Raw genomic sequence first — 113,558 nt, forward strand, 5'->3', positions numbered from 1 at the left:
CCCTTGCCACCGGCCATGATGACCGCGTGCATGTGTAGGCCTGCTTTCTGGATGAGGTGTTCAGCGGTACTGCCGGACGCGGCCCAGCGACGGGGCGAGGACCAGCGCCAGGACCCCGAGCAGCAGCACGGTGCTGCCGAGGAAGGGCACGGCGGCGTGGGCCGCGAGCGCGATGGCGAGCGCGACGCAGAGCCGCCCGTGGCCGCCGTGGGCGGCGAGGACGAAGACGAGCAGGCAGGCCCCGGCCAGCACGACGCTCGCGGCGGCCATCGCCTCCGCCGCCGGGGTCAGCTGACCGGCCCGGCGCAGCAGCGCGAGGGCGACGGCCGAGGCCACGGCCGCGACGAGCGCGCAGGCGACGACGTCGGTGGCCAGGAACCGCCACAGCCGCAGCCGCAGCCGGCCCGGGCCGCCGTCGCCGTGCAGCAGGTCGCGGGCCCGCTCGCCGAAGCGGCGGGCCCGCCACTCGACGAAGCCCATCGACACCGCCAGGGGCAGGGTCGCGATGAGCACGTCGAGGCGGCCGGTGAGGTACGGCGCCTGGGCCAGCAGCACCAGCGCGGCGAGCAGCGCGGTGGAGCACACGACGAGCGCGAACGTGCCCCAGCGGCCGGCCATCGCCGCGCGCAGGCCGCGCCTCGACCCGGTGCCGGGGACCCGCCGGGCGCGGCTGACCGCCACCCCGAACGTGATCGCGACGCAGGCCAGGGCGGGCAGGATGGCGGCGACCGGCGACCACCGGCCGGCCAGCATGAACCCGCCGCCGGCCACGACGGCCGGGGACATGAGGGTCACCAGCCAGCCCTCGTCGCGGTAGAACAGCAGGACGGTGGCGGCCAGCTGGTACGCGGCGACCGCCGGGACCAGCGCCGCCGCGATCGCCCCGGCGCCGGTCGCGGCCAGCGCGGCGCCGAGCGCGGCGGCCACCGCGACCCCGGTGACGGACGCGCGGGCCAGGAACCTGCCGGCGGCGGGCTCGTCCCCGGCGTTGACGTGCTGGTGCGCGAGCCACGTCATGGCGCCCGCCCACACCCAGCCGAGCAGGCCCGCGGCGACGATGGGCAGCACCGGCGGGCGGGGCGAGGCGGCCAGCACGGCCGGGAACAGCGCGCTGGGCAGCAGGTACAGGCCCCCGTGCAGAATCTCGCGCACGCCCCCGGCCCGGGTCCGGCGGTGTGCTGAAGGCTCGTCGGCACCGGCGGCCTCGGCGAGCCGGGCCCGTACCGCGTCGGCGAGCTCGAACGCATTGTCGTAGCCGAAGCGGTCCCGGGCGGCCCGGTCGGTCACCCCGGCCGCCTCCAGCAGCGCGGCCAGCTGCAGCCCGTCGACGAACCGGGCGCCGTTGCGGGCCTGGACCTCGTCGACGAGCTCGGCCAGCGGGTCGGTGCCCGGCTCGGTGCCCGGCTCGAGGACGGGCAGCGCGACGGTGTCCTCCTCGGCCCAGCCCCGGGCCACGAGCGCCCCGCTCACCGCAGCGCCCCGGCGAACGTCCTGCCTGTGAGGGCGGGTTGTACGAGCCGGTCGTACAGGCCGCGGTAGGCCTCCAGCGACTGGGCCAGGGTGAACCGGTCGAGCACGCGCTGGCGGGACTGCACGGCCAGGCGGCGGCGCAGCTCCGGGTCGCGCAGCAGCGTGATGCAGGCCTCGGCGACGGCCTGGTGGTCGCGCGCGGGCACCACGAAGCCGGCGTCGCCGACGGCCTCCGCCACACCCCCGACGTTCGTGCACACCATGGTCCGGCCGCAGGCCATGGCCTCGATCACGGAGTACGGGAAACCCTCGGAGATGCTGGTGAGGGCCACGACGCTGCCGCTGTGATAGGCCGCCACCGCATCGGGTGCGCTGCCCTCCAGCTTCGCGCAGTCCTTGAGGCCGAGCGTGTCGACGAGCGCCAGGCAGCTGTCACGGTACTGCGTGTCGATCGCCGCCCCGTAGATGCGCAGCCGCGCGCCGGGGACCCGCCGCCGGACGATCGCGAACGCCCGGATGAGCGTGTGCAGGTCCTTGAGCGGGTCGATCCGTCCGACGTAGACGATCGTCGGCTCGTCGGGCTCGGTCTTCGCGCTCGGGAAGCGCTCCGGCGAGATGCCGTTGTACATCGTCCACATGCGATCCGGGTCCGCCCCGAGCCGCCGCTGCCAGCGCCCGTTGTACTCCGAGTGCGGCGCGAGGGCGTCCGCGAAGTGGTACGCGGCCCCGGCGAGGCCGCGGTGGAAGCCCAGCAGCAGCACCGCCACCGCGTGCGGCAGCCGGCCCGCCGCCTGTTCGAGGTACCGTTCCCGCAGGTAGACGCCGTGCTCGGAGATGAGCATCGGGGTGTCGTGGGCCCACTTGGCGGCCATCGCGACGAGCGTCGGCAGCCCGTTCATGGCGCAGTGCACCACGTCCGCGCGTACCGGCGGCACCGCGAGCGGCCGCAGCATGTGCCCGATCAGGTCGGCCGCCTGGGCGGCGTCGGCGAGCGTGAGCCGGGGCGGGCGGCCGGCGAGCGCCGGGTGTTCGGCCCCGTACGCCTCGGCCGCCTCGCCCCAGCGGTCCTGGAGCGCGCCGAGCGCCGCGTTGGCGCTCAGCGCGCGGGCCAGGTCGCCGCCCTCGGCCGCGTACTCCCACAGCCCGCGCAGCGCGAGCAGGAACCGGCTGCGCTGCACGGTGGCCCGCTGCGGGTCCGGGTCGGGCGGCGCCACGAGCGCGGTGAGCAGCCCGTCCAGCGCCGCCCGGAACATCGGGCCGGGGCGAGGGGCGTGCCGCTGACGCCGCCCCTCGCTCCACAGTGGAATGGACACCACCCGTTCCAGGTTGGCCGGCAGCTTCCACTGGACCTGCTCGGTGCCGTCGACCGTGAGCGCGACCGCCTCCCAGCGGTGCTCGCTCATGCCCTGCACCAGCTGGTCGCACCAGACGCTGACCCCGCCGTGCGCGTACGGGTAGGTGCCCTCCGACACCAGGGCCACCCTCACGAGCGCGGGCTCGCGGGGACGGTCACCGCCGTGGCGGCGGTCAGGGTGAACTTCGTCGAGACCTCGGGCCCGTACGTCGTGGCGCCCGTGCCCCGGGCCCCGCTGACCGTCATCGAACCGGCGGCCGGCGCGGTGACCGTGATGGTCTTCGCGGCCGGGTCGTAGACGGCGTCGGCGCCGGCGCGCAGGGCCGCGAAGTGGGCGTTGCGGGCGGTCGTGTACGCCGCCAGCGTCGGCCAGTCCGGGCTCAGCACGGGCACGTTGTAGTACGAGCTGTACTTGGCCAGGACCGCGTCCAGCCAGTCGGTCAGCAGCGTCTTGCCCGAGCCGTAGTCGCGCAGGTTCGCGATGTGGAAGGTGTGCGTGTACACCGATCCGGTCGCGAGGTGGGTCAGGGCCACGTTCGCCTCGGCGTCGAGCACCTGCGCGTACGTCAGGTTCGTCGGCCAGAACGGGAACTTCCCGCCGGGGCCGTAGAAGCTGTTGTAGAACGCGGTCTCCTCGGCCGGGTTCGTGGTGTGGTAGGCGATGTTCGTCGGCCAGTCCGGCACCACCGAGATCGCGGGCTCCATCGGGTGCACGATGTTGCAGTTGAAGCACGCCGGCACGTGACTCGGGAAGGACATGTTGCCGTGCAGGTACTGCACGCCGAGCGCCTTCGCCGCCGCCAGCAGGTTCGGGTTCGACGCCATCAGGCCGTGATCGGTCGGCGGGTCGACGTCGTCGTCCGGGTTCGGGTTGTACACGCCGAGGCCCGAGTACTCGCCGGTCTTCAGCACGGTGTTGGGCTGGGACAGGCCGAGGCGGGTGGCGACGGTACGGTTGCCGTTGATCTCGTTGTAGGTCGTGGTGTAGTCGGTGAAGTTCAGCTCCGGGTGGGTCAGCGTGTGGTTGACCCAGCGGAACTTCGTGGACAGGCAGCGGGTGGTGGCGGTCAGCGTGCTGACGTTGCCGTTCGGGCTGCAGGTGGACCCGGCGTTGAGGTTCGCGTCCCCGCCGTTGTAGGCCATCGTCATCGTCAGGCCCGAGGCCAGCGGGTACGTGCTGCGCAGGGCGGTCTGGCGCTGGTACACGTTGTAGGCGTCGTGGCCGGACATCGAGTAGCCCGGGTCGGACTCGATGTGCCCGTCCGGGTAGTAGTGGTCGGCGCTGTTGAACCAGTCGTCGACGTCGACGTCGAGGAAGTGCCGCTGCTCGCCCACGAACAGCCCGCGGCTGGCCCAGCGGAACATGTTGTACGTCAGCAGCTGCGACTGCAGCAGGTACTGGTTCGACGTGAAGGTCAGCGCGAGCCGCTCCCGGCCGTCGGTCGAGGTCGTGCGCACACCGAGGACGTCGGCCCCGTTCACCAGCACCGGATCGGCCGCGCAGCCGGCGGCGACGCGGGTGCGGTACACGTAGGACTGCAGAATCGGGACCTTGGCGGTCGACTTGAGCGAGTCGAACACGCCGGCGCCGTTCGCGGTCAGCGACGCCGGCAGGATCGCGTCACCGACGGCGCCCTCGCTGGACGGGTTCAGGCAGTAGTTCTCGGGGAACGTGCCGTAGCTGGTGTACAGCGCGGCCTGGCGCACGGCGTAGTCGCGCTCGTACGCCCACAGCGTGTTCCACTCGGTGCCGTCCAGGCCGCTGACGTACGCCCCTCCGCCGGCGTCGTAGAGCAGCATGCTGCTGGTGAGCAGGATCGCGTTGTACTTCCCGGCGCCGTCGGTGCGCACCAGGTTCGCGGCCGTGAGCGGCTGGTCCTTGGTGTAGAGCACGTCGTAGGCGGCGCCGACCCGGTCCAGCGTCGAGCGCCAGGTGTCCACGCCCCAGTCCGTGTTGTCCACGGCGACGACGAGCGCGCGCAGCCCTACTTTGGCCGGTGTCGCCGCCGCCGTGGCCGACGGCGCCGCCAGCGTCGACGCGCTTCCTTCGGCGGACTTGGCGTTCGCGCTGGGCTTCGTGACCTTGGGCCGGACGGTCAGGTCCCGCTTCAGTTGTACGGAGCCGGAGGCCTTCGGCAGCGGCGCGGGCGGCTTGACGGCCTTCGCCTTGGGCGGCGCCGGATCACCCAGGACGAGCGCGTGCTCGTGATCTTCCTTGGCGGGCGCCCGCTTCTTTGGTTCGGCGCTGGCGGATTGGGCAGAAGTGAGCACGAGGACAGCGCACACGAATGCAGTGGCGGACAGTCTGAGCAAAGCCATAGGAGCTCCGGTTCGGTCGGCTGTGCGGCGCGACGGGCGCACGAGGCCATCGCCGGGCAGCGTGACGGCGTGCCGGCGGAAATGTTTCAGGAACGAACCGAATGCTACGAGCTGCGAGCGGTCCCCAAGCGCAAGCGGAGTGTGACTTCGGGGGTGGTCATTTCCAGACGGTTGCGGCGACCCTGCGGAAGTTGCCGCCCAGGATCGCGTCGATCGCGTCCTGCGGATATCCGCGCTCGCGCAGCTTGCCGTCCACGGCGAGCAGCCCCTCCGGCGGCACGAACTCGACCGGCCCCCAGCGGGTGTACACCTCGGGGAACAGCTCCGGGCTCTTGCGCATCTCGTCCTGCAGGTCCGCGAGGTCGAACGAGTAGTCGGTGGCCATCCCCACGTGCTCGGGCCCGACCAGCTCCACGGCGTGGTCGACGTGCCGCACGAGCGCGTCGAGGGAGGCGTCGTTCTCGCCGAGGAAGATCCCGACCCCGGTGATGCCGACGACCCCGCCGGTCGCCGCGCACTCCCGGGCCTGCTCGTCGGTGATGTTGCGCGGGTGGTCCCAGACCGAGCGCATGCAGGAGTGGCTGTAGATGACCGGCTGCTCGGACACCGCGCACAGGTCCAGGCCGGTGCGGGTGCTGCAGTGCGAGCCGTCGACGACCATGCCGACCGCGTTCATCTCCCGCACCAGGGCCCGGCCGTAGTCGCTGAGCCCGTCGTCGTGTTCATCCAGGCAGCCGCAGCCGGCGGCGTTGCGGTTGTTGTAGGTGGGCAGCATCGTGCGCACGCCGAGGTCGTAGAACTCCTGGACGCGTTCGAGCCGGCCTTCGAGCGGCCCGGAGTCCTCCAGGTCGTACGCGACGGTGACGCCGTTGTTCGCCTCGGCCGCGTCGACGTCCGCGATGGTGCGCGCGGTCGTCAGCCGCTCGTCGGCGAGAATCTTCCGGGTCCAGTGGTCGATCAGGCCGCGGACGAGCTCGTAGCTGTGCGGCGCGAACCCGACGTTGACGGAGACGTAGCTGCCGCCCGGCCGTTGGTAGCGGGCCAGCTCGCCGATCTCGGCGCGATTGTTCAGCGGCAGGCAGCAGTGCTGCTCCCAGAGCAAACTCATGTCGTCGTTCCCCGGCCGATCAGTGGTGGATGGTTCTCGCGCAGCACGACGGTGGACCGCCACGGCCCGTGCAGCACGTGCGCGACGCCGGCGTGGACACCGCTCGCGAGCGCGGCCTCGACCGCGGCGCGGTTCTCGTCGAGCTGGTCGAGCTCCGCGTACTGCTTGTGCAGGTCGGTCCCGGAGATCCACAGCGTGATCTCGGCGCCGCGTTCGAGGGCCGCGCGGAGGTCGTCGCGCAGCGGCCCCGGCTCGGCTTCGGCGATGATGGCGTGCAGCCGCTCCTGCCCGCACGGCACACTCGGCGCGGCGGCGGCCTCGTCCGCGCAGCTCGGGCAGGCCTTGTCGCGCCGCGGGTGGAAGTGGCTCAGGACCAGGCCGACCTCTTCCACCGGCAGGCCGCACAGCGTGGTGGCCCCGGACACGGCGTGCTCGCTGTCGTCCGCGGCTATCCCACACGTGAAGTCGGGGCGCCGGCGGGCGGCCGCGAACGTCCAGCCGGGCCGCTCGGGCCCGGCCTGGCGCCGCGGCGGCCGGCGCACGACGACCGGGCGGCCGTCGCTGGGCAGGATCGCGGCGTACCGGAACGCGGCGGTGGGCACCTCCACGACGCCGAAGCGGCCCTCGGTCCGCAGGGCTGATGTGGCTTCCGGACCGCCTTCGAGGATCTCGTGCATCCGGAGCTGCTCGCGGGCCCGGTCGGCGTCGATGCCCAGCCTCCACGAGTTCACCGCAGCGCCCTGGTCGAGCTCGGCGATCAGCTCGTCACGCAGCGCCTCGGGGCGCGCGGACGCGAGCTGCTCCCGCAACCGGTCGCGGAGGGGTTCTGGCACCCGTCGAGCCTAGCTACTCTGGCGACCATGGAGAAGGTCGACTACGACGCCCGCCTGCACGGCGTGTACGCCGCGGGCCGCCAGATGTCCGCTTCGGCGCAACGCACGTGGATGGACACGTTCGCGGCGCACCTGCCGGCCACCCGGCCGCTGGTGTGGCTCGACCTCGGCTCGGGGACGGGCCGGATGACACCGGCGCTGGCCTCGGCCTTCGGCGGGCCGGTGTACGGCGTGGAGCCGTCCGCACGGATGCGGGAGCAGGCGGTGGCGCACGAGGCCGTCACGTACCTGGAGGGTTCCGGGGAGCGGATTCCGCTGCCGGACGCCTCGGTCGACGCGGCGCTGGTGTTCTTCGTGTGGCACCACGTGCGGGACCACGCCGCAGCCGCCCGCGAACTGTTGCGGGTCGTGCGCCCGGGCGGCCGGCTGTTCGTGCAGGCCAACTTCGCCGATTTGATGCCGGACGTCTGGTGGTTCCGGGTCGTCCCGGCGTGGCGCGAGGTGGACCGCGCGCAGTTCGGCACGTTCGACTCGGTGCTTGCCGACTTCGCCGGCGCCGGGTTCGCGCTGACCGCGCGGGAGTCGGTCCGGTGGGAACGGTCGGCCAGCCTGGCCGAGGACGCGGCGAAGCTCCGGATGCGCGCGGTGTCGGCGTTCGAGCTGATGGACGCCTCGGCGGCCGCGGCGGGCTTCGCCGCGATCGAGGCGGCACTGCCTTCGCTGGACGAGGGCCCGCAGTACGAGACGAACTCGCTGCTCGTCTTCTCGCGTTAGGCGGTCGCGGCGGCGACGAACATGGGGACGGCCAGCGTCAGGCGTCCGTTCCCGGCACGTTCGCGCTGTTCGCTCGTCCAGCGCCGATGCTCGTCCGCGGTGATCGCCCCGGTCGTCTGCGCGATGCCGGCGTGGCCGAGCAGCATCGCGCAGGCCGTGTCGCCGTCGAGGAGCAGCGTGTGCACCTCCAGCGTGGCGTCGCGGAAGCCGGCGTCCAGCAGGAGCGTGCGGTATGCGCGGGCGATGCGCGGGTGCGGGATCGTGGCTGCGCGAGCGTGCACGATCCGCCATGTCAGGTCGGCGTCGTCGGAGTCTATGACGATGGTGTCCCAGTCCTGGCCGATGAGCACGATGCGGCCGCCTGGTGCGAGGACGCGGCGGGCCTCGGTGAGCGCCGCCGCGGGGTCGGGGAGCATGTGGAACACCTTGTCGGCGCGGTACCCGTGCACCGCACCGTCCTCGAACGGCAACCGGTCGGCGTCGGCCTCGCGGAAGTCCAGGTGCGCGTAGCGGGCACGCGCAACGCCGAGCATCGAGGGGTCCAGATCGACGCCGACCGCACGGCCGGCGTGCTGCGCGAGTTCTTCCACTGCGCGCCCGGTTCCGCAGCCGACGTCGACGACCGTCACATCGGGTTCGAGCGTCAGGAGTTGGTAGCTTCGCGCCCGAATGGCCACCGCGTCCGGTGCGTTTTCGGCGGCGTCGAGCTGGCGGATGAGCGTGTCCGTGTCCGTGTGCGCGGAGTGCGTGGCAGGCATGCTTGGGAGTGTGCGACTTCAGGTGAACCTGAAGTCAACCCAACCGCGTTCGGAGTCGAGGAGTGGTTATGGAGTATGCGATCGGGGAGCTGGCGGCCCGGTTCGGCCTCGCCACGCACGTGCTGCGGCACTGGGAGGACGAGGGCCTGCTGACTCCGTCCCGGAGGGTTGCCGCCCGCCGGGTCTACGGGCAGGAGCACGTCGCCCGCGTGGCCGAGATCCTGATCGGGAAGGACGCCGGGTTCAGCCTGGAACAGCTGCGCGAACTGTTCGCGGCGGCCGATCGCGATGAGCGCCGGGCGGTCATGCGCGCCCAACTCGCGCAGGTTCGCGCGCGCATCGCGCAACTGGCGCTGTCCGAGAAGATGCTCGAACACGGCCTGCGCTGCCGCCACCGCGACTACCAGGCCTGCCCGCGCTTCCAGGAGATGATCGAAGCGCGCATCGAGGGCGTCGACCTGGCCACCGCGATGGACCACGACTGACCATCCGCGCACGGCGAGCCTCCGCGCACGGCGAGCCTCAGCGCACGGCGAGCCTCAGCGCACGGCGAGCAGTACCCGGTCGGAGAGCACCTGCCAGACGGTCTCCACCTCGGCGAACCCGGCGGCGCGCAGGGCGGCCACGTGCGCGGCGAGGTCGGGTGGCGTGTCCTGGCGGCGCTTCCCCGCGTACCGTTCGGCCCGCCGCGCCATGAGCGGCCCGGCCTCCGGCTCCCGCTCGAACGACGCCCACCACTGCTCGGCCGTCTCCAGCCCGCGCGCGGCGAAGGCCTCGTCCGTCCACTGCGCGTCCAGTGCGCGATCGCTCAGCCCCGCGACCGTCGGGGACTCCGCTCCGTACGCCAGGTGGTCGGCGTTCAGCACCACCCCGCCGGGCGGGAGGAGGGCGGCGAGGTCGCGGTACACGCGGGCCAGGTCATCGGGCCACAACCAGTGCAGCGCGGTGCTGCTCAGCACCGCGTCGACCCGGGTCTCCCCCAGCTCGGCGGGCCAGTCCGGCTCGGACAGGTCGGCCTCGACCCAGCGCAGCCGCCCGCCGGCGTCGCCGAGCGCGCCCGCACCGACCGCGAGCATCACCGGGTCCATGTCCACGGCGATCGCCCGCGCGCCGGGAAAGCGGGCGAGCAGCCGCTGACTGATCGAGCCCGGCCCGCACGCGAGGTCGAGCGCCACGAACTCCGGCGGCAGCAGCGCCTCGAGGACGTCGAACATGGCCGTGAAGCGGGCCTCCCGCTCGGGGACGTACCCCTCCTGCTGCGCGTCCCACCGCCGCAGCCAGCCCTGCCAATCCATCGCCACGCCGCCGATTCTGGCAGGTTCCTGTCAGAATCGCATCCTCAACGCCCGGCGCCGTTGCGCGCGACGCTCAGCGCAACACGTGCGCAGTCGCGCGCCACGCTCAGCGCAACACGTGCGCAGTCGCGCGCCACGCTCAGCGCAACACGTGCGCAGTCGCGCGCGACGCTCGGCGCAACACGTGCGCAGTCGCGCGCGACGCTCGGCGCAACACGTGCGCAGTCGCGCGCGACGCTCGGCGCGGCGTCAGTACAGGTCGCGCAGGAGGTCGGCCGGGACGGGCGGGCCGAAGAGGCGGCCCTGGCCGCGCTGGACGCCCAGGGCCGGGAGCGCCACCGCGTCGGCCTCGGTGTCCACGCCGGCGGCGACCAGGCGCGGGCGGACCGGGCCCGGCTCGACCAGCGCGTCCTGGGCGGCCGCCGCCGGGGACGGGAGTTTGACCAGCTCGGGGTGCAGGTAGCGGAGCTCGGCGTCGTCGATCGTCACGCGCAGGCCGGCCGCGCGCAGGGGTTCGAGCACGTCGGCCAGCTTGTCGGGGTCGTCGGCGGGGTCGTCGGCCGAGCATTCGAGCACGATCCGGCCGAGCGGGAGGTCGGCGAGCATCCGGGTGTACGGGCGGTGCAGCAAGGTTGCCGCGCCCACCGGGACGGCGACGTAGCCGGCGGTGCGGGGCAGGGCCTCGGCCACCTTGCGCAGCGTGTGCATCTCCACGCGGTGCTGCTCGCCCAGGCCGCGCGCCGAGACGAGCAGCGGCTCCAGGGGCTCCGGCCGGTCGGTGTCGAGGGCGGACGCGCACGCGCCGACGCGGCGGCGGCTCTCCAGGTGGACCACCGGGTCGAGCAGCAGCCGGGCGTCCGCGCCGGTCGCGGCCTCGATGCGCGCGCGGATCGCCTCGTCGGCCATGCGCTCGTGGGCGCCGGGCTCGATGATGGCGGCGGTGGCGTCGGCCAGCTCGTGCATCAGATGTTCCTCCTCGGCCCCGAGGCGGGCGACGGGGCGGAAGCCGGCCGCGCACAGGGTGCCGTAGAACGTGCCGTCGGAGAGGCGGATCGGGACCGAGACGAACGCGCGAACGCGCAGTTTGCGCACCGCGGCCATGGCCATCGCCTCGGGGATCGCGCGCATGTCGGGGATGACCGCCGGCAGCTTGCCGTCGAGGATCGCCTGGCAGATGGTCTTCTCCTGCGGAAAGGCCAGACGATTGTCGCGCAGCAGGACCGGCAGCCGCGGCTCGACCACCTCGATGTGCTGGGTCGTGCCGTCCATGCGCGTGATGACAGCCAGGCTGAGGCCGAGGGCCCGCCGCGCCTCCCGCAGGAGCTCCCCGACGCGCTCGGCCGGCTCACTACGATGCCCCAGCACACTCCTAATACTACGGGTAGTTGTGCCGATACTCTGTGCGACCGGCCACGGACGGGGTTACGGCGTCGAGGGGAGCAAGGATGTTCAACGAGTGGGGCATGCGACTGGCCGCCCGTATGGCCGCGGTGCGCGCCGGCGACAGGAACGAGAAGGGAGCCACCGCCGTCGAGTACGGCCTGCTGGTCGCCCTGATCGCGCTCGTCATCGTCGGCGTGGTCACGACCCTCGGCACGAAGCTGCAGACGATCTTCACGAACATCACGACGGGGATCTGACACCCGGGCCGCATCGAGATGACGACACCGCGCCGCCCCGGCCGGCCGGACCACGAGTCCGGTCGCTGGGGCGGCGTCGGCTTGTTGCCGAAACCCGGCAACAGGCACGGGGCGGCGACGGTACGCGCGCAATCACGCGACGAGCGAGGCGCCGCGGCCGTCGAGCTGGCCATCGTGCTGCCCGTGCTGCTGCTGATCATCTTCGGCATCATCGACTTCGGCCGCGCGTACAACCAGCGGCTCATCCTGACCGAGGCCGCCCGCGAGGGCGCCCGTGCCGAGGCGGTCGGGGCCAGCGCGAGCCAGCAGGTCACCAACGTGGTCAACAGCCGCTTCGCCTACACGATGGCGCTGACGCAGTGCCAGACGGGCGCCACGCCATCGTCGGCAAAGGTCGTGCTCACCGCCACGTACACGTCGGTCACCCCGATCGGCAACATCGTCAAGCTCTTCGGCGGCACGATCAGCTGGAACCAGATGACCGCGACCGGGGTCATGACATGCGTCGGCTGAGCGACGACCGGGGCGCGGTCGTCACGATCTTCGCGATGCTGCTCTCGGCCGGCGTCCTGCTCGGCGCGGCGGCGCTGGTCGTCGACGTGGGCGCGGCGTACGACGAGCGCGAGCAGCTGACCGGCGGCGCCGACGCGGCGTCGTGGGCGGCCGCGCAGTACTGCATCGCCAACAGCGGCTGCACGGACGCGCAGAAACTCGCGGCGGGTACCGCGCTCGCCAACGGCAACGCCCGCGACAACAAGTCCGGCCTGCAGGTGTGCGGCTCGTCCGCCCCGGCCGTGTCCACCTGCGGCGCGATGGCCGCGCGCTCGACCAGCAACCTGCGCTCGTGCATGGGCACCGATCCGACGGCGCGCAGCTTCGTGCGCGCGACGACCACGACGCTGAACAGCAACGGCGCATCCACCGCCCCGACCTACTTCGCCGGTGCGATCAAGGCCAGGCCCGCCTCCCCCGCCACCTGCTCGCGGGTGGAGTGGAGCCCGGCCGGTCAGGCCCCGGCGGTCATGGCGTTCGGCATCGACTCCTGCAGCTTCACCAGCATCGTCAACGGCGGCACCCCGTACCAGCCGGTCGCGCCCACCGCCGCGCACGTCGACACCACCACCGGTGCGGTCGCCCCGGTGAAGGGGATTCCGTCCACCGGGACCGGACCCGACACGACGATCCGGGCGTACAGCGTCCTGTCCGGCGCCTGCAGCGTCCTCGGCGAGGGCGGGTTCGCCTGGTTCACCGCGACCAGCGGTTGCCTGCGCAACGACGTGGCGATCGGCCGGAGCGTGGTCCGGACCGGCAACAGCGCCGCATGTGTCACGGCGATGTCGAATGCCATCGCGAAGCGCACCCCGCTGCTGATTCCCGTCTACCAGGCCGCCCTGCTGAGTACCTCCTATCAGGTGGTCGGACTCGCGGCGTTCGTCGTCACCGGCTACCTGCTCACCGGCTACCCGGCTCAGCAGTCGGCAACCATTCCGCCACTGTTGCGTTGCGTCCTCACGGATTGCGTCTACGGGTACTTCACCAAGGCGCTGATCCCCGTCAACGCCAAGGCGATGCCGGCCACAACCACCACCGACTACGGCGTCGAGGCGATCGCCCGGACCGGCTGAACAGAACCGAGAGGAATCCATGCGACGACGGCTGCTGCTCGCGATCGCGGCATTCGCGCTGGCGTGTCTGAGCGTTGTGCTCATGGCCGCGTACGTGCGCGGCGCGGACGCGCGCGCGGTGGCCGGGCGGGAGCCGGTGCGCGTGTACGTCGCCGCGAAACGGGTGCCGGCCGGGACGACGGCCGCGCGGCTGCGCGACGACGGGGACATCGAGCTGGTGGTGATGCCGGCGTCGACGGTACCGGAGAATGCCCTGGAATCGATCGATGAGAACCTGGCGGCGCTGGTGCTCACCGCGCCCATCGAGCGTGGACAGCTGCTCCTGCGCGGCATGTTCGACCGGGCGAGCACGGTGAGCGGCGGGCTCACGGTGCCCGACGGGATGCTCGCGGTGAGCGTGCCGGTCCGGCTCGAGGGTGCGGTCGCGAACTATGTCACCGCCGGCGCCGACGTGACCGTGTTCTTCTCGGACATGGGCTCGGGCGGCGGCGAGTCCCCGTCCCCGAACGGCGAGTGGACCCGGGTGCTGCTCGACCGGGTGCGGGTGCTGGCGGTCGGCGTGCGGCCCGAGAGCACCAGCGGCAGCAGCACCAGCCGGGGGCTCGACTTCGGCTCGGCCGACGAGACGGTGCTGCTCACCCTGTCGGTGCGGCAGGAGGACGCGCAGCGGCTGGTTCTCGCGACCGGGACCGGCACGTTGTACGCCGCGCTGCTCAGCCCGCGCACCACGGTCACGCCCGGGGCCGGCATCGACACCGATCACATGTACCGGTGAGGGACGACTGTGCGCATCGTTGTCGAACCCGATCCCGCCAAGCGCGCCGCGTACGCGGACGAACTGCGCAAGGCCGGCTACGCGACCGCCGTGGACATGGAGGAGCTGCAGCGGTACCTCGCCGCGAACCCGGACACGATCCTGGTCGTGCTGACGGCGACCATCGACCTCGACGAGGCGCTGGCGTTCGCGGCGTACCAGCGCGTGCAGCGACCCGAACTGAGCGTCGTGCTCGTTCGCACACGGGTCACGAACGCCCTGTTGCAGGGCGCCTTGCGCGCGGGTGTGCGCGATGTCGTGCGCGACGACGTGGCCGAGATCCGCGCCGCCTGCCTGCGGGCGACGGACGTGGGCAAGGCGATGCAGAGCACCGTGCGCCCGGTCCGGCCGGCCGACAGCAACGCGAAGGTGATCACCGTCTTCGCGGGCAAGGGCGGCTGCGGCAAGAGCGTCGTGGCCACCAACCTCGCCGTCGCGCTGGCCGCCGGGGGCAGCCGCCGGGTGCTGCTCATCGACCTGGACCTGCAGTTCGGCGACGTGGCCATCATGCTCAAGCTGGCCCCGGCGCGCGGGATCGCCGACGCGGTGCCGATGGCGGGACGGCTGGACGAGCCCGGGTTGCGGTCGCTCATCACGCACTACCTGCCCGGCTGCGACACGCTGCTCGCCCCGGGCAACCCGGCCGCGGCCGACCAGGTGAGCCGGGACCTGGTGACCGAACTGCTCACCACCGCGCGGCCGCTCTACGACTTCATCGTCATCGACACGTCCTCGGCCGTGACCGAGCAGGTGCTCGCCGCGCTCGACCGTTCGGACTGGTACATCCTGGTCGTCACCCCGGACCTGCCCACGCTCAAGAGCGTCCGGCTCACGGTGGAGATGTTCGACCTGCTCAACTACCCGCCCGAGCAGCGGCTGATCCTGTTCAACCGCGCGGATTCGCAGGTCGGTCTGAGCATCGAGGACGTCGAGGAGGCGGTGGGGGCGCCGCTGTCGACGCACATGCCGTCGTCGCGGGACGTGCCGACCTCGGTCAACCGGGGCACGCCGCTGATCCTGGAGGCGCCGACCCACCCGGTGAGCCGTGCGGTGCGCGGGCTGGCCGACCGCTGCGCCGGCATCGACCGCGAACCGGACCGCCAGCGCCGCTCGGTGTTCACGATGCCGTTCCGGAGGCCGTCGTGACGATGATCGCCGCGCGAAGAGAGCGGGGAGGTCGTTGTGTCGCTCTCTGATCGGATCGCGCAGAAGACGAGCACCGGCACCGGGGCGTGGCCGTCCGCGCCGCCGGGCGGGGAGCCGTCCACCGTCGAGACGCCTCCGCCGCCACCGGTGGAGCGGCGCCGGTTCGGCGCCCATACCGCCGTCGATCCGGTGGCCGAGGTGCGGCCGCGGCTGCAGCGGGCCCTCGCCGAGATTCTCGGGCCGACGTTGTACGGCGGGCAGACCGACGCCACCGAGGACCTCGAACAGCGCGTGCGCCAGACGCTCAGCGATCTGCTCGCGCGGGAGGAGACGCCGCTCGCCGGGGCGGACCGGGCCCGGATCGTGCAGGAGGTCACCGACGAGATCCTCGGGCACGGGCCGATCGAGGCGCTGCTGCGCGACCCGAGCATCAGCGAGATCATGGTGAACGGGCCGCGGTCGGTGTTCGTCGAGCGGGCCGGGCGGCTGCTGCCGGCGGACGTCGAGTTCGACGACGAGGCGCACCTGCGGCGCATCATCGACCGGATCTGCTCGCGGGTCGGGCGGCGGGTCGACGAGGCGAGCCCGATGGTCGACGCCCGGCTGCCCGACGGGAGCCGGGTGAACGCGGTGGTACCGCCGATCGCGCTGGACGGGTCGTCGCTCACGATCCGCAAGTTCGCCGTGCAGCCGCTCGCGGTGACGGACCTGGTGCGGTTCGGGACACTGACCGCGCGTACCGCCGAATTCCTGGAAGCCTGTGTGCGCGGCCGCGCGAACATCGTGGTCAGCGGCGGCACCGGATCGGGCAAGACCACGATGCTCAACGTGCTGTCCGGGTTCGTGCCCGGCGACGAGCGGATCGTCACCGTGGAGGACGCGGCCGAGCTGCAGCTGCGCCAGGAGCACGTGGTGCGGCTGGAGTCGCGGCCGCCGAACTTCGAGAACCGCGGCGCGATCAGCACGCGCGATCTGGTGCGCAACGCGCTGCGCATGCGCCCGGACCGCATCGTGGTCGGCGAGGTCCGCGACGGCGCCGCGCTGGACATGTTGCAGGCGATGAACACCGGGCACGACGGTTCGCTCACCACGCTGCACGCGAACTCCCCGCGCGACGCGCTCGCGCGGCTGGAGACGATGGTGATGATGGCCGGCATGGACCTGCCGCTGCGCGCGATCCGCGAGCAGACCGCGTCCGCCGTCCATCTGGTCATCCAGGTCAACCGGCTGCGCGACGGCAGCCGCCGGGTCACGCACATCAGCGAGATCACGGGCATGGAGGCCGAGATCATCAGCCTGCAGGACCTGTTCCTGTTCGACCCGCGCGGCCGCGACACCGGCGGGCGCGTCAACGGCACGCTCGCCCCGACCGGCATCCGCCCGCGCGTGCTCGACGTGCTCGCCGCGCACGGGGTCACCGTCCCGGCGGCGACGTTCGGGGAGGCCCGCCGATGATGCTGCGGATCGCGCTGGCGGCGCTCGGCGCGGCGATCTTCCTCGGCGCCTGCGCGGTGCTGCCGCACATGTTCCGGACCGCGATGCAGCGCCGCCTCTACGAGCTGCGCCGCTTCGGGGGACGCCGCAACGGGCGGAGCCGGGCCGGGGAGCTCGCGGCGGCGCTGCGGCGGGCGGCCACCGCCAATCCGAACCAGGGCTGGCGCGGGCGGACCAGGGCGCGGCTGGAGCGGGCCGCGCTGCCGTGGACCGAGTGGCAGTGGGTGGCCGCGCGGCTCGTGCTGACGGCGGTCGTGCTCGTGGTCCTGTTGTTCGTTTCGCCATGGTACGTCGCGGTCGTGCTCGCACTGCTCACCGGTGCCCTGGCGCCCGGCGTGTTCCTGCGCGTGCGGGTCGCCCGGCGCAAGGCCGCCTTCGCCGAGGATCTGCCCGAGACGTTGCGGCTGGCGGTCAGTTCGCTGCGGTCCGGGTTCACGCTGCAGCACGCGATCGCCGCCGCGGCCAACGAGGGGTCCGGGGTCGTGGCCGATGAGCTGCGGCGGGCGTTGAACGAGACGCGGCTCGGCGGGAACCTGGAGGACGCGCTGGAGCGGCTTGCCGACCGTACCGGGAACCACGACGTCATCTGGCTCGTCATGGCCATCCGCATCCAGCGCGAGGTCGGCGGGAACCTGTCCGACGTGTTGCAGACGACCACGGACACGATGCGCGAACGTGCGCAGTTGCAGCGGCACGTGATGACGCTGTCCGCCGAGGGGCGGCTGTCCGCGATGATTCTGTTCGCTCTGCCCATCGTCGTCGGCGCGTGGCTGCTCGTGTTTCGCACGGAGTATGTGCGCCCGCTGTACACCGAGCCGCTCGGGATCGTCATGCTCGTCTACTCGGCCGTGTCGCTCGCGGCCGGCGCGCTGTGGCTGCGCGCGGTGATCAGGATCGACGTCTGACGTGCCGGCCCTGCTCGCACTTGTCGCTCTCGCCGCGTCCGGGGCGCTGTTCGTCGTGGCGATCGGGCTGCCGCCGACCGCCCGGGAGCGGGTGATGGCGGCGCTGACGCCGTTCACCCGGACCGCCGCCGTGGCCGCCGGGCAGCCCCGCGACGAGGCCGCGGCCGGATCGATGCCGGGGCGGCTGGCCGACGGGCCGCTCGGCGCGATCGGTCCGGCGATCACCGGTCGTCGTGCCGCGGTACGGCTCCAGCGCTGGCTCGGCTACGCCGGCAGCCCGCCCGGCTGGCCGCTGACCAGGCTGATCCGGGCCCGCGGGCTCGGGCTGTGCGCCGGTGCCGCCCTCGGGCTGTTCTTCGGCGGCGCCTGGTTCGGCGTCCGCGGACTGCTCGGGGGCGTGCCGCTCGGCGCGCTCGCGGGGGCACTGCTCGTCGACGTACTGCTGCTCAACGCGGCCCAGAAGCGCCAGCAGGAGCTGCTCAAGCACCTGCCCGACGCGCTCGACGCGCTGGTCATCGGGGTCGAGGCGGGGCTGGGCCTGGACGCGGCGATGGCGCAGGTCGCCACGTACACGACCGGGCCGATCGCGGCCGAACTGACCAGGACGCTGCAGGAGATGCGCATCGGCAGCGCGCGGGCGACGGCACTGCGCGCACTGGCCGCGCGAACGACCGTCAAGGAGCTGCGCACGTTTCTGACCGCGCTCGTGCAGTCCGGTGAGCTGGGCATCCCGATCGCCGATGTGCTGCGCGAGCACTCCCGCGAGACCCGCCTGAAGCGCCGGCAGCGGGCGGAGGAGCAGGCGCAGAAGGTACCAGTGAAGATCCTTCTGCCGGTGCTGTTGTGCATCTTCCCGGCGATGTTCGTGATCATCCTCGGCCCCGGCCTGCTCAACATGCTGCGGACCTTCGGCCACTGACGAGGGACCACTACAGTCTCAGTGTGGATCTCAACGACATCGCGGCGCGGCTCGGGGTTCCCGTCGAGGAGGTCGAGCGCGTGCGGCGGCTCGCCGGGGACGGGCCGTCGGCGCCGGTGCCCGCCAGGGAGGACGCGCCCGCGCTGCTGGAGCGGATCGCGGTCCGGCCCGACGACGCCGCCGAGATCATGGCGGGCTGGCCCGACGCCGGTTCCGAGCTGTGGACGCCCGAGCTGCGCTGGCTGCTCGACCGCTCGATCGCCCTGGTCAGGGCCGATCTCGGCGGGCACGGCTGGCTGCCGCCGGGGCCGGCGCTGCCGCGGGACCGGGGTGCGGCGTGGCGGCATCTGTACGTGTACGCGTACCTGGCGATGATCGACGTCGTGCTGGAGTACCACCGGGCCCACGGCGTGCCCGCGGACGTGTCGTGGGCGACGCTCGCGGACATGGGCCGCAACCTGGCCGTCGACCGGCGGATGCACCGCGAGGGCTGGCCGGTCATGCAGGCCTGGCTGACCCTGCACGCGCGCGGCGGCATCTACGAGCTGGGCCGGCTGCAGCACCAGCGCGGCGGCACGTCGATCGCCCTGCACATCCAGGAGTCGGGGCCGCTCACCCCGGCGGCGATCGACGAGTCGCTCACGGCCGCGCGCGCGTTCTTCCCGCGGCACTTCCCGGACGAGCACTACACGAGGTTCTCCTGTGGCTCGTGGCTGCTCGATCCGCAGCTGCTGGAGTACCTGCCGGAGGACTCGAACATCGTGCGGTTCCAGCGCCGGTTCGAGCTGGAGCCGTACGAGGAGCCGGAGGGCCAGGACGCCGACGTCGAGGTGCTGCGGTTCGTGTTCCGCACCCTGACCACGCCGCTCGACCAGCTGCCGCGGGACACCGTGCTGCAGCGCGCCATCATCGACCACCTGCGGGCCGGCCGGCACTGGCAGATTCGGCGCGGACTGTTGCCGTTCTGAGCGGCCGCGCCGCCAGCACGCGGCGGACGATGTCCGGTGCGAGCAGCGACGTGGGCGGGCGGACGAGGTTGAGCACCCGGACGAACGCCGCGCCCAGCACCTCGTCGCGGGTGGCCGCCGCGTGCAGCCGGTGCACGAACCAGTTCACGAACCGCACCCGCGCACTGCGCGGACCGCTCACCTCCGGGAAGCGCAGGTCGGTGCCGACCGCGATCGACCACGGGCCGTCGACGATCCGCGCGGCCGCGCGGAAGAAGCGCCGCGCCGGCATCCGAGGATTCGACGCGAGCAGCCGGGCCTCCAGCGCGGCCACCGTCATCCCCTGCCCGTAGATGGGGTTGAAGCTGCACAGCGCGTCGCCGAAGACCAGGAAGCCGGCCGGGAACCGGCGCAGCCGCTCGTACCGGCGGCGCACGCTGCCCGGATAGCGCATCAGGAACGGCGGCCCGACCGGCCGGGCCGAGCGGATGATGCGCGCGAAGTGCGGCGCCGGGAGCGCGTCCGCGAACTCGGCCATGCCGGCGTCGTCGGTCGGCGGCTGCAGCCCGAGCATCCCGTTGAGCGCCACCGCCACCCGGCCGCCCTCCACCGCGGCCGCGATCGCCGCCCGCGGGTTGCCCGGCACCGCGTTGGCCAGCACGCCGGACATGCCGTCGAGGTGCTCGGGCGTGTGCTCGTACAGGCGCGTCACGTAGGTGAGGTCGACCCGCACGACGTCCTCGGGCGCCGCCGCGTAGCCGAGCTCGCGCAGCCAGTGCGGGCTGCGCGAGGCCCGCCCGCCGGCGTCGACGACCAGGTCGGCCGCCATCCGGTACGCCGGGTCCGCGCCGTCCGCGCCATCCAACGGCGTCACCACCACCCCGGTCACCGTCGTCCGCGCACCGTCGGTGACCAGCGCGGTCACGTCGCGCTCGGTGACCAGCGAGACCCCGGGCAGCGCCGCGACCCGCCCGCGCACGGTGTGTTCGAGCAGCGGCCGGCTCACCCCCACCGCGAACAGGTCGGACGGTGCGCGCCGCATCAGGAAGCCGTCGTTGTACCAGTGCACCTCGCCGTGCAGGTCGACGATCGGCGCACCCTCCCCCGCCAGTTGCGCGGTCAGCCCCGGGAACAGCTCCTCCAGGATCTCCCGCCCCCGCGCCAGCAGCACGTGCAGCTGCCGCCCCTGCGGCACGCACCGCCGGCTCGACGGCGACTCGGGCAGCCGGTCCCGTTCGACGATCACCACCCGCTCGAAGTGCTCGTGCAACGCCCGCGCGGCGAGCAGCCCACCCATGCTCGCCCCGATCACCACCGCGGTTTTCATGCGCGCTCGCCGACGTTGCTGTCCGCGGCGACGATGTACGCCGGCCGGCCGCGCACCTCGTCGTGAATGCGCGCGATGTACTCCCCGATGATGCCCAGAATGAGCAGCTGCACCCCGCCCACCAGCAGCACCCCCGTCATGATCCCCAGCCAGGCCGGCGCCGACGTCGAGGGCAGCACCGCCAGCACCACCGCCGCGAACCCGAACAGCAGCGCGAGCGAGGTCGCCACGAGCCCGAGCGGCGCCGCCACCTTGAGCGGCAGGTCCGAGAACCCGAAGATGCCGTCCCGGGCCAACCCGACCAGCCGCCGCAGCGTGTACTCCGAATGCCCGTGCACCCGCGCCCGCCGGTCGAAGGCCACCGGCGCGTGCCGGAAGCCCGCGTAGCCGTACATGCCGCGCAGGAACCGGTGGTGCTCCTTCATCCCGTTGACCACGTCCAGCACCACCCGGTCGACCAGCCGGAAGTCCCCCGTGTCCCGCGGAATGTCCACCGTGGACATCCGCCCCAGCACGCGGTAGAAGGCCACCGCCGTCACGCGCTTGAACAGGCTGTCGCGGCGGGAGCGGCGCTGGGCGTACACGACCTGGAAGCCCTCCTCCCAGCGCGCGATCAGCTCCAGGCACACGTCCGGCGGGTCCTGCAGGTCGGCGTCCATGATGACGATCGCGTCGCCCTCGGCCCGGGCCATGCCCGCGCTCACCGCCGCCTGATGGCCGAAGTTGCGCGAGAGCGACAGCACGCGCACGTGCTCCGGGTCGTCGGCCGCCAGCTTGGCCAGCACGGCGCCGGACTCGTCGCGGCTGCCGTCGTCGACGAACAGGAAGCGATGCTCGTAGTCAGCTGCGATCCGAGCGGTCATCGCGCACATCTCGTCGTACAGCGGGCGCAGGCTCGGGGCGTTGTTGTAGACGGGAAAGATGTACGTGATGGTCTTCACCGGTGACCCCAATGGACGAAGCTCTCGATGGTCTTGCGCAACCCCTCGGCGAACCCGGTGATGGCCGGCTCCCCGAACTCGTCGCGATAGCGCTGCACGGTGATGGACGTGCGCTGCAGGACGCTGCGCGGCGCGTCGGAGTAGGTGGCCCGCACCTTGCGTTCGAGCAGCCCTTCCAGCAGCGCGACGATGTCGTTGAGGCTGGTCTGCTCGCCGCTGCCGATGTTGTACACCGCGTGCCGGTGCTCCCGCCGCAGCGACGTCGCGATCATCGCGGCCGCGTCCTCCACGTAGATGTAGTCGCGGGACGCGGTGCCGTCGCCCTGGATGGCGATCCCCTCGTCGTTGAGGTAGCTGCGCACGAAGGCGGCGACGACCCCCTGCCCGTGCTTGACCGGCTGGCGCGGTCCGTACGGGTTCGACAGCCGGTACACCACATAGGACTGTCCGTACTTGCGCCGGAAGAACTCCAGATAGTGCTCGGTGGCGAGCTTGCAGATGCCGTAGGGCGACACCGGCTGCGGCGCGTCGGACTCGGACATCGCGCGGTGCTCGGCGAGCAGGCCGTACACCGCGCCGCTGGAGGAGATGAACGCGAGCTTGCGCGCACCGGCGACCGCGCAGCACTCGAGCACCTCGATCGTGCGGCGCAGGTTGTCGATGTCGGCGTACGGGTCCGCGTCGGCCGCGAACGGCCCGGCCGCCGGCAGCGTGACGACGACCCAGTCCACACCGGACAGCGCCTTGGTCAGGTCGCCCGGGTCGAACGCGTCGCCCTGGACCTCCTCGACCATCGGCGAGGACCCGAACTGCGCGGGCCGCGCGAACAGGTCGAGCACGCGCACCCGGACCTGCCCGGTGGCGGCGAGCTTGTCCACGACGTGGCTGCCGATGAAACCGTTGCCACCCAGAACCAGGCACACTTCTTCACGCATGGTGGATCCCCCGTTGCAGGAGGGTGCAGGGTCCGCGGGTGAGCGCCGCGGCGCGCGTCACCGAGCGAGCGTGGCGCTCGTGTCCAGTTCGAGCTCCAGCCGCGCGGCGATGTCGGCCCGGAGCGCCTTCTTGTCGATCTTGCCGACGTTGGTGACCGGCAGCGTGTCGAGCACGACGAGCCGCTCAGGCAGCTTGTAGCGGGCGGCGCCCGCGCGGTCCATGACGGCCACGACGTCGTCGAGGGCCACCTGGGCGGCGGCGGTGACGTAGAGGCAGACCCGCTCGCCGAGCTCGGGGTCGGGCATCGCCACGGCCGCCGCGAGCCGCACCCCGGGCAGCTGGTACGCGAAGTTCTCGACCTCCTCGGCCGACACCTTCTCGCCGCCGCGGTTGATCATGTCCTTCTGCCGGCCCTCGACGACGATGTTGCCGTCCGGCCGGATGCGCACGATGTCGCCGGTGCGCAGCCATCCGTCCACGAACGCGCGCTCGTTGTGCTCATCCGCGCGGTAGTAGCCGCGCGGCGTGCACGGCCCGCGGGTGAGCAGCTCCCCCGGCGTGCCGTCGGTCAGCGCCCGGCCGTCCTCGTCGACCAGCCGCAGCTCGTCGGCGCTCGTGATCGGCCGGCCCTGGGTGTGCTCGACGACGTCGGCCGGGTCGTCGGGGTCGGTGAGGCAGACCAGCCCCTCGGCCATGCCGTAGCCCTGCTGCAGCGCGGCGGTCAGGGCCGGGACGAACCGGTCGGCGATCTCGTCCGGCAGGCGGGCGCCGCCGACCAGCAGCAGCCGCATCGAGCTCAGGTCGTGTCCCGCTTCCGTTGTACGGTACGAAAGCCAGCTCTGCGCGATCGCCGGCACGAGCGCGGTGTGCGTCACCCGCTCGGCCTCGATCACCGCGAACGCCTTGGCCGGCGCGGGCGACCCGCCGATCACGACCGTCCCGCCGTGCTGCAGCGTGGCCAGGGTCAGCCCGAACGGCAGGCTGTGCCCCATCGGCAGCACGGCCAGGAACGCCGAGCTCGCGCCGAGCCGGTTCACCTCGCCGAACCGGCGCACGTAGCAGCCGTAGTCGTCGTGCGCGCGGGCGATGAGTTTCGGCAGCCCGGTCGTCCCGCCGGACAGCAGCATGAGCGCGATGTCCCGGCTGGACGGAGCCGCAGCGTCGAGGGGTTCGGCGGCGGGCGCGCACAGCTCGCGCAGTCCCTGCACGTCGTCGACGAACACGTGCTCGACGGTCGGGGCGGCCGCGGCGACGTCGCGCGCGATGTCCAGGTGGCCGGCGTACTTCCCCCCGCCGGGTACGACGACGGCCCGGGCCTCGGCGTGCTGCGCGATGAACGTCAGCTCGTGCCGCCCGTGCGCCGGCAGCGCCATCACCGGAACGACGCCGATGCGCAGGCACGCGAGGGTGAGCACCACGAACGGCCAGCCGTTGGTCAGCTGCACCACGATGCGATCGTCCGGCCGCAGTCCCAGGGCGAGCAGCCGTCCGGCCGCACCGTCGGCCCGGCTGAGCAGCTCGGCGTAGGTCAGGCGGTGGGCGCCGTCGACCACGGCGGTGGCGGCGGGATCCGCGCGGTACACCGCGTCGAACAGCGTGCGGCCGCTCCAGTGGCCCTCGGCGACGTACCGGGCCACGAACTCCGGCGGCCAGGGCGGTAATCCGGCGATGCTCGGCGCCGCGGGCACTCTGGTCATGCTGGCCTCCTGGAGCCGAGGGGCTGGCGGTACGCCGATGCTAGAAACGCAGAAGGCGGGCGGGCATCTTTCTGCGTGCCCACCCGCCCGGAGCGACCAGCTCAGACGCCGTAGCCCTGCTGCACGATCCGCTCGGCCATCGGCAGGTAGTCCTCCTGGGCCTGCGGCGCGAACGTCCCGAGCCCGTCGACGTACCGGTTGAACATGCAGAACGCCGCCGCGATGAGGACCGTGTCGTGCAGCTCCAGGTCGGTGGCGCCCTCGGCCCGCGCGGCCGCGATGAGCTCCGGGGTGACCGCCCGCCCCGTCTGCTGCACGGCGCCCGCGATGCGCAGCAGGGCGCGCAGCTTCGCCGAGATGGGAGCGCCGTCGAGGTCGGCGCGCACCTGCTCGACCAGGGGCATGCCCGCGTCGAGCTGCACCGCGGCGAACGCCGAGTGCGACGAGCAGCAGAACGTGCACTCGTTGAGACCGGAGACATAGGCCGCGATGAGCTCCCGCTCGCCCGCGGGCAGTGAGTGCGGGCCGCGCAGCAGCGTCTCCGCGAGCCCGTTGAGGTGCTGCGCCGTCTCCGGCCGGTACCGCATCGGACCGGTGATGCCGGGAAATTCCTTCTCGTCCACGCCGAGGTCGATGTGAGCCATGGCCGAACCCTGGCACGGCCCGCAACCCGGTTCTTCTTTCAGCGTGCGCAGTTTCAGCCGTCGGCCGGCTTGCGCAGATCGATGTGCTCGGGCATGCCGAGCCGCTTGCGTTCGGCCTCGCGGCGCCGCTCCATCTCGCCGCTGCGCACCGGCTCCGGCTCCGGCGGCGCGGGCAGCTCGAAGAGCTCCAGCTGGGTCGCGCTGTCGTCCTCGAGGTCCCGCACGCCCACGCCGACGAGCGTGATGCCGCGGGCCTCGGCGACCGGCGCCGCCTCGCGATAGAGCCCGCGCACCGCTGCGAGCAGATCGGCCTGCTCGGCCGTGTGCCGGGACAGGGTGCGGGCGCGGGTGGAGGCGGTGTAGTCGCCGTACCGCAGCCGCAGTTCGACAATGCGCCCGATCCGCCCGGCCTCCCGCATCCGCCACACCACCCGCTCGACCAGGCTGTGCAGCAGCGAATCGACGTCGTCGGGCGGAATGACCGCCGACCCGGCCCCGAACTGGGCGCCGAACGAGGCGCGGCGGCGGGCCTGGCGCACGGGCTGCGGGCGGCGGCTGTGCAGCAGGTCGTAGATGCGCCGCCCGGCGGCCAGCCCGACGACGGCCATGAGGTCGGCCTCGCGCAGCCCGGTCAGGTCGCCGATCACGCGCGCTCCGAACTCGCGCAGCTTCGCCGTGGTGACCGGGCCGACGCCCCACATCCGGTCGATCGGCAGCGGGTCGAGGAACGCGCGCTCCTCGCCGTGCGGGACCACGATGAGGCCGTCGGGCTTGGCCGTCCGGCTGGCGATCTTGGCGATGAACTTGGTCGGGGCGACGCCGACGGTCACCGGCAGCCCGGCCCCGTCGCGCACCGCCGCGCGCAGGCCGGCCCCGATCCGCTCGGCGTCGCCCGGGGCCCGGCAGCGGGCGGTGACGTCGAGGAACGCCTCGTCGATGGAGGCGCCCTCGACCAGGTCGCCGCCGGCCCGGAAGATGTCGAAGACGGCCTCGCTCTGGGCCAGGTAGTGCGGGATCCGCGGGCCGACGAGCACCGCGCCGGGGCACATGGCGAGGGCGCGCTGGCGGCCCATGCCGGAGCGGATGCCGTACGAGCGGGCCTCGTAACTGGCGGCGAAGACGATGCTGGTGGCGACGAGCACCGGGCGGCCCCGCAGGCTGGGGTCGTCGCGCTGCTCGACGGAGGCGTAGAACGCGTCGAGGTCGGCGTGCGCGATCGTGGTCGGCGGCACCCGACCAGGTTGCCACACGATCAGTCCAGCATGCCCCGGATCGCCTCGACCGTGTGCAGCCGCTGCCGGTGCGTCCGCCCGACGGGGGTGGCGTTGAGGGTGCCGACGCCGGTCGCGGCGAACGCGTGGACGCGGTCCTTCACCCAGGCGGCGGGGCCGATGAGGGCGATGCCGTCGATGAGCTCCTGCGGCACGAGGGCGGCGGCGTCCTGCTTGTGGCCGGCGAGGTAGAGGTCCTGGATGCGGGCGGCGACCCGGCCGAAGCCGTAGCGCTCCATGAGGGCGGCGTAGTAGTTGGCCCCGCGGGCGCCCATGCCGCCGACGTAGAGGGCGACGATCTCGCGCACGGTCGCGGTGGCGGCGGCGAGCTCGGCCGGGTCGTCGCTGACGTGGGCCCAGGTGTCGGCCACGATCCGCAGCGGGCCGAGGTCGGCGGCGCGCCGGGCCAGGCCCCGGGCGAGCGGCTCGCCGAACGCCTCGGCGGCCCGTTCGGGCAGGTAGAACGCCGGCTCCCAGCCCTCGCAGAGCTCGGCCGCGAGGGCCACGCCGCGCGGGGCGAGCGCGGCCAGGGTGATCGGGATGCGGGCCCGGCGGGGCCGGTTGACCAGCCACAGCGGCTTGCCGAGGCCGGTGGCGGCGCGCGGCTCGGTCAGCGGCACGGTGTAGTGGCGGCCGTCGAAGATGAGCGGCTCGCGCCGCCACACCTGGCGGCAGATCTGCACCACCTCGCGCAGCCGGCCGACCGGGGCGTCGTAGCGCACGCCGTGGAAGCCCTCGACGACCTGCGGGCCGGACGAGCCCAGGCCGAGGGTGAACCGGCCGCCGGAGACGGCGTCGAGGCCGGCCGCGGTCATCGCGAGCAGGGCCGGGGTGCGCGTGTACACGTTGAGGATGCCGGAGGCGATCTCCACGCGGGTGGTCCGGGCGGCGATGTACCCGAGCTGGCTGACGGCGTCGTAGGAGTACACCTCGGGGACGTGCACGACGTCGAGGCCGGCGGACTCGTATTCGGCCAGCCGGTCCAGCGCGCCGACCACCTCGCCGGTGTACTTCAGCTGCATCCCGAGCTTCATCGGACGCCCCCGTTCAGTGCGGCATGCGGAGCTTGCGGAGAAACGGCAGGATCTTCCACGGGCGCGGGCCGCCGATGCGGATCCCGCCGCCGGCGACCGCCCTTGCGCGGCTGAGCCGGCCGAACAGCATGAGGTTGAGCGTCGGCGGGTCGAAGCGGACCCGGACGTCGACGCGGCCGCCCGCCGGTTCCCAGGACACGACGTCGTCGGTGAGGGTGACGGTGACCGGGGTGGTGTGCGCGGAGTGGAACTCGACGGCGATCCGCGCCGGGTCGCGCAGGGTGACGCCGTCGACGAGGGTGCCGTACCCCTCCCGGATCACGCCGAGCAGGAACAGCTCGAAGAACAGCGCGGCCTCCGGCGCCGGGATCGTCCACGGCTCGCCGAGCGCGCGGGCGATGTCCCGGCCGTGGATGTGCAGCTCGTTGACGAGGTGGCCGAACAGCCCGGCCACCGGCACGTTCGAACCGCCCAGCCACGGTACGGTGGCCGCCGGATCGCGCCCCGCCGCCGCCTCGGTCATCCGCGCGAACTCGGCCTCCAGCAGCCCCGCGAGCCGCACGGGCTCGCGGGTGCCGATCTGGGCCAGGAGGATCTCGTTGAAGTCCGCGACCGTGTCGACCGTGACCACGTCGAGGATCTCGTCCGCCACGTGCGGGGCCGGCGGGTCGAGCCGGCCCAGCAGCGAGCGGTACACCTGGGCGAGGGTCAGCACGTGGGCCGCGGTGTCGGCGACCGACCAGTCCGCGGTGGCCATCGCCGTGCCCGCCGCCGGATGGCGCAGCAGCGCGGTGAAGCGACGACCGGCGGACACGACCGCAGTGGCCCACATGTCAGGCGTTGTACGGCATCGTCGGGAACCAGCCGTGCCCGAACAGCGCCGGCACCCGCAGGTCCCAGTAGGCCACGGTGAACGCGCCGAGGGCGATGAGCAGCACCCCGGACACGAGCGCGGCCCGCCGCGGGCTGCCGGCCAGCCAGGCCACCACCCGGCCGCGGGTGAGCAGCGTGACGAGCACGAACAGGACCACCACGAGCGTGACGTTGCCCAGCGACTGCAGCACGAAGGCGAGCGAGCCGTACAGCGGGTTGTGCGTGTCCGCCGCGTAGTGGAAGAGCTTGTTGAACAGCGGGTAGGGCCGCCCGATGAGGAAGCCGCCGATGAGCGCCCCGAGCGCGACGACCCGGGCCGTCGGGCGATTCTTGAACACGTCGGGCAGCACGCCGAGCGACGCCAGGCCGAGGTACAGCAGGGCCAGCCCGATGACGCCGAAGACGACCGACGACTGGATGATCCGCACCGGCATCCCGCCGGCCGTGTCGGTGGACAGCTGCGGCAGGCTGTCGCCGATGAGGACGCCGACGAAGCCGTAGACCGCGGAGACTGCGACCATGCCCGCCAGCAGGCAGGCGGTCGGGCGGACCAGCATCCGCAGCACGCCCCGCCCGCCGCGCGAGGTGGCCGCACCGGCCGAGGTCAGCGGGCCGACGGCGGCCGCCATGGCGATGTTGCAGGCGGTGAACGTGCCGGCCAGGCCGGAGACGAACGCGAACAGCAGCCCGGCGGCGGTGCCGACGATGGCCGTCTGCTTGGCGTCGTGGCCGAGCAGGTTGTTCGCGACGGTGTCGCCGATCTCGTGGTCGACGAGCTCGAACGACCACAGGATCGCCAGGGCCAGGCCGGCGGCCAGGCTGAGCACGACCGCGAGGAGCCGGTTGCGCGGTCGGGCCGGGTCCGTGGATTCGGGGCGGGACAGGACGTCGAGGCGCGCGGTCATGGGACTGCTCCAGGGGTCGGGGGCGGCGGCCGCGCGGGCCGCCGCCCCGGGCGGGAAACGTCAGGCCGGTGCCGTGATGAGCTGCGGTTCGGCCGCCTCGTCGACCAGGTCCTTCTTGCGCCGCTCCAGCAGCCACTTGGCCCACCAGTAGAGGCCGCGGATCAGGCAGACGATGGTGACCGCGAAGAACAGCGTGTACACGACGTTGAAGAGCATCAGCACGCCGTACACCATGCCGACGCTGGCGCCGAACATGAACTGGTAGCGCCCGGCGGACGGGGTGGTGCCCGGGTCCGTGATCATGTAGTTGGTGAAGAGGACGAACGCGACCCCGGTGATCGGGACCAGCGCCGCCCACAGGGCCACGTCCCAGATGAAGTGCCGCAGCAGGCCCTGGATCACGAACGAGCCGACCCAGCCCATGATGAGCATGACCTTCTTGGTCAGCATCGCGTTGAGCACGGTGCCGGCCGTGAGGATGATGAACGGGATCATGATGCTGATGACGTCCGGCACGTTCTCGGTGAAGTGGTACGGCGGCGCGATGTTCACCCACGGGAACGCGAGCAGCGCCACGGTGATGCCGAGGTTCGACGGGTTCATGAAGTGCCGCAGCCGGCCCTTGATGGGCGCCTGGAGCACGTACTTCTGCCCGACGGCCACGGTCACCGCGAACGCGATCGGCCAGAACATGTCGTTGCCGTAGAGCAGCATGTTCGCCGCGAGGGCCGTGATGTGCGTCGGCAGCAGGAACGTGTACACGCCCCAGGCGCCGTTGCCCAGGAACTGGATCGGGCGCTTGTTGGCCCACGCCGCGATCAGCTCGGCGCCGAACTCGACGCTGTAGCCGAGCAGCAGCGCGAAGAACGGCCAGGTCCACGGCTGCTCGAAGCCGAGCACGGCGTACCCGAGGATGTTGAAGATGCTCATCGAGATCGCGAAGTTGCGCAGCGCCAGGTAGCGCGGGTCGCGCCGGTCGACGCGGGGCACCTTCGGGCGCTCGGTCTCGGGGGTGGCCGGCGCGGTGCCCGCGCGGCCGGTCTCGGTCGGGTTGACTTGTACGTCGGTCATGCCGTCACCTCGCGCGCCTGGTCGGTCAGCATCAGGTCGTGCCAGCCGGACGTCAGCTGCACCGTCTGGCGGTGCGTGGCGCCGCTGGTGTCGCGCCAGCTGATCTCGGCCTTGACCGGCTGGCTGCCCTGCTCGCCGAGGCCGAAGAAGACGTCGAAGCTGCGCTTGCCGGAGTGCCCGCCGCCGCCGTCGAGCTGGGCCAGCTGGGTGTGCCCGTCGGCGGTGGTCAGCCGCACGACGGCCCCATAGGCCGGGGTGCCGATCGGACCATCCGTGCTCTCGGTCGTCGCCGGGCGGTAGAGCCGCAGCCCGACGTACGCGCCGCGGTTGCCGGCGGTGTTCTTGTAGAAGGCGGGCTCGCCCCACTGGCGGGCCACCATCAGGTCCTGGCCGCCGTCGCCGTCGACGTCGGCCACCCCGACGCCGCGGGTCGGGATCGGCACGGCCAGCCCCAGCTCGGCGTTGAGGTTGGCGTACCGGCCGTTGCCCTCCGGCGCCCAGAAGGCCAGCTCGTTCTCGCCCGCGATGTCGTCGCCCGGCACGGCCTTCGGCCACATCTCCGGGTTCTGCAGCATCAGGTCGTTGGACATCGCCAGTTCCTGCAGCCAGTTGAACCGGTTGATCTCGCCCTTGACGAAGCCGCAGGCCTGCACGACGGCCAGGTGACCGCTGTTGTCGAAGTCGGCCATCTTGGCGTCCCAGCCCCAGCCGACCCAGGCCAGGTTGGTCTCGGCGGCCACGTTCTTGTACGGCGCGACGCCCTTGGCCATCGACGCCTTCGCGTCCTCGGGACTGGCCGCCGTGTTGCGCCAGACGAGGTTGCTCTCCTCCAGGCCCCACGACTCGGTGATGTTGCTGACGAAGGCGTCGAAGCGGCCGTTGCCGGACAGGTCACCGAACTCGATGGACATGCCCTTGAACGAGTCGTGCCCCATCACCAGCGACTTCGGGTCGAACGCGCCGCGCTCGCCCTCGACCAGGTCGAACTTGATGTTCCCGCGGGTCGAGACGTTGCGGAAGAAGCGGTCGTGGCCGAAGTCGTTGGCCAGGTACAGCTCCGGCAGCAGGTCGCCGTCGAGGTCGGCCGAGGCCGAGGCCAGGGTCCAGCCGCTGGCGTAGGCCGGGTCGATGGCCGGCTGCTCCTGGAACTGCACGCTGGGCTGGGTGGCGCCGGTGGCGCCGGTGGCGCCGGTCCAGCGCAGCACGTGCGCACCGCCGGCGTTGCGGGCGTGCGACATCGAGTGGTTCATCGACACGTTCGGCGGCGCGTGCGGGTCGAGGACCTGCGTCTCCGGGAAGTAGTTGAACACGCCGACGTCCGGGTGCCCGTCGCCGTCGAAGTCGGCCACGGCCACGGCGTTGGTGTTCCACAGCGGCCCCCGGTACAGCCCGTCGGTGGTGACGGCCTGCGGGACGAGCTCGGTCGGCGTGTACGAGGCGGCCGACAGCGGGCCCGGCTCCGGCTTCTTCAGGAACAGCACCGGCGTGCGGCCCCAGTAGTAGACGATGAGGTCGTTCCAGCCGTCGCCGTTGAGGTCGGCCGGGGTGCAGCCCATCGGGGCGATCGCCGGGCCGCTCGGCAGCGGGCTCGGGGTCAGCACGAACGGCTGGTAGGTGCCGGTGCTGCCCGGGGCCGGGGTGACGACGACCGAGTCGGTGCGGGTGTCGACGAGGCAGATGTCGTTGGCGACGCCGCCGCCGTCGAGGTCGTTGACGGCGATCGCGGCCCCGACCGAGGAGATCCACGACTTGATGTGCTCGTACGCGGGGTTCACCTCGCGCACGGTCTTCATCGGCAGACCGGGCGGCAGCGCGATCGGCATCTCGGTGAACTGGTACCGCTTGGCCATGCTCGCCCTGGTGTCGGCCGACGCCTCGGGCAACCGCGCCGCGCCGTAGAAACCGACGATGAGCACGAGCACAGCGAACGCTGGGATGAGTCGGCGCAGGACACCGACGGGTTGCGAGGGCACGGTTCCCCCTTCGATTCGGGCGCACAAAAGCCGACCGCAGCATTTGTACGGTCCACTCGGCGACAATTCCGTAATGCATTCCGTGTCCCTTTTTCCGCACGGGCTCCGGAGGGTCACGGAAGCGCTCGACACGGGCTCCACCTGTGCAAGCTCGCGTCCGGCCACCTGCCGATCAATGCCACGACATTGATGGCCATGGCCATCTTCACGTAGCCCAACAGGGAAGTCTTCTCGAATCGTGCGGTAGTGGCCGGGCAATTACGGATAGTGCGCAGTGCTGGTTGCCGGGCCGGCCGGGTCACCCGCAGCGGTGATCCGCGGCCCCGCCGGGGCGATCAACTTGACACCGGTTGCCCTGGTCATACACTAAACACGTCGGTTTATAAACGGTAAGGTTAAGCGTATGGCGACCAGCACAGACCGTGTCGTGGACGACACGGCGGACACGGACACGGTGGACACGCTGAGCACGACCTTCGCCGCCCTCGCCGACCCCACCCGGCGGGAGATCCTGCAGCGCCTCGCCCGGGGCGAGGCGACGGTCAAGGAGCTCCTGGAGCCGTTCGACATCACCGCTCAGGCCGTCTCCCGGCACCTGCGGGTGCTGGAGCAGGCCGGCCTGATCCGCCGCGGCCGAACCGGCAAGTGGCGGCCCTGCACGCTCGAGCCGGCCCCCTTGGGCGAGGCGACCGGCTGGATCGGCCACAACCGCGAGATGTGGCTGACCCGCTTCGAGCGGCTGGACGCGGCGGTCGGACGGCTGCGGCCCGACACCACCCGGCCCGGCCCGCGCGAGTTCACGGTGGGACGGGTCTTCGACGCGCCCCGCCGCGAGCTCTTCCGGGCCTGGATCGAGCCCGAGCGGCTCGCCGGGTGGTTCGGTCCGCACGGGGTCAGCACGCCGTTGTCGCGCATGTCCATCGACGCCAGGCCGGGCGGGCACTGGCGGATGAGCATGGTCAGCGAGGCCGACGGCACCGAGTTCCCGTCGGAGATGACCTACCACGAGGTGGTGGAGCCCGAGCGGCTGGTCTTCGGCTGGGGCGACGCCGGCGCCGAGGCCGGCTCCGACCCTGCGGACGAGGGCACCGCCGTGGTGACCGTCCACTTCACCGAGCTGCACGGCCAGTGCGTGGTGCAGCTGCGGCAGACGGGGTCCTGGAGCGACGCGCGCAACGCCCACGTCAGGACCGGCTGGTCCGAGACACTCGAACGGCTGGACCACTACACCGCGAACGCATGAGAGGGGAATTCATCATGACGAAGGTCCAGGAGCAGCAGGTGCTGCGGGTGACCTCGAAGGACGGCTCGTCCATCGCCTACGAGCGCTCCGGCGAGGGCGCACCGGTCATCCTGGTCGCGGCCGCGCTCGCCGACCGCACCGGCACCCGGCGGCTGGCCAAGGCGCTCGCCCCGGAGTACACCGTCATCAACTTCGACCGCCGCGGGCGCAACGACAGCACCGAGCACGAGCCCTACGACGTGCAGCGCGAGGTCGACGACATCGAGGCCCTCATCGACGCGGCCGGCGGCCAGGCGGTGCTGTTCGGCAGCTCGTCCGGCTCCGTGCTCGCGCTCGACGCGGCCAACCGGCTCGGCGACAAGGTCAGCAAGGTGGTGCTGTTCGAGCCGCCGTTCATCGTCGACGACAGCCGCGAGCCGATGCCGGCCGACCTCGACGCCGACGTCAGGAAGCTCATCGACGAGCAGCAGCCCGGCGCGGTCGTGAAGCTGTTCATGCACAAGGCGATGGGCATCCCGAAGTTCGCCGTGAACATCATGTCGATCATGCCCGGCTGGTCGAGCATGCGCGCCGCCGCGCACACCCTGCCGCACGACCTGGAGCTCATGCGCGGCACCCAGGACGGCACGCCGCTGCCGGCCGAGCGCTGGAAGGCCATCTCGGCGCCGGTGCTGGTGCTGACCGGCGGGCGCAGCGAGCAGTTCTTCCACCGCGGCGGCGACGCGCTGGTCGAGGTGCTGGCCGACGGCCGGCACGAGGTCCTCAAGGGCCAGGGCCACGGCGTGGTGCTGATGAACCCGAAGGCCCTGCTGCCGCAGTTCAACGCCTTCGTCGAGGGCTGATCCGAGACTCGAGGGGCAGGTCCGGGCGGGACCTGCCCCTCGTCGCGCCCCCGGCTAGACCGGACGCGCCTCGATGATGGGCGACATGCGCGTGTTGACGACCCGGACCAGGCGCAGGTCGGCCTTGGCGAAGAGCACCTTGAGCTGCTCCAGGCTCCGCCCGCCGCCGCCGGCCATGGCCAGCAGCAGCACGTCGTAGAGCTTGCCCCAGTCGAACGCGTCGCCGGGCTCCATCAGCGGCTCGATGAGCAGCAGCCGGCTCGACGGGCGCATCGCGGCGCGGATCGTGCGCAGCATCCGGACCGCGTCCTCGTCGTTCCAGGCGTACATGATGCGCTTGAGCAGGTACGCGTCCCCGCCGTCGGGCACCCGGCGCAGGAAGCTGCCGCCGGCCACCTCGCAGCGCTCGGCCACGCCCGCCTCGGCCAGCACCTCCGGCGCGTTGGCGACCACGTGCGGCTGGTCGAACACGATCCCGCGCACCCCCGGGTAGCGCTTGAGGATGCCGGCCAGGAACGCGCCGTTGCCGCCGCCGACGTCGACGATCGTGCCGAACTCCGACCACTCGTACGAGTCGAGCATCGTGCGCAGCTCGCGCTTGGTCACCGACTGCTGCGAGGCGTCGAAGCGCGCCGACTCGTCCGGGTGCGCGGCCATGTAGGTCCAGTAGTCCACCCCGTGCACCGCGTCGAAGGCGGCCTCGCCCGTGCGCAGGCTGTGCCCGAACCCGGCCCAGGCGCGGATGTCGGCCTCCAGCAGCGGGTACGCGTCCGCGAGCGATTCGGGGTGGTCGGTGCGCAGCGGCTGCGCGAGCGGGGTCAGCGCGAAGGTCTGCGGCTCCACCTCGGAGAAGACGCCCCGGCAGGCGAGGGCCCGCAGCGCGCGGTACAGCGGCAGGGCCTGCACCCCGGTCGCCGCGGCCAGCTCGTCGACGGTGCGCGGCCCCTCCCGCAGGTGGTCGGCGACCCGCAGGTCGGCCACGGCCCGCAGCATGAACGGCACCACGTAGTCGGCGAGCTCCGACAGCCGCGCCGAGGAGGCGCGGTCGCGCACCGGCGGCGCAACGGCCACATTGGTCATCTCAGCTCCTCACCTGGGTGCAGCCCGTGCGCTGCCCAGCTCTGACCAGCAGTCTGCGCGCCGCTCCGCCGGCCGCGCACCTTCCAGACTGCGTCGCTGCACCATCCACTGTGGACCGGAGCGCTCCGCACGACGGAAGATGCGCCCGAGCCGTTCCTTGTCCCAGGCTGGCCTCGTCCGGCCGGGAGGTAGAGAGGAGCGAGCGGTGACGGCACCCGAGTTAAATGCGACAGCGACGACAGCGCGAGTGACACAGGCGAAACGGGATCCCAAACTCGAGGGGATCCGGGGGTATCTGGCCCTCGGCGTCATGGTCTTCCATGTCGCCTTCACGGCGAAAATCAGCAGCTTCCTCGACGAGCACCCGGCGGGCATCTGGACGACTCTGGTCGACGGCCTGTCGGTGTGCCTGCCGCCCTTCTTCGTCCTTTCCGGCTGGTTCCTGTACCGGCCGTTCGTCCGCTCGGTCATCGCCGGCACCCCGCGGCCGAAGGGCGGCTCGTTCATCTTCGGCCGCCTGTTGCGCCTGCTGCCGGCGTACTGGCTGCTGCTCGCCTTCGCCCTGCCCGCCTTCAGCTACGGGCGCATCGACGGCATCTGGCACGTGCTGCGGCCCTTCCTGATGATCCACTTCTACTACCCGCCGAACGAGCCCTGGATCATCGGCATCGAGCCGACCTGGACCGTGCCGACGGAGATCCTGTTCTATCTGTCCCTGCCGCTGCTGGCCGGCATCGCCTGGCTCGCCGCGCGGGGCGGCAGCACGCCGCTGCAGCGGGCCCGGCGCTCGATGGTCTCCACCTACCTGCTGTTCGCGATCGGCCTGGCGTGGCAGATCTACGTGCTGCTGCCCTCGCAGATCATGACGGTGGCGTCCTGGAACCTGTGGTACTGGCCGTTCGCGTACTACACCGCGTTCGCCGTCGGCATGGCGCTGGCCACGCTGTCCGCGTACGCCGACGTGACCGGAGAGCCGCCGGCCCTGCACCGCTTCGTGCAGCGCCACCCGCTGGCGCTCTGGGGCCTCGCCCTGGTGGCCTACGCGCTCAACCTGCCGAAGACCTTCGGCGACCTGGGCGTCGGCACCACCGGCGCGATGATCCAGTCGCACGTGCAGACGCTGTTCGTGCTGGTCTTCGCGGCGCTGCTGATCGCCCCGCTCACCGTGCCCGGCATCAAGTCGGCGTACATGGAGTTCGTCCTGGCCAACCCGGTCATGCGGTACCTCGGGCGGATCTCCTACGGCATCTACCTGTGGCACATCGCGGCCATCTACCTGGTGCTCGGGCAGGGCAGCATCTTCGGCAACATCCCGAAGACCGGCCCGTTCAGCCGCGGCCTGATGGACTTCTGGCCGCTGATGACGCTGACGCTGCTCACGAGCGTCGCGATCGCCACGGTGAGCTACTACGCGCTGGAGCGGCCGGTCGCGCGGTGGCGGTACCAGCGCAACCAGGCCGCGACCGGGCGCACGCCGGTGGTGGAGTCCAACCCGCTGCCGCACCCGCCGGTCGCGGACGCGCCGGTCTCCCCCGCACCGGTGACCGCTGTGGACCGCAGCACCATCTGAGCACTACTCTCCCCCTAGTACGAGCGTCCCGGCGGCCGCGCCACGCCGCCGGGGCGCTCGTTTTGCTGCGTTCGTCCCTTGTGGACTGTCGTGGGAGCGCTGCGCACGGTGGGAGATGTGGGGCCCCGGGCGCAAACGGGACGATATGTCGGCGACGCTCACCATGCACACCCGATTGGACGCTCATGTGCGCAGCCGTGCTCGATCCCGTGGACGCCGTGGTGCTCGACGTGACCATTCCGGTGTACAACGAGGAGCGCGACCTCGAGCCGTGCATCCGCCGGCTGCATGCGTATCTGCGCACGAACATGCCGTACACCTTCCGGATCACGATCGCGGACAACGGCAGCACCGACGCCACGCCCGGCGTCGCCGCGGAGCTGGTGGCCGAGTTCCCCGAGGTGTCGATGGTGCGCATCGAGGAGGCCGGCAAGGGCCTGGCCCTGCGCACGGCGTGGAGCGGCTCGGACGCGGCGGTGCTCGCGTACATGGACGTCGACCTGTCCACCGACCTGGCCGCGCTGCTGCCGCTGATCGCGCCGCTCATCACCGGCCACTCGGACATCGCCATCGGCACCCGGCTCGCGCGCGGTTCGCGCGTGGTGCGCGGCCCGAAACGCGAGGCCATCTCGCGCGCGTACAACCTGCTGCTGCGCGGGACGCTCGCGATGCGCATCTCGGACGCGCAGTGCGGGTTCAAGGCGATCCGGCGCGACATCGCGCGGGGCCTGCTGCCGTACGTGCAGGACACCGGCTGGTTCTTCGACACCGAGCTGCTCATCCTGGCCCAGCGGACCAACCTGCGCATTCACGAGGTGCCTGTTGACTGGATCGACGACGATGACTCCCGCGTGGACGTGGTCTCCGCCGCGCTGGCCGACGTGCGCGGCATCTGGCGGCTGGGCCGGGCCCTCGTGACCCGCCGCCTGCCGCTCGCCCTGCTGCGCCACGACCTCGGCCGCAGTCCCCTCCTGCCGGGCGTGCCGGCCGGCCTCGGCGGCCAGCTCGTGCGCTTCATCGGCATCGGGATCGCCTCCACCGTCTTCTTCGCCGTCCTGTACGCCCTGTTGCGCATCGAGTTCGCCGCGCAGACGGCCAACTTCACCGCCCTGCTGGTGTCCGCGATCGCCAACACGCTCGTCAACCGCCGGGTCACCTTCGGCGTGCGCGGCCCGGGCAAGCTGCTGCAACACCTCGCCCAGGGCCTGCTGCTGTTCGGCCTCGGGCTCGCGCTGACCAGCGGGTCGCTGGTGCTGCTGCACGCGGTGCACCCGCCCGCGGCCCCGCTCGAGCTGGCGGTGCTGGTGGTCTCCAGCTTCGCCGCCACGGCGCTGCGGTTCCTGCTGTTGCGCTTCTGGCTCGGCCGCCCTGGCCGTACCGCTGCCGGTTCGAAGGAGAGAGCGTATGAGCTCCACAACTGAAATCCCGCCCGTGGTGGAATCCGCGCCGGCCCCAGCGGAACCCGCCGCGCCCGCCAACCCGGCCTGGGCCCGCCCGGCCCTGTTCCTGCTGCTGGCCCTCACCGCCGTGCTGTACCTGTGGGACCTGGGCAAGTCCGGCCCGGGCAACAACTTCTACGCGGCCGCGGTCCAGGCCGGCACCGAGGACTGGAAGGCCTTCTTCTACGGCTCCCTCGACCCGTCCAACTTCATCACCGTCGACAAGCCGCCGGCCGCCCTGTGGGTGATGGAGCTGTCCGGGCGCATCTTCGGCTTCAACGCCTGGAGCATGCTGGTCCCGCAGGCCCTCATGGGCGTCGCGGCCGTGGCCCTCATGTACGCCGCCGTCCGCCGCTGGTTCGGCCCGGCCGCCGGTCTGCTCGCGGCCGCGGTGCTCGCGCTGACGCCGGCGGCGGTGCTCATGTTCCGCTTCAACAACCCCGACGCGCTGCTCACCCTGCTGCTGACGGCGGCCGCCTACACCATCGTCCGCGCCGTCGAGGCGGGCCGCGTGCGCTGGATGGTGGCCACCGGTGCGCTCGTCGGCCTCGCGTTCCTGACCAAAACCCTCGGAGCCTTCACGGTACTGCCGGCGTTCGTCGGCCTGTACCTGCTCGCCGCGCCCGTCTCGCTGGGCCGCCGCATCCTGCACGTCCTCGCCGGCGGCCTGGCCATGGTCGTGTCGGCGGGCTGGTGGGTCGCGATCGTCGAGTCGGTCTCGCCCGACAGCCGCCCCTACATCGGCACGTCGACGGACAACAGCTTCCTGAGCCTGGCCTTCGGCTTCAACGGCATCGGCCGCGTCTTCGGCGGCGACGACAACGACCTCGGGGCCATCAACGCCTTCTTCGGCGGCCAGCCCGGCGTGGGGCGCATGTTCAGCTCGGTCGTCGCCGCGAACGTGACCTGGCTGCTGCCGGCCGCGCTGCTGCTGATCGTCTCGGGCTTCGTGCTGTCGCGGGGCGCGCCGCGGACCGACCGGACGCGCGCGGCGATCGTGCTGTGGGGCGGGTGGCTGGTCGTCACGGCCGGGATCTTCAGCTTCATGCAGGGGATCTTCCACCCGTACTACACGATCGCCATCGCCCCGCCGATCGCCGCGCTGGTCGCGGTGGGCGGGCAGCAGCTGTGGCGGCACCGCACCTCCTCCGCCGCGCGCCTCACCCTCGCGGTGATCGTGGCGGTGACGTGCATCGTCAACGTGGTCATCCTGGAGCGGGCCAACCTGTGGCACCCGGAGGTCCGGGTGCTGGTGATCGCGGCCGCGCTGCTGGCGCTCGTGGCGCTGGCGCAGGGCAGCGCGCGGGAGCCCCGGGCGCTGCACGGCGCCTTCGCCGCGGCGATCGCGGTCGCCCTGCTCGCGCCGGCCGCGTACGGTCTGGCCACCGCCGGCCGCCCGCACATCGGGGCGGTGCCGACGGCCGGACCGGCGGCCGCGGAGAACACGGCGCTGCCGGCCGGGGCCGGTGGCCTGCCGGGCGGGGCGCAGGCGCCGGGCGGGGGGTCGGCGGCGAATCCTGAGGTGGTCGCGCTGCTGCGGCAGACCTCGAACAAGTGGGCGGCGGCCACGTTCACCTCGCCGAACGCGGCTACCTTGCAGCTGGCCAGCGATCGGCCGATCATGGCGATCGGCGGGTTCACGGGGTGGGACCCGACGCCTTCGCTGGAGCACTTCCAGATGTGCGTGCAGGCCGGGGAGATCCGGTACTTCGTGGGGTCCGGCTTCGGCGGCCTCATGGGCGGCGGCGGTCCTGGCGCCGGTCCTGGCGCCGGCCCCGGCGCGGGTCAGCCGGGTGCGCAGCCTGGGGCTCAGCCGGGTGCGCAGCCTGGAGCTCAGCCGAGTGGCATGCCGTCCGGTGTTGCTCAGCCCGGGGCTCAGCCTGGTGCTCAGCCCGGTGTGGGTCCGTCCGGTGTTGCTCAGCCCGGGGCTCAGCCGGGTGCTCAGCCTGGGGCCCAGCCCGGGGCTCAGCCGGGTGCTCAGCCGGGTGCGCAACCCGGGGCTCAGCCTGGTGCTCAGCCTGGTGCGGGACAGCAGCCGGGCGGTGCGGCGCCGATGGACCCGTTCGGCGGCACCAAGACGCCCGAGCAGATCGTCGCCTGGGTGCAGGAGCACTACGCGATCATCATCGCCATCTCCACCTGGGTCGCGCAGCACTACGCCCCGATGATGGTCGGCACCGACGTCATCTTCGACCTGAGCAAGCCGATCGCCTGACCCACCCGCCGCCGTGCGCGCCCGGACACCCCGAGCGCGCACGGCGGCGCATCCAATTGCGCGAGCGAACAGCAAGGAGCGTCCATGAGTGCAACCGAGGCCGGCCACCTACCCGTACCTGGCGCGTCGCTCTACTACGAGGTGCGCGGCACCGGCCCGGCCCTGCTCGTCATCGCCGGCGGCAACGGCGACGCGGGCCCCTTCGGCGCCGTGGCGGACGAGCTGGCGCGGCGGTACACCGTCATCACGTACGACCGCCGGGGCTTCTCCCGCAGCGTGCTCGACTGGCCGGCCGACGACGCCCGGCGCCTCGACGAGGACGTCCAGGACGCGCTCGCGCTGCTCGACCGGTTCGGCGACGGCCCCGGCGTGGTGCTCGGCAGCTGCTCGGGCGCGACCCTCGCCCTCGACCTGGTGGTCCGCCACCCCGAGCGCATCGAGACGCTGGTCGCCCACGAGCCCCCGGTCGCCGCGGTGCTGCCCGACCTGGACGAGTGGATCGAGTTCTACGCCGCGGTGTACAAGACGTTCCGGACCGAGGGCGTCCAGGAGGGCATGCGCGTCTTCCGGGTGGGCATGGGCATGACGAAGCCGGCCCGCCCGCCGGAGTCCGCCCAGCTGCCCCAGCCGCAGCTCGAGCAGATGCTCGCGCGCATCAAGCGCAACCACGGCTACTGGCTCGAACACGAGATGCGCACCTACTCGATGTTCGAACCGGACATCGCCCGCCTGCGCACCGTCACCGACCGCCTGGTCATCGCCGGCGGCAGCGACGAGCAGGAGAACCACCCGTACCTGTGCACCGTCGCCCTCGCCGAGCGGCTCGACCAGTCCGTGGTGGACTTCCCGGGCGGGCACGTCGGCTATGTCACCGACCCGTATACGTTCGCTGACGCGACCATTGCGCTGCTGGAGTCGCGACGGACGCCGTCGGCGGCCGCTGTGCGCGAAGCATGAGGGACAGGCCGGGCAGCCGCCCCACGGGGAGGAGGCGCTCGGCCCCCGCGATCACCCGCAGCCCGGTGTTCACCAGCCAGGGCATCCGCTCCATGTCGGTGCCGCCGTTCGAACCGCGGCGCCGGCGCAGGGCCGCCACCGGGCGCAGCAGGACGTTCCAGCTCCACAGGCGCTCGACCGCGAAGCCCGCCGCCTCCAGCAGTTCGCGCAGCTCCGCGCGCTCGTAGCGCCGGAAGTGGCTCAGGGCGACGTCGTGGGCGGACCAGAGGCGCATGTCCTGCGGTACCGACATGAGCAGGGTCCCGCCCGGGCGCAGGACCCGGAACAGTTCGCGCAGGGCCAGGCGGTCGTCGTCGATGTGCTCGAGGACGTCCATCGCCACGGCCAGCGAGACCGTGCCGCCGGCGAAGGGCAGGCGGCGGATGTCGCCGCGGATGACGGGCCAGCCCTGCTCGCGAATGAGGCGCACACCCAGGTCGCTGTACTCCACCGCGAGCGGGCTCCAGCCGTGGCGGTGCAGCAGGGGCAGGTGGCCGCCCGCGCACGAGCCCACGTCAATGGCCGGGCCGCCGTCGGGGGTGAGCGCGGCCAGTTGCCGCGTCAGCACCGCCCGGCGGGCCCGGTACCACCAGTGGGTCGCCTCAAGCTCGGCTACCTTCCGAATCTCCTCGTCGTGCACCGGTTCCCCCGTTGATCTGTGCGCTGAGCGCGACCTTGTCCACTTTGCCGATCGGGGTGAGCGGCAGCGCCGCCACCACCTCGACCTGCTCGGGCAGCTTGTACTTGGCGACCCCGCCGGCGTGCAGGCGCTCGCGAACGTCGTCGAGCGTGAGCGCGCGGGATGTCGTCACCAGACAGACCCGCTCACCGAAACGCGCATCCGGCACCGCGACGACTGCGCATTCGCGCAGGCCGAGCAGTTCACGGGCGAGCGTTTCGACCTCCTCGGCGGAGATCTTCTCCCCGCCCCGGTTCACCAGGTCCTTGCTGCGCCCCGCGACGACGAGGTTGCCGGAGGGGTGGCGCCGGACGCGGTCGCCGGTGCGGTACCAGCCGTCCGCGGTGTACCGCTCGGCGTTGAAGACCGGCGACCGGTAGTACCCGCGCGGGGTGTAGGGCCCGCGGGTGAGCAGCTCGCCGACCTCGCCGTCGGCGACCTCCGCGCCGGCCGGGTCGAGGATGCGGATCTCGTCGCCGGGGCTGACGGGGCGGCCCTGCGTGCCGTACACGATGGCGTCCGGATCTTCGGGACGGGTGCAGCAGAGCAGTCCCTCGGCCATCCCGAACACCTGCTGGAGCCGCGCCCCGAGCGCCTGCTGCAGCCCGGCGGCCACGGCGGGGTCGAGCACGGACCCGCCGACCTGCACGATGCGCAGACTCGCGAGCGCATCCGGATGCGTCGCGGCGTGCTCGGCCCAGCGCAGCGCGACGGCCGGCACGAGCGAGGTGATGGTGGGCGCCTCGGCCGCGACGACCCGGAACGCGGCGACCGGTTCCGGGCTGGGCAGCAGCACGGTCCGCCCGCCGGCGGCGAGCACCCCGAGAATGCCGGGCCCGCCGAGCGCGAAGTTGTGCGCGGCGGGCAGCGCGGCGAGATAGACGGTGTCGCGCCCGGCCCCGGCGATGGCGGCCATCCGCCGGCACGCGTACTCGTAGTCGTTGTGGCTGCGCCCGATGAGCTTGGCCTGCCCGGTGGTGCCGCCGGAGAGCAGGAAGAACGCCAGCGCGTCCGGATCGGGCGCGGCCGCGTCGAGCCGTTCCCGGCGCGCGCCAGGTTCACCGGCCGGTTGCAGCAACGCGCGCACGTCGAGGTGACCGGGCTTGGGCGCGCCGCCGACGACGGCCACCTGCACGCCGGTCGGATCGCCGGCGGCGAGCTCGGCGGCCAGGGCCTCGTGGTCGAAGCCGCGCCAGACGTCGGGCACGATGAGCAGCCTGGCGCCGGTGTGCTCGATCAGGTGGCGCAGCTCGTGCTCGCGGTGCGCGACGAGCGCGAGCACGGGCACGATCCCGGCGCGCAGGCAGGCGAGCAGGACGGCGACGAACTCCCAGCAGTTGGGCAGCTGCAGCACGACGGTGTCGCCGGGCCGCAGTCCGCGGTCGAGCATCCCCTCGGCCAGGGCGTCCGCCCGCTCCATCAGCTCCCGGTACGAGATGCGGTGTGCTCCCGCGACGACCGCGGTCCGGTTGGCGTTGGAGTCCGCGACCGTCCACAGCAGGCGGCCGAGGTCCCGATCGCGCCAGTAGCCTTCCGCGCGGTACCGCGCCGCGAACTCGGGCGGCCACGGCGGGACGTCGGGCACCGTCTCGAGGCTCATGCGGCGTCCTTCGTGAGCGAGGCGCGCAACAGACCGGTCAGGTGGTCGGCGACCGCGGACACCGTCGGGTGCTCCCACAGCAGCGACGCGGGCAGCGACTGCTCGAACTGCCGCTGCAGCCGTGCGCGGATGGCCAGCGTCATGACCGAGTCGACGCCGATCTCGATGAGCGGTTTGCGCAGGCTGACCTCGTCGACGTCGAGCTTGGCCTCACCGGCGACGTGGCGGCGCACCTCCCCGAGCACGAACCCGCCGAGCTGCTCGGTGTCCAGCGTGCGCCAGGCGACGACCGGCTCCTCGTCGATGACCTCGAGGTCCTCGGTGTACAGGGCGCCGTCCGGCACGCCGAAGCGCAGCCCGGTGATGGCGACCGCGACCGTACCGTCCGGCCGCGCAACGGTGACGTTCACGGTGTCCACGACGTCCGGTTCCTGCACCAGGTGGACATGCACGATCACGCGCGGGGCCGGCTCGCCGCGCACCGCGATCTGCTCGATCTCGGCGGGCATGCGCAGGACCGGGGTGCCGCGGAAGACCGCCGTCGGCAGCGACAGCGCGGCGTCGAGGACCGAGGCCCAGGTGCCCTCCACGCCGTCGCCCGCGCTCACCTCGGCGAGCAGCTCGTGCGTTTCGGACGCCCAGAGGCCGGTGACCGTCCAGGGAAAGCCCATCGACGGTACGTCGAGCGTGGCGAGCAGGGTGGACGCGTGGTCGCTGGGCAGCTGCCGGGTGCACCGGGCGCGCAACGCCGGCACGTCGAGCGGCGGCAGCTCCGGCTGCTCCCCCGGCCTCACGCGCGCGGTGGTGTTGGTGAGCCATGACTCCAGGTCGTCGTCCGCGGTGCCGTGGTCGTCCTCGCTCGCGAGCCGGGTGGCCAGCCTTAGGCCATCGTCCTGGTAGGACACCTGGAGCTCGCGGGTCGCCGACAGCGAGATCGGCGTCCGCAGCACGATGTCGACCAGGGTGGACGAGTCGTCGGCGGCGGCCGCGCGGTGGAAGGTGTGCAGGAGGACGGCGGCCGGGACGATCTCGACGCCGTGGACCGCGTGGCGGCCCGGGTACGGGCGCGACGGGAAGTCCAGCTCCGTTGTCCACATGCGCAGGGGGGTGGTGCCGTTCACGGTCGTGAGCCGGCCGAGGAGGGTGTGTTCGCGCATCGGGGCGGCGCTCGTGCGGCCCCGGCGGGTGGCGGCGCGCCAGTACGGGCGGTGCTGCCAGACGTACCCCGGGACGTCGGCGAGGTCGCGGCGCGGGTGGAGCGCGGCGAAGTCGACCGGGACGCCGTGGCAGTGCAGCACCGCGAGGTTGGCCAGCAGGATCGTCGGCTCGTCGGCGGCCCGGCGCAGGGTGCCGGTGACGCAGGCGTCGGTCACCCCGGCGTCGAACAGCGTCTCGTGGATGGACGCGGTGACGATCGGGTGGGCGGAAACCTCCAGAAACGCGCGGTGCCCGTCGGCGACGGCGGCCGCCACGGCGCGGGCGAACTGCACGGGTGAGCGCAACTGCGACGCCCAGTACTGCGCGTTGTCGGCGGGAGCGGTGCGCGAATCGGTGTCCGGGTCGGCGTGACCGGTGCGGTACAGCGGGACGGCCGGCTGCGCGTGGACGATCGAACCGGCCGCTGCGAGCATGCCGGGCACCAGCGGGTCGAGCTGCGGCGAGTGGAACGCGACGTCGGAGTCGACGCGGCGCATGACGATGCCCTCCCGGACCCAGGCGCCGGCCAGCTCCTCCACCGCCTCGAGTTCGCCGGACACGACGGTCCAGCGCGGCGCGGCGGCGATCGCGGCGACCACGTCGCCCCGGCCGGCCAGGCGGGCCTCGACGTCGGCGAAGGGCAGCGCGGCGAGGTACATCGCGCCGTTGCCGGCCACCGCGCGCAGCAGCGCCGAGCGGCGGCAGACCAGCCGGGCCGCGTCGTCGAGCGCGAGCACGCCGGCGCTGACCGCGGCCGCGATCTCCCCCACGGAATGCCCGATGACGGCCGACGGCCGCACCCCGAGCCGCCGCCACACCGCGTCGAGCGCCACCTGCACCGCGAAGATCATCGGCTGGATGACGTCGACCGCGCTCAGCGTCTCGCCTTCGAGGACGGCCCGCGGCGTGCTCCCGATCTCGGCCTGGAACACCGGCGCGAGCCCGTCGATGACGGCCGTGAACGTGCTGTCCGTGTCGAGCAGCCGGCGCCCCATGCCGACCCACTGCGAGCCGTGCCCGGAGAACACGAACACCGGCCCGGCGCCGGCCCCGTCGACCGGACGGCCCAGCGCACCCTCGGCCGGCGCGTCCCCGGCGGCAACCTCGCGCAACCGCGCGGCCAGGTGCGCACGATCCCGGCCGACAACTCCCGCGCGATGCGACAGATGCGAGCGGCGCATGCTGAGCGTGTGCGCAACGGCGGACAACGGCGCGCCGGCACCGTCCAACCAATCGGCCATCGCCGCGGCGTTCGCGCGCAAGGCGGCCTCGGTCGAACCAGAAACCGGCAGCAGTACCGGCATGTCGCGCTCGATGCCCGGGTGCGCAGCGGCCGGCGGGGCCTGTTCGAGGACGACGTGGGCGAGGGTGCCGCCGTAGCCGTACCCGGACACACCTGCGCGGCGCGGGGTGTTCGTTTCCGGGTAGGGGGTCGTCGCGGTCACGACGCGGACGTTGCCGCCCTCCCAGTCCACGTCGGGGTTCGGCGTGACGCAGTGCAGGCTCGGGGGGATGACGCCTTGTTGCAGTACGAGCGCGGCCTTGATGATGCTCGCGATCCCGGCCCCGCCCTCCAGGTGGCCGATGTTCGACTTGACCGAGCCGATCAGGCACGGGTCGCCGGGCGCGCGGTGGCGGCCGATCACGGCGCTGATGGCGCGGGCCTCGATCGGGTCGCCGACGGGGGTGCCGGTGCCGTGGGCCTCCATGTAGCCGATGGTGGCCGGGTCGATGCCGGCGACGGCGTGGGCGGCCTGCAGGACGCGGGACTGGGCCTCCTCGCTCGGGGCCATGATGCCGTTGGTGTGGCCGTCCTGGGCCACGGCCGACCCCGTCACCACGGCGTGCACGCGGTCGCCGTCGCGCACCGCGTCGGCCAGGCGCTTCAGGACGACCACCGCGACGCCCTCGGAGCGGCCGTAGCCGTTGGCGCTCGCGTCGAAGGACTTGCACACGCCGTCCGGGGACAGGGCGCCGGCGGCCTCCAGCATGACCGTGAGGCCCGGGCCGACGATCAGGTTGACGCCGCCGACGATGGCCACCCCTGATTCACCGGCGGCCAGGGCGCGGCAGGCGGTGTGCAGGGCGACCAGCGAGGCCGAGCACGCCGTGTCGATGGTGAGGCTGGGGCCGCGCAGGTCGAGCGCGTAGGAGATGCGGTTGGACAGGCCGCACATCTGGGTGCAGATGCCGGTCCACGCCTCGATGCCGGGCAGGTCCTCCAGCAGGCGGCGCTCGTAGTCGTCGGAGACCGCGCCCATGTACACGCCGGTGTCGGTGCCGGCCAGCGTGTCGGGGGCGATGCCGGCGTGCTCCAGGGCCTGCCAGACGACCTCGAGCAGGAGCCGCTGCTGGGGGTCCATGAGCTCGGCCTCGCGGGGCAGCACGCCGAAGAACTCGGCGTCGAAGCCGCGCACGTCGTCGAGGAAGGCGCCGCGGCGCACGGTGCGGCGCATGATGGCCTCGGCGGCGGCGTCGATGGTGTGCTCGCCCCAGCGGTCGGCGGGCACCTCGGAGTTCACGTGCCGGCCCGCGGTGAGCAGGCCCCAGAACTCGTCTACGGTGTTGACGCCGCCGGGCAGCCGGCAGCCCATCCCGACAATGGCGATCGGCGTCTGGTCCATGCCGAGAGTCCTTTCTACGTACGGGCGTCGGCGATGCGTACGGGCGTCGGTCAACGCCGGGGTGCTACCTGCGGCCCACGACGAGGGCGTGGCCGAAGCCGAAGTCGGTGTGGCGCTCGGTCCCGCTGAAGCCGGCGTCGAGGACGGCCCGCTCCATGTCGGCGGCGGAGTACACCATGCCCTCACCGCTTGCGAGCGTGAGGAAGTAGGGCGACAGCAGTCCAGCGCCGAGCGGGCCGGTGCCGTCGTCGCTGGAGACGAAGTTGTACACGAGGCACACCCCGCCGTCGGCCAGCGCCGCGTGGCAGCGGCGCAGCAGCTCGGTGTTGCGCGCCATCGACCAGATCTCGAACACGTGGAACACGAGCACCGCGTCCGCGCCGGCCGGCAGCGGATCGGCGAACAGGTCGCCGCCGTGGAACGTGACGCGATCGCTCAGGCCGGCCTGCGCGATGCGCTGTTCGGCGACCTCCCGCACGGCCGGTGCGTCGAACACGCGCACGTGCAGGTGGGGGAAGCGGCGCGCGAGTTCGATCGCGTTGGTGGCGTCGCCGCCGCCGAAGTCGACCGCGACGCGCAGGTTCGAGAAGTCGTACCGGTCGAGGATCTGCGCGAAGGTGCGGCGGGAGACGTCGCCCATGTTCGCGTAGAACGTGCGCTGCAGCTCGGGTTGCGCGCCGAGCCACTCGTACAGGGTGCCGTGCGCGCCGGCGGTGCGGTGCAGGCCGACGTTCGTGTTCGTGCGCAGCGCATCCGTGAACGCGGGCATCGCGGCGTTGATGATGGCCGACTGCACGTCGATGAGCGGGCCGAGGAAGGTGTCGCTCGCGCGCAGGAGTTTGCGGCGGACGAGCGGGGTGTTGCGGTACAGCGGCGGCGTGGCTTCGAGCAGCCGCATGGAGGCCAGGCCGAGCAGCAGGATCCGGGCCGGCTGCTCGTCGATGTGCAGGACCTTCGCGGCGTCGGCGACGGACATCGCGCCGTGCTGCTCGAGCGCCTCGAACAGGTCGAGTTGCAGCGCCGCGTGCACGAGTTCGAACGCGGTCGCGCCGTGGATGATGAGACGCAGGTAGTCCGCGTCGGACAGGGTGACCACGCCTGGTGCTCCTCACGGTGGTGCCGGGCCGAAACGACGGTGCCGGACGAAACGACGGTGCCGGGGGCGGACTCGTCAAGCCTCGCCGAGCCCGCCCGCGGCCTGCATCTTCGTGCGTGCGACCCTCAGTCCACAGTGGACGCAGTGTGCTCGTCGAGGATGCGCTGGGCGGCGACGGTGGCGGCGGCGAAGCGTTCCGCCGGGTCGGCGCCGGCGACGAGCACGTCGTGCATGGCCGCGGCGAGCACCTCGTCGATGCGCATCAGCCCGCCCACGACCGGGCCGAGCGCGGCCGGTGAGCGATCCGAGCGGCGCAACTGCGCGAGGGCCGCGCGTTCGTGCGCGTGCGCCGCGAACCAGCCCTCGTCCTCCAGCGCCTGCTGCCCGGCGCGCGTCACGGGCAGGAAGCCGTTGCTGCGCTGCCACTCCGCGACCGCCTCCGGCCGCAGCAGGGACAGCATGAACGCGAGCGCGAGGTCCCGCTTGACGCGATCCGGCCCGTCGGCGAGCCACAGCGCGTCACCGGAGATGAAGTTTCCGGCGTACCGCGCGTGCTCATTCCGCGGCACGTCGCTCACCGCGACCTCGAACCCCGCCTCGCGCCCGATGCCGACCAGGTCGCCGGCCGCCTTGGACGAGTCGACGAGGAACGCCACCTCGCCGCCGGCGAACGCGCGGAAGCCGCCCTCCCAGTCCTCGATCGTGCCGCTGTAGTGGAACAGCCCGTCGGCGTGCAGGTTGCGCCAGAACTCGACCCACGCGAGCATTTCCGGGCCCGCGAGGTCGACCGTACGCGCGGTGCCGGAGCGGCCGTTGTCGCCGTCGGCGAGCAGCCCGCCCTGCGCGGCGACCGCCTGCTGGAACAGCCATCCGTGGTTGGCCCACGTGACACCGGCCGCCGCGCTCGCCGTGCGCAGTTCACGCCACGTCCGCGGCGGTTCGCTCAAACCGGCGCCGCGCAACAGCGTCATGTTGCTGTACAACACGGTGGTCGTCGCGGACAGCGGCACGCACGGCAGATCGCCCGCCACGGTGTAGTAGTCGCGCACCGCGGGCTCGAGGTCGCCGAGGAGGACGGGCTCGCCCAGGACCGACGTGCGGCCGGCGATGGCTTCGGTGACACTGACGTACCGTGGAAGGCCCTGCAGCGTTCTGGTGTCGAGCGCCATGCGCGTGTCGGACGCGTAGTAGCCCGCCACGTCCGGTGCGTCGCCGCGCTTGACGGCCTCGGAGACCTCGTGGGTCATCGTCCAGAAGTCGACCCCGCGGACCCGGATCCGGCAGCCGGGGTGCCGCGCCTCGAACGCGGCGGCCAGCACACGCAGCGGCTGCAGGAACGGCTCGCCCTGGTTGGTCTGGAACGGGTAGTCGGCGAACCACACGTCCACCACGATGTCCGATGCCATGCGCAACAGCGTGGCCGGAGATGCGCGTTTGGGGCATCTCACCACGTGCGCAGCCGAGCGGCTGCGCACGTGGTGAGCGCGTCAGCCGACGTACTTGCGCAGGTACTCGCCGGTGACCGACTTCTTGTTCGCGAGCAGCTGCTTCGGCGTGCCGGTGAACACGACCTCGCCGCCCCCGGCGCCGCCGTCGGGGCCGAGGTCGATGACCCAGTCCGCCTGCCGGACGACGTCCAGGTTGTGCTCGATGACGACGACCGTGTTCCCGTCGTCGACGATCCGGTTCAGCAGCGCCATCAGCGTCCCCACGTCCGACATGTGCAGGCCGGTGGTGGGCTCGTCCAGGACGTACACACTGCTGGTCTTGTGCAGTTGGGTCGCGAGCTTGATCCGCTGGCGCTCACCGCCCGACAGCGTGCTCAGCGGCTGCCCGAGCGTGAGGTAGCCGAGCCCGACGTCCACGAGCCCCTGCAGCTTCGGCTTGAGCGCCTTCTCGGTGAAGAAGCCGACCGCCTCCGAGACCGGCAGCTCCAGCACGTCGGCGATGGACTTGCCGCGCAGCTGGTGCTCCAGCACCGACTCCTTGAACCGCCGGCCGTGGCAGGTCTCGCAGTGCGTGGTCACCGGGTCCATGAACGCGATCTCCGTGATGATCACCCCGCGGCCCTGGCACTCCTCGCACGCGCCCTTCGAGTTGAAGCTGAACAGCGCCTCCGGCTGCCCGCTCGCCTTCGCGAACAGCTTGCGGATCCCGTCCATGAGCTCGAGGTACGTGGCCGGGTTGGACCGCGACGACGCCGTGATCGGCCCCTGGTCCACGAAGGTCGCCGTCGGGTGCTGCGCCGCGAACACGCCGGAGATGAGGCTGGTCTTGCCGGAGCCCGCCACTCCGGTGACCGCGGTCAGCACGCCGGTCGGAATGTCCACCGACACGTTCTTGAGGTTGTGCAGGTCGGCGTCGGTGATGCTGAGCTGCCCGCCCGCCTTGCGGAACGTCTTCTTGACGGCGCCCCGCTCGGCCAGCGCCGTCGCGGTGCGGGTGGCGGCCTTGGCGAGGGCGGCGACCGTACCCTCGAAGACGATCTCACCGCCGTGCACGCCGGCCTCCGGGCCGACCTCGACCACGTGGTCGGCGATGTCGATGACGTCGGGGTCGTGCTCCACCACGAGCACGGTGTTGCCCTTGTCGCGCAGGCCCCGCAGCAGCTCGTTGAGCCGGCCGACGTCGCGCGGGTGCAGGCCGACGCTCGGCTCGTCGAAGATGTACGTCAGGTGCGTGAGCGTCGAGCCCAGGTGCCGCACCATCTTGAGCCGCTGCCCCTCGCCGCCGGAGAGCGTGACGGTGGGCCGGTCGAGCGTGAGGTACCCCAGGCCCATGCCCGAGATGCGCTCCAGCGCGGTGCGGGCGGTCTCGGCGATCGGGCTGTCGAGCTTGGCCAGCACCGGCACCAGCTCGTCGATGGACAGCCCGGACATCTCCGCGATGTTGCGCCCGTCGATGCGGCTGTTCAGCGTCTCCTGGCTCAGCCGCGCGCCGTGGCAGAGCGGGCACAGGCCCTCGGACATGAACTGCTGGATCGCATCGCGGGTCTTCTCGCTCAGCGTGCTGGTGTCCCGCTTGAGGTTGAGCCGGACGAACTTGTCGACCAGGCCCTCGTAGTTGATTTTGATCGTGGCGTTCTTGGTCTTCACCTCGACCTTGCCGCCGGTGCCGTGCAGCAGCGTGTGCCACTCGTCCTTGGTGTACTTGCGCAGCACCTTGTCGGCGTCGAGGCGGCTGTCGCCGGCCAGGATCTGCCAGTCCGGGGTGCCGACCTTGTACGTGGGCAGCAGGATGGCGCCGCCGTTGAGCGACTTGGACTTGTCCAGCATGCGCTCGACGTCGGGCTGCACGGTGCGGCCCATGCCCTCGCACTCCGGGCACATGCCGCGCGGGTCGTTGAACGAGTAGCTCGACACCAGGCCGGTGGTCGGCTCGGCGTGCCGGGCGAAGAGGGCGCGCAGGACCGGGGCGACGTCCGTGATCGTACCGACCGTGGACCGGCTGTTGCCGCCGATCGGCTGCTGGTCGACGATGACGGCGGTGGTCAGGCCCTCGATCGCGTCGGCCTGCGGGCGCTCGTACTTCGGCAGCTGGTTGCGGATGAACCAGCTGTACGAGGCGTTGAGCTGGCGTTGGGACTCGACCGCGACGGTGTCGAAGACGATCGAGGACTTGCCGGAGCCGGACACGCCGACGAACACGGTGATCTTCGACTCGGGCAGCGTGAGCGTGACGTCCTTGAGGTTGTGCACCCGGGCGCCGACGATGCGGATGCCCTGTTTTTGCGGCATGACATAGTCCTTCCTGAATTTGAGGCTGAACGCGCGAGTGCCGTCCCCCGGCGGGTCGTTCACCGGGGGACGGCATCGCAACATGTTCCTAGGCCGGCACGACCGGGCGTTCCGGTGCGTCCGCGATGGCATCGGGCTCCGGGTCGTCGTCCTTGGCGGCGAGCGGGCTCGGCCACCAGATGCGCTTGCCGAAGTCCAGGTTCAGCGCGGTCACCAGCACCGAGCGGACGATCAGGGCGTCGAGGAGCACGCCGAGCGCGACCGCGAAGCCGAGCTCCGCGAAGAACACCAGCGGCAGGTTGGCCAGCACGGCGAACGTCGCCGCGAGGACCAGGCCGGCCGAGGTGATGACGCCACCGGTGGTGGCCAGGCCGGTGAGCATGCCGCGGCGGGTGCCGACGACCTGCGCCTCCTCCCGGACCCGGGTCATCAGGAAGATGTTGTAGTCGATGCCGAGGGCGACCAGGAACACGAACGCCATCAGCGGGAACGAGCTGTCGGAGCTGTCGAAGCCGAACACGCCCTTGAAGACCACCGCGCTGATGCCCAGGGCCGCGGCGTAGGACAGCACCACGGTGGCGATGAGCAGCAGCGGGGCCACCACGGCGCGCAGCAGCAGGCCGAGGATCAGCAGCACCGCGGCGAGCACGAGCGGGATGACCAGCATGTTGTCGTGCCGGTTGGCCTTGTTCATGTCGATGGTACTGGCAGTCGGCCCACCCACCTTCGCATCCGCACCGGCCACGGCGTGCACGGCGTCGCGCACCCGCAGCACCGTCGCCTCGGCGGCGCTGGTGTCCGGCAGGTCCTTGAGCACGCCCTGCAGCATCACCAGGTCCCCGGCGACCAGCGGCGGGCCGACCTCGGCGATGCCGTCGGTACCGCGGATCGCGGTCGTCAGCGCCTCGCTCGCACTCGCCTTGCCGATGACGACGACCGGCTGGCCCTCGCCGCCCGGGAAGTGCTTCGCGGCGACCTCGGCCCCGACGATCGCCTGCGGCTTGTCCACGAACGAGTCGGTGACGGACAGGCCGGTCGCGTTGAGCTGGGTCAGGCCGAGCGCGCAGATCGCGAGCGCGGCCGCGGTGGCGACCCAGACCGTGCGGGGCTTGCCGGCGATGCCGCGGCCGAGCCGGCTCCACAGCCCGCCGGTCGCGCTCTTCTCCTCGGTGCCGACCTTCGGCTTGACCGGCCAGAAGATCCAGCGGCCGAAGATGACCAGCAGCGCGGGCAGCAGCGTGATCATGGACAGGAAGCCCATGCCGATGCCGATCGCGCAGACCGGGCCGAGGCCCTTGGTCGAGTTCATGTCGGCGACCATGAGGCACAGCATGCCCACGGCCACGGTGCCGGCGCTGGCCAGCATCGCCGGTCCGGCGCGGTGCAGGGCGATCGCCATCGCCTGGTGCCGGTCGGCGTGGCGGCGCAGCTCCTCGCGGTACCGCGCGATGAGCAGCAGGGCGTAGTCGGTGCTCGCCCCGAAGACCAGCACCGTGAGGATGCCGGCGCTCTGGCCGTTCACGGTGAGCCCGGCGTTCTTGGCCAGCAGGTAGATGAACGCCTGCGTGACGTTGAGCGCCACGAGCGCCGAGATGACCGGCAGGATCCACGCGAACGGGCTGCGGTACGCGAAGAGCAGGATGATGATCACCACGACGACCGTGGTGAGCAGCAGCGCCTGATCGGTGCCGGAGAACGAGCTGACGTTGTCACCGGCGACGCCGACCTGGCCGGAGACGTACACGTTGAGGCCGTTCCTGTTCGCCTCGACGATCTCCTTCATCGCCTTGACGCGGTCCGGGGCCTTGGTGAAGCCGTCGGAGCCCATCTTGACCGGGACGATGACCTGGATCGCCTTGCCGTCCGCGGACTTCAGCGGGCCGATGACGCTGCCCGTGACGCCGTCGACCCCGGCGAGCCTGCCGGCGTCCGCGGCGGCCTTGGACTCGTCGGCCGAGCTGACCCCGTCGGGCCGCTCGTAGACGATGACCGCGGCGGCGATGTCCGCGGTGTTGAACTTCTCCTGCAGCTCGACCACCTGGGTGGCCTCCGCCCCACTGGGCAGCCACTGCGCTTGGTCGTTCTGTTGCACGTCGGGGAACTTCGCCGACAGCTGGCCGGCGACGCCGAATCCGAGCACGATCCAGACGACGAGGACGATCCATTTCGTCCATCGCCCGCTGACGATTCGAGCCGGGCCGGAAGCGCGCTCCATGAGCCCCTCCAGATGATCACTTCATCGGTCGGTACGGGACAGGCGACGTGCGTGATCATGTGGGCGGAGCACGCAAGCACGTCAGTTGAGCGGGGGTCGGGCCCGCGAGGCCGTACCCGCATCGATCGGAACCAAGCTTGCCGAAAACAAGTGGGGTATGTCAAACGGTTGCTTCATCTATGCTGCGAAGTATGGTTGACAGAACCGCTGGGCACTTCAACGGGATCACGCGGGCGCTGGACCTCGTCGGCGAGCGCTGGACCCTGCGCATCATCAGGGATCTGCTGGTGTCCCCGCGGCGCTACACCGACCTGCGCAACGGCGAGCCGCCGATCCCGACGAACACCCTCGCCGCGCGCCTGCGCGAGCTGGAGGCGGAGGGCATCGTCGGCCGCCGGGTGCTGCCGCGCCCGGCCAACGCGGTCGTGTACGAGCTGACCGATCGCGGCAAGGGCCTGGAGGGCATCATCATCGCCCTCGGCCGCTGGGGGGCCCGCGCCCTCACCAGCGGCGGCGAGCCCGATCCGCTCACCACCGACACCCTGGTGATCGCCATGCGGACCATGTTCGACCCGTTCGCCCGCCAGGAGCTCGACGCGGTCTTCGAGCTGCACGTCGGCGAGGTCGCGGCGACCCTGTGCGTGCGCCACGGCGTGCTCGAGACGGCGCCCGGCGTCACCGGCGGCGCCGACCTCGTGATCCACACCGGGCAGGAGCTCGCCGCGATCCTCACCGGCGAGCTCGACCCGCAGGAGGCGCTGCGCTCCGGGGTACTGCGCCTGGACGGCGACCACTCCCTGCTTGCGCCCTTCCTGGCCGCATTCCACTTCGAGTCATCCGCAACTTGAAGGATGTACACCTTTCGATCCGTCGATACCGTCGAGCCGTTCAGCGCACCCGCGACCACGAGGGGCAGGCGATGGCGCACTCCACCGACTCCGAACTTCAGGCCTTCCCGTTCGGCTGTCCGCGCAGCGGACCGTTCGACCCGCCGCACGAGGAACGCGCGTACCGCCTGAGCACCCCGATGAGCCGGGTGGGCCTGCCCGGCGGCGGGGTGACCTGGCTCGCCGCCCGGCACGCCGACGTCCGCCAGGTGCTGCGCGACCCGTCGTTCAGCGCGGACATCACGGCCCCCGGGTTCCCGCTGGTCGGGCCGGTGCCGCCGCAGGACGACAAGAGCCGCGCGGGGGCGTTCATCCGGATGGATCCGCCGGAGCACACGCTGTACCGCAGACTGCTGACCCCGGAGTTCATGGTCAAGGCGGTGCAGCGGCTCGAGCCGCTCATCGTGCAGACCGTGGACCGTTTCCTGGACGAGCTCGAGGCGGCCGGCGCGCCCGCGGACTTCGTCGAGCACTTCGCGCTGCCGGTGCCCTCGATGGTCATCTCGCACCTGCTCGGCGTGCCGTACGAGGAGCACGAGTTCTTCCAGCGCAACAGCCACACGCTGCTGGACAACCACGCGGCGCCCGAGGCGATGATGGCCGCGATGGGCGACCTGCGCGAGTCGCTGGGCAAGCTGGTCGAGCTCAAGCGGCGCGAGCCGGCCGACGACCTGACCAGCCGCCTCGCCCAGCAGCTCGACGCCGGCACGCTCACCCACGACGACGTGGTCGGGGTGGCCCTGCTGCTGCTCATCGCCGGGCACGAGACCACCGCGAACATGCTCGGGCTGGGCACGTTCCTGCTGCTGCGGTCGCATCCCGAGGAGTGGGCGGCGCTGGTCACCCGGCCCGAGCGCGCGCCGGCACTGGTCGATGAGCTGCTGCGGTACCTCACGATCGTGCACCACGGCCTCCCGCGCATCGCCACCCGGGACGTGCAGGTCGGCGAGCAGCTCGTGCGCGCCGGCGAGGGGGTCATCGTGCTGCTCTCGGCGGCGAACCGGGACGCCGCCGTCTTCGCCGACCCGGACCGCTTCGACGTCGACCGCGGCGCGCAGCAGCACGTGTCGTTCGGCTTCGGCATGCACCAGTGCATCGGCCAGCCGCTCGCCCGCGCGGAGCTGCGCATCGCGTTCACCCGGCTGGCGGCGCGGCTGCCTGGGCTGGCCCTCGCCCCCGAGGCCGGCCAGACGGTGCTGCGGCCGGACTCGTTCATCTACGGCGTGCACAAGCTCTTCGTGCGGTGGTGAGCGGGATGCGCGTGCTCGTCGACCGCGACCGGTGCTGCGGCTCCGGCAACTGCGTGGCCAACGCGCCCGAGGTCTTCGACCAGGACGACGACGGTCTGGTACGGCTCCTGTGCGTTTCCGTCCCGCCCGAGTCCCGCGACGCGGTGCTCGACGCCCTCGACCTCTGCCCCACCGGTGCCATTTCCGAGGCCGCCGGAACCTAATTGCATGCCGCGTGCACAAATACTTTGAACGACCACCGGCGACGGTGGTCGTTCGCTGTTCGGTCAACTATTCTCAGGCCGTGGGAGCGATATCACGATCCACATAGCGATCTCCTTATTGCTCAATACGAAGGTTCACGTGCATCCGCAATTGCAAACGCCTTCTGCCGCGCCATTCCGTCTCGTCTCTTTTCGCATCACCCGCAAATACCGTCCGCATATCCCGTGAAGTGGGCGCGCTAATTTACCCGGAGCGAACATCCGGTAACCTGCGCGAAATCAGGCATCGTTCGTTGTCGCTTTCCTGACACTCTTACAAACCGTGCCGAAAACACGACGAGATCCCTTCGGGTCCGAAGGGATCTCATTTGGTACCGGGCGGCGCCGGCGGGCTCACCCCGGGCCGGGGACGGTCTGGGCCTCCTGCGCGAGCCGGCGCATGGTCGTCATGACCACATCGAAGAGCACGGTGCGCACCGCGGTCACCGCCGGGCCGACGTCGTCGCCGTCGCCGAGCAGCTCCAGCTCGTGCACGGCCAGCCGGCGGGCCGCCTCGATGTACGGGCCGAGGATCTCGCGCTCGGAGGCGCAGCCGGAGCGGCAGAAGGAGACCAGGACGTGGGCGAGCGTCTCGCGGGCCGGTGAGGTGGCCTCCACGTCCCAATGAAGGGCATTCAGGTATTCACTCACGCGCTGGCGGGCGTTGCCGACGTCCTCGTGCAGCCGGCCGTCGACGCGGTCGGCGTACAGCACGCCGTTGACCGCCTGGTAGAGCTCGGCCCGGGTCAGCGTCTTGTCGTCGACGGCCTCCAGGATGTCCCGCACGGCCGCCAGGCCCAGCTGGCCGACGGTGGTGAGCAGCCGGATCAGCCGCAGCCGCTCGAGGTGCGTCTCGTCGTAATCGGCCTGGTTGCGCGCGGTCGGCACGCCCGGGGGTAACAGTCCCTCACGCAGATAGAACTTGATGGTCGGCACGGACACACCGCAGCGAGCACTGAGCGCAGAGATCCGCACCATGCCTCCCCCGCATCGACGAAGCTGGCTCGAATTCTGCCACGAAGATCCGGCGATTACTACCGTCCACCACAGTGAACACCGTTCAATCCGTGCCACGAAGGAATGGAGAGTGTCGATATCTACGCCGACCTGCGGCGTGGTCCCGGATAGCAGGAATCGCCACTCTCACGGCCGTGCGGAAGTTTGCCCGCCGCATCGCTTGCAGCACAACGAAAAGCGCGACCTCCACGTCGCAGAGTGTTGCCTCCGGACATACCCTCCGCTAGCATCTACGTCGATCACACCGACGTCTCGGGCGGGGATTACCGGGTGATTCTCCCTTGGTCATATGACCGAATCTTTTGCTTTGAATGCCGGAGGTTCGTCGTGCAAAGCACTGTCGAAGATGCCATTGGACGTGCAATCGCTACGATGCGCAGCAATTTAGCTGAGCCCGTGACGATCGATGACCTGGCCCGAGCGGCGATGTTCAGCAAGTTCCACTTCTCCCGCATGTTCCAGCGCGTCACCGGCGTGTCACCGGGCCGCTTCCTCTCGGCCATCCGCCTGGAGGAGGCCAAGCACCTGCTGCTCACCACCTCGCTCAACGTGGCGGACATCAGCATGCGGGTCGGCTACAACAGCGTCGGGACGTTCAGCAGCCGGTTCTCGCGCAGCGTCGGGGTCTCCCCGACCGCGTACCGGCGGCTCGGCGGGTACATCGCCACCATCCCCAGCCAGGACCCGTGCGGCCCGGACACGGCCCGCATCAGTGGCCGGATCGGCCTGCCCGCGCAGCTGCGCCGGCCGGGGCTGATCTTCATCGGCCTGTTCCCCACCCCCATCCCCGAGGGCCGCCCGGTCAGCTGCGCGGTCCTGCGCGGCCCCGGCAGCTACGAGCTGCGCGCCATGCCCGGCGAGCAGTACTACCTGCTGGCCCACGGCGTGACCGGCGACCCGGAAGCGGCGCAGCAGCCCAACCTGACGGTCGCCACGTGCGGCCCGCTGGCCGTGGAGCGCGACGCGCGCCTGAACCTCGACGTGATGCTGCAGCCGGTCGGCCGCCTGGATCTGCCGGTCCTGCTGGCCCTCCAGGACGCCCGCAAGACGGCCCTGCAGCGCATGGCCGACGACCCGGCACGCCACACCCAGCTGGCCGCGGCCTGATCGTTCCGGGACGGCTTCGGACGTTTTCTTGGGACGGCCCGGCCTCGGTGCCGGGCCGTCCCGCCTTCGGCAATCCCGCCTTGGGCGATCCCGCCTTGGGCGATCCCGCCTTGGGCGATCCCGCCTTGGGCGATCCCGCCTTGGGCAATGTCGAAGACGCTTTTCGGGTACCGCCTTCCGCATGCTGAATGCGTGGCAAACGACACCGCGTGGCGCTCCCACCTCGACCACGCGATGGCGGCCCTGCAGGCCATCCAGCGCGCGGCCGAACAGGACCCGCAGGGCGACGGCCCGGCGGCCGACCCCCTGATGGCCGCCCTGTTCGCCCTGGAGACCTGCCGCGCGGCCCGGTCGCACGTCAACGACCTCATCGACGCCCTCACGGCCCGGGCGGTCGGCCACGGCGCCAACTGGGCCGCCCTAGGATTCCGGTTCGACGCCTACGACGAGTAGCGCATCCACGGAGGCCCCGAATGCGGTGGACCGTAGGCCAGACGCGCACCCTCTACCAGGACCGCTGGGTCCACCTGCAGACCGCCGACGTCGAGGCCCCCGGCGGCCACCACTTCGACCACCGGATGATCCGCAGCGCGAACGGCGCCTACGCCCTCATCGTCGTCGACGGCCACGTCCTGCTGCTGTGGCGGCACCGCTTCATCCCCGACACCTGGGGCTGGGAGGTCCCGGGCGGCCGCATCGAACCCGGCGAGCAGCCCGACTTCGCCGCCGCCCGCGAGGCCACCGAAGAGACCGGCTGGCGCCCCGCCGGCGCGCTGGAGCCCCTCGCGGAGTTCTTCCCGATGGCCGGCCTGGTCAGCGCCCACCACCACGTCTTCCTGGGCTTCGGCGCCGTGCGCGTCGGCCCGCCCGCGGACGAGTTCGAGTCCGACCGCATCGTCTGGGTCCCGCTCGACGACATCCGCGGCCTCATCACCGCCGGCGAGGTCTCCGACGGCACCACGCTCCTCGCGCTGCTGGCCCTCCTGGACCGCCTCCGCTGAAACGGGCATGCGAAAGCCGGCCGGCTCCCCAGGGAACCGGCCGGCTTCGTGTGTGACGTCAGGACTTGGCGTCGTGCACCGTCATCGGGAGGCCGCCGCGGATGCGCAGGGACATCATCGGCTCCGGGACCACCTCGCGGCCCGGCAGCAGGCGCAGCTCCAGGTCCCGCATCAGGGTGGCCAGGACCAGGACCGCCTCCATCATGCCCAGGTGGTTGCCGACGCAGAAGCGCGGGCCCGCGCCGAACGGGAGGTAGGCGTACCGCGGCCGGTCGTTCACCGCCGCCGGGTCGAAGCGCGAAGGGTCGAAGCGCAGCGGGTCCGGCCAGAAGTCCGGGTGGCGGTGCATGGTGAAGGGGCAGATCAGCACGTCCGCGCCCGACGGCACGTGGTAGCCGCCGATCTCGTCCGCGGACTGGGCCGCGCGCGGCAGGATCCACACCGGCGGGTACAGGCGCATGACCTCCTCGATGACCATGTGCGTGTACTGCAACCGGTGCAGGTCGTCCGCCACCGGCAGGCGGTCGCCCAGCACGGCGACGGCCTCCTCGTGCAGGCGCTCGCGAATCTCGGGGTGGGCGTCGATGAGGTACAGCGACCAGCTCAGCGTGCTGGCCGTCGTCTCGTGGCCGGCCAGCAGCAGCGTCACCAGCTCGTCGTTCAGCCGCTGCTTGGCCACCCGCGGGTCGGACTCCTGCGCCACCGAGAGGATGAGCCGGGACAGGACGTCGTCGCGGCCCTCCACATCGGCGCCGCGCTCGGCTACCAGTTGCGAGACGATGCCCTGCAGCTCGCGCTTGGCCTTGCGGAAGCGGAGCTGGTGCGGCAGGGGCAGGAACATCGGCACCGAGCCCAGCGTGGCGAGCTCGAACATCGCCTGCTCCTGCACGGCCGCGAAGGACGCGTCGACATTCGCGAACGCGCGCAGGTTGGTGTCCATGAGCGCGGCGCCGAGCACGCCGAGCGTCAGCCCCGTCATCTCGCGCACGACGTCGACCGGGCCGCCGGCGGCGCCGGCGCGCAGGCGGTCGACCAGGGCGGCCGCCTCGGTGGCGATGACGCCGGCCTGCTGCACGATGCGGCGGTTCTGGAAGGCGGGCTGGATCACCTTGCGCTGCTTGCGCCACAGGTCGCCCTCGCTGGTGAGCAGGCCGTCGCCGAGGGCGCGGCGGGCGTGGACCAGGCCGATGCCCTTGTGGTACGCGCCCGCGTTGTCGGCCAGGACGTGCTTGGCGTGGTCGGGGTGGTTGAAGAAGTACAGCCACTTCGGGCCGACCGGGATGCGCACGGCGTCGCCGTACTGGGCGGCGGCGTCGGTCATCATGCCGAGCCGGTCGCGGTTCATGACGCGCAGCATGCGCATCGCCTGGGAGCGCGGCGGGCCCGGCGGAAAGCGCCGGGCCCGCACGTCGAGTGAGGTCATCTGGGAGCCTCCGTGGGAACGGGCTCGAGGGCGTGGAAGCGGCCGGCCAGGAAGAGCAGGGCGTCGCCGGGGGCCACGCTGCCACCGGCCGCCAGCAGCTCGCCCAGGAAGATGGTGTGGTCGCCGCCGTCGTAGCGGCGCCAGACGCGGCACTCGAAGTGGGCCAGGGAGCCCGCGATGAGGGGCGCGCCGGTCCGCTCGCCGGGCAGCCAGTCGACGGCGTCGAACTGCTGGCGGCCCAGCGGGCGGTGGCGGTTGGCGAAGTGCCGCGCGACCGCCTCCTGCCGCGCGGACAGGACCGAGACGCCGAAGACGCCGGCGTCGGTGAGCGAGGCGTGCATGATCGCCTGGCGTTCCACGCACACCGACACCAGCGGCGGGTCGAGCGACACCGAGGTGAAGGAGTTCGCGGTCATGCCGTGCGGTGCGGCGCCGCCGACGGTCACCACGGTGACGCCGGTCGCGAAGGCCCCGAACGTGGTGCGCAGCACGCGCGTGTCGAGGGTGCCGGTCGGTGCTTCTTGCTGGACGTCCACGCGGGCCTCCACAAACCAACAGCAGATTTCAGACCTGAGCGAATTCGGTGTACGGCGCCAGCGCACGCACCAGCGCATCCGGCACGCGGGCCGGCTCGGTCCGGGTGTTCGGCCCCCGCATGCAGGCCACCCGCTGGCTGCCCCGGGCGATGAGCGCCTCGGTGCCGTCCGGGTCGAGCCGCACGTAGTCGAACGCGAACTGGATCTGGGTCTGGCCCAGCTCGACGAGGCGCATCCGGATCGACAGCTCGTCGAACGCGGTGATCTCGGCGAAGAACTCGCAGTCGACCTTCAGCGTGAACAGCTTCAGGTCCTGCTGCAGGTCGGCCAGCACCTCGGGGGCCTTGGTCTTGAGGAACATCTCCCGGCAGCGGCCCTGCCAGCGCAGGTAGTTGACGTAGTAGACGTTGCCGACGAGGTTGGTCTCCTCGAAGCCGACCGTGTGCAGGTACTCGAAGTACGCGCCCACCGCTAGTTCCCTTCCTGGGTCAGGATCGCGAACACCACCGGCTCGGGCCGGCCGTGCACGGTCGTGGCGAACGTGGCGATCCGCGCGTCGCCGGAGCCGAAGACGATCCAGCCGTCGCGGCTCTCCGGCAGCAGGGTGAGCGGGTCGGTGGCGAGCCGCCCGGCCTTCTGCAGGCACTCCACGGCCGACCAGACCCGGGTCGCCGCGGTCGACGGCGCCTCGCCGTTCGTCCCGGCCACCAGCCGGGCCAGCCCGGCGTGGGCGCCCAGCAGCCCGCTCCACGTCTCCGGGTCGCGCTCGGCGGCCAGTTCGACGTCGCAGGCGAGCGCGCCGGTGCCGGCGACGGCGAAGGTCAGCCCGTCGGTGTGCGCCGCCGAGACCGCGTCGGCGCCGTCGACCTCCGGGCGCCCGTCCGGCCGGTACCGCACCTCGACCACCCGGCCCACCGCCCGGCTCAGCGCCACCGCGGTCGACGCGCGGCGCTGCGCCACGAAGTCCCCGTCACCGTCCACGGTGGAGGGCTCCACGACCACCGCGGGGCTCGCGCCCAGCAGGTCGCCGAGGCTGCGCTCGAGGTACGGACCGATCAGGGCCGGTGCCCACGGGCCGCGCCCGTCGTTCTTGCGCACCGCCCGCAGCCGCAGCCCCTCCCAGCGCTCCACCGCCCGGCCGGAGCCGTCGCGCAGCACCACGTCGTACACGTAGCTGTCCCCGTCCCGGCTGCGCTCGGTCGCGCAGTAGCGCAGCTCGCCGGCGTCCATCCCGTGCTCGCCGGCCGGGTGGATGCGCTCCACCGCCTCCGGCAGCAGCGTCGCGTGCGGTACGCACACCTGGTTGCCGTGCATGAGCGTGTCGCGCACGCCGGGGTCGCCGAGCAGGAGCCGGGACGGGAGGTACCCGGCGAACCAGCCGACCGGCTTGGCCTCCACGAGCGCGGCGTCGACCCGGCGCGCGGCGGCGTGGTGGTAGCGGTACAACCGCTGAAAACGCGGACCCTGGAACAGGACGTCGCCGTAGAGCGCCTCGGCGGGCACCAGCGGCACGACCGGCAGCTCGGCGTCGACCTGCTCCGGTGCCCCCTCGGGCGCCACCGCACCGTTCAGGCGCAGCCGGGCCCGGAAGTGGTCGGCCGCGAACGACGTCTCGGCGCTGCGGATGACCACCTCGACCTGGTCGTCGTCGACCACGGTGGCGGCGATGCGCACCCGGGTCGAGCCGCCCGGCGGGACCACGATCGGCCGCAGGAACCGGGCGTCCTCGACGGTCGGGACCGCCTCGATGCCGGTGACCGCCGACGCGACCTGGGCCATCGCCTCCATGCCGAAGACCGCCGGCATGAGCAGGTTGCCGTCCAGCTCGTGGTCGCCGAGGTACAGGTCGGTGCCCGCGTCCAGGTCGACCTCGGTGACGAGCTCGACGCCGTGGTAGTACACCAGCGGGCGCCCGACGAAGCGCAGCAGCGGCAGTTGCGGGGCGTTGCGGCGTACCGTGTCGATGCCCTCGGTGCGGCCGCTGATGACGACCACGCTCGGGGCGTCGGGGTCGGCGAGGATCCGCCGCAGCATGGCCACGCCCTGGTCGGGGGTGATCGGCACGACCCCGTCGCGGTTGAGCTGTTCGACGACGGAGAGCCGCTCCCCCATGCCGACGCCGGACCAGACCGACCACTCGAGGCAGATCGCCCGCAGCTTCGGGTACCGCTGCGCGAGCGCGCTCGTCTCGCCGGCCAGCCAGTCGTTGGCCGTCGCGTAGTGCGCCTCGCCGCGCAGCCCGGCCCGGCCGATGATGCTGCCGAGCGTGACGAGCAGCCGCAGCCGCTCGGGGTCGACGGCGTCGAGGACGGCCCGCAGCCCGTCGAGCTTCGGCGCGAACGTGCTGCGGAACGCGGCCATGTCGAGGCCGTGCAGGGCGGCCGGCTCGTTGCGCCCGGCCCCGTGCAGCAGCGCGGTGACCGGACCCGACTCGCTGGTCAGCTCCTCGACGGCCGCGCGGACGGCGGCGGGATCGGTGACGTCGGCCCGCCCGTACCGCACCCGCACGCCCTGGCCGCGCATGCGCTCCAGGTTCGCGGCGAGCTCGGTGTCCTCGGCGGGGTCGGAGCGGCCGAGCAGCAGCAGCGTCGCGCCGCTGTCGCCGGCGAGGGCCAGCGCGCACTCGGCGGTGATGCCCTTGCCGCCGCCGGTCACCAGCAGCACGTCGTCGGCCGTCAGCGGGGCCTCGGTGCGGGCCGGGGTGACCGGCATCGGGTGCAGGGTCGGGACGGTGCGCACCCCGTCGGCGTCGTAGAAGGCCTCGTTGAACCGGTTGGTCGCGGCCACCTCGGCCACCACCCAGTCGGTCGCGGCCGGGATCGCCGGGACGTGCGCGATCGTCACCCGCAGGTGCGGGGCCTCCAGGCGCAGGGTCTTGGCCAGGCCGGCGGCGCCGCGGTCGTGCTCGACGAGCACGAACCGGCCCCCGGCCGGCTGGGTCGCGGCCGCCTTGGCCGCGTGCAGGGCCAGCTGCAGCTGCTCCTCGGTGCAGCCCTCGGGCAGGCAGACGAGCACGCCGCCGCCGACCCGGGTGCGCGCCAGCGCGTGCCGGAGGGGCTCGGCGAGCAGGCTGTCCGGCCCGGCGTACACCCGCCAGGTCCCCACCTCGTCCGCCGGTTCGACGCCGGGCAGCGGCAGCGGTTCGAGCTGCACCCGGAAGGCCCGGGCCCACGCGGTCGCGCCGTGCACGACGTCGCCGCCCGCGCCGCCGGCCCCGGTGTCGGTGGCCGCGACGGAGTCGAGGGCCTCGGCCAGCTCGCGGACGGTGGCGACCGCGAAGTTCGTCGGCAGCTGCGAACCGGCCACCTTGAGCTGGGCGGCGACCTGGTTGACGACCTGGCCGACGGTGATCGAGCTCAGGTGCAGGTCGTCGAGCAGCCGGCTGTCCGGGCTGACGAGCTCGAGGGGCAGCTCGGCCCGCTCGGCGGCCAGCCGGCGCAGCAGGTCCAGGCTCGTGGCCGACGGGTCGGCCGCGACCTCGGCGGGTGCCGCAGCCTCGACCACGGCCACGGATTCCACAGTGGACAGCGGCGCCCGCTCGCACGGGTTCTCGAGGAAGGAGAGCGCTGCGCCGACCTCGAGCGGGCGGACGAGCCGGCCGTGGAACAGCGCCGGGTCGACCGGGGCCGCGCCGACGACATAGGCCGCGCCGACCACGCCGAGCAGGTTGGCCAGGGACTCGCTGTCGGTGTCCAGGGCCACGGCCGGCACGTCGGTGGTGCTCGCCGCCAGGCCGCTGAGCACCCGGCCCGGGCCGACCTCGACCAGCAGGTCGACGTCCTTGGCGGCCAGCGCGACGGCCTGCGCGAACAGCACCGGGTCGACGATCTGCCGGTGCAGCAGGTCCCGCACGTCGGTGTCGGCGGCCAGGACGTCCCCGGTCACGGTCGAGACGATGCGCCGTTCGACGGTACCGAACGACTCTGCCGCCAACACGCCCGCGAAGGCCTCCGCGGCCGGCGCGACGAGCGAGGAGTGGAAGGCGTGCGACACCCGCAGCTGGGCCGAGTGCAGCCCGGCGCCGGCGGCGCGCCGGCACACCTCGCCGATCGCGTCGATCGGGCCGGCGACGACCGTCTGGCTGGGGCCGTTGTACCCGCCGATGACGACCGGCAGCCCGGCCAGCAGCGGCGCGACCGCCTCGGGCGAGGACGCGATGCTGGCCATGGTGCCCGACGCGCTGTGCTCGGCCATCGTGCGGCCGCGCTGCCCGGCGATGCGCAGCAGCTGCCGCTCGTCCATGGCGCCGGCCCAGTGCAGGGCGCTGAGCTCGCCGAGGCTGTGCCCGACGGCGACGGCGGCGTCGATGCCGAGCGCTTCGAGCACCCGCAGGCCCGCGACGGAGCCGGTGACGATGCGGGGCTGGGCGACCTCGGTCGCGACGCTGTCGGCTCCGGTGGGCAGACCGGCGCGGTCGTACACCCCGTCGGCCTCCGCGAACCGCCGGCGCATCGCCCCGCCGCTCACCCCGCGGCCCGAACCCTGGCCGGGGAAGAGCAGCCCGACCCGGCCCCGCCCGGACGCGTGCCCGAGCATGGTCCGCCCGTCGCCGGAGAAGTGGGTGGTCTCGTCCCCGTCGAGGATGTCGCGCACCTTGGTCAGGCGCGCCACGGCGTCCTCGGGCGAGCTGACCACGACGGCGGCCCGGTACGGCAGCTCGCGCAGGTCCCGGTGCAGCGTCGCGGCCAGGTCGCCCAGCTGCGCGTAGCTCAGCAGCGGCACGAACTCGATGAGCGTGGTCAGCCGGTCGCGCAGCTCGCGGGGCGAGGCGGCGTCGAGGCAGAGCAGCTCGGCGTCCTGCAGCGAGGCGGCGAGCGCGCGGGTGCGCACGTTCATCGCCGCCCGCCGCGGGTTGGGGTTCTCGACGATGACGTGGCTGTTGATGCCGCCGAAGCCCATCGCCGTGATGCCGGCGCGCACCGGGCGGTCCGTGGGCCACGCCTCGGCCTTGCGCAGCGTGCGCAGGCGGGCGCCGTCCTCGGTGAGCACCGGATGCGGCTGGATGGTGCCGAGCGAGGGCGGAAGGACCTCATGGTGTACCGCCATGACGGCCTTGATGAAGCCCGCCACCCCGGCGGCGGCCTTGGTGTGCCCGATCATGCCCTTGATGGAGCTGATGGCGGCCGGGGGCGCCAGCGGGTCGGCCTGCTCGCGGGCCTGGGACAGCGCGGTCAGCTCGGTGACGTCGCCGACCTTGGTGCCGGTGCCGTGCCCCTCGAACAGCGCGACGGTCTCCACGCCGAAGCCCGCCCGCTCGTACGCCCGGGCGAGGGCCAGCCGGTAGCCGTTGACCTCGGGCCGGGTGATGCCGCCCTTGCCGTCGGAGGAGATGCCGTAGCCGGCGACGGTGGCGTACTGCCGCCGGCCGCTCGTGCGGGCGTCGGCCTCGCGCATCAGCACGACCATGCCGCAGCCCTCGCCGGGCCAGAAGCCGTTGGAGCCGTTGTCGTAGACGCGCATCTCGCCGGTCGCGAGGGCGCCGGTCTTGGCGAAGCCGATGATCTCGAACGGGTCGATGGACAGGTCGACCCCGCCGGCCACGACGACGTCGAGGTCGCCCGCCTCCAGGGCCTTGCAGGCGGTGGCGATCGACAGCAGCGACGAGGAGCAGGCCCCGTCGACGGTGTAGCCGCCGCCCTTGAGGTCGAAGTAGTTGCAGATCCGCCCGGCGATGGTGTTGGACAGCCCGCCGACGAGGCTGTCCTCGTCGACCTCCGGGAACGCGGACTTGTAGGCCGTCTCGTACTTGCCGAGGAACGCCGCGAGCTGGGCGTCGTCCCAGCCCTCCTGGCGCAGCGCGGCCGAGACGGTGCGCTTGACGTACGGCCAGCGCAGCCGCAGCTGCGAGGCCCGGGAGAACTCGCCGGTGAGCGTGTTGCCCACGACGACGCCGGTGCGCTCCAGCGGCAGGCCCTCGGCCATCGGGAAGCCCGCGTCGGCGAGCGCCGTGGCGGCCATGTCCAGCGCCAGCCAGTGGGTCATGTCGGCCGAGCGGAACGTGCTGCCGGCGACCTTGAAGCCGACCCGGTCGAACGAGTAGCCGTCGATGACCGCCGCGTTGCGGGCGTAGAACCGGTCCGGGGCCGCCGGGTCGGGCGACCAGTAGTCCTCCAGCCGCATCCGGCCGTCCGGCAGGCGCCGGAACGCGCGGCGGCCGGCGACCGCGTTCTCCCACAGTTCCTTCGGTGAAGTGGCGTCCGGGTACCGGCACGCCATCCCGATGACAGCGATCCTGGTCATCGTGTGAGCACCCTTCCTGCTGCACATGCGGCGGCTCTGAGCGAATCGGGGGCGAGGGGCACGCCTAGCACCGCCCCAGCGCGACGAACTGGCCGGCGATGCGCTGCCGCCACAGCTCGTACTCGGGTGTGCCGGGCCGCACGGTGGTGCCGGCGGGAGCGGTCCCGGGCTGCTCCAGCGTGACGTCGGTGATGTCGCTGGCCTCCTGCGGCGTGGCGCCGCAGAACACCTGCGTGGCGAGGCTGTTGTGGGGCACGAGCAGGTCGGCCTTGACCCGCGCGGCGGCCGCGAACGCGCAGCCCTGGGCGAGCTCCGGGCGGTACTGCCCGGCGCGCTCGCGGAAGTCGCGCAGCTCGTCCTCCTGCGCCGCTCCGGCGTAGGTGGCGGCGAGCGCGGCCCCGGCGTACAGGTCGGACCGGCGGTCCTCGGCGAACCGGTCGATCATCCGGGCCACCAGCTGCGGGTCGGCGCCGCCGACGAACCACATCGCGCGGCCGACGCCCTGGTCGATGACGCGGTCGGCGTACCAGCCGGGGCCGCCGGCGGGCCAGGAGAAGTTCGTGTGCCGGTACTGCTCGAACACGTACTGGCTGGTCTTGAAGTACGCCTGGTGGAAGCCGTAGCCGTCCAGCACCAGCCAGCGCAGCAGCGGGTCCGGGGCGTACAGGCCGCGCCAGAGCGGGCGGGGCAGCCGGGCCATCGCCCAGCCGACGCCGACGTAGGCCATGTAGATGTGCGGGCGGCCCGGCCCCTCCAGGAACGCGCGGGTCAGCCCGCGGCCCAGGCCCGTGGCGTCGCGGATGGCGAAGGCCATGCCCGCGCCCTCGTAGGCGAAGCCGCGGAACCGGACCGGCACGTCGGCCAGCGGCGCCACGACGTCCTGCGCGGTGCGGGCCTCGGCGGCCTCCGCGAAGCCGTCCAGGAAGGACTTGCCCACCGTCTCCAGCAGGTCCCGGCCGGTGTCGTTCTTGACGTGGAATCCCCGCACGGCCATCGTCGTCTCTTTGACGTTCGGGGTGAGCAACGCACGACGAAGCTTTCCGAATACAGTCATTCGAGGCCCCTCATACTCGATCTGGTTTCCTACGCTCGCATGCGCGTACACCGATGTCTTCTTCGCTTGTGCGGACCGGCGACCTGCGCAAAAGGAAACGCCGCAGGCTTGAGCCTGCGGCGTTTGCAATCGATCGAGATCAGTAAGCGACGGTTTCCGTTTCCGCGAAGTGGGCGTGCAGCAGCCGGCGCCACACCTCGTAGGCCGGCACCCCCTCGCCGCGCAGGCCGCCGGCCGCGACGTCGTCGGCCAGCTTCGAGGCGACGGGCACGCTGAGGCCGGTGAGCACGCCCACCGCCTCGTTGGTGTGCTCGGGCACGCAGCCGGCGAGGTCGCGCGCCTTGGCCGCGAACACCGCGCCCTGCGCCAGTTCCGGGACGTGCCCGGCGGCGAGGGTGCGCAGCGTGGCGTACCCCTCGGGATCGGTGCCGCCCGCGAACGTGGCGGCCAGGCCCACACCGCTCCACAGGTCGGCCCGGCGGTGCTCGGCGAACTTCGCCACCGTCGCCGCCACGTCGGCGGGCTGCCCGCCGTGGATGAACCACAGCGCGCGGCCGACGCCCTGGTCGCAGGCGCGCAGGAAGTACTCGGGGTCGCCCTCCCACGCGTACGGGGCGGGCCGGCGCTGCTGCCAGACCCACTTGTCGGTGTGGAAGTACGCGAGGTCGAAGCCGTAGCCGTCGACGGCGAGCCAGCTCATGGTCGGGTAGTACGGGGTACCGGAGAGGTCTGGAATGACGTTGCGCCACAACGGCCGCGGCAGGTGCGACATCGCGAACCCGATGCCGATGTAGGTCAGCAGCGTGTGCGGGCGGCCGGCCCCGGTGAGCAGTTCGCGGGCCCGGCTGCGGTTGCCGGGCCGCATCGCGTCCAGCACGGTGAGGGCCATCGCCGCGCCCTCGTAGGCGAAGCCGCGCAGCGGGGCGTCGATGAACTCCAGGCGCCGCTCGAGCTCGTCGTTGGTCTTGGTCTCGATGCCCCACTCGAAGCCGCAGATGACGGACTGCGGGATGGCCTCGAGCCGGCGCGTGGCCGCGCTCGGCGTGACCGGGAACCCGCGGGCGGCGAAGGTGACGTCGTGCAGGGACGGCGTGAAGATGTGCCGCCGTACGGATCCGAACACAGTGGCCACGTGGGCCTCCTCGAAGTCAGGTTGGCGGGCGTCCTCCGACAAGCGCGTCGCGCAGGGCCTGGCGGCGCTCGGGCCGCGGCCGCCACAGGAGCAGGGCGACGATGGTCAGCGCGAGCACGACGCCGAGCACGGCCAGGAAGGCGTTGAACGGGTCGCCGCCGCCGGTGTGGTCGTGGTCGGACTGGGTGGCCGCGACCGCGATCGCGGGATTGCCCGGTGCGGCCGGACCGGCCGCGGCGACGGTGTAGCCGGCGCTCCCGGTGACCTCGCGGCCGTCGGTGAAGAGCACGTGATAGGCGATCTGGTACGTCCCGTCGCCCGCGATCCGCGCCGGCACGGCCAGCCGCCGGTCGGTCAGCCGCGGGTCGCCCTGGCTGACCAGGCGCCCGTCGGGGCCGGTGACGGAGAGGTGGAACTCGGCCAGGGCCGGGGTGCCGTCGAAGGTGAGCGCCACCTCGTCCGGGGCGGCCGTGAGCGTGGCCCCGTCGCCGGGGCTGACGGTGCGCAGCTGGGTGGGGCGGACCGCACCCAGCACCATCAGCACCGCGACCCCGGCGATGACCAGCAGCGCCCCGGCCTGCAGCAGCCGACGCCTCATACGCCCGCGGAGGCCAGCGGCCGCGACTCCGGCGCGCACGTGCACGTGGCCTCCTGCTGCTCGGCCTTGTTCGGCCGCAGGTGGTAGTACATGGCGATGACCATCGGGATGGTGACGATGGTGTTGTAGAACAGGTGCAGCTCGACCCGCGGGAAGAACAGCTGCAGCACGCTGGTCGGGACCGCCTTGCCGAACAGGAAGTGCCCGGTCTGCGCCTGCAGCAACAGCAGCAGGTGCTCGATGTGGTGCCAGAACTGGATCCCGAACGCGACCATCCACCAGGTCTTGGCCCGGCCGTGGAACCCGCCGCGCAGGAACCACAGCCCGACGATCATGATCAGCGCGTAGCCGTAGTGCATCCACTCCGACTTGATGAGCCACGGGAACGGCAGGCCGAGCACGCCGCGGGCGTCGGGCAGCTTCCAGCCCAGCACGTAGATCTCGAACGCCTGCGCCACGTGCTCGGCCCAGTGGGCCAGCACGACGACCATGAACAGGTTCACCGCGGTGCGGTGCCGGCTGCCGCTGAGCCAGCCGGTCAGGCCGCCCGGGGCCGCGAAGCCGGCGGCGGCGGGCAGGAACGAATCGTTGGCAGCCATGGGCCACTCCCGGATTGTCGACGCAGCGTCACGATGCGAGTGCGCATTCCGCCGCCGATCCTGCCGGTCCGGACGGGCCCGGAGTTCTTCCAGATTGCTCTCTTGCCGCCCCGGCGAGCGGAATGGCGCTTGTCGCGCACCACTTCCCACGCAGTGATCGACATGAATTCCCGCGCACGCACGGAGATGCGGCCGGTTCCGGCCCGCGGGAACGATGAACCGGCGGCCGGCCAGCCCTCCTCCCGCGCCATGCCGGCGCGACCCCCGATTCGCGACAGGAGGAACCTGTGGTGCAACCGCAACCAGGACCCCCGGTAACCGATCCCGTGGCGTTGATGACGCTCGAGGCGTTCGCCGACACCATCGTGCCCGGCGAGAAGCGCCACCCGGACGACCACGCCATCGCGGGCGTGTCCACCGGCGGCGGCGCGGTCACGTCCGGGGCGATCGAGCTGCTGGCCCACCCGGCCGGCGGCCTCGCCGACGTGCTGGAGCCGCTGTCGATGGGGCTCAACGCCCAGGCCGCGGGCTACGCCCAGGCCCAGGACCTGGCGCTGGACGAGGCGCTGCCGCCGTTCGTCGCCCTGCCGTTCGAGCACCGCACCGCGCTGGTGCAGCACCTCGTCGGGCCGGAGAACCCCGAGAAGGGCATGTGGGTCGGCCTGGCCCTGTTCAGCAACATGGCCTTCGACAGCGCGGCGCACATCAGCACCGCCGACGCGCTCGCGGCCGGCCACCCGGGCCTGCTGACCATCGGCTACGCGCCGCCCGGGCCGGACAAGCTGTGGCGCTTCGAGCCCGCCTCGTACGGCCGCCCGCTCGCACCCATGCATCCGCACACCACCGCCTCCGGGAGCCCGGCATGAGCAGCATCGAGTCCACCGACGTCCTGGTCATCGGCAGCGGCTTCGGCGGCGCCATCGCGGCGTACCACCTGGCCGCCGGCGGTGCCCGGGTCGTGGTGCTGGAGCGCGGGCCGTGGCTGGCCGCCGACGACTACGACCACGACTTCGAGCTGGGCAAGTCCGGCACCCGCATCTTCGACTTCGTCATCGGCGACGGCATCAGCGTGCTGGGCGGCAACTGCGTCGGCGGCGGCAGCGTCGTGTACTTCGCGACCATGCCCCGCACGCCGAGCTTCGTCTTCGAGCGCCAGGGCGACATCGGCCGCCGGGTCTGGCCCTCGGCCGTCTCCCGCGCCACCCTCGACCCGTGGTACGACCGGGTCGAGGAGGCCCTGCCGATCACCAAGCAGGCGTGGGAGCGGGTGCCGTTCGCCGGCGGCCTGTTCGGCGCCGCCTGCGCCCACGCCGGGCGGACCGCCAACCCGGTGCCCTCGGCCGTCGACGTCGACCTGTGCACCAACTGCAACTGGATGATGTCGGGCTGCAAGTTCGACGCCAAGCGCTCGCTGCTGCTCAACTACCTGCCCGCGGCGCTGGCCCACGGCGCCGAGATCCGCCCGCTGCACGAGGTCCAGCACCTGGAGCGCACCGGCGACGGCGGGTACCGCGTGCACTACCGCGTCGTCGACGGCGAGGACTACCGCATCCTGCACGACGCCGGCGCCATCGACGCGAAGATCGTCATCGTGGCGGCGGGCGCCGGGGCCACCCCGGTCATCCTGCAGCGCTCCGAGCCGCACCTGGGCCCGATGCCGCACGGCGTCGGCCGGTACTTCTCCGGCAACGGCGAGCGGCTCAACACCGCCGTGTTCGACGAGGACAAGGTGCGCGAGGTGCTCGGCCTGTCCCGCGCGGACGGCAAGGCCTACGCGGCCAACCAGATCGGCCGCGGCCCGACGGTCGCGAGCTGGGACAAGCTCGACGGGTCGCTGCCGGAGTACGAGCGGTTCTCGCTGGAGCAGCTGTACTTCCCGCCGGGCCTCGGCACGATCCTGGCCCAGATCCCCGACGCCTCGGGGCCGAGCTGGTTCGGCAAGGAGAAGAAGGAGCTGCTGCGGCGCTGGCAGTCGTGGCTGACCATCTTCACGATGTCGGAGGACGACAACGAGGGCGTCTTCGGCCCGCCGCCCGAGACCGGCAACGCGCATCGCTTCTCGCAGCAGATGCTCGGGTACGGCACGCTGCAGTACAAGCCGACGAAGAACACGCAGCGCGGCTGGGAGCTGGCCGACGCCGAGATCAAGGACATCCTGGAGCGGGACGGCCTGTCGCGGGTCATGCCGTGGACGAACGAGGTCGTCGGCGCCTACACGGTGCACCCGCTCTCCTCGTGCCGCATCGGCGACGACCCGGCCACCTCGGCCCTCGACGACGGCCACCAGCTGCGCAACCACCCGGGCATCTTCGTCACCGACGGCTCGGCGGTGCCGACCGCGCTGACGGTGAACCCGGCGCTGACCATCGCCGCGCTGGCCGAGCGGGCCATCCCCGGCATCATCCGGGCCGCCCAGGAGCGCGGGATCGCCGTGCGCGGCGGCGCGCCCGGCCCGGCCGGCGAGACCGCGGCCCGCGACGCGATCGCCCGCGCCGGTCTGACCACGACCGTGGTCTGAGCCCATGAACCGGCTGATCCGCCCCGTCGCGCGCCGCGTGCCGCTGCAGCAGATCCGCCATGTCCGTGCCGTCGCGGCGACCGGCGCTCCGGCTCCGGTCGCCGCGGTGTACGCACAGGTGGAACGCGACTTCGGCATGCTCGCCCCGCCGATCGCCCTGCACGCCGCCGACCCGGCCGTCCTCGGCGCGGCCTGGTGCCTGCTCCGCGAGTCGCTGCTCGCCACCGGGGCCGCCGCGCGGGCGGTGAAGGAGGCCGTGGCCGCGGGCGTGTCGCGGGCCAACCAGTGCCCGTACTGCGTGACCGTGCACAGCGCCACCCTCGAAGGCCTGCGCCCGGCCGCCGACCCGCTGATCCCGGCCGCCGCCGCGTGGGCGGGCGGCCGGGCGGACCCGGCGCAGCTGCGGCTGATCCGCGACCTGTCGCCGGCCGCGCGGGCCGAACTGGCCGGCGTGGCGCTGACGTTCCACTACCTCAACCGGATGGTGAGCGTCTTCCTGCCGCCGTCGCCGATCCCCGAGCGGGCCCCGGCCTTCGTCACGAAGGTCGCGGCCCGCCTGATGGGTTCGATGGCCCGCGCGGTCGTGCCGGCCGGCCCGGACCACGAGCCGCTGCTGAGCGGCACCGCACTGCCGTCGGACCTCGCCTGGGCCGCGCCGGCGCCGCACGTGGCCGAGGCGGTGACCCACGCCGTCTCGGTCTTCGCGCTGCGGGCGGGGCCGTTGTTGTCCGACGCGCTCCTGCGGCTGGTCCAGTCGCGGCTCGACGCCGAGGCCGACATCGCCGTCGGGAGCCGGCCGTGGCTCGACGAGGCGACCGCCGGGCTGCCTTCCGGGGAGCGGCCGGTCGCGGATCTGGCGCTGCTGACGGCGATCGCGGCGTACCGGATGACCGACGGCATCGTGGCGAGTGCCCGCGCGGCCCTCCCCACCGACGACGCACTCATCGCGGTGACCGCCTGGGCGAGTTTCGCCGCGGCCCGCCGGCGCACCGCCGCCCTGCTCACCCCTCTCACCGAAAGGCACCTCGCATGACCGGACAGAACGTCATCGCCGCGCTGGCGGCCGACGGGGCCGACGTCGACCGGCTGGTCGCCGACCTGCCCGCCGACCAGTGGACCCGGCCCACCCCGGCCCCGCGCTGGACCGTCGCCCACCAGGTCGCCCACCTCGCCGCCACGTTCCGCATGGCCGCGATGGCGGCCGGCCAGCCCGACGCGTTCCGCCAGCTCCTCGCGCACCTCAACGAGGACTTCAGCGGCAACGTCGAGCGGGCCATGGCGCCGTACCTCGCCGAGGAGCCCGCCATGCTGCTGCGCCGCTTCCGCGAGGAGCGGATCGCGGCCGAGACGGCCCTGACCGCCGTCCCCGAGGGGCAGGTCGTGCCGTGGCTGGTCCGCCCGATCCCGGCGCCGGTCCTCGCCATGGCGGGCATGATGGAGCTCTTCGGCCACGGCCAGGACATCGCCGACGGGCTCGGCGTGACCCGTTCCCACAGCGACCGGCTGCGGTACCTGTGCGAGTTCGCGGTGCGGGTGTGGGACTTCGGGTACATCTCGCGCGGTCTTGCGACGCCGGAGGTTTCGCTCGGCTTCGACCTGATCGCCCCGTCCGGCGCCCCGTGGCAGCTGGGCGCGGCGGACGCCACCGAGCGGATCAGCGGGCCGGCGGTGGACTTCTGCCTGCTCGTCACCCGCCGCCGGCACCGCGACGACCTCGCCCTCGAAGCGACCGGGGCTGTGGCCGAGGGCTGGCTGGACATCGCGCAGGCGTACCGCGGCCCGGCCGGCGAGGGCCGCCGCCCGGGTCAGTTCTCCCCAGCCGCCTCGCGCTCCTGACGCCACACCTGCGCCGTCCCGCGTCCTGCTGGTTCAGAACGCGGGACGGCGCAGGCGCAGGAAGACCAGCGCCAGCAGGAGCACCGCCAGTCCGGCGAAGGTGGCGCTCTCGATGAGCTGGAAGGTCCAGTACCGCTCCATGGGCTGGTAGACGACCCAGTGCCGGATGCCGTGGTCGTGGAGGTAGACGGTGGGGTCGCCGCCCCCCTCACGCGCCCGGCCCTCGAGGATGACGGCGCCGAGTCCGGTGATGCGCCGGCCGCCGGCGTCGACGAATCCCTGGTCCAGGACCATGTCCCGCACGTTCGACGTGCCCTCGGGGATGTCGCCGGACCCCGGCACGTACGCCTCGACGCGGGTGACCGGCGCGACGAAGTGCGGGCGGATCCAGCCGGCGACGGTGACGCGCACCGCCACGAAGACCACCAGCGCCCCGGCGGCCGCCGGCAGGCTGCGGCGCAGCACCACGCCGGCCGCGACACCCAGCGCGAACGCGAACAGCGTGTACGCCATGGGCGCGGTGCCGGTCAGATCGAACGCGGTGATGTCCAACCCGCCGCCCAGCAGATCGAGCGGCCGCCGGTACCAAGCGATCACCGCGGCCAGCCCGCCGGCGAGCAGGACGCCGGCGGTGCCGAGCGCCACGACCTTGACGGCCAGCCAGCGCCGGCGGGGCACCGCCTGCGTCCACGCCAGCTGCCAGGTGCCCGCCTCCAGCTCGCGGGCGAGCAGCGGCGCGCCGAGGAAACCGCCGATCGCGAACGGCGCGAAGTTGAGCAGGATCAGCATCGTGGTGCTGTAGCCGTAGTCCTGCCGGAGCCGGACCAGCGCGGCACGGCAGCCCTGATCCAGCGGGCGTTCCCAGGCAGTGCGCCGGGCCCAGCGGGAACAGGGCGTGCATCGGCCGGCCGAGCACGAGCAGCGCCGCGGCGAGGACGCCGACGAGGAGCGTCAGGGCCAGGGCCTCCGTGCGATGCTGGCGCCACACCATCCACGTCATGCCGCCTCCTCCTCGTCCTCGGTGTCCGCGGGCCGGCGCAGGTAGGCCAGGACCAGCTCTTCCAGCCCGACCGGGCTCGCCTGCCAGCCGGGCATGATCGGCGCCGCCGCCTGCCGTACCAGCAGGGTGGTGTGTCTGTCGCTGTGCTTGACCTCGACCACGGACCGGGGATCCGGCTCGACCCGCGGACCCACGAGCAGGCGGTGCTCGGCCAGCAGCGACTCGATGTCGCCGCTGAGCACGACCCGGCCGTGGTTGATCACGACGAGGTGGTCGCAGACCCGCTCGAGCTCGTGGACGGCGTGGGAGGAGAACAACACGCTCAGATCGCCGTCGGCGACCGCGCTCATGAGGGTCTGCTGGAACTCCTGCCGCGCCAGGGGATCCAGGCTGGACATCGGCTCGTCGAGCACCAGCAGCTGGGGCCGCTTGGCCAGCGCCAGCGCGAGCGCCACCTGGGACTGCTGCCCGCCGGACAGCGCGCCGGCCCGGGCGTCCAGCGCGATGCCCAGCTGGGTCAGGCGCCGCACCGCCAGGTCGCGGTCGAAGCGCACGTTGCAAGAGCGGCCGAAGCGCAGCAGGTCCGCCACGGTGAACTGCCGGTAGAGCGGGTGGTCCTGGGCCAGGAAGCCGATCCGGGCCAGGGCCTGCACGCTGTTCGCGGCGGGCGACTCGCCGAACACCTCGACCGATCCCGCCGTCGGCGCGAGCAGCCCGACCGACAGCCGCAGCAGGGTGGTCTTGCCGGCGCCGTTCGGGCCGACGAGCGCGGTGACGCTCCCGGGCGGCAGCTCCAGCGTGCAGTCGCGCAGGGCCCAGGCCTTGCGGTACCGCTTGCCGGCGTCCCGGGTGCGCAGCGCGGGCTGGTTCGTCATGCCGTCTCCGCCGCTGTGCCCGTGCCCGTCTCCGGATGCGTCTGGTGGTGGACGCTCGCGAAGAGGGCGGCGATGGCGCGATCGTCGAGCCCGGCGGCGTAGGCCCGGCGCAGCCAGGTCTGCAGGCCGTGCCGCAGCGAGGTGTAGGTGGCCGGGAGCACCGCGGCCGGCAGCGTCTCGTTGACGAACGTGCCGTGGCCCGGCCGGCCGGTGACGAGCCTCTCCTGCTCCAGCTGCCGGTACGCCTTCGCCACGGTGTTCGGGTTGATGGCGAGGGACTCGACCACCTCCCGAATCAGGGGCAGGCGGTCGCCGGGTTGCAGGAAACCCAGCAGGACGGCCTGCTGGACCTGCTGGACGAGCTGCAGATACGGCGGCACGCCGGAGCTGGTGTCGAGCCGGAAATGGAACACCTGACCTCCCGCTTTACTAGGGACGTAGTAAAGCAGTAAAGCCAGCGGCCCGTCAACGGCAGCGGGGCCGTCCGATGTGGACGGCCCCGCTGTTCGGTGTTCCGGCGTCAGGTCGAAGGCGCCCGGAGGACCTTCAGCATCACGCTCGGGCGCATGAGCGCCGTCGGGGGGTCGACCAAACCGGCGGCGCGCATGAAGGCGGCCGTCAGCGTGCCGTCCTGGGTGGCCGCGGCGTGCAGCTTGGACATGTACTTGTTGGCCATCCGGACCTTCAGCGTGCGCTTGCCCTCGACCTGCGGGAAGGCCAGGTCCGCGCCCGCCGAGATCTCCCAGGGGGCGTCGATGATCTTCGCGATGTCGGAGAAGTAGCGCCGGCTGTCCGGCGCCCGGCCCGAGCGCAGCTGCGTGCGCAGGGCCATGGCCTCCTGGGCGGCGACCGTCATGCCCTGGCCGTAGACCGGGTTGAAGCTGCACACGCCGTCGCCGATGACGAGGAGCCGGTCCGGGAACGCGGTCAGGCGCTCGAAGTGGCGGCGGACGCTGGCCGGGAAGCGGAACGTGACGCCCTCGTCGAGCGGCTCCGCGTCCTGGATCGCGTCATAGATGTCCGGTACGGGCAGCGACTTCGCGAAGGCCAGGAAGCCCTCGAGGTCGGCCGGCGGGTGGTCGCCGAGCAGGCCGGTGAGCGAGCACATGCTCATGTCGCCGGGCAGCTTCGGGAAGAACGCGCCGCGCGGGTTGTCCGGGGTGGCGATCGGGTTGATCGACAGGTCGGTGCCGTACGGGTCGGTGCGCAGCCGGAAGTGCCGGGTCGTGTAGGCCAGGCCGACCTTGACCCGGGTCTCCGGCGGCTGCGCGTAGCCCAGCTCGGCCAGCCACGCCGTGGTGCGCGAGCTGCGGCCGGTGGCGTCGACGACGAGGTCGGCGGCCACCTCCTCCTCGTCGGTGTTGCCGTCCTCGCGGCGGACGTACCGCACGCCGGTGACCCGGGAGCGGTCCTTCGTCGTGGTGACGCGGGTGATGTCGCAGCCGTCGGCGATGTTCACGTTGGGCAGCGCGCTCACCCGGGCCCGCACCGCGTCCTCGAGGACCGGGCGGGTGGCCGAGAGGCTGATCAGGCCGGCCGGGGCGGGCTGCAGGCGGCGGCCGTTGACGTACCAGCGCAGGTTCTGCGCCAGGTCGCCGGCCGGAACCCCCGAGGCCACCAGGTCGTCGATCAGGTTCGGGAAGAGCTCCTCGATGATCTGGTGCCCGGCGGCGAGCAGCGCGTGGGCGTGCCGGCCGTGCGGCACGCCCTTGCGCGGACCGGTGGAGCCGGTCAGGTTGTCCCGTTCGATGACGAGAACCTCGGTGTAGGCGTCGGCGAGCACCCGGGCCGCCAGCATGCCCGCCATGCCGCCGCCCAGGACGACGGCACACTCTCCGACTCGTGCGCTCACGGTGGCCTCCATCGCGGTCGGTCAGGCGGCCTGGACGGGGCTGTTCTGGTACACCGCGAGGCGCCACTGACCGTCGCGCTTCGTGGTGACCCAGGACGCCCGGATCTTCGCGGCCTCGCTGAGCTCGTCCTCGCCGGCGGCGATGACGCCACCCAGCGACACCAGCACGATCGCGTTGGCGTCGAGCACCTTGAGCTCCAGCGGGGTGCCGGTGACCTGGGTGCCCTTGTAGGGGCCGGCGAACGCCTGGGCCATGAACTCCACGATGGCGGCGCGGCCCTGGAAGTACCGGCCGGGCATGATCATGGTGCCGTCCTCGACGAACAGGTCGCCGAAGGCGTCGGCGTCGGCCTTGGACCAGGCCTCGATGAGCCGCTGCGGCAGCGCGGTGACGGCGGCGAGATCTTCCTGCGGGATGTCGGTCATGGCGCTTCTCCCCTTAGATGTACAGCGTGTTGGGCTCGAGGCCGCACAGCACGCGCCCGTAGAGCTCGTCGTTGGTGTCGGGGTGCATGAGGGCGTGCAGGTTCACCGCCGCGATGTCGCGGTGGATGCGCTGGATGGCCACGTCGTGGTAGATCGAGGAGCCGCCGCTGGCCGTCTGCAGGATGTCGACCGCCTCCTTGGCCAGCCGGCAGACCGCGCCGAGGTCGGCCCGGGCCTGCGCGCGCTCGAGCACCGTCCACGCCGTACCGCCGGCGCATTTGGTGTCCACAAGGGACGTCAGCCGGTGGCCGTGGAACTCGGCCTGGTCGATCTTCATCGTGGCCGTCGCGACCTGGTGGTGGGTCAGCGGCGCCTCGGCCTGCCGCTCGTAGGACGTATAGGTGATCTTGCGCTCGGGCAGCCGCGCCAGGAAGGCGTCGAGCGCGCCCTTGGCCAGGCCGAGCGCGGTACCGGCGGAGGAGGCCGAGGCGACCGGCAGCAGCGGGGCGCGGTAGATCGGGCTCTCGGCGTTGGCCGTGCCCGCGTGCTGGCCCTGCAGGATCGCCGGCAGCAGCACGAAGCGGTGCCCCGGCACGAAGACGTTCTCGGCGATCGTGGTGACGCTGCCCGTACCGCGCAGGCCCGACGTGTGCCAGTCGTCCACGATCTTCAGGTCGTCGATCGGGACCACGCCGATGATCGGGACCGGGCCGTGCTCGGGGTGCACCAGGACCGCCACGATCTGCTGCCACTGGGCGTGCAGGGCGCCGCTGACGAAGCTCCACTTGCCGTTGACGACGATGCCGCCCTCGGCCGGCTCGGCCATCGCGCTCGGGCTCAGCGTGCCGCAGATGCGCACGTCCGGCGTCGCGAACACCTCGTCCTGCGCCGGGTCCGGGAGCAGGCAGGTCATCCAGGTCGGGATCCAGTACACCGAGGTGACCCACGAGGCCGCCCCGTCGGCCCGGCCGAGCTCGGTGGCGACGTCGAAGATGGTGCGGGTGTCGGCCTCGAAGCCGCCGTACCGCTTCGGCGTGCGCAGCCGGAACAGCCCGGCCTCGGCGGCGGCGGCGATCGTCTCGTCGTGCACCCGGCGGTTTTCCTCGGACCAGTCGGTGTGGGCGCGCAGCGTGTCGGCCAGGCCGGTGGCGCGGCGGACCAGCTCCTCGCGGGACGGGATCGCGGTCGGTGCTTCTTGCGTCGGCACAGCGGCGGACACCACAGTGCGCCTCCTTCAGGGGCGATGGTCGGTCCGGCCCACCGTGCCATCCGGCCCTTGAGCGGCGCATCTTCCGGCGTGCGGTGCGGCTTCGCATGCTCGGAGATGCCCTCGACGGGTCCGTCGATCGACGATTCCGGATACGGACCCACCGACACAGCGAGGTGCCTCACGTGAACTCCGAAACGCCGTACGACGTCATCGTGGTGGGCGGCGGGCCCGCCGGCAGCACCGTGTCCACCCTCGTCGCCAAGCGCGGGCACCGGGTGCTGCTGCTGGAGAAGGAGACCTTCCCGCGGTACCAGATCGGCGAGTCGCTGCTGCCGGCGACCGTGCACGGCGTCGCGCACCTGCTCGGCGTCGACGAGGAGCTCAAGCAGGCGAACTTCACGATCAAGCGCGGCGGTACCTTCAAATGGGGCGCCAGCGACACCCCGTGGACGTTCGACTTCGCCGCCTCGCGCCGGATGGCCGGCCCGACGTCGTTCGCCTACCAGGTCGAGCGGATGAAGTTCGACAAGATCCTGCTGGACAACGCCCGGCGCAACGGCGTCGAGGTGCACGAGAACAGCCCGGTCCTCGACGTGCTCAAGGAGGACGGCCGGGTCGTCGGCGTCCGCTACACCGACGAGGACGGGCAGGCCCGCGAGGCCCGCGCCCGGTACGTGGTCGACTCCTCCGGCAACACCACCCGGCTGTCGAACAAGTCCGGCGCCCGCCGCGAGTACTCGCCGTTCTTCCGCAACCTCGCGCTGTTCGGGTACTTCGAGGGCGGCAAGCGGCTCGCCCCGCCGCTGTCCGGCAACATCTTCAGCTGCACGTTCGAGCACGGCTGGTTCTGGTACATCCCGCTGTCCGACACGCTCACCAGCGTCGGCGCGGTCGTGCACCAGGACGCGGCCAACCTCGTGCAGGGCGACCCCGAGGAGGCCATGCGCCGGTTCATCGCCTCCTGCCCGCGCATCGCCGACATGCTCGAGAACGCCACCCGGGTCACCGAGGGCGTCTACGGGCAGCTGCGGGTGCGCAAGGACTGGTCGTACTGCAACACGGCGTTCTCCGCGCCCGGCATGGTGCTCGTCGGCGACGCCGCGTGCTTCGTCGACCCGGTGTTCTCCTCCGGTGTCCACCTGGCCACGTACGGCGGGCTGCTCGCCGCGCGTTCGCTCAACTCGTGCCTCGCCGGCGACGTGGAGGAGAAGGAGTCCTTCGCCGAGTTCGAGCGCCGCTACCGCCGCGAGTACGGGCTGTTCTACGAGTTCCTGGTCGGCTTCTACGACATGCACCAGTCCGAGGACTCGTACTTCTGGCAGGCCCGGAAGATCACCAACGCCTCGGTGCCCGACCTGGAGGCGTTCGTCGAGCTCGTCGGCGGCGTGGCGACCAACGAGCTGAGCGCGGTGGCCAAGGTGCGCGGGGCGTTCGAGGCGCACTCCCAGCACCTGAGCAAGCTGGTCGAGGCCGGGCTGGGCGACGAGGAGCAGACGTTCGGCGCGGTGCCCGGCCAGATCCTCGAGCAGGGCACGGCGCTGCAGGCCCGCGCGGTCATCGGCTCCGGGGCCGGCGAGGGCCGCCCGCTGGAGCCGGGCGGCCTGGGCGCCTCCCCCGACGGGCTGTCCTGGGTTTGAGTTTTCGTTTGATCGCGCCCGCCGGCCCTGTCGCCGGCGGGCGCACGAGCATGGGGAGGACCCGGCGATGACCACCAAGCCGCTCACCGGCGCCGAATATCTCGACAGCCTCCGCGACGAGCGCGAGGTCTACCTCTACGGCGAACAGGTCAAGGACGTCACCACGCACGTCGCGTTCCGCAATCCGGCACGCATGGTCGCGCGTCTGTACGACGCGCTGCACGATCCCGCACAGCAGGACGTCCTCACCGCGCCGACGGACGGCGGCGGCGACGGGTTCACGCACCGGTTCTTCACCACCCCGCACAGCGCCGAGGACCTCGTCGCCGACCAGCGCGCGATCGCCGCGTGGTCGCGGCTGCACTACGGCTTCATGGGCCGCAGCCCCGACTACAAGGCGGCGTTCCTGGGCACGCTCGGCGCCAACGCCGACTTCTACGAGCCCTACGCGGACAACGCCCGCCGGTGGTACCGCGAGTCCCAGGAACGTGTCCTGTACTGGAACCACGCGATCGTGCACCCGCCCGTCGACCGCAACCGCCCGATCGACGAGGTCTCCGACGTGTTCGTGCACGTCGAGCGGGAGACCGACGCCGGCCTGGTGGTCAGCGGGGCGAAGGTGGTCGCGACCGGCTCGGCGCTCACCCACTACAACTTCATCGCGCACTTCGGCCTGCCGGTGAAGGATCAGCGGTTCGCCCTGGTGGCCACCATCCCGATGAACGCCGCCGGGATGAAGCTCATCTGCCGCCCCTCGTACTCCGCGGCCGCCGCCGTGATGGGCTCGCCGTTCGACTACCCGCTGTCCAGCCGGCTCGACGAGAACGACACCATCCTCGTGCTCGACAAGGTGCTCATCCCGTGGGAGAACGTGTTCATCTACGGCAACGTGGCCAAGGTGCAGATGTTCGGCGGCCAGTCCGGGATGATCGAACGCGCGACCTTCCACGGCTGCATCCGGCTCGCGGTGAAGTTCGAGTTCATCGCCGGCCTGGTCGTCAAGGCGCTGGAGATCAACGGCACCGACGGGTTCCGCGGCGTGCAGACCCGCCTCGGCGAGATCCTGGCCTGGCGCAACCTGTTCTGGGGCCTGGCCGACGCGGCCGCGCGCAACCCGGTGCCGTGGAAGAACGGCGCGGTGCTGCCGAATCCGGCGTACGGGATGGCGTACCGCTGGTTCTCGCAGCTCGGGTATGCGCGAATTCGCGAGATCGTGCAGCAGGACGTGGCCAGCGGGCTCATCTACGTCAACTCGAGCACCGACGACTTCGCCAACCCGCAGGTGCGGCCGTACCTGGAGAAGTACCTGCGCGGCTCGAACGGCGCCTCGTCCGTGGAGCGGGTGAAGGTGATGAAGCTGCTCTGGGACGCGATCGGCTCGGAGTTCGGCAGCCGGCACGAGCTGTACGAGCGCAACTACTCCGGCAACCACGAGAACACCCGGGTGGAGCTGCTCTTCGGCCAGCTGGCCAACGGGGACATCCGGGACTACAAGTCCTTTGTGGACACCTGCCTGGCCGAGTACGACCTGTCCGGCTGGAGCGTGCCGGACCTGTCGAACTTCGACGACCTGCGGCGCAACGCGCGCTCTGGACTGGGCGGATAGGCATGCGTGAGCCCCGGCACCCGTCCTGGGTGCCGGGGCTCCTTTTCGGGTACCTATCGCAGCTGCGTGCCGTCCGCGGTGACCGCGTCGAGCAGGCCGCCCTCGCCCAGCGCGTTGGCCACGGCGGTGATGTCGTCGGCCATGTACCGGTCCCGGTCCAGGGTCGGGATGAACGCGCGGATCCACTCGTACGCCTGCCGCGACGACGGGCTGAGCCGGTCCGCGCACCCGTGCAGGTCGACCGCCTGCGCCGCGGCGAGCAGCTCGACGGCGAGGATGACGGTGTTGTTCTGCAGCACCCGGCGGGCGTTGCGGGTGGCGATCAGGCCCATGCTGACCACGTCCTGGTTGTCGCCGTTGGACGGGACGCTCTGGGTGCTGGCCGGGTTGATGGTGCGGTTCTCGGCGACCAGGGCCGTCGCCGGGTACTGCGCGCCCGCGAACCCGCTGTTCAGGCCGGGCTCGCCGGCGACCAGGAACTCCGGCAGCCCGTCGCTGAGGTGCCGGTTGAGCAGCCGATTGGTGCGCCGCTCGGAGAACACGCCGAGCTGGGTGAGCGCGATGGTCACGAAGTCCATGGCGAACGCGACCGGCTGGCCGTGGAAGTTCGCGCCGTGGAAGACCTCCTGGCCCTCGAAGAACAGCGGGTTGTCGTTGGACGAGTTGAGCTCCGTGCGCAGGGTCCGCTCGGCGTGGTACAGCGTGTCCCGCACCGCCCCGACGACCTGCGGGATCGCGCGGAGGGTGTAGGCCTTCTGCATGTACACCTCGGTGCGGGCCACGTTGCCCTCGCCGGCCGCGTCGGACTTCTGCTGCTTGGCCTGCTCGCGCAGCTCGGCGTGCTCGACCGCCAGGGCGGTGTCGCGCATGAGGGTCCGCATGTTCGCCGCGGTGTCGATCTGGCCCTGGTGCGGCCGGGCGATGTCGTGCCCCTCGGGCAGGAACGGGCTGGTCGAGCCGCGCATCGTCTCCACCACGAGGGCGGTGATGATCTCGGCCTGGCGGACCTGGTCCAGCGCCCGGGCGACGACGAGCGAGCCGAGGCCGGTCATCGCGGACGTACCGTTGATGAGGGCCAGGCCCTCCTTGAACTTCAGCTGCAGCGGCTCGATGCCGTGCTCGGCCAGCACCTCGGCGGTCGGCACCGGCTTGCCGTCGCGCAGCACGTAGCCCTCGCCGATGAGGGTGACCGCGATGTGCGACAGCGGGGCCAGGTCGCCGCTCGCGCCGAGCGAGCCGATCTCGGGGATCATCGGGGTGATGCCGAGGTTCAGGTAGAGCGCCATCCGCTCCAGCAGCTCGGGCCGCACCGCCGAGTAGCCCTTGGCCAGCGCGTTGAGCCGGGCGGCCAGCATGGCCCGGGCCTCGACCTCGTTGAAGTGCGGGCCGACGCCGGCGCAGTGGCTGCGGACCAGGTTCGTCTGCAGCTCGGTCTCCTGGGCCGCGTCGACCTGCATGTAGATCATCTCGCCGTAGCCGGTCGTGACGCCGTAGATCGGGGTGTTCTGCCGGGCGATGTCCTCGAACACCTTGCGGCTGGCCGCCGCCTTGGCCAGGGCCTGCGGGGAGACGGCGCACGGCAGCCGGTCCTCGGCGACCCGGCGAATGGTGCGGAGGTCGAGCGATTCACCATCGAAGTCGACGGCTACCTTTGGTACCACTGCAGTCACTTCTTGTCACCTCATCGCAGACGGTTCAGCTGATGGACGGCGGTCGAACGGCTTGGCCGTGGCCACGACGGCTTCTTCGACGAGCGCGGCCAGGTCGCTCAGGGTCGGGTTGGCGGCGAGCTCCCACAGCGGCACGGCCGCCCCGAACTGGTCGCGGATCTGCGCGGCCAGGCGGAGCAGGAGCAGTGAGTGGCCGCCGAGGCCGGCGAAGGTGTCGTCCGTCGCCGGGACGCGGCCGCCGAGGAGCCGGCGCCAGATCTCGCCCAGCGCCTTCTCGAGCATCGTTTTCCTGACGTTGCCGGCCCGGGTCGCCGTCCGGGCGGCGCCGGCGGCCAGGCGGTGCCGGTCGACCTTCCCGCCCGCGGTGCGGGGCAGGGCGGTCACGGTCCGGAACGACAGCGGCAGCTTGGCCTTGCCGAACCGGCGCCGCACGTGGGTCCGCCACACGTCGGTGGACGGCGCGGGCTGCGTGCGCGGCACGACGTAGGCCACGATCCGGGTCACCAGGCCCTCCTGGTCGCCCAGCGGCAGCACGGCACAGGCGGCCACCGACTCGTGCTCGGCGAGCGCCGCCTCGATCTCGGCCAACTCCAGGCGCCGGCCGAAGAACTTGATCTGCAGGTCGGTCCGCCCGCGAAATTCCAGGGCGCCGTCGTACCGCCTGCGCGCCCGATCCCCGGTCCGGTAATACGGTCCCGGGAACAGGTGCGCGGGGCGGGCCTCGACGCCGACGTACCCGGGCGTCACGTAGGGGCTGCGGATGACCAGGTCGCCGGTGACCCCGTCCGGGCACGGCGCACCGCGCTCGTCGAGGACCTCCACGTGCCGGCCGGGGATGGCGCGGCCGATCGGGACGGTGCCGGACACGTCGCCGCGGACCTCGTGCCAGGTGGCGAGGATGGTCTCGGTCGGGCCGTACAGGTTCACGAGACGGATGCCGGGCAGCAGCGCGCGCAGGTCGTTGGCGAGGGCGCCGGGCAGCGGCTCGCCGGCGAGCAGGAGCGTGCGCAGTTCCGGCGGTTTCGCGGTCTCGGCGATGACCCGGCGCAGCTCGCGGGCGAAGCTCGGGACGGTCTGCAGGACGGTGATCCGCTCGCCGATCAGCCACGGCAGGAGCTTCTCGGGGTTGCCGCGGATGCCGTCGGGGACCGGGCAGACCGTGGCGCCGGAGGTGAGGCCGGCGAAGAGCTCCATGAGGCTGGCGTCGTACCCGGGGGCGGCCCACTGGGCGAGCCGCACGCCGGGGCCGATGCCGAACTCCCGCGCGAACCAGTGGGTGAACTGGGCCAGGGCGGCGTGGGTCTGGCGGATGCCCTTGGGGACGCCGGTCGATCCCGAGGTGTACGCGATGTAGGCCTCGGAGGCGTTGGTGGCCTCGGGCGGGGGCGCGGCCGGGACCGCGGTGACGTCGATGACAGTGCCCTCGGTGCGGTACCACGTGGCGAACGGGCTGTCCTCGTCGACGAGCAGGCAGCGGGGCCCGAGGCCGCGGAGGATCTCGCGGTCGCGCTCGCCGCTGTCCTCGGTGGCGAGGCAGATCAGGTGGCCGCCGGCTCTGAGGACGCCGATCGCGGCGGCGGCGAACGCGGCACTGGGGGCGATCCGCACGGCGATGGGCGCACCGGTCGCATCGCCTTGCGCGCCGGTCCCTTCGCCGTGCGCTCCGGTCGTTGCTCGGATCGCGGCGGCGATGGCGTCGGCGCGGCGGGACAGGTCCGCGTACGTCACCGTCTCGCCGTTCGCGTCGGCCACCGCGGGCGCGTCGGGGTGCGTGCGGGCCAGGTCGGCGATCGTTTCGTGCACTGGTTTGTGCTCGGCCTCGTCCGTTTCCGCGCGATGCGCGCACTCCGGGTCGAGGGCAAGCGTGGCGAGCGGGTCGTCCGGGTGCTCGATCGCCGCCTCGACCAGCATGCGCAGCTGGGCCGCGATGCGTTCGGCGGTGGCGTGGTCGAACATGTCGGTGCGGTACCGCAGCGATCCGACCACCGACGGCTCCAGCCGGTCGATGACCAGCGCGAGGTCGGCCTGCGCGACCCCGCCGGCGGCGCTCATCGGCAGCGCCTGCGCGGGTCCGAACGCCAGGATCGGCCGGTGCGCGGCCGGCCCGACGAACACGGCGTCGTAGAGCACGGCGCGGCGGGGGTCGCGCTCGCCCCCGGCCAGCCTCGCCAGGTGGTCGAAGGGCAGGTTGCGGTACTGCAGGGCGGTCCGGACCTGGCGGTGCACGGCGCGCAGGAGGCGGCGGAAGGTGACCGCCTCGGCGAAGTCGACGGCGACGACCATCAGGTTGTCGAACGGCCCGACGACCTTCTCGGTGAGCGCCGTACGCGTGCTGACGGGCACGCCGACGGCGATGCGACCGGCGGGGTCGTAGCGGTGCAGCAGCGCGTGCAGGGCGGCGAGCAGCACCTCGGGCGGCTCGACATCGGCGACGTGCGCGATCCGGGTGGCGAGCTCATGCGGCCAGTCGAAGCGCACCGCCTGGCTCGGTGCCCATGGACCGCGGGGGCGTTCGCGGTCGGCGGGGAGGTCCAGCGCGTCCGCCCTCGGCTCCCGGCTGGCCACCCATTGCGGGTCGGGTTCGAGGGTGCGGCGGCGCTCCACCGCCGCGACCGCGCGGTACTGGATCGGCTTGTCGTGCTCGTCGAGGTTCCGGTCGTACGCCGCGGCGAGCTCTTCGGCGACGAGGCCGACGGAGGTCTCGTCGCAGATCATGGCGTCGGCGACCAGCAGCAGCCGGGCGTTCTCGTCGTCGAGGACCAGGAGCGTGACGGCGATCAGCCCGGTGCCCGGGTCGAGCGGGCGTTCCATCCGCTCGGCGGCGAGGCGGTCGGCCACGTCCTCGGAGTCCGGCCACGTCCAGCGGTCCCGCAGGTCGAGGATCTCCAGCGCGGCGTCGGCGTCGCGCTGGACGATCGGGACGGGCCGGCCGTCGACGGCGAGATAGACGGTGCGCAGCAGCTCGTGCCGGTCGGACACCGTGGCCCACGCCCGCCGTACCGCGCCCAGATCCAGCGGCCCGACGACGGCGAACTGCCGGCAGCGGTTCTGCTCGGCCGAGCCGGGCATCAGCTGGTGCAGAAACCATGCGCGATCCTGCGCGGGCGATGTCGTTTCGTGCTCGGTACGGCGGGCGTTCACGGTTCCTCCCCTGCGCTGCTGTTCGTTCAGCCGCGGGCCGCGTGCTTGGCGCGGACCGTCTCCTGCAGGGAGGCCAGCGTCGGGTCGTCGAACAGGTCGCCGATCTCGATGTCGACCCCGAGCTCGTCCCGCACCCGGGTGGCGATGAGCATCGCGGAGATGGACTGGCCGCCCAGGTCGAGGAACGTCTCGTCGCTCGGCCCCGGCGCCACGCCGAGCACGGCGCACCAGATCTGCTCGACGCTGCTGTTGACGGTCCCGACCGAACTGTCGGTGGTGCTGCCGGACATGGCGTTTCCTTTCGTGCGTTGGGGGGACGGACGGGCGCACGCTCACGCCCGCGCACCGTGCCTTCGCTCAGTGCGCGTTCGATCAGGTGCGCGTGAGGACTTGGACGTTCGGCCGGTCGCCGTTCGCTCAGGCGGTCAGGTCCGCGTCGGGGCCGGCGAGCAGGTCGGTCACCGTCCGTTTGAAGTCGAGCACCATGGCGGCGGCGGTCATCGAGTCGTAGCGGTTGCTGTTCACCGCGAGCGTGCCGACCGTGTCGCCGCCGGCCTCGACGCTCAGGGTCCACAGGGCGCCGTCGGGGATGTCGCCGCCGACCGGGGAGGAGACGTTGCGGCGGATCTCGGTGAAGTTCAGGTCGCCCACCGTGGTGCCCTCGGCCGAGAACAGGGTGCGCTCGACCTGGAAGACGAACGCGGCGAGGTTGTCGTCGGCCATCGGGGCCGCGACCGCCTGAGTGTCCTGGACGACCTGGCCGAAGAGGAGCTCGTGCTCGTACGCGCCGAGGCAGGCTGCGCGAGTGCGCAGGATGACCTCGCGGAACGAGGCGGCGCCGGACAGCTGCACGCGCAGGGGCAGGAAGTTGTAGAAGGAGCCGACCGACTCCTGGAAGCGCTGCAGGCCCCGGCCCGGCGAGAACGTCGGCACCGTCACGTCGGCGCGGCCGAATGCGCGCTGCACGGTGACGCAGTACGCCGCGAGCAGGACGATGAACGGGGTGCTGCGCGTTTGGCGGGCAATGGACAGTACGGACGCGGTCGTTTCGGGGTTGATCGTGAACCGGTGCCACGAGGACGCCTTCGGCAGGCCGGCCGAGCGCGGCCAGTCCGTCGGCAGGGCGAGCAGTTCGGCGCCGTCGAGGGTCGCGCGCCAGTATTCGCGGTCCACGTCCTCGGCGACGAGCTCGTGCTGCAGGCGCGCGAACTCGGCGTACTGCGCGACCTCGGGCAGCTCGGGGACCGCGAACCCGGCCGCGGCCGCGTAGAGGTTGGCCACGTCGCGCATGATGATCTGCATCGACCAGGCGTCGGCGGCCGAGTGGTGGGCCTGCAGCCCGAGCACGGCGTCGTCGGGCGCGAGGCGGACGAGCACGGCGCGCAGCAGCGGCAGGTCGTTGATCGAGAACCGGCCGGCCTCGAGGTCGTTCATCGCCCACTGGGCGCGCAGGTCGCGGCGCGACTCGTCCGGCTCGGGGTGGTCGATGATGTCCAGACGCACACTGCCGGGTGCGCAGATGCGCTGGTACGGCTGCTCGGCGTCGCGCACGATCACCGTGCGCAACGCCTCGTGACGCACCACGACGGCGTCCAGGGCGGCCTGCAGGCGGGCCGTGTCGATCGCCCCGCGCACCCGCCAGCCTGCGGCGATGTGGTGGTACGGGCCGAACGAGCCGGCCTCCTCGCCCTGGTCGAACATGAACAGGAACTGCTGGTTGGCGGAGAGGGGGACGACCGTTTCGGACGTCTGGGTGGTGGTCATGCCGACGAGGCCTCCGTCCGTGGAAGGGAGTGCGGCCGTGGCTCGACGGCCGGACCGCGCCGCGCCGTTCGGGGCCGCGCACCGCGGTGACGATGCCGAGTCAACCACCGGATCGGCGGTGGCTCTTCTCACAGATTGCCCAGTCCAGCGGCACTGCATCCGGACAAGCGTGGTTGCCGATCCGGAAACGGACTACACTGGCTGCATGGCAAGGAAGACGTACGGGCAGTACTGCGGCGTCGCGCGGGCGATGGAGCTGCTCGGTGAGCGCTGGACGATGCTGATCGTGCGCGACCTGCTCGTCGCGGCCAAGCGCTACACGGACCTGCACCGCGGCCTGCCCGGCATCCCGACCAACGTGCTCGCCGACCGGCTCAAGGAGCTCGAGGCGGCCGGTGTCGTGGAGCGGGTGGTCATGCCGCGCCCGGACGGCTCGGTCGTCTACCGGCTCAGCCCGTACGGCGAGGAGCTCAACGACGTCGTGCTCTCCCTCGGCCGCTGGGGCGCCAAGGCGCTCGGTGAGCCGCTCGACACCGACATCGTGACCGCCGACTCGCTCATCATGGCGATCCGCACGACGTACCACCCGGCGGAGGCGCGCGGCCTCAAGGCGCGCTACGAGGTCCAGTTCGGCGACATCCTGGTGCACGCGATCGTCGACCGCACCGGCCTGCAGACCGGCACCGGCGGCGTCGACCGGCCCGACCTGCGCATCTCGGCCGGCCCGGCGCTGCGCGCGATGATGGCCGGCGAGCTCGACCCGGACGACGCCGTGCGCGAGGGCAGCGTCACCATCGACGGCGACATCGCCCTGCTGCACCGCTTCGCCGACGTGTTCCGCATCGAGCCGATGCCGGTGGCCGAACCCGCCTGATCCCCTGTTCCGCAAGGCCGCGTTCGTTCCCGGACGCGGCCTTTGTTGTGCGCACCCTCGGATATGACATGGCTCCGTGGTGCGCCGGACGATGATTCGCAGCACGCCTGCACCGGATGCCGGGCGGCGTCAGGCCAAAATTCGCGCCGCCGCGCACCTCGCCGTGCCGTGATGCGGGCCGGCGGCCGGCCCACCGAGAGGAATGGCGGATGCTGCGCAAACCCATGTTTCAAGACGTCGTGCACGTCGGCCGGCCGAACATCGGCGACCGCGCCGTCCTGGCGAAGCGGATCGACGACGCGCTCGACCGGCGCTGGCTGACCAACGGCGGCCCGCTGCTGCGCGAGTTCGAGGAGCGCGTCGCGCACATCGCCGGAACCGAGCACTGCGTGGCCACCTCGAACGCCACCAACGGCCTGCAGATCGCGGCCATGGCGCTCGGCCTGCAGCCCGGCGACCAGGTCATCATCCCGTCGTTCACCTGGGTCGCGACCGCGCACGCCATGGACTGGATCGGGCTGGTGCCGGTGTTCTGCGAGGTGGACGAGGCGACCGGCAGCGCCGACCCGGCGCACGTCGAACTGCTCATCGGGCCGCGCACGAAGGCGATCCTCGGCGTGCACGTGTTCGGCCATCCGTGCCTGATCGAACCGCTGGCCAAGGTCGCCCAGCGGCACGCGATTCCGCTGCTGCTGGACGCGGCGCACGCGTTCGGGTGCACGTACCAGGACAAGCCCATCGGCGGGTTCGGCGCGGCCGAGGTGTTCAGTTTCCACGCCACGAAGTATGTGAACAGCTTCGAGGGCGGCGCGATCGTCACGAACGACCCGGACCTGGCCGAGCGGGCGCGCACCATGCGCACGATGGGCCAGGACGGCACCCGCGAGGTGGTCGGCCGCGGCACCGTCGGGCGGATGAGCGAGGTGCACGCGGCGATGGGCCTCACCTCGATCGAGGCGATGCACGACTTCATCGCGATCAACAAGCGCAACGACGAGTTGTACCGCACCCGCCTCGCCCCCGTCCCCGGCGTCACGGTGCGCCCGCAGGCGGCCGGGGAGCAGGCGAACTACCAGTACCTGGTGATCGAGGTCGACGAGTCGATCGCCGGCGTGCACCGCGACGACGTGCACCGGATCCTGCACGAGCACAACGTGTTGTCGCGCAAGTACTTCCACCCGGGCTGCCACGAGATCGAGCCGTACCGGTCGAACCCGCGCCGGCACGCTCCCCTGCCGCTGCCCCGCACCGAGGCGCTCACCCAGCGGGTGCTCGCCCTGCCCACCGGCACGTCGATCGGCCAGGCCGAGGTCGACGGCATCTGCGAGATCATCGCCGACGCGGTCGCCACGGCGCGCCGCGGCTGAGGAGGACGATTCATGCGACCGTTCCAGATCGCCATCCCCCAGGAAGACCTCGAGGACCTGCGCCGGCGCCTCGCGGAGACCCGCTGGCCGCCGGCCGGGCCGAGCTCCGACTGGGAGCGGGGTGTCCCGCTGGAGTACCTCAAGGAGCTCGCCCAGTACTGGCAGACCAGCTACGACTGGCGCGCCGCCGAGCGGTGGCTCAACAGCTTCCCGCAGTTCGTCGAGGAGATCGACGGCGTCGAGGTGCACTTCGTGCACGTTCGCTCGGCCGAACCGGACGCGACGCCGATCATCCTGACCCACGGCTGGCCGGGTTCGTTCGTCGAGTTCCTGGACGTCGTCGGCCCGCTGACCGACCCGCGCGCGCACGGCGGCGACCCCGCCGACGCGTTCCACGTCGTCATCCCGTCGATCCCCGGCTTCGGCTTCTCCAGCGCCCCGACGGAGCCCGGCTGGGACGTCCCGCGGGTGGCCCGCGCGTGGGCCGAGCTCATGCGCCGGCTCGGCTACGACCGCTACGTCGCCCAGGGCGGCGACTGGGGCAAGGTCATCTCCCTGCGCCTGGCCGAGGCCGACCCCGAGCACGTCGCGGGTGTCCACCTGAACATGTTCGTCGCGATGCCCCCGATGGACGACCCGAACGCCTTCGCCGACCTCGACGAGCGCGACCTGCGCAAGCTGCAGAAGGCGGGCCGCTTCCAGCAGGACGGCATGGGCTGGCAGCAGATCCAGTCGACCCGGCCGCAGACCATCGCGTACGGCCTGTCCGACTCCCCCACCGGCCAGCTCGCCTGGGTCGTGGAGAAGTTCAAGGAGTGGAGCGGCGCGGACAAGGGTCCCGAGGACGCCGTCAACCGCGACCGCATGCTCACCGACGTCACCATCTACTGGCTGACGAACACGGCCGGCCCGAGCGCCCAGCTGTACTACGAGTCGACCCGCTTCCCCGAGGACTTCATGCGCACCTGGGCCGGCCCGTGGCCGCTCTCGGTCCCGGTGGGCATCGCGGTCTTCCCGGACGAAGTCTGCCCCCCGATCCGCAAGTTCGCCGAGCCGCTGCTGCCCACCCTGTCCCACTGGACCGAGTTCGACCGCGGCGGCCACTTCGCCGCCCTCCAGCAGGGCGACCTGCTGGTCCAGGACCTGCGGGACTTCACCCGCTCCCTGAAGACCACCTGACCCACCGGCGACCGCACGGTCGCCGACGACCCGGGCCCGGAAGCGTCAACGGCGACGCCTCCGGGCCCGTTCGCGCGCGGCGACGGGTCGGGGCCGTTCACGTGCTCAGGACGTCCGGGTAGTCGGGGTCGCGGGTCTCGTGGTCGAGCGCGACCAGCGACATGATCGCATCGGCGGGTGTTCCGGCCGGGGCGTACAGCCGCAGGTGGGTGCCGTTGTCCCGGTGCAGCGCGGCCAGGCGGTGCAGGGCGGAGACGCCGGCGCTGGCCAGGTGGGACACGCCGGTCAGGTCGACGGTCAGCGGCCGGGTGCCGGACGAACCGGCGGCGCGGATGGTCCGGTCGAACTCGGCGACGGTGGCGGCGTCGACCGGCCCGTCGGCGCGGATACGCGGGCCGGGCGCGGACGGCTGGTCCAGCATCAGCAGCAGCGGCGGGGCCGGGTTCCGGGGTGCGGCCGTCCAGGTGAGGTCGTTGGCGGTCAGCAGCCGGGCCGGGCGGCGCACGCGGTGGGTCACGGTCGCGGAGGTGCCGTTCGCATCGTGCTCGATTCGCAGCCGGTCGACCAGCCCGGTCGTCATGACCAGGCCCAGGCCCCGGTCTGGTGACGGGGAAGGCTCGCGCCAGCGGCCCCGGTCGGCCACCGACAGTTCCACCCGCCCCGTGCCGGTCAGGGCGGCGGTGACGGTGAAGGCGTGCCGGTCGGCCGAGTCGATCCACGCGTGGTCGATCACGTTGGTCGCCAGTTCCACGACGGCGTGCAGGACGGCTCCCGCATCGAAGCCGTCGATGCGCGCCTCGGTCAGCCAGGCCTTCACCTGGTCCCGCAGGGGTTGCAGCGATCCGAGTTCGGCGGTGACCGGCAGCCGCAGCGGCGGCGGCGGGTCGACCCGTTGCGCGGCCAGCAGGGTGATGTCGTCGGTGTGCCCGCTGGCCCGGGTCAGCAGTTCCAGCGTCTGCACACAGACGCGCTCGGCCGGGAGGTCGCTGTCGCCCTGCAGCGCCCGGTCCGTCACGATGTCGGCGACCGCTGTCGCGAGCTCGACCGTGCTGCCGGCCAGGTCCCGGCCCGGCCGTTCCAGGATGCCGTCGCTGTAGAGCAGGATCAGCTCGCCGTCGGCGAGCCGGTCCTTGCCGATCGACGCGCCGGTGAAGGCCCCGCCGACGCCGATCGGCCCGGCGCCGGTGGCCGGCAGGTAGCGGGTCGCACCCTCGCGGGACACGACGAGCGGCGGCGGGTGACCGGCCGTGCAGTACTGCAGCGCGCCGGTGGCGGGGTCGAGCGCCACGACGCACACGGTGGTGGCCCGGGCGGCCGGGACCTCCGTGGCGGCGGCGTCCAGCGCCGCCATGGCTGCCGCGATGTCCGAGGTGGCGGCCAGGCGCTCGTGCAGCAGCAGCCGGAGCTGGCCCATCGTCGCGGACGCGGCCACGCCGTGCCCGACGACGTCTCCGACGATCAGGGCGAACCGGCCGTCGGCCAGGGTGAGCGCGTCGAACCAGTCCCCGCCGGCGGCGGTGTCGGCGTCGGCGAGCAGGTAGCTGGCCGACACCTGCACCCGCGGCAGGACCGGTACCCCGGCGGGCAGGAGCTCGCGTTGCAACGTGGTGATGACGCCGCGGGCCTGCTCCAGGCGGCGTTCGGCCTCGGCCGTCCGCCGCTGCTCGGCCTGGTGCTGCCGGACCTGTTCGGTCACGTCGACGAGATCGACGATCACGCCGACGACCTTGCCGTCCGGCCCGTGCCGGGGATGCCAGCGCAGGTCGGTGTAGACCTCGATCTGCTCCCCGGTGTCCTGGCGCGTCAGCTGAGCCCGGAAGCTGCGCAGATACACCTGTTCGCCGGTGGCGAGGACCTGGTCGAAGATCGGCACGATCTGCTGGCCCATCGACTCCGGGAACGCGTCGGCCAGCGGCATGCCGATCATGTGCGTGCGCCCGACGTACTGCCGGAACATGGCGTTCGTCGCCACGATCCGGTGCTCCGGTCCGTCCGTGGCGTAGGACACCAGCGGCAGTTCCTCGAACACCGAGCGCACCACGTCCAGGTCACCGGTCACGCCGGAGCGCCCGCGGTCGTCTCGGGGTCCATCAGACACGTCGCGCTCCCTCACCGGCGGCGGATACCGCATCCACATCTACCACCCGCCGGTCCCCGCCGCGAACGGACGCAAGCAACGTGGCCCGGCGCATGGCGCGCCGGGCCACGATACGCCGTTCGTCAGGGTTTGCAGCGGGCCGGCTGGGACTTGACGGCGTTGACGAAGTTGGACTCCATGCGCACCGCCGGGCCGGTCAGTTCCAGGCGGTCCAGGTGTGGCAGCAGCGCGGTGAGCAGGCTCGTCATTTCGAGCTTGGCGAGGTGGGAGCCGAGGCAGAAGTGCGGGCCGGTGCCGAAGGCCAGGTGCGGGTTCGGGTCGCGGCCCAGGTTCAGGCGGTCCGGGTCCGCGAAGACCTGTTCGTCGCGGTTGGCCGCGGTGTAGTACAGGACGACCTTGTCGCCGGCCTTGATGGGACGGCCCGACAGCTCGGTGTCGCGGGTCGCGGTACGGCGGAACTGCATGATCGGGGTCACCCAGCGCAGGAGCTCGTCGACCGCCGTTGACATCGGAACCTCGCCGGACACCAGGCGGTGGCGTTCGTCCGGGTACTCGGTCAGGGCCTGGAGGGAGCCCGTGATCAGGTGGCGGGTCGTCTCGTTGCCGGCCACGACCAGCAGGAGCCAGAAGTTGCAGAACTCGCGGTCGGTCAGGCGGCGGCCGTCGAGCTCGGCGTTGGCCAGGCGGCTGATCAGGTCCTCGGTCGGATGTTCGCGGCGCGCCGACGCCAGGTGCAGGGCGTAGGTGAACGCCTCGGCGAAGGTGCGGCGGTAGACGTCGATGTCGCCGCCGCCGTATTCGGGATCGTCGAAGCCGACCAGGTGGTTGCTCCAGGAGTACAGCAGGTGGCGGTCGTGCTCGGGGACGCCCAGCAGGTCGCACAGCACGAGCAGGGGCAGTTCGCGCGCCAGGTCGGTGACGATGTCGAATTCGCCCATCGCCGTGATCGAACGCGCGAGCCGCTCCGCGTGGGCGGTGATGCTGTCGGCCAGTTGTTTGACCGCTCGTGGCGTGAAGACCGAGGTGACCAGCCGGCGGATGCGCAGATGCTCCGGCTCGTCCATGCTGATGAGCAGCTGGCGGGTCTGGCGCAGGTCGCCGGGGGTGCGCGGGTCGACCAGGAACGCGCCCTTGCGGGCCGACGAGAAGTCGTCGGTGCGCCGTGACGCGGCCAGGACGGCCTCGTGGCTGGTGACGGCCCAGTAGCCGGAGCCGCGGTGGGTGATCAGGCCGGCCGCGCTGTGCCTGGTCAGCAGCGGCTCGTCGACCCACGTCACCGGGGACTCGCGGCGGCGCCGGGCGAACTCCGCGTGCGGGACGCCGGCGGCATACGTGGCCGGATGCGCGACGTCGGGCCGTTCGAAGTGCGCGGTGAGCAGGTGCTTGCGCAACTTGCCGGTGGGCTCGCGTTGGAGGTCGGGCACAAAGGAGTACAACCGCGGAACCTTGAAACCGGCCAGTGAACGGCGGCAGTGCGCGTCCAGCACACGTTCCGCATCGGCGAGATCACGCAGCACGATGACGGCGGCCACGCGTTCGCCGAATTCGTGGTCGGGGACGCCGATCACGGCGGCGTCGTGGACCGCCGGGTGCGAAAGCAGGACCGCCTCGACCTCGGCCGGGTAGACGTTCACGCCGCCGGAGACGATGAGCTCCTGCGCGCGGCCGGTGAGGAAGAGGTAGCCGTCGTCGTCCAGGAAGCCGACCTCGCCGAACGTGAACGTGTCGTCGCCCAGGTACGCGCCGCGGGTCTTCTCCGGGGCGTTGTGGTACTTGAAGCGGCTCCCGTGCAGCCGCCGCACGTACACGCGGCCGCGGACCCCGGCCGGGACCGGGCGGCCCTCGGCGTCGACGACCACCAGCTCGCACCCCGGCAGGGCGCGCCCGACGCTGCCCGGCCGTTCGAGCCACGCCTCGGCGTCGATGAGCGTGACGGCGCCGCCCTCGGTGGCCCCGTAGTACTCGGTCAGCACCGGACCCCACCATGCGACCATGTCGCGCTTGACCGGGATGGGGCAGGCGCCGCCGCCGTGCCATACGGTGCGCAGCGAAGCGCCCGAGAAGCCGGCCCGATCGGGAACGCGCAGCAGGCGCACGAGCTGCGTCGGCACCAGGTGCACGGCCGTGATCTGTTCGCGGTCGATCGCGGCGAGCGTCTCGGCCGGGTCGAACTGCGAGCGGATCACCAGCGTACTGCCCTGGAGCAGGGAGAGCAGGGCGAAGAACAGCTGCGACGAGTGGTACCAGGGCCCGTCGAGCAGCACCCGCTCCCCCGCCGGGACGCGCAGTACCGAATGCGCGTATCGCATCAGCTTGTCCACTCGCGCGAACGGGGCGCCCACGGTGAACAGGTTGTTCACGACGCCCTTCGGCGCGCCGGTGGTGCCGGACGTGTACAGCATCGTCGCGCCGCACGTCTGCTCCGGCAGCTCCCCACCGTCCACAGTGGCCAGCAGCTCGTCGGCCGCCGCGAAGCCGGAGGCCGCCGTCGCGCCGAGCACGATCCGCAGCTTGCAGTCCGGGGCGGACGCCACCGCGGAGGCCACCGCGGCCAGGGACGACGGCTGCACGATCACCGCGCGGCTGCCCGAGTCGGCCAGGATGTGCGCGATCTCGGGCGCGGTCAGGTGCCAGTTGACCGGCACCAGCGTGATCCCGGTGTGCAGGCAGGCGAGCACGAGCTCGAAGCTCTCCGCCCGGTTCCCGGTCACGCACGAGATCTGGTCACCGGGCCCGAGCCCGTGCTCGCGCAGCAGCCGGCCCCAGCGGTTGACCCGCCCGGCCAGCGAATCCCACGTGAGCGTCGTGTGCGTGTCCACGACCAGCGCGCGTTCAGCACCGCGCGCGGCGACGATCCGGTCCAGCAGGGCAGGCATCGGGGTTCACGCCTCGTCGAAGGCTTGCGGTGACGTGTTCTGCACGTCGACGTACAGGGGACGGAAGTTCAGCCGCGCCATCGCCGGGGTGCCCATCATCCGGGCCGTCGCCCGCGCGATCGGGGCCGGGATCTGCCGCGGGGTGCCCGCCGCCTCGGCCAGCAGCTGCACCTGGCAGCAGCGTTCCATGGCGATGAACCACCACGCCGCCTCCTGCACCGAGGTGCCGACGGTGAGCAGGCCGTGGTTCTGCAGGATGACGGCCTTGTTGCCGCCGAGCCGCTCGGCGATCTGGCGGCCCTCGTCGGCGTCCAGGACCACCCCGCCGAAGCCGTCGTACACCGCGTGGTCCTCGAAGAACACGCACGCGTCCTGGGTGATCGGGTCCAGCTGCCGGCCCAGCGTCGCCCAGGCCCGGCCGTGCACGGAGTGCGAGTGCGCGGCCGCCACGACGTCCGGGCGGGAGGCGTGGATGCGGGCGTGGATGGTGTACCCCGCGGGGTTGATCCGCCCGGTGCCGGAGACGACCGCGCCGGCCGCGTCGACCTGCAGGAGGTCGGACATGCGCACGTGGGCGAAGTTGACGCCGAACGGGTTGATCCAGAACTTGTCCGGGTCCTCGGGGTCGCGGGCGGTGATGTGCCCGCCGGCGCCCTCGTCGAAGCCGAACCGGGAGAACAGCTGCAGCGCCGCGACGAGCTGCCGCTTGCGCTCCACCCGCTCCTGCCGCGGGGTGCGCTGCGGCCGGACGGGCACGGTGGTCACGGCGCTGGTCATCCGCAGCCGCCCGCGGTGTCGGTGTCGTAGCCGGCCGCACCCGCGAGCAGGGCCAGCGGAATGCCCTCCCACGGGTCCTGTTCGGGAAAGGGCGAATCAGGCGACGAATCGGGCGGAGGCGCAGAGCGCTCCAAGGAGGCCTCAGTCATGTCCGTGCTCCTTCCAGAAACGCGCTCAGGAACGTGTCCACCCGGTCGAGGCCCCAGAACCGCTGATGCCCCCACTTGATGTACGGGATGCCGAAGATGTCGTCGCGGTAGGCCGCATAGAGACAGTCGACGGCCTCGGCCCGGATCACCGGGTCGTCCGCCGCGGCCAGAACCGACGACGGCTCCAGCCCGGCGGTACGGGCGGCCGCCGCGACCACCTCCGTGGTGCAGATGTCCTCGGCGCGGCCCCAGCGGGCCTCGACGATCGCGTCGTAGAACGGCCACGCGCGACCGGCGCCGCGGGCGTACAGGAAGGCGAGGTGCGGCAGTTCCCACCACGAGTCGATGTCGATCGGCCACGCCATGGCGACCCCGGAGGCGGTGGTCAGGCGCTTGGTGTCCAGCAGCATGTACAGGTGCTTGGCCCGGCTCATCTGCTGGTAGTGGAACTCGCCGCCGCGCGCGGCCAGGGAGGCGCTGGTCTGCTCGTCGGGGTCCCAGTAGGGCCGCACGTCGAAGACCTCGTCGAGGTCGGGGCACACGGTGCGCAGCTTGCGCAGGGCGAGCCAGCTGTACGGGCTGCGGAACGAGAAGTACAACTGCGGCCGTTTTTTCATGACACACCACGCAATGCCGCCAGGACCTCGGCGTCCAGCTCGGCCATGCCCCCGGCGCCGGGTCCGGCCGCGATCGCGTAGCCGTGCAGGATCTTCGCCGTCGCGACGGGGATCAGCTGCTGGCCGCGCTGGACGTAGCAGTCCATGCGCGCGTCGAACATGACGTCGCGCAGGATGTCGGTGACGGTGAAGACGGTGTGGATCGTCTCCTCCATGTGCGCGGGCGCGAGCAGCCGCACGCGGGCCCGGGAGACGACCGGGATCCAGGAGCGCTCGCGCAGCATCCGGCCGACGGAGATCCCCTGCTGGTTGAGGTACCGGTCGACGACCTCCTCGAGGGCCCGCACATAGGCGGAGTGCTGCACCCGGTCCGAGTAGTGGCAGAGGGTGTACCGCGCGAGCCACGACCACAGCAGCCCGCCCTGCCCGCGCAGCACCGACTCGGCGTTCTCCCACGGCCGCAGGCGCAGCGGTTCGGCGGCCGGGAACGCCTCGGCCTGCAGCGCGGCGAGGGGCCCGGGCACGTCGCGGTGCTCGGGCGCGCTCGCCTCGGGCAGCAGCGCCACGACGACCTTCCCGCGCAGCACGGTGACGTCCTCGCCGCCGCGCGCGACGGACAGCTGCACGTCGAGCCGGTTGCCGGCGCCCGCGGTGACCTGGGCGCGGACCTCGTCGTCGAGCTCGAGCACGGCCGGCAGCTGCACCGAGCAGTCGAGGATCTCCAGGCCGCGGCCGAAGTCGTGGAAGAGCCGCGCCGCGCCGGTGCCCTGGTCGCGGCAGTACTGCAGCACGGCTCCCTCGACGAGGTACATGAAGTGCTTGAAGCCGATCCAGGTGCGGATGTTGGCGCCCTCGAACGCAGGACGGGCGTGCAACACCGACGGAAGACGGGCCGCGGTGACGGTCATGGCCGTTGCCTCACTGTTCTCAGAGACGCGTGGAAGTCCGCCACCTGAGCCGCGACCGCGGCCGCGTGGCGGATGTGACAGAAGTGGTCGTAGTCCTCGTGGGCGCGGACCGCGCCGTGCGGGATCGCGGCGGCCAGGGCCAGCGCGGCCTCGTGGGTGAGCGTCGGGTCCTCGTCGCCGGCGATCACGAGCACCGGCTCGGTGACGTCGCCGAGCGGCAGCTGCGGGCTGGTGAGGTACTGGTCGAACACGGTGAAGAACCCCGACGGCCCGGCGCGTTCCAGGGCGAGGTCCATCATGGTGTCGAGCACCCCGGCCTCCATCTCCCGCGCGCGCGGGCCGAGCCGCGCCCGCACGCCGTCGCGCATGTGGTGCGTGTAGGTGAGCCGGGACAGCTCGAACGCCTTCCACGTCACGGGTTGCTGCGCGGTGCGGTAGATCGGGCAGATGACGGTGACGGTGCCGGCGATGTCGCCCGCGGTGCCGGCGCACAGTTGCAGCGCGGCGCTCCCGCCGAAGGAGTGCGCGACGAGCATGTCCGGGACCCGGCCGACCTGGGCGAGCCCGTCGGCGAGCCACTGCCCGGCCGGGCGGGTCCGCCACCGGTAGTCGTTGCCGGTGCGCCAGGGCAGGTCGAGCGCGACGACGCCCCAGTCCGGGTCGAGGCCGCGGGCGAACGCGTGCCAGCTCTGCCACGAGTCCTCCAGGCCGTGCGCCAGCACGACGAGGGGACTGCCGTCGCGCAGCACGTGCGCGCGCACGCCGCTCACGGGGCACCGACCAGGGCGCCGGCCGACCCGTCGCGGCGGCGCACCAGCACGGTGGTGTCCTCCTCGCCGGCCAGGTGCACGGCCAGGGCGAGCGCCACGACGTCCCGGGCGGCCCGGTGGTCGCCCCAGTGCTCGGCCGGCTCGAACCCGCCCGGGCCGACCACGATCTTGGCGCCCGCGCCGTCGTCGACCGGCGAGATGACCGCAAGGCCCGACGGTGCGCCCGCGCGCAGGATCAGGCAGGCGGCGCCGGCCGCCAGCCGACCCAGCCCGTCCGCGGCGTGCAGGGCGGTCGCGACCTCGTCGGACGGTTCGGCGCCGACGAGCACGACCCGGTCGGCCCGCCCGGCGCGCAGCAGCCGCGCGGCGAGCCGCAGCCCGATCGAGCCGGCGTCGGGGCCGGAGCAGAGCATGAGGTTCGGGCCGCCGAAGCCGAACCACTGCGCCACGGTACTGGCCAGCACGTTGCTCGACACGTTCGGCGCGTCGAGGACGGAGACCCCGCGGCTGCCCTCCTCGGCGACGGTCCTCGCCACCCGGGCCACGACGTCGACGTTGCCGAGGTCGCTGCAGCCGATGACGGCCGTGCGGGCCGACAGCACGGGCGCGGGCCGGGCGGCCCGCGGCAGCCCGAGGGCGCGGTGCACGGCGCACAGCGCGAGCCGGGTCGCGGGCTCGGCGTAGCGCAGCCCCTTGCGGCCCACCACGGCGGCCGGATCGGCGGGCTCCGCGAACTGCCGGGCCCAGTCCCCGACCGGCCGCCCGAGGAAGTCCTCCAGCGCCGCGGCCGGGACGGCGCCGGGCAGGTACAGCGCGGCGCCGTCGACCGACAGCCGCCACGCGGCGGCGGGTGGAATCCGGTCCGGTGCGGCCGGCACCGGACCGGGGCTTGCGGCGTGGGTGGTCACGGTGCCTCCAGGAGGGTCACGGCGTTCACGCCGCCGAACCCGAACGCGTTGCTCTGCACCAGCCCGGGCGGCAGCGGCTGCGGCTCGCCGCGCACGAACCGCAGCTCCTCGCCCTCCGGCAGCACCGTGCGCAGCCCGACGACGGCCGGCACGACCCCGGCGGCGAGCGAGCGCAGCGCGACGTCCACGTTGATGAGCGCTGCGGCCCCGGAGGTGTGCCCGACGGCGCCCTTCACCGCGGTCACCACCGGCCCGCCGGCGCCGGTCGGCAGCACCGCCCGCAGCGCCGCGCACTCGGTCGGGTCGTTGAGGGCGGTCCCGGTCCCGTGCGCCACGACGGTGCCGGTGTCGGCCGGCTCCCGCCCGGCGCGGCGGTACGCGTCGGTGACGGCTCGGGTGATGCCCTCCACGTCCGGCGCCGTCGGGTGGGCCGCGTCGCAGGACAGCCCGGTGGCCAGCACCCGGCCGAGGACGGGGCCGGGGCGGCCGGGCGGGACGAGCACGAGGGCGGCCGCGCCGTCGCCGAGCAGCACCCCGCCGCGGTCGCGGTCGAACGGGCGGACCCGGTCGGTGCGCTCGGGGGCGACCCGGCCGATCATCGACAGCATCGACTGGGTGCTGGTGTCGGCCGCGGCGACCACGACGGCGTCGGCGTCGCCCGCGTCCAGGAGGTCCTGGGCCAGGGCGAGGACGTGCCCGCCGGCGCTGCACGCGTTGGCCACGGTGAGCACCTCGGTCGCCTGCGGCAGCACGCCGGCGACGACATCGGCGAAGTCGAGCCGGCCGGCCGCCATCACCTCCGGCGCGGACTCGACCGCCGACAGCTCGCGCAGGCCGGTGCCGACGAGCACGGCGACCCGCTGCCGCCCGGGGTCGAGGCCGGCGGCGGCGACGACCTCGGCGAGGCAGGCGCGCAGCAGGGCCCCGGCCCGCAGCGGGCGGCGGGCGTCGCCGTCGCCGATGTGGTACCCGGTGGCCACGTTGAGCCGGTCGGGGTCGCCGGAGCGCAGGGGCCCGGCGCCGCACGCCCCGGCGAGCAGCCCGTCGAAGGTGGCCGGGCCGGCGCCGAGGCAGGTGCGCACGGCGCTGGCGGCGATGGAGACGCTCACCGGTACACCTCGATGAGGGCCGCGCCGACCGCACCGTCGGCGCCCCGGGCGGTGAACAGGTGCACGTCGCCGCCCTCGGGACCGCGGCGGGCGGCGTCGAGCCCGTCGGGCGGGGCGGCGAGGACGGCGGCCAGCGCGACCGCGCCCGAGGCGGCGTCGCACTCGCCGAAGCGGCGCTTGGGCAGCATCCGCGGCACGTCGCCGCCCAGCGCGGCGACGACCGGCCCGTACTCCTGCCGCTCCCCCGCCTCCGCCTCCCCGGTGTGCACGGCGGCGACCGCGACCGGGTCGAGCTTCGCGCCGTGCAGCACCCGCCGGACGCAGCCGGCCAGCGCGAGGTCGCCCGCGTCGGAACCGCCGGGCCCGAAGCCGGTGGCCACGGCCAGCACGGTGGCGAGCCGGCGCGGCCCGGTCCACGGTGGAGGGTCGGCGACGGTGAGGGTGAACACCGCCGCCGCCTCGCCGGACGAGACCGCGCGGGTGGCCCCGGTCAGGTGCGAGGCCCAGGCCCGGTGCGGGGTGAACTCCTCCACGGCGCCGGCGAGCATGGCGTCGGCGTAGCCGCGGCGGATCGCGTTGGCCGCGTACCGCAGCGCGTTGAGGAACCCCAGCGTCCCGCCGGCGATGGTGGCGTTGATGCCGCGCAGGCCGAGCCGGATGCCGACCTGCCCGGCGGCGCCGTTCATCACCGTGTTGGGGAACAGCAGCGGGTTGACCAGGTACGGCCGCTCCTGCACCAGGGTCTCCATGGTGTAGTCGCTGGTCGACTTGAAACTGCCGAGGCTGGTGCCGAGGGCGACGCCGGTGCGCCGGCCGGTGGTGGCGTCCAGCTGCAGCCCGGCCGCGCGCACGGCGTCCTGGCAGCACACGACCGCGAGGCCGGTGGCCCGGTCGTAGGAGCTGGTCCCCTTGCGGCCGAGGTGCTCGCGGGCCACGAAGGTGGTCCGGGCATGGGCGTGGGAGGCCGGAAGCGGCTCGGCGTAGAGCTCGCGCACGTCCACCGGCTCCGCGGACGTGATGGCGCTGAAGCCGGTGATCGACAGCGGGCTCATGTCAGCGCTCCCAGCATGACGATGGCGTTGTTGCCGCCGAACGCGAACCCGTCGTTCTGCACGACGCGCACGTCGGCCGTGCGGGCCGCGTTGGGCACCGGGTCGATGCCCGGCAGTTCGGGGTCGGCGTGCTGCCAGTTGATGGTCGGCGGGATGATCCCGCGGCGGACGGCGGCGGCCGACGCGATCGCGCCGAAGCCGCACGCCGCGCCCATGGTGTGCCCGATCATCGACTTGATCGAGCTGACCGGGGGCGGCGTCGGGCCGAACACCTCGAGGATGGCCCGGCCCTCGACGAGGTCGTTGGCCGGGGTGCCGGTGCCGTGCGCGCAGATGTAGTCGACCTCTTCGGGCTTGACCCCGGCGTTGCGGTGCGCGATGCGCATGCACTCGGCGATGCTGTCCGTGTCCGGCGCCACCGGGTGGGTGGCGTCGCAGTTGAGGCCGTACCCGAGCAGCTCGGCGTAGATCGGCGCGCCCCGGGACATGGCGTGCCCGAGCGTCTCCAGCAGCAGCACGGCCCCGCCCTCGCCGGTGAGGATGCCGGAGCGGTCCCGGTCGAACGGCGCGCAGATGCTGTCGGTGAGCGCCCCGAGCCGGAAGAACCCGGCGTGGGCCCACCGGCACACGGAGTCGGCCCCGCCGGCCAGGACCACGTCGGCCTCGCCGGTGATGAGCAGGTCGTAGGCGTAGCCGATGGCGTAGTTGCTGGCCGAGCAGGCGGTCGCGATGGTCAGCGACTCGCCGAGCAGGCCCAGTTCGGCGCTGACCGCGTTGGCCAGCCGGTTGGCCGGCAGCTGCCGCACCAGGTCCGGGTCCTGCCCGGCGAAGCCGCGCTCGAGGATCTGCGCGGTGAGCGCCTCCACGACGGCCGACTCCCCGCTGGTGGTGCCGATGACCGCGTGGGCGCGCCCGGGCTCGACCCGGCCGAGGTCCAGCCGGCCGTCGGCGACGGCCAGCCGGGCCGCGGCCGCGGCGAACTGGCTCGACCGGCCCCAGCGCGCCGGGTCGATCCGCCGCAGGTGCCCGGCCGGATCGAACCCGTGCACCTCCCCCGCGTTGCGGTGCGGGAAGCCGCTCGGGTCGAAGCTCGTGATCGGCGAGATGCCGGACCGGCCGGCGTGCAGGGCGCTGAGGAACGCCTGCGCGCCGATGCCGATGCTGGACACCGGGCCGAGCCCGGTCACCACCACGCGGGTCACGGCTAGCCCTGCCCGCCGGAGTGCCGGATGATCGCTTCCTGGACGGCCTTGAGGTTGCGCAGCTCCGGCAGCTCGACCTGCGGAATCTCGACCTTGAACTCCTTGTCGATGCGCGCCAGGATCTCGATCGCGCGCAGCGAGTCGGCCTCGTAGTCCTCCATGAAGTCGCCGGTGTCGCTGAGCTCCTCCGGCTCGATCTCCAGCACCTCGGCCACCATCGCGCGCAACCGGGTCAGCTGCTCTTCGTACTGCATGGTCGGATTCCCTTCGCCAGGCTCGGTTCTACTTCGACGGAACGGGTGGTGCGGCGACGTCACCGCGCACCGGGCGGCGCGCGGCGATGACGGTGTCGACGTGCGCGATGCGCCGGTCCCCGACCCACGTCTCGCCGCTGGCGAACGCGGTGTCGGCCACGACCGACGTCAGGCGCACGTGGTGGTGCAGGACGTCGCCGGGATAGGCGAAGCCGTCGAACGACCACGACCGGGCGCCGGCGAACATGAGCGTCGCCCCGTCGTCCGGATCGTGGCCGCGGTCGTGCAGCCACAGCAGCGCCGCGCTCTGCCCGAGCGACTCGACGAGCAACGACAGCGGATATCGGTACCGCCATGAAGCCGCCCCGTCCGGCAGGTTCGCGTAGCACCCCTCGGTGCCCGTGACCGCCTTGACGGTGTGGATCCGCTCGCCCGGCACCAGGTCCAGGACCCGGTCCACGAGCAGCAGCGGGTGCCGCTGCGGCAGCGCGGCCCGGACCGCGTGGTGTTCAGTCCTCATGGTCGTCCGCACGGTCGAAGCGGGCCTTGATCCGCGCGGTCACGCTGCCGTCGCGGCGGGTGCCGATCGCGGTGACCCGCCAGCCGTCGCCGTCGGGCACGGCCACGACCGCCAGGGTCAGCTCGTCGCCGTCGAGCAGCGGGGCCAGGAAGCGCACCGAGTCGATGCGGCGCAGCACCGGGTCGCGCTCAGTTTGCACGGTCAGCGCCATCGCCTGTTCGAGGGTCTCGATGACGAAGACGCCGGGGTAGATGGCCAGGCCCGGGAAGTGCCCGCGCAGGTTCGGCTCCTGCCCGTCGACCGTGACGCGCACGGTCGCGCGCTGTTCATCAACCGCGGGCTCGCGGTACCAGAGCTCGACGGCGGCGATCGGAGCGGCCGCGCGGGGCGGCGGCGCGATGTCCCAGGAGTGCACGGCGGTCACAGCGTGATCCCTCCGTCGACCTGGAAGACCTGGCCGGTGATGTAGCCGGCCCGGTCGGAGAGCAGGAACGCGACCAGGTCGGCGGCGTCCTCGGGGGTGCCGAAGCGCTTGAGCGGGATCTGGCGCAGCGCCTGCTCGCGGGTGCGCGCGGGCAGCACGCCGGTCATGTCGGTCTCGATGAAGCCGGGCGCGACCACGTTGGCCCGGATGCCGTAGCCGCCGACCTCCTTGGCCAGCGACTTGGTCAGCCCGATGATGCCGGCCTTGGTCGCGGCGTACGCGGTCTGCCCGGCGTTGCCGTAGATCCCGGCGACTGAGGACAGGTTCACGATGCTGCCCCGGCGGGCCTTCATGAACCGGAACGCGAGCGCCTTGCACACGTTGCGGGTGCCGGTGAGGTTGGTGCCGAGCACCGCGTTCCAGTCGAGGTCGGTGCCGAGCACCATGGGCGCGTCGCGGGTGATGCCGGCGTTGTTGACGACGGCGTCGAACGGGCCGCCGAGCTGCTGCTCGGCTTCGTGGACGAACGCCTCGACGGCGGCCGGGTCGGCGACGTCGCACCGCTCGAACCAGCAGGCGGCGCCGAGCTGCTCGACGTCGGCCTGGGTCTGCTTGGCGGCGGACTGGTCGCTGCTGTAGCAGCCGGCGACCGCGTACCCGTCCTGGGCCAGCCGCAGCGCGACCGCCCGGCCGATACCGCGCGAGGCACCGGTGACCAGGACCCGATGCTGTTGCTCCACGTCGTCTCCTCACCTGGTGGCGGAACCGGCCATGGCTGACCGACGCCACGCGGGGGCGCGTGTCGTGAGTTCCGTCGGTGGACTCCGATGCCCGGATGCCTCGTTGCGTTCGGCCGGGCGGGCTGGCTCAACCGTAGCGAACGGGGCTCGGCGCGGTCTTCTCACCAGTTGCTGCGTAGGGCTGTTCACCGAGGATTTCGGCGGTGTGCTGACCCGGTTCCGGTGCGCCGCAACGGATCCGGGTGGGCGTGCGGGAGAACCTGGCCGGTGGGGCGACCATGACGGCGCTGGTGCCGTTGGTGAGCGTCACGTGCTGCAGGGTGCCGCGCTCGTGCAGGTCGGGGTCGGCCACCACCTGCGCGAGGGTGCGCACGGGGGCGATGACGAGCCCGCGCGGCTGCAGCGCGTCCAGGACGTCCTGTGTGGACAGTCCGGCGCACCAGCCGGCGACGAGCGCGTCGACGTCGGCGCGGTGGGCTATCCGCTCGGCGTTGCCGCCGTAGCCGGAGGCGCGGCCGAGCTCGGGCCGGCCCATCGCCGCGGCGAGCTCCCGCCAGTGCTTGTTGAGGGCGACGGCGAGGTACACGTAGCCGTCGGTGCAGGCGTACACATTGGACGGCACGACGAAGTCGGTCTCGTTGCCGCTGCGGCGCGGGGGCGCCCCGGCGGCGGCGAGGGTCGGCAGACCGGCGCTCCCGGCGAGCAGGGTGTCCATCATGGACACGTCGACGTGCTGGCCGTCGCCGGTGCGGTCCCGGTGCACGATCGCGGCCAGGGCGCCGATGGCCGCGTGCAGCCCGGCGAGCTCGTCGGCCAGGAACGTGGGGGCGCGCATCGGCGGGCCGCCGGGTTCGCCGTTGAGCGACATCCAGCCGGCCGCGGCCTGCACGGCGGGGTCGTAGGCGGCCCGGTGCGCGCCGGGGCCGTACTGGCCCCAGCCGGAGACGGACACGAACACGACGCCGGGGCGCACCTCGCGGCACTGCCGGTAGCCGACGCCCCAGCCGTCGAGGGTGCCGGGCCGGTAGTTCTCCACGACCACGTCGGCGGTCGCGACGAGCTCCAGGAACGCCGCGCGGCCGGCGGGCTCGCGCAGGTCGAGCCCGACGCTGCGCTTGTTGCGGTTGACGGTCTCGCGGAACCAGGACCGGCCGGTGCCGGGGATCTGGGGCGGGACGTCGCCGTCGCGGCCGTACGGCAGCTCGATCCGGATCACGTCGGCGCCGAGGTCGGCCAGCACTCCGGAGGCGAGCGGCCCGGACCAGACCTTCGTCACGTCGAGCACCCGCAGGTGCGCCAGCGGCCCGGTCGAGGCCGGGTCGGCGTCGCGGTAGAACTCCTCGGCCAGCATGGGTCGGCTCACAATCTGCGCAGCAGGGACGCGGTGCCGAGCGATCCGCCGCAGCACATCGCGATGAGGGCGGTCTCGGCGCCGGACCGCTCCAGCTCGTGCAGGGCGCTGACGATGAGCCGGGTGCCGGTGGCGCCGAGCGGGTGGCCGAGGGCGATCGCGCCGCCGTTGACGTTGACCCGGTCCAGGTCGGCCCCGCACTGCTGGACCCAGTTCAGGACCACTGCGGCGAAGGCCTCGTTGATCTCGTACCGGTCGATGCCGTCGAGCTTGCGGCCCGCCCGTTCCAGCAGCCGGGCGGAGGCGGCGACGGGACCGTCGAGCAGGAAGTACGGGTCGGCGCCGGTGACCACCTGGTGCTCCAGCACCGCCCGCGGGGTCAGGCCGAGGGCGCGGGCCCGGCCGTAGGACATCCACAGCACGGCGGCGGCCCCGTCGGACACCTGCGACGTGGTGGCGGCGGTGTGCACGGCCCCGTCGACGTTGCCGCGCAGCTCCCCCATCCGCTCCGGGGTGCTGACCCGCAGGCCCTGGTCCCGTTGCACGTCGCGGGTCCGGCCGGTCGGCTCGCCGGACGCGTCGAGCACCGGGGCGGCGGCGATCGGGGCGACCTCGGCGGTGTACCGGCCGGCCTCCCACGCCGCGGCGGCGAGGCGCTGGCTGCGCAGCCCGAACGCGTCGGCGTCGGCGCGGGTCACGCCCTGCCGCGCGGCGATCCGCTCGGCCCCGCCGAACTGCGCGTGCGGCGGGTCGTCCCACGGGTACTCGGCGGTCTTGTAGTGCCCCGGCCCCTGGTACAGGTTCGTGCCCATCGGCACCCTGCTCATCGACTCCACGCCGCAGCCGATGCCGACGTCGATGGCCCCGGCCGCGATCAGCGCGGCGACGAGGTGGTTGGCCTGCTGGCTGGAGCCGCACGAGACGTCGACGGTGGTGCAGCCGACGGCCGGGTCGTGGCCCGCGTTGAGCCAGGCGTTGCGGGTGACGTTCAGGCTCTGCTCGCCGGACTGGGTGACGCACCCGCCGATGATCTGCTCGACGTCCCCGGGCGCGATCCCGGCCCGGTCGATGACCTCGTTCAGGACATGGCGCAGCAGTTGTACGGCCTTGAGCCCGGCCAGCCAGCCCGCGCGGCGCCCGATCGGGGTGCGGGCGGCGGCGACGATGACCGGAGTCCGATCGTTGAGCATGCTCGGATGGTGTCGCGCGCGGCCCCTGGAGTGCATCTCCCGGCATGCTTGCTTCCCGCTCCTTGCAGGCTGCTTCTTTCAAGGTGCGCAGTGTGTTCCGTGCGCTTCCGGACGGTGCGCGCGGCTGGCTACCGTGCCTGCATGCTGCTGGGCGACACCGAGGACGAGGCGGACTTCCGCGCCGGGCTGCGCGCGTGGCTGCGGGCGAGCCTGACCGGCGACGACGACCCGCGCGGATGGGCCAAGGCGCTGCACGAGGCCGGGTACGCCGGGCTCACCTGGCCGGCCGAGTTCGGCGGGCGCGGCCTGCCCTCCGGCCACCAGGCCATCTTCGCCGAGGAGTGCGCCCTCGCGGGGGCGCCGGACCACGTCAACGTGATCGGGCTGAACATGGTGGGGCCGACGCTCGTGCGGTACGGCACCGACGAGCAGCGCCGCACGCTGCTGCCGCGGATCCTGTCCGGCGAGGCGATGTTCTGCCAGGGCTTCTCCGAGCCGGGTGCCGGCTCCGACATGGCCGCCATCCGCACCCGCGCCGTGCGCGACGGCGAGCACTACGTCGTCGACGGCGAGAAGGTCTGGTCCTCCTACGCCCACCTCGCCGACTACTGCCTGCTGCTGGCCCGCACCGAGCCGGGCGGGGCCAAGCACCACGGCCTGTCCTGCTTCGTGCTCGACATGCGCGCCCGCGGCGTGCAGACCCGGCCGCTGCGGCAGCTGTCCGGCGACGCCGACTTCAACCAGATCGTGCTCGACGGCGTCATCGTGCCGGCCACCGCGCTCGTCGGGGCGCCCGGCGACGGCTGGAAAGTGGCGATGACGACCCTCGCCCACGAGCGCGGCACGTTCGGCATCACGCTCACCACCCGGCTCGCGGTCCAGCTCGACCGGCTGCTCCGGCTCGCATCCGACCTGGGCGCGTCCGGGGAACCGGCCGCGCGCCGGGAGATCGCCGAGCTGGCGGTGGGCCTCGAAGCGTTGCGGTACACCGGCTATCGCGCCCTGGCCGCGCTGGAACGCACCGGCGAGCCCGGGCCGGAGGCCTCCGTGCTGAAGCTGCACTGGTCCCGGCTCAACCAGCGCCTCGCCGCGGTCGCCCTGGACCTGCTGGCCCGCCACCGCGACGGGCTCGCCGACCGCGACGCCCAGCTGCGCTTCTGGCTGCGGCAGCGGCTGCGCAGCCGGGCCAACAGCATCGAGGGCGGCACGTCGGAGATCCTGCGCGGCATCATCGCCGAGCGGGTCCTGGCCCTGCCCCGCTCCCGCTGAACCGGACGCTGAACGGAGACGCCGTCATGCACTTCGCCCCCAGCGACACCCAGCTCGCCATCCGGCAGGAGGCGCGGCGGTTCCTCACCCACCGGTACCCGCCGGGCCGGGTCGGCGAGCTCGCCGACGCCGACGGCCCGCGCCACGATCCCGCCGTCTGGCCGCAGCTGCGCCAGCTCGGCTGGCTCGACCGCGACGCCGGGCTGCCGGAGCTGGCCCTGGTCGCCGAGGAGTGCGGCCGGGCGCTGCTGCCCGCCCCGTGGTGGGTGAGCGCCGGCGCCGCCCGCCGCGCCTTCGTCGCCGCCGGCTACCAGAGCGACGCCCCGGCGGTCCTGGCCCGCGACGGCGACTGCACCGCGGCCGAGGACGGCGACGGCTGGCGGATCGAGGGTGTGCTGCGCGCCGTCCCCGATGCGGCGGGCGTGGCCGAGGTCGTGGTCACCGGCAGTACCAGAGACGGCTCCGGCTTGTTCCGGGTCGCGGCCGACGACGTCGCCTGGACGGCCGTGGAGGGACCGGACCCGCTGCGGGCCGAGGCCGACGGGGTGCTGCGCGGGACCGCCGCCCGGCTCCTGGTGGCGCCCGGCGACGCCGGACGGGTCGGCCGCACCGCCGCGCTGGAGGCCGAGGTGCTGCGGGCGTGCGAGGCCGTCGGGGTCGCCGACCGGGCGCTGGAGTTCGGGCTCGACCACGCGCG

At 72.6% G+C, this 113,558-nt stretch carries 98 protein-coding genes (2 of these 98 running past the window's edge); 34 read left to right on the forward strand and 64 right to left on the reverse strand.

Annotation, left to right across the window (positions count from 1 at the left end; all coding sequences use genetic code 11):
- The 6 genes from ACQPZ4_RS29285 to ACQPZ4_RS29310 all read right to left on the reverse strand — a co-directional run.
- On the reverse strand, positions 1 to 32 hold the beginning of the coding sequence (locus ACQPZ4_RS29285; protein ID WP_433042172.1) for a sugar phosphate nucleotidyltransferase. It extends 703 nt beyond the left edge of the window; 32 of the gene's 735 nt are visible here — the first part of the coding sequence; it begins with the start codon at positions 30 to 32; its stop codon lies beyond the left edge, outside the window.
- Positions 33 to 60: 28 nt separating this feature from the next.
- A complete protein-coding gene (locus tag ACQPZ4_RS29290; protein ID WP_433042175.1) occupies positions 61 to 1,470 on the reverse strand; it encodes a hypothetical protein in 1,410 nt (469 codons plus the stop codon).
- Positions 1,467 to 2,942, reverse strand: a complete 1,476-nt coding sequence (pelF, locus tag ACQPZ4_RS29295) for a GT4 family glycosyltransferase PelF (protein WP_433042178.1) — start codon at positions 2,940 to 2,942, stop codon at positions 1,467 to 1,469. Before pelF ends, ACQPZ4_RS29290 begins: the two co-directional genes overlap by 4 nt.
- An 11-nt stretch (positions 2,943 to 2,953) precedes the next feature.
- Positions 2,954 to 5,095 (reverse strand): hypothetical protein, encoded by a 2,142-nt coding sequence (locus ACQPZ4_RS29300; protein ID WP_433042181.1) that lies wholly within the window; start codon positions 5,093 to 5,095, stop codon positions 2,954 to 2,956.
- Positions 5,096 to 5,300: 205 nt separating this feature from the next.
- Positions 5,301 to 6,251, reverse strand: a complete 951-nt coding sequence (locus tag ACQPZ4_RS29305) for a dipeptidase (RefSeq protein WP_433042184.1) — start codon at positions 6,249 to 6,251, stop codon at positions 5,301 to 5,303.
- Entirely contained in the window at positions 6,248 to 7,084 is an 837-nt protein-coding gene (locus ACQPZ4_RS29310) for a hypothetical protein (protein ID WP_433042187.1), read from the reverse strand. The genes ACQPZ4_RS29305 and ACQPZ4_RS29310 overlap by 4 nt, the downstream gene beginning before the upstream one ends.
- Positions 7,085 to 7,111: 27 nt before the next feature.
- Between ACQPZ4_RS29310 and ACQPZ4_RS29315 the strand changes: the two genes are divergently transcribed.
- A complete protein-coding gene (locus tag ACQPZ4_RS29315; protein WP_433042190.1) occupies positions 7,112 to 7,858 on the forward strand; it encodes a methyltransferase domain-containing protein in 747 nt (248 codons plus the stop codon).
- On the opposite strand, the gene ACQPZ4_RS29320 is transcribed toward ACQPZ4_RS29315, so the two are convergent.
- Entirely contained in the window at positions 7,855 to 8,616 is a 762-nt protein-coding gene (locus tag ACQPZ4_RS29320) for a methyltransferase domain-containing protein (RefSeq protein WP_433042193.1), read from the reverse strand. The genes ACQPZ4_RS29315 and ACQPZ4_RS29320 overlap by 4 nt on opposite strands.
- Positions 8,617 to 8,684: 68 nt before the next feature.
- Here ACQPZ4_RS29320 and ACQPZ4_RS29325 point away from each other — a divergent pair, with 68 nt between their 5' ends.
- Positions 8,685 to 9,101: a MerR family transcriptional regulator gene (locus tag ACQPZ4_RS29325; RefSeq protein WP_433042196.1), complete on the forward strand. Its 417-nt coding sequence runs from the start codon at positions 8,685 to 8,687 to the stop codon at positions 9,099 to 9,101.
- A gap of 54 nt (positions 9,102 to 9,155) precedes the next feature.
- Here the strand turns inward: ACQPZ4_RS29325 and ACQPZ4_RS29330 are convergent, their stop codons facing one another.
- Positions 9,156 to 9,911 carry a class I SAM-dependent methyltransferase gene (locus ACQPZ4_RS29330; protein WP_433066709.1) on the reverse strand — a complete coding sequence of 252 codons (756 nt, stop codon included), beginning with the start codon at positions 9,909 to 9,911 and terminating at the stop codon, positions 9,156 to 9,158.
- 249 nt (positions 9,912 to 10,160) lie between these two features.
- A complete protein-coding gene (locus ACQPZ4_RS29335; RefSeq protein WP_433042199.1) occupies positions 10,161 to 11,276 on the reverse strand; it encodes a GAF domain-containing protein in 1,116 nt (371 codons plus the stop codon).
- 80 nt (positions 11,277 to 11,356) lie between these two features.
- On the opposite strand from ACQPZ4_RS29335, the gene ACQPZ4_RS29340 reads away from it, so the two are divergent.
- From ACQPZ4_RS29340 to ACQPZ4_RS29380, 9 genes are read left to right on the forward strand one after another with little or no spacing between them, the layout of a single operon-like run.
- The gene (locus tag ACQPZ4_RS29340) at positions 11,357 to 11,551 is read left to right on the forward strand and encodes a Flp family type IVb pilin (RefSeq protein WP_433042201.1); all 195 of its coding nucleotides are present in this window, start codon (positions 11,357 to 11,359) and stop codon (positions 11,549 to 11,551) included.
- Positions 11,552 to 11,569: 18 nt separating this feature from the next.
- On the forward strand, positions 11,570 to 12,064 hold the full coding sequence (locus ACQPZ4_RS29345; protein WP_433042203.1) for a TadE/TadG family type IV pilus assembly protein: 495 nt from the start codon (positions 11,570 to 11,572) through the stop codon (positions 12,062 to 12,064).
- A complete protein-coding gene (locus tag ACQPZ4_RS29350) occupies positions 12,052 to 13,176 on the forward strand; it encodes a pilus assembly protein TadG-related protein (RefSeq protein WP_433042205.1) in 1,125 nt (374 codons plus the stop codon). The genes ACQPZ4_RS29345 and ACQPZ4_RS29350 overlap by 13 nt, the downstream gene beginning before the upstream one ends.
- A gap of 19 nt (positions 13,177 to 13,195) precedes the next feature.
- Entirely contained in the window at positions 13,196 to 13,951 is a 756-nt protein-coding gene (cpaB, locus tag ACQPZ4_RS29355; protein WP_433042208.1) for a Flp pilus assembly protein CpaB, read from the forward strand.
- A gap of 9 nt (positions 13,952 to 13,960) precedes the next feature.
- Positions 13,961 to 15,136 (forward strand): AAA family ATPase, encoded by a 1,176-nt coding sequence (locus tag ACQPZ4_RS29360; protein ID WP_433042210.1) that lies wholly within the window; start codon positions 13,961 to 13,963, stop codon positions 15,134 to 15,136.
- Between the two features lie 36 nt (positions 15,137 to 15,172).
- Positions 15,173 to 16,591 (forward strand): CpaF family protein, encoded by a 1,419-nt coding sequence (locus tag ACQPZ4_RS29365; protein ID WP_433042212.1) that lies wholly within the window; start codon positions 15,173 to 15,175, stop codon positions 16,589 to 16,591.
- Positions 16,588 to 17,535 (forward strand): type II secretion system F family protein, encoded by a 948-nt coding sequence (locus ACQPZ4_RS29370; protein WP_433042214.1) that lies wholly within the window; start codon positions 16,588 to 16,590, stop codon positions 17,533 to 17,535. The genes ACQPZ4_RS29365 and ACQPZ4_RS29370 overlap by 4 nt, the downstream gene beginning before the upstream one ends.
- A gap of 1 nt (position 17,536) precedes the next feature.
- Entirely contained in the window at positions 17,537 to 18,454 is a 918-nt protein-coding gene (locus ACQPZ4_RS29375; RefSeq protein ID WP_433042216.1) for a type II secretion system F family protein, read from the forward strand.
- Between the two features lie 23 nt (positions 18,455 to 18,477).
- Positions 18,478 to 19,422, forward strand: coding sequence for an acyltransferase domain-containing protein (locus tag ACQPZ4_RS29380; RefSeq protein WP_433042219.1), 945 nt, complete (start codon positions 18,478 to 18,480; stop codon positions 19,420 to 19,422).
- Here ACQPZ4_RS29380 and ACQPZ4_RS29385 read toward each other — a convergent pair.
- From ACQPZ4_RS29385 to ACQPZ4_RS29435, 11 genes are all read right to left on the reverse strand, one after another.
- Positions 19,361 to 20,728 (reverse strand): FAD-dependent oxidoreductase, encoded by a 1,368-nt coding sequence (locus ACQPZ4_RS29385; RefSeq protein ID WP_433042222.1) that lies wholly within the window; start codon positions 20,726 to 20,728, stop codon positions 19,361 to 19,363. The two genes, ACQPZ4_RS29380 and ACQPZ4_RS29385, sit on opposite strands and share 62 nt — an antisense overlap.
- Positions 20,725 to 21,669 (reverse strand): glycosyltransferase family 2 protein, encoded by a 945-nt coding sequence (locus ACQPZ4_RS29390; RefSeq protein WP_433042225.1) that lies wholly within the window; start codon positions 21,667 to 21,669, stop codon positions 20,725 to 20,727. Before ACQPZ4_RS29390 ends, ACQPZ4_RS29385 begins: the two co-directional genes overlap by 4 nt.
- Positions 21,666 to 22,604, reverse strand: a complete 939-nt coding sequence (locus tag ACQPZ4_RS29395) for an NAD-dependent epimerase/dehydratase family protein (RefSeq protein ID WP_433042228.1) — start codon at positions 22,602 to 22,604, stop codon at positions 21,666 to 21,668. Before ACQPZ4_RS29395 ends, ACQPZ4_RS29390 begins: the two co-directional genes overlap by 4 nt.
- 57 nt (positions 22,605 to 22,661) lie before the next feature.
- Positions 22,662 to 24,302 carry a (2,3-dihydroxybenzoyl)adenylate synthase gene (locus ACQPZ4_RS29400; RefSeq protein WP_433042231.1) on the reverse strand — a complete coding sequence of 547 codons (1,641 nt, stop codon included), beginning with the start codon at positions 24,300 to 24,302 and terminating at the stop codon, positions 22,662 to 22,664.
- 101 nt (positions 24,303 to 24,403) lie between these two features.
- Positions 24,404 to 24,946 carry a carboxymuconolactone decarboxylase family protein gene (locus tag ACQPZ4_RS29405; RefSeq protein WP_433042234.1) on the reverse strand — a complete coding sequence of 181 codons (543 nt, stop codon included), beginning with the start codon at positions 24,944 to 24,946 and terminating at the stop codon, positions 24,404 to 24,406.
- Between the two features lie 53 nt (positions 24,947 to 24,999).
- The gene (gene dinB / locus ACQPZ4_RS29410; protein WP_433042236.1) at positions 25,000 to 26,178 is read right to left on the reverse strand and encodes a DNA polymerase IV; all 1,179 of its coding nucleotides are present in this window, start codon (positions 26,176 to 26,178) and stop codon (positions 25,000 to 25,002) included.
- A gap of 20 nt (positions 26,179 to 26,198) precedes the next feature.
- On the reverse strand, positions 26,199 to 27,251 hold the full coding sequence (locus ACQPZ4_RS29415; RefSeq protein WP_433042239.1) for an LLM class F420-dependent oxidoreductase: 1,053 nt from the start codon (positions 27,249 to 27,251) through the stop codon (positions 26,199 to 26,201).
- A gap of 13 nt (positions 27,252 to 27,264) precedes the next feature.
- Positions 27,265 to 28,083 (reverse strand): maleylpyruvate isomerase N-terminal domain-containing protein, encoded by an 819-nt coding sequence (locus ACQPZ4_RS29420; protein ID WP_433042242.1) that lies wholly within the window; start codon positions 28,081 to 28,083, stop codon positions 27,265 to 27,267.
- Position 28,084: 1 nt separating this feature from the next.
- On the reverse strand, positions 28,085 to 29,029 hold the full coding sequence (locus tag ACQPZ4_RS29425; RefSeq protein WP_433042245.1) for a hypothetical protein: 945 nt from the start codon (positions 29,027 to 29,029) through the stop codon (positions 28,085 to 28,087).
- A 60-nt stretch (positions 29,030 to 29,089) separates the two neighbouring features.
- The gene (locus ACQPZ4_RS29430) at positions 29,090 to 30,100 is read right to left on the reverse strand and encodes an enediyne biosynthesis protein (RefSeq protein WP_433042248.1); all 1,011 of its coding nucleotides are present in this window, start codon (positions 30,098 to 30,100) and stop codon (positions 29,090 to 29,092) included.
- A complete protein-coding gene (locus tag ACQPZ4_RS29435; protein WP_433042251.1) occupies positions 30,097 to 32,073 on the reverse strand; it encodes a CRTAC1 family protein in 1,977 nt (658 codons plus the stop codon). The genes ACQPZ4_RS29430 and ACQPZ4_RS29435 overlap by 4 nt, the downstream gene beginning before the upstream one ends.
- A gap of 403 nt (positions 32,074 to 32,476) precedes the next feature.
- Between ACQPZ4_RS29435 and ACQPZ4_RS29440 the strand changes: the two genes are divergently transcribed.
- Positions 32,477 to 33,316, forward strand: a complete 840-nt coding sequence (locus tag ACQPZ4_RS29440) for a metalloregulator ArsR/SmtB family transcription factor (RefSeq protein ID WP_433042254.1) — start codon at positions 32,477 to 32,479, stop codon at positions 33,314 to 33,316.
- A gap of 14 nt (positions 33,317 to 33,330) precedes the next feature.
- Positions 33,331 to 34,158, forward strand: coding sequence for an alpha/beta fold hydrolase (locus tag ACQPZ4_RS29445; protein WP_433042257.1), 828 nt, complete (start codon positions 33,331 to 33,333; stop codon positions 34,156 to 34,158).
- Positions 34,159 to 34,212: 54 nt separating this feature from the next.
- On the opposite strand, the gene ACQPZ4_RS29450 is transcribed toward ACQPZ4_RS29445, so the two are convergent.
- Positions 34,213 to 35,238 (reverse strand): methyltransferase, encoded by a 1,026-nt coding sequence (locus tag ACQPZ4_RS29450; protein WP_433042260.1) that lies wholly within the window; start codon positions 35,236 to 35,238, stop codon positions 34,213 to 34,215.
- A 247-nt stretch (positions 35,239 to 35,485) separates the two neighbouring features.
- Here ACQPZ4_RS29450 and ACQPZ4_RS29455 point away from each other — a divergent pair, with 247 nt between their 5' ends.
- From ACQPZ4_RS29455 to ACQPZ4_RS29470, 4 genes are all read left to right on the forward strand, one after another.
- A complete protein-coding gene (locus tag ACQPZ4_RS29455) occupies positions 35,486 to 36,808 on the forward strand; it encodes an acyltransferase family protein (protein ID WP_433042263.1) in 1,323 nt (440 codons plus the stop codon).
- Between the two features lie 197 nt (positions 36,809 to 37,005).
- Entirely contained in the window at positions 37,006 to 38,229 is a 1,224-nt protein-coding gene (locus tag ACQPZ4_RS29460; RefSeq protein WP_433042266.1) for a glycosyltransferase, read from the forward strand.
- The gene (locus tag ACQPZ4_RS29465; RefSeq protein WP_433042269.1) at positions 38,213 to 40,462 is read left to right on the forward strand and encodes a glycosyltransferase family 39 protein; all 2,250 of its coding nucleotides are present in this window, start codon (positions 38,213 to 38,215) and stop codon (positions 40,460 to 40,462) included. The genes ACQPZ4_RS29460 and ACQPZ4_RS29465 overlap by 17 nt, the downstream gene beginning before the upstream one ends.
- An 84-nt stretch (positions 40,463 to 40,546) precedes the next feature.
- Positions 40,547 to 41,419 carry an alpha/beta fold hydrolase gene (locus ACQPZ4_RS29470; protein WP_433042272.1) on the forward strand — a complete coding sequence of 291 codons (873 nt, stop codon included), beginning with the start codon at positions 40,547 to 40,549 and terminating at the stop codon, positions 41,417 to 41,419.
- On the opposite strand, the gene ACQPZ4_RS29475 is transcribed toward ACQPZ4_RS29470, so the two are convergent.
- The 7 genes from ACQPZ4_RS29475 to ACQPZ4_RS29505 form a co-directional block, all read right to left on the reverse strand.
- On the reverse strand, positions 41,331 to 42,098 hold the full coding sequence (locus ACQPZ4_RS29475; protein ID WP_433042275.1) for a class I SAM-dependent methyltransferase: 768 nt from the start codon (positions 42,096 to 42,098) through the stop codon (positions 41,331 to 41,333). The two genes, ACQPZ4_RS29470 and ACQPZ4_RS29475, sit on opposite strands and share 89 nt — an antisense overlap.
- Positions 42,061 to 43,737 carry a (2,3-dihydroxybenzoyl)adenylate synthase gene (locus ACQPZ4_RS29480; protein WP_433042278.1) on the reverse strand — a complete coding sequence of 559 codons (1,677 nt, stop codon included), beginning with the start codon at positions 43,735 to 43,737 and terminating at the stop codon, positions 42,061 to 42,063. The genes ACQPZ4_RS29475 and ACQPZ4_RS29480 overlap by 38 nt, the downstream gene beginning before the upstream one ends.
- Positions 43,734 to 47,558 (reverse strand): type I polyketide synthase, encoded by a 3,825-nt coding sequence (locus ACQPZ4_RS29485; protein ID WP_433042281.1) that lies wholly within the window; start codon positions 47,556 to 47,558, stop codon positions 43,734 to 43,736. The genes ACQPZ4_RS29480 and ACQPZ4_RS29485 overlap by 4 nt, the downstream gene beginning before the upstream one ends.
- Before the next feature lie 64 nt (positions 47,559 to 47,622).
- On the reverse strand, positions 47,623 to 48,654 hold the full coding sequence (locus ACQPZ4_RS29490; RefSeq protein ID WP_433042284.1) for a methyltransferase: 1,032 nt from the start codon (positions 48,652 to 48,654) through the stop codon (positions 47,623 to 47,625).
- 125 nt (positions 48,655 to 48,779) lie between these two features.
- Entirely contained in the window at positions 48,780 to 50,060 is a 1,281-nt protein-coding gene (locus ACQPZ4_RS29495) for an extracellular solute-binding protein (RefSeq protein WP_433042287.1), read from the reverse strand.
- 81 nt (positions 50,061 to 50,141) lie between these two features.
- Entirely contained in the window at positions 50,142 to 52,391 is a 2,250-nt protein-coding gene (locus ACQPZ4_RS29500; protein WP_433042290.1) for an ATP-binding cassette domain-containing protein, read from the reverse strand.
- Positions 52,392 to 52,479: 88 nt separating this feature from the next.
- Positions 52,480 to 54,606, reverse strand: coding sequence for an MMPL family transporter (locus ACQPZ4_RS29505; RefSeq protein WP_433042293.1), 2,127 nt, complete (start codon positions 54,604 to 54,606; stop codon positions 52,480 to 52,482).
- A gap of 191 nt (positions 54,607 to 54,797) precedes the next feature.
- On the opposite strand from ACQPZ4_RS29505, the gene ACQPZ4_RS29510 reads away from it, so the two are divergent.
- The 3 genes from ACQPZ4_RS29510 to ACQPZ4_RS29520 all read left to right on the forward strand — a co-directional run bounded on the left by ACQPZ4_RS29510 (position 54,798) and on the right by ACQPZ4_RS29520 (position 56,946).
- Entirely contained in the window at positions 54,798 to 55,454 is a 657-nt protein-coding gene (locus ACQPZ4_RS29510; protein WP_433042296.1) for a winged helix-turn-helix transcriptional regulator, read from the forward strand.
- A gap of 71 nt (positions 55,455 to 55,525) precedes the next feature.
- Positions 55,526 to 56,743 (forward strand): cytochrome P450, encoded by a 1,218-nt coding sequence (locus ACQPZ4_RS29515; RefSeq protein WP_433042299.1) that lies wholly within the window; start codon positions 55,526 to 55,528, stop codon positions 56,741 to 56,743.
- A 5-nt stretch (positions 56,744 to 56,748) separates the two neighbouring features.
- Positions 56,749 to 56,946 (forward strand): ferredoxin, encoded by a 198-nt coding sequence (locus tag ACQPZ4_RS29520; RefSeq protein ID WP_433042302.1) that lies wholly within the window; start codon positions 56,749 to 56,751, stop codon positions 56,944 to 56,946.
- 393 nt (positions 56,947 to 57,339) lie between these two features.
- On the opposite strand, the gene ACQPZ4_RS29525 is transcribed toward ACQPZ4_RS29520, so the two are convergent.
- Complete coding sequence (locus ACQPZ4_RS29525) at positions 57,340 to 57,921, reverse strand: MerR family transcriptional regulator (RefSeq protein ID WP_433042305.1); 582 nt, start codon at positions 57,919 to 57,921, stop codon at positions 57,340 to 57,342.
- A gap of 453 nt (positions 57,922 to 58,374) precedes the next feature.
- Between ACQPZ4_RS29525 and ACQPZ4_RS29530 the strand changes: the two genes are divergently transcribed.
- From ACQPZ4_RS29530 to ACQPZ4_RS29540, 3 genes are all read left to right on the forward strand, one after another.
- Positions 58,375 to 59,109, forward strand: coding sequence for a helix-turn-helix domain-containing protein (locus tag ACQPZ4_RS29530; protein ID WP_433042308.1), 735 nt, complete (start codon positions 58,375 to 58,377; stop codon positions 59,107 to 59,109).
- 192 nt (positions 59,110 to 59,301) lie between these two features.
- Complete coding sequence (locus ACQPZ4_RS29535) at positions 59,302 to 59,562, forward strand: hypothetical protein (RefSeq protein ID WP_433042311.1); 261 nt, start codon at positions 59,302 to 59,304, stop codon at positions 59,560 to 59,562.
- Positions 59,563 to 59,582: 20 nt separating this feature from the next.
- Complete coding sequence (locus tag ACQPZ4_RS29540) at positions 59,583 to 60,110, forward strand: NUDIX hydrolase (protein WP_433042314.1); 528 nt, start codon at positions 59,583 to 59,585, stop codon at positions 60,108 to 60,110.
- 58 nt (positions 60,111 to 60,168) lie between these two features.
- On the opposite strand, the gene ACQPZ4_RS29545 is transcribed toward ACQPZ4_RS29540, so the two are convergent.
- From ACQPZ4_RS29545 to ACQPZ4_RS29580, 8 genes are all read right to left on the reverse strand, one after another.
- Complete coding sequence (locus tag ACQPZ4_RS29545; protein WP_433042317.1) at positions 60,169 to 61,533, reverse strand: cytochrome P450; 1,365 nt, start codon at positions 61,531 to 61,533, stop codon at positions 60,169 to 60,171.
- Positions 61,530 to 62,069, reverse strand: a complete 540-nt coding sequence (locus ACQPZ4_RS29550) for a flavin reductase family protein (RefSeq protein ID WP_433042320.1) — start codon at positions 62,067 to 62,069, stop codon at positions 61,530 to 61,532. The genes ACQPZ4_RS29545 and ACQPZ4_RS29550 overlap by 4 nt, the downstream gene beginning before the upstream one ends.
- A 28-nt stretch (positions 62,070 to 62,097) precedes the next feature.
- Positions 62,098 to 62,538, reverse strand: coding sequence for an acyl-CoA thioesterase (locus ACQPZ4_RS29555; RefSeq protein WP_433042323.1), 441 nt, complete (start codon positions 62,536 to 62,538; stop codon positions 62,098 to 62,100).
- A 2-nt stretch (positions 62,539 to 62,540) separates the two neighbouring features.
- The gene (locus ACQPZ4_RS29560; protein ID WP_433042326.1) at positions 62,541 to 68,309 is read right to left on the reverse strand and encodes a type I polyketide synthase; all 5,769 of its coding nucleotides are present in this window, start codon (positions 68,307 to 68,309) and stop codon (positions 62,541 to 62,543) included.
- Between the two features lie 64 nt (positions 68,310 to 68,373).
- Positions 68,374 to 69,363 (reverse strand): DUF1702 family protein, encoded by a 990-nt coding sequence (locus ACQPZ4_RS29565; protein WP_433042329.1) that lies wholly within the window; start codon positions 69,361 to 69,363, stop codon positions 68,374 to 68,376.
- Between the two features lie 139 nt (positions 69,364 to 69,502).
- Positions 69,503 to 70,495 carry a DUF1702 family protein gene (locus ACQPZ4_RS29570; RefSeq protein ID WP_433042332.1) on the reverse strand — a complete coding sequence of 331 codons (993 nt, stop codon included), beginning with the start codon at positions 70,493 to 70,495 and terminating at the stop codon, positions 69,503 to 69,505.
- A gap of 16 nt (positions 70,496 to 70,511) precedes the next feature.
- On the reverse strand, positions 70,512 to 71,093 hold the full coding sequence (locus ACQPZ4_RS29575) for a copper resistance CopC family protein (protein ID WP_433042335.1): 582 nt from the start codon (positions 71,091 to 71,093) through the stop codon (positions 70,512 to 70,514).
- Positions 71,090 to 71,692 (reverse strand): hypothetical protein, encoded by a 603-nt coding sequence (locus ACQPZ4_RS29580; RefSeq protein WP_433042338.1) that lies wholly within the window; start codon positions 71,690 to 71,692, stop codon positions 71,090 to 71,092. Before ACQPZ4_RS29580 ends, ACQPZ4_RS29575 begins: the two co-directional genes overlap by 4 nt.
- 335 nt (positions 71,693 to 72,027) lie before the next feature.
- Here ACQPZ4_RS29580 and ACQPZ4_RS29585 point away from each other — a divergent pair, with 335 nt between their 5' ends.
- From ACQPZ4_RS29585 to ACQPZ4_RS29600, 4 genes are read left to right on the forward strand one after another with little or no spacing between them, the layout of a single operon-like run.
- Positions 72,028 to 72,558: a DUF5987 family protein gene (locus tag ACQPZ4_RS29585; protein WP_433042341.1), complete on the forward strand. Its 531-nt coding sequence runs from the start codon at positions 72,028 to 72,030 to the stop codon at positions 72,556 to 72,558.
- A complete protein-coding gene (locus ACQPZ4_RS29590; RefSeq protein ID WP_433042344.1) occupies positions 72,555 to 74,210 on the forward strand; it encodes an FAD-dependent oxidoreductase in 1,656 nt (551 codons plus the stop codon). Before ACQPZ4_RS29585 ends, ACQPZ4_RS29590 begins: the two co-directional genes overlap by 4 nt.
- A gap of 4 nt (positions 74,211 to 74,214) precedes the next feature.
- Complete coding sequence (locus ACQPZ4_RS29595; protein ID WP_433042347.1) at positions 74,215 to 75,243, forward strand: carboxymuconolactone decarboxylase family protein; 1,029 nt, start codon at positions 74,215 to 74,217, stop codon at positions 75,241 to 75,243.
- Entirely contained in the window at positions 75,240 to 76,046 is an 807-nt protein-coding gene (locus ACQPZ4_RS29600; protein WP_433042350.1) for a TIGR03084 family metal-binding protein, read from the forward strand. The genes ACQPZ4_RS29595 and ACQPZ4_RS29600 overlap by 4 nt, the downstream gene beginning before the upstream one ends.
- A 33-nt stretch (positions 76,047 to 76,079) precedes the next feature.
- Here the strand turns inward: ACQPZ4_RS29600 and ACQPZ4_RS29605 are convergent, their stop codons facing one another.
- The 6 genes from ACQPZ4_RS29605 to ACQPZ4_RS29630 form a co-directional block, all read right to left on the reverse strand.
- Positions 76,080 to 76,835 carry an ABC transporter permease subunit gene (locus ACQPZ4_RS29605; protein WP_433042353.1) on the reverse strand — a complete coding sequence of 252 codons (756 nt, stop codon included), beginning with the start codon at positions 76,833 to 76,835 and terminating at the stop codon, positions 76,080 to 76,082.
- A 207-nt stretch (positions 76,836 to 77,042) separates the two neighbouring features.
- Entirely contained in the window at positions 77,043 to 77,921 is an 879-nt protein-coding gene (locus ACQPZ4_RS29610; RefSeq protein WP_433042355.1) for an ABC transporter ATP-binding protein, read from the reverse strand.
- Entirely contained in the window at positions 77,918 to 78,334 is a 417-nt protein-coding gene (locus ACQPZ4_RS29615) for a GntR family transcriptional regulator (protein WP_433042358.1), read from the reverse strand. Before ACQPZ4_RS29615 ends, ACQPZ4_RS29610 begins: the two co-directional genes overlap by 4 nt.
- A 107-nt stretch (positions 78,335 to 78,441) precedes the next feature.
- On the reverse strand, positions 78,442 to 79,728 hold the full coding sequence (locus ACQPZ4_RS29620) for an NAD(P)/FAD-dependent oxidoreductase (RefSeq protein WP_433066712.1): 1,287 nt from the start codon (positions 79,726 to 79,728) through the stop codon (positions 78,442 to 78,444).
- 66 nt (positions 79,729 to 79,794) lie between these two features.
- On the reverse strand, positions 79,795 to 80,199 hold the full coding sequence (locus ACQPZ4_RS29625) for an SgcJ/EcaC family oxidoreductase (protein WP_433042361.1): 405 nt from the start codon (positions 80,197 to 80,199) through the stop codon (positions 79,795 to 79,797).
- Between the two features lie 13 nt (positions 80,200 to 80,212).
- The gene (locus ACQPZ4_RS29630) at positions 80,213 to 81,421 is read right to left on the reverse strand and encodes an acyl-CoA dehydrogenase family protein (protein WP_433042364.1); all 1,209 of its coding nucleotides are present in this window, start codon (positions 81,419 to 81,421) and stop codon (positions 80,213 to 80,215) included.
- 170 nt (positions 81,422 to 81,591) lie between these two features.
- Here ACQPZ4_RS29630 and ACQPZ4_RS29635 point away from each other — a divergent pair, with 170 nt between their 5' ends.
- Positions 81,592 to 83,046 (forward strand): FAD-dependent oxidoreductase, encoded by a 1,455-nt coding sequence (locus ACQPZ4_RS29635; protein WP_433042367.1) that lies wholly within the window; start codon positions 81,592 to 81,594, stop codon positions 83,044 to 83,046.
- 67 nt (positions 83,047 to 83,113) lie between these two features.
- The gene (locus tag ACQPZ4_RS29640) at positions 83,114 to 84,652 is read left to right on the forward strand and encodes a 4-hydroxyphenylacetate 3-hydroxylase family protein (RefSeq protein ID WP_433042370.1); all 1,539 of its coding nucleotides are present in this window, start codon (positions 83,114 to 83,116) and stop codon (positions 84,650 to 84,652) included.
- A 53-nt stretch (positions 84,653 to 84,705) separates the two neighbouring features.
- Here ACQPZ4_RS29640 and cmdF read toward each other — a convergent pair whose 3' ends face one another.
- The 4 genes from cmdF to ACQPZ4_RS29660 all read right to left on the reverse strand — a co-directional run bounded on the left by cmdF (position 84,706) and on the right by ACQPZ4_RS29660 (position 91,227).
- Positions 84,706 to 86,322 carry a tyrosine 2,3-aminomutase gene (gene cmdF, locus ACQPZ4_RS29645; protein WP_433042373.1) on the reverse strand — a complete coding sequence of 539 codons (1,617 nt, stop codon included), beginning with the start codon at positions 86,320 to 86,322 and terminating at the stop codon, positions 84,706 to 84,708.
- A 6-nt stretch (positions 86,323 to 86,328) separates the two neighbouring features.
- Entirely contained in the window at positions 86,329 to 89,463 is a 3,135-nt protein-coding gene (locus tag ACQPZ4_RS29650; RefSeq protein WP_433042376.1) for an AMP-binding protein, read from the reverse strand.
- A 26-nt stretch (positions 89,464 to 89,489) separates the two neighbouring features.
- Positions 89,490 to 89,753, reverse strand: coding sequence for a phosphopantetheine-binding protein (locus tag ACQPZ4_RS29655; RefSeq protein ID WP_433042379.1), 264 nt, complete (start codon positions 89,751 to 89,753; stop codon positions 89,490 to 89,492).
- Between the two features lie 127 nt (positions 89,754 to 89,880).
- Positions 89,881 to 91,227, reverse strand: a complete 1,347-nt coding sequence (locus ACQPZ4_RS29660; RefSeq protein ID WP_433042382.1) for a condensation domain-containing protein — start codon at positions 91,225 to 91,227, stop codon at positions 89,881 to 89,883.
- Positions 91,228 to 91,432: 205 nt separating this feature from the next.
- Here ACQPZ4_RS29660 and ACQPZ4_RS29665 point away from each other — a divergent pair, with 205 nt between their 5' ends.
- From ACQPZ4_RS29665 to ACQPZ4_RS29675, 3 genes are all read left to right on the forward strand, one after another.
- On the forward strand, positions 91,433 to 92,101 hold the full coding sequence (locus ACQPZ4_RS29665) for a winged helix-turn-helix transcriptional regulator (RefSeq protein ID WP_433042385.1): 669 nt from the start codon (positions 91,433 to 91,435) through the stop codon (positions 92,099 to 92,101).
- Between the two features lie 209 nt (positions 92,102 to 92,310).
- Positions 92,311 to 93,468 (forward strand): aminotransferase class I/II-fold pyridoxal phosphate-dependent enzyme, encoded by a 1,158-nt coding sequence (locus ACQPZ4_RS29670; protein WP_433042388.1) that lies wholly within the window; start codon positions 92,311 to 92,313, stop codon positions 93,466 to 93,468.
- A 12-nt stretch (positions 93,469 to 93,480) separates the two neighbouring features.
- On the forward strand, positions 93,481 to 94,647 hold the full coding sequence (locus ACQPZ4_RS29675; RefSeq protein ID WP_433042391.1) for an epoxide hydrolase family protein: 1,167 nt from the start codon (positions 93,481 to 93,483) through the stop codon (positions 94,645 to 94,647).
- 97 nt (positions 94,648 to 94,744) lie between these two features.
- Here the strand turns inward: ACQPZ4_RS29675 and ACQPZ4_RS29680 are convergent, their stop codons facing one another.
- From ACQPZ4_RS29680 to ACQPZ4_RS29760, 17 genes are all read right to left on the reverse strand, one after another.
- Positions 94,745 to 96,745 (reverse strand): SpoIIE family protein phosphatase, encoded by a 2,001-nt coding sequence (locus tag ACQPZ4_RS29680; RefSeq protein WP_433042394.1) that lies wholly within the window; start codon positions 96,743 to 96,745, stop codon positions 94,745 to 94,747.
- Positions 96,746 to 96,867: 122 nt separating this feature from the next.
- Complete coding sequence (locus ACQPZ4_RS29685) at positions 96,868 to 99,621, reverse strand: cytochrome P450 (protein ID WP_433042397.1); 2,754 nt, start codon at positions 99,619 to 99,621, stop codon at positions 96,868 to 96,870.
- 6 nt (positions 99,622 to 99,627) lie between these two features.
- On the reverse strand, positions 99,628 to 100,398 hold the full coding sequence (locus ACQPZ4_RS29690) for a class II aldolase/adducin family protein (protein WP_433042400.1): 771 nt from the start codon (positions 100,396 to 100,398) through the stop codon (positions 99,628 to 99,630).
- The gene (locus ACQPZ4_RS29695) at positions 100,395 to 100,547 is read right to left on the reverse strand and encodes a hypothetical protein (RefSeq protein ID WP_433042403.1); all 153 of its coding nucleotides are present in this window, start codon (positions 100,545 to 100,547) and stop codon (positions 100,395 to 100,397) included. Before ACQPZ4_RS29695 ends, ACQPZ4_RS29690 begins: the two co-directional genes overlap by 4 nt.
- Positions 100,544 to 101,164 (reverse strand): 2-hydroxychromene-2-carboxylate isomerase, encoded by a 621-nt coding sequence (locus ACQPZ4_RS29700; RefSeq protein ID WP_433042406.1) that lies wholly within the window; start codon positions 101,162 to 101,164, stop codon positions 100,544 to 100,546. The genes ACQPZ4_RS29695 and ACQPZ4_RS29700 overlap by 4 nt, the downstream gene beginning before the upstream one ends.
- Positions 101,161 to 102,072 (reverse strand): thioesterase family protein, encoded by a 912-nt coding sequence (locus tag ACQPZ4_RS29705; protein WP_433042409.1) that lies wholly within the window; start codon positions 102,070 to 102,072, stop codon positions 101,161 to 101,163. Before ACQPZ4_RS29705 ends, ACQPZ4_RS29700 begins: the two co-directional genes overlap by 4 nt.
- Positions 102,069 to 102,842 (reverse strand): alpha/beta fold hydrolase, encoded by a 774-nt coding sequence (locus ACQPZ4_RS29710; RefSeq protein WP_433042412.1) that lies wholly within the window; start codon positions 102,840 to 102,842, stop codon positions 102,069 to 102,071. The genes ACQPZ4_RS29705 and ACQPZ4_RS29710 overlap by 4 nt, the downstream gene beginning before the upstream one ends.
- Positions 102,839 to 103,750, reverse strand: coding sequence for a beta-ketoacyl synthase N-terminal-like domain-containing protein (locus ACQPZ4_RS29715; protein WP_433042415.1), 912 nt, complete (start codon positions 103,748 to 103,750; stop codon positions 102,839 to 102,841). The genes ACQPZ4_RS29710 and ACQPZ4_RS29715 overlap by 4 nt, the downstream gene beginning before the upstream one ends.
- A complete protein-coding gene (locus ACQPZ4_RS29720) occupies positions 103,747 to 104,859 on the reverse strand; it encodes a beta-ketoacyl synthase N-terminal-like domain-containing protein (protein ID WP_433042418.1) in 1,113 nt (370 codons plus the stop codon). Before ACQPZ4_RS29720 ends, ACQPZ4_RS29715 begins: the two co-directional genes overlap by 4 nt.
- Positions 104,856 to 105,911, reverse strand: coding sequence for a beta-ketoacyl synthase N-terminal-like domain-containing protein (locus ACQPZ4_RS29725; protein ID WP_433042421.1), 1,056 nt, complete (start codon positions 105,909 to 105,911; stop codon positions 104,856 to 104,858). The genes ACQPZ4_RS29720 and ACQPZ4_RS29725 overlap by 4 nt, the downstream gene beginning before the upstream one ends.
- On the reverse strand, positions 105,908 to 107,113 hold the full coding sequence (locus tag ACQPZ4_RS29730) for a beta-ketoacyl-[acyl-carrier-protein] synthase family protein (RefSeq protein ID WP_433042424.1): 1,206 nt from the start codon (positions 107,111 to 107,113) through the stop codon (positions 105,908 to 105,910). The genes ACQPZ4_RS29725 and ACQPZ4_RS29730 overlap by 4 nt, the downstream gene beginning before the upstream one ends.
- 2 nt (positions 107,114 to 107,115) lie before the next feature.
- The gene (locus ACQPZ4_RS29735; protein WP_433042427.1) at positions 107,116 to 107,367 is read right to left on the reverse strand and encodes an acyl carrier protein; all 252 of its coding nucleotides are present in this window, start codon (positions 107,365 to 107,367) and stop codon (positions 107,116 to 107,118) included.
- A gap of 28 nt (positions 107,368 to 107,395) precedes the next feature.
- Positions 107,396 to 107,887, reverse strand: a complete 492-nt coding sequence (locus tag ACQPZ4_RS29740) for a 3-hydroxyacyl-ACP dehydratase FabZ family protein (RefSeq protein WP_433042430.1) — start codon at positions 107,885 to 107,887, stop codon at positions 107,396 to 107,398.
- Positions 107,877 to 108,311, reverse strand: coding sequence for a hypothetical protein (locus ACQPZ4_RS29745; protein ID WP_433042433.1), 435 nt, complete (start codon positions 108,309 to 108,311; stop codon positions 107,877 to 107,879). Before ACQPZ4_RS29745 ends, ACQPZ4_RS29740 begins: the two co-directional genes overlap by 11 nt.
- A complete protein-coding gene (gene fabG, locus ACQPZ4_RS29750) occupies positions 108,308 to 109,051 on the reverse strand; it encodes a 3-oxoacyl-[acyl-carrier-protein] reductase (RefSeq protein ID WP_433042436.1) in 744 nt (247 codons plus the stop codon). Before fabG ends, ACQPZ4_RS29745 begins: the two co-directional genes overlap by 4 nt.
- A gap of 127 nt (positions 109,052 to 109,178) precedes the next feature.
- Positions 109,179 to 110,402, reverse strand: a complete 1,224-nt coding sequence (locus ACQPZ4_RS29755) for a CaiB/BaiF CoA transferase family protein (RefSeq protein WP_433066715.1) — start codon at positions 110,400 to 110,402, stop codon at positions 109,179 to 109,181.
- 8 nt (positions 110,403 to 110,410) lie between these two features.
- Positions 110,411 to 111,592, reverse strand: coding sequence for a steroid 3-ketoacyl-CoA thiolase (locus tag ACQPZ4_RS29760; RefSeq protein WP_433042439.1), 1,182 nt, complete (start codon positions 111,590 to 111,592; stop codon positions 110,411 to 110,413).
- 141 nt (positions 111,593 to 111,733) lie between these two features.
- Between ACQPZ4_RS29760 and ACQPZ4_RS29765 the strand changes: the two genes are divergently transcribed.
- Positions 111,734 to 112,861, forward strand: a complete 1,128-nt coding sequence (locus tag ACQPZ4_RS29765) for an acyl-CoA dehydrogenase family protein (protein ID WP_433042442.1) — start codon at positions 111,734 to 111,736, stop codon at positions 112,859 to 112,861.
- A gap of 26 nt (positions 112,862 to 112,887) precedes the next feature.
- Positions 112,888 to 113,558 carry the 5' portion of an acyl-CoA dehydrogenase family protein gene (locus tag ACQPZ4_RS29770; protein WP_433042445.1) on the forward strand. The gene runs 343 nt beyond the window's last position, so the window shows 671 of its 1,014 coding nt (coding positions 1-671); the start codon lies at positions 112,888 to 112,890; its stop codon lies off the right edge, out of view.

It is taken from the genome of Dactylosporangium sp. CS-033363, assembly GCF_050942475.1.
Taxonomy (GTDB): Bacteria; Actinomycetota; Actinomycetes; order Mycobacteriales; family Micromonosporaceae; genus Dactylosporangium.

What these genes read in the sequence shown, in the direction of transcription:
- ACQPZ4_RS29305 (WP_433042184.1), bottom strand. Translation starts at nt 6,251, where the DNA reads ATGAGTTTGCTCTGGGAGCAGCACTGCTGCCTGCCGCTGAACAATCGC.
- ACQPZ4_RS29315 (WP_433042190.1), top strand. Translation starts at nt 7,112, where the DNA reads ATGGAGAAGGTCGACTACGACGCCCGCCTGCACGGCGTGTACGCCGCG.
- ACQPZ4_RS29320 (WP_433042193.1), bottom strand. Translation starts at nt 8,616, where the DNA reads ATGCCTGCCACGCACTCCGCGCACACGGACACGGACACGCTCATCCGC.
- ACQPZ4_RS29325 (WP_433042196.1), top strand. Translation starts at nt 8,685, where the DNA reads ATGGAGTATGCGATCGGGGAGCTGGCGGCCCGGTTCGGCCTCGCCACG.
- ACQPZ4_RS29330 (WP_433066709.1), bottom strand. Translation starts at nt 9,911, where the DNA reads ATGGATTGGCAGGGCTGGCTGCGGCGGTGGGACGCGCAGCAGGAGGGG.
- ACQPZ4_RS29340 (WP_433042201.1), top strand. Translation starts at nt 11,357, where the DNA reads ATGTTCAACGAGTGGGGCATGCGACTGGCCGCCCGTATGGCCGCGGTG.
- ACQPZ4_RS29345 (WP_433042203.1), top strand. Translation starts at nt 11,570, where the DNA reads ATGACGACACCGCGCCGCCCCGGCCGGCCGGACCACGAGTCCGGTCGC.
- ACQPZ4_RS29350 (WP_433042205.1), top strand. Translation starts at nt 12,052, where the DNA reads ATGCGTCGGCTGAGCGACGACCGGGGCGCGGTCGTCACGATCTTCGCG.
- cpaB (WP_433042208.1), top strand. Translation starts at nt 13,196, where the DNA reads ATGCGACGACGGCTGCTGCTCGCGATCGCGGCATTCGCGCTGGCGTGT.
- ACQPZ4_RS29370 (WP_433042214.1), top strand. Translation starts at nt 16,588, where the DNA reads ATGATGCTGCGGATCGCGCTGGCGGCGCTCGGCGCGGCGATCTTCCTC.
- ACQPZ4_RS29385 (WP_433042222.1), bottom strand. Translation starts at nt 20,728, where the DNA reads ATGAAAACCGCGGTGGTGATCGGGGCGAGCATGGGTGGGCTGCTCGCC.
- ACQPZ4_RS29395 (WP_433042228.1), bottom strand. Translation starts at nt 22,604, where the DNA reads ATGCGTGAAGAAGTGTGCCTGGTTCTGGGTGGCAACGGTTTCATCGGC.
- ACQPZ4_RS29400 (WP_433042231.1), bottom strand. Translation starts at nt 24,302, where the DNA reads ATGACCAGAGTGCCCGCGGCGCCGAGCATCGCCGGATTACCGCCCTGG.
- ACQPZ4_RS29405 (WP_433042234.1), bottom strand. Translation starts at nt 24,946, where the DNA reads ATGGCTCACATCGACCTCGGCGTGGACGAGAAGGAATTTCCCGGCATC.
- ACQPZ4_RS29415 (WP_433042239.1), bottom strand. Translation starts at nt 27,251, where the DNA reads ATGAAGCTCGGGATGCAGCTGAAGTACACCGGCGAGGTGGTCGGCGCG.
- ACQPZ4_RS29420 (WP_433042242.1), bottom strand. Translation starts at nt 28,083, where the DNA reads ATGTGGGCCACTGCGGTCGTGTCCGCCGGTCGTCGCTTCACCGCGCTG.
- ACQPZ4_RS29425 (WP_433042245.1), bottom strand. Translation starts at nt 29,029, where the DNA reads ATGACCGCGCGCCTCGACGTCCTGTCCCGCCCCGAATCCACGGACCCG.
- ACQPZ4_RS29430 (WP_433042248.1), bottom strand. Translation starts at nt 30,100, where the DNA reads ATGACCGACGTACAAGTCAACCCGACCGAGACCGGCCGCGCGGGCACC.
- ACQPZ4_RS29440 (WP_433042254.1), top strand. Translation starts at nt 32,477, where the DNA reads ATGGCGACCAGCACAGACCGTGTCGTGGACGACACGGCGGACACGGAC.
- ACQPZ4_RS29445 (WP_433042257.1), top strand. Translation starts at nt 33,331, where the DNA reads ATGACGAAGGTCCAGGAGCAGCAGGTGCTGCGGGTGACCTCGAAGGAC.
- ACQPZ4_RS29450 (WP_433042260.1), bottom strand. Translation starts at nt 35,238, where the DNA reads ATGACCAATGTGGCCGTTGCGCCGCCGGTGCGCGACCGCGCCTCCTCG.
- ACQPZ4_RS29465 (WP_433042269.1), top strand. Translation starts at nt 38,213, where the DNA reads ATGAGCTCCACAACTGAAATCCCGCCCGTGGTGGAATCCGCGCCGGCC.
- ACQPZ4_RS29470 (WP_433042272.1), top strand. Translation starts at nt 40,547, where the DNA reads ATGAGTGCAACCGAGGCCGGCCACCTACCCGTACCTGGCGCGTCGCTC.
- ACQPZ4_RS29480 (WP_433042278.1), bottom strand. Translation starts at nt 43,737, where the DNA reads ATGAGCCTCGAGACGGTGCCCGACGTCCCGCCGTGGCCGCCCGAGTTC.
- ACQPZ4_RS29485 (WP_433042281.1), bottom strand. Translation starts at nt 47,558, where the DNA reads ATGGACCAGACGCCGATCGCCATTGTCGGGATGGGCTGCCGGCTGCCC.
- ACQPZ4_RS29495 (WP_433042287.1), bottom strand. Translation starts at nt 50,060, where the DNA reads ATGGCATCGGACATCGTGGTGGACGTGTGGTTCGCCGACTACCCGTTC.
- ACQPZ4_RS29500 (WP_433042290.1), bottom strand. Translation starts at nt 52,391, where the DNA reads ATGCCGCAAAAACAGGGCATCCGCATCGTCGGCGCCCGGGTGCACAAC.
- ACQPZ4_RS29505 (WP_433042293.1), bottom strand. Translation starts at nt 54,606, where the DNA reads ATGGAGCGCGCTTCCGGCCCGGCTCGAATCGTCAGCGGGCGATGGACG.
- ACQPZ4_RS29510 (WP_433042296.1), top strand. Translation starts at nt 54,798, where the DNA reads ATGGTTGACAGAACCGCTGGGCACTTCAACGGGATCACGCGGGCGCTG.
- ACQPZ4_RS29515 (WP_433042299.1), top strand. Translation starts at nt 55,526, where the DNA reads ATGGCGCACTCCACCGACTCCGAACTTCAGGCCTTCCCGTTCGGCTGT.
- ACQPZ4_RS29520 (WP_433042302.1), top strand. Translation starts at nt 56,749, where the DNA reads ATGCGCGTGCTCGTCGACCGCGACCGGTGCTGCGGCTCCGGCAACTGC.
- ACQPZ4_RS29530 (WP_433042308.1), top strand. Translation starts at nt 58,375, where the DNA reads ATGCGCAGCAATTTAGCTGAGCCCGTGACGATCGATGACCTGGCCCGA.
- ACQPZ4_RS29540 (WP_433042314.1), top strand. Translation starts at nt 59,583, where the DNA reads ATGCGGTGGACCGTAGGCCAGACGCGCACCCTCTACCAGGACCGCTGG.
- ACQPZ4_RS29545 (WP_433042317.1), bottom strand. Translation starts at nt 61,533, where the DNA reads ATGACCTCACTCGACGTGCGGGCCCGGCGCTTTCCGCCGGGCCCGCCG.
- ACQPZ4_RS29560 (WP_433042326.1), bottom strand. Translation starts at nt 68,309, where the DNA reads ATGACCAGGATCGCTGTCATCGGGATGGCGTGCCGGTACCCGGACGCC.
- ACQPZ4_RS29565 (WP_433042329.1), bottom strand. Translation starts at nt 69,363, where the DNA reads ATGACTGTATTCGGAAAGCTTCGTCGTGCGTTGCTCACCCCGAACGTC.
- ACQPZ4_RS29575 (WP_433042335.1), bottom strand. Translation starts at nt 71,093, where the DNA reads ATGAGGCGTCGGCTGCTGCAGGCCGGGGCGCTGCTGGTCATCGCCGGG.
- ACQPZ4_RS29580 (WP_433042338.1), bottom strand. Translation starts at nt 71,692, where the DNA reads ATGGCTGCCAACGATTCGTTCCTGCCCGCCGCCGCCGGCTTCGCGGCC.
- ACQPZ4_RS29585 (WP_433042341.1), top strand. Translation starts at nt 72,028, where the DNA reads ATGACGCTCGAGGCGTTCGCCGACACCATCGTGCCCGGCGAGAAGCGC.
- ACQPZ4_RS29590 (WP_433042344.1), top strand. Translation starts at nt 72,555, where the DNA reads ATGAGCAGCATCGAGTCCACCGACGTCCTGGTCATCGGCAGCGGCTTC.
- ACQPZ4_RS29595 (WP_433042347.1), top strand. Translation starts at nt 74,215, where the DNA reads ATGAACCGGCTGATCCGCCCCGTCGCGCGCCGCGTGCCGCTGCAGCAG.
- ACQPZ4_RS29600 (WP_433042350.1), top strand. Translation starts at nt 75,240, where the DNA reads ATGACCGGACAGAACGTCATCGCCGCGCTGGCGGCCGACGGGGCCGAC.
- ACQPZ4_RS29605 (WP_433042353.1), bottom strand. Translation starts at nt 76,835, where the DNA reads ATGCTGATCCTGCTCAACTTCGCGCCGTTCGCGATCGGCGGTTTCCTC.
- ACQPZ4_RS29610 (WP_433042355.1), bottom strand. Translation starts at nt 77,921, where the DNA reads ATGACGAACCAGCCCGCGCTGCGCACCCGGGACGCCGGCAAGCGGTAC.
- ACQPZ4_RS29620 (WP_433066712.1), bottom strand. Translation starts at nt 79,728, where the DNA reads ATGGCGGGCATGCTGGCGGCCCGGGTGCTCGCCGACGCCTACACCGAG.
- ACQPZ4_RS29625 (WP_433042361.1), bottom strand. Translation starts at nt 80,199, where the DNA reads ATGACCGACATCCCGCAGGAAGATCTCGCCGCCGTCACCGCGCTGCCG.
- ACQPZ4_RS29640 (WP_433042370.1), top strand. Translation starts at nt 83,114, where the DNA reads ATGACCACCAAGCCGCTCACCGGCGCCGAATATCTCGACAGCCTCCGC.
- ACQPZ4_RS29655 (WP_433042379.1), bottom strand. Translation starts at nt 89,753, where the DNA reads ATGTCCGGCAGCACCACCGACAGTTCGGTCGGGACCGTCAACAGCAGC.
- ACQPZ4_RS29660 (WP_433042382.1), bottom strand. Translation starts at nt 91,227, where the DNA reads ATGACCACCACCCAGACGTCCGAAACGGTCGTCCCCCTCTCCGCCAAC.
- ACQPZ4_RS29665 (WP_433042385.1), top strand. Translation starts at nt 91,433, where the DNA reads ATGGCAAGGAAGACGTACGGGCAGTACTGCGGCGTCGCGCGGGCGATG.
- ACQPZ4_RS29670 (WP_433042388.1), top strand. Translation starts at nt 92,311, where the DNA reads ATGCTGCGCAAACCCATGTTTCAAGACGTCGTGCACGTCGGCCGGCCG.
- ACQPZ4_RS29675 (WP_433042391.1), top strand. Translation starts at nt 93,481, where the DNA reads ATGCGACCGTTCCAGATCGCCATCCCCCAGGAAGACCTCGAGGACCTG.
- ACQPZ4_RS29685 (WP_433042397.1), bottom strand. Translation starts at nt 99,621, where the DNA reads ATGCCTGCCCTGCTGGACCGGATCGTCGCCGCGCGCGGTGCTGAACGC.
- ACQPZ4_RS29690 (WP_433042400.1), bottom strand. Translation starts at nt 100,398, where the DNA reads ATGACCAGCGCCGTGACCACCGTGCCCGTCCGGCCGCAGCGCACCCCG.
- ACQPZ4_RS29695 (WP_433042403.1), bottom strand. Translation starts at nt 100,547, where the DNA reads ATGACTGAGGCCTCCTTGGAGCGCTCTGCGCCTCCGCCCGATTCGTCG.
- ACQPZ4_RS29700 (WP_433042406.1), bottom strand. Translation starts at nt 101,164, where the DNA reads ATGAAAAAACGGCCGCAGTTGTACTTCTCGTTCCGCAGCCCGTACAGC.
- ACQPZ4_RS29705 (WP_433042409.1), bottom strand. Translation starts at nt 102,072, where the DNA reads ATGACCGTCACCGCGGCCCGTCTTCCGTCGGTGTTGCACGCCCGTCCT.
- ACQPZ4_RS29725 (WP_433042421.1), bottom strand. Translation starts at nt 105,911, where the DNA reads ATGAGCCCGCTGTCGATCACCGGCTTCAGCGCCATCACGTCCGCGGAG.
- ACQPZ4_RS29735 (WP_433042427.1), bottom strand. Translation starts at nt 107,367, where the DNA reads ATGCAGTACGAAGAGCAGCTGACCCGGTTGCGCGCGATGGTGGCCGAG.
- ACQPZ4_RS29740 (WP_433042430.1), bottom strand. Translation starts at nt 107,887, where the DNA reads ATGAGGACTGAACACCACGCGGTCCGGGCCGCGCTGCCGCAGCGGCAC.
- ACQPZ4_RS29755 (WP_433066715.1), bottom strand. Translation starts at nt 110,402, where the DNA reads ATGCTGGCCGAGGAGTTCTACCGCGACGCCGACCCGGCCTCGACCGGG.
- ACQPZ4_RS29760 (WP_433042439.1), bottom strand. Translation starts at nt 111,592, where the DNA reads ATGCTCAACGATCGGACTCCGGTCATCGTCGCCGCCGCCCGCACCCCG.
- ACQPZ4_RS29765 (WP_433042442.1), top strand. Translation starts at nt 111,734, where the DNA reads ATGCTGCTGGGCGACACCGAGGACGAGGCGGACTTCCGCGCCGGGCTG.